Origin of the sequence: Flexivirga alba, from assembly GCF_042661025.1 — a bacterium.
Classification (GTDB): Bacteria; Actinomycetota; Actinomycetes; order Actinomycetales; family Dermatophilaceae; genus Flexivirga; species Flexivirga alba.
Genome location: NZ_JBHSWH010000001.1, coordinates 507249 through 618088, shown reverse-complemented (window position 1 = coordinate 618088; position 110840 = coordinate 507249). Strand labels below are relative to the sequence as shown.

Below are 110840 nucleotides of genomic sequence, written 5' to 3'. Positions count from 1 at the left end.
ACGCGCGTCTCTACGACAGTGACGGCGTGCTCCGCCAGCTGCCCGGCTATCGGGCCGACGCGTACGTCGATGCGGCGATCGACTATCTGGCGACGCCGCATGAAAGGCCGTTCTTCCTGTTCGTCTCGCTCATCGAGCCCCACCACCGCAACCAGCGGGACGACTATCCCGCACCGGACGGTTATCGCGAGCAGTACGAAGGACGTTGGACCCCACCGGATCTGGCGGCGCTCGGTGGCGTCACCCAACAACATTTGGCCGGCTACTGGGGAATGGTCAAGCGCGTCGACGAGACATTCGGCCGGCTCCGGGACGCGCTGCACAGCCTGGGGCTGGCAGACGACACGATCGTCGCATTCACCACCGATCACGGCTGCCACTTCAAGACCCGCAACGACGAATACAAGCGCTCGGCCCACGAGGCATCGATCCGCATCCCACTGGCCATCGACGGGCCGGGTTTCCACGGCGGCGGCCGAGTCCCTGGGCTGGTCAGCCTGATCGATCTGGCCCCCAGTCTCCTGGACGCCTGCGGCATCGCCGTGCCGGAAGGCATGCACGGTCGGTCGGTGCTGCCGCACTCGACCGATGGTGTCGCCGACTGCCGTCGCGAGGTGCTCGTGCAGGTGAGCGAGTCCCAGGTCGCCCGCGCGCTGCGGACAACCAGGTGGAAATACGTGATCACGGCGCCCGGTGCTGACGCGTGGAACGACCCGGGGTCGCCGGTGTATGTCGAGAGCGAGCTCTACGACTTGGAGAGCGACCCCTATGAGCTGGAGAACCTGATCGGCCTGCGCTCACATCGTCAGCTGTCGGACGTGCTCGGCGAGCGAATCCGCCGGGCGATGGCCGACGCCGGGGAAGGTCCCGCGCAGATCACGCACGCAACACCTCGAGAGAGCGGGCAACGTCGAGTACCGGACGGCGACGCCTGGCTGTGAATCCACAACGAGAGGAATGACTGATGACCAACGGCACACGAGGACGATCCATGCGCCGCCGGAGCGTGACCGTTGCGGCGGCAACAGCGGCTGGTGCGCTCGGCGCGGCGCTGGTTCTGCCGGCCGCTCACGCTGCACCCGAGGCTGCGACGCCGTCATACACCATCACCAGCGGAGCAGTGCACAGCTACGGCTTCCCGGATGACACCCCGGCGAGCTCGTTCATCGACTCCGATGGCACCTTCTACACGCAGCAGTCAGACGCGGAGTACGGGGCGAACGGGCCTCGTCAGTGGAGCTTCTTCACCGGCACGAACTTCGACGACGCCACACCGGACAACGCGTTGAACACCGCTGTGAACCCTAGCAATCCGTTGGACCGCAACGACGACACGACCTGGCGGTGCAACAACAGCCCGACGGGGCTGGAGTCGACATACGACCCGAACCAGAGCCACTACACACAGAGGAACTTCTGCGACCTGGTCGGTGTCTGGGTCGACCCGGACACCGGGGACTGGTACGGCGTCGTGCACAACGAGTTCACGCCGCAGCCGTTCGGTGACGGGTTGCATTACGACTCACTGGATTACGCGGTCTCCACCGACCACGGCCACACGTGGACGATCAAGGACCACATCGTGACCTCGCCATACAGCACGAAGCGCGGTGACACGACGGCATTCCCGAACCAGACCTTCGACTACGGGGACGGCGACCCGCGACTGCTCGTCGACGTCCGCTCCGGGTACTTCTACCTCTACTACGGCTCGCGGGTGCTGAACAAGCCCGGTGGCACCGGTCCCTCCAGGGTCGGCTACGCCCATGTCGCCCGCGCGCCGATGTCCGCGAAGATGGCCCCCGGCTCGTGGCACAAGTTCTACGACGGCTCCTGGAACCAGCCCGGTGTGGGCGGCAAGGAGAGCGACCTGGTCCCGGTCAGCCAGGAAGCCAACGGCTATCTACCGCCGGCGAAGGAATACAACCCCGAAAACACCGGATCCACCGGTGAGCAGATCGCAGCAGGCACGATGCAGCCCAAGTCGCCGCTCTTCCTGACCAACGTCGCCTGGGATGCATACCTGAACGAATACATCGGCGAGCCGGAGCAACCGGCCGTCAATGGCAGCCAGACCCGTGGGCCGTTGCCGATCTACGCGACCGATGACCTCGGCACCCAGAAGTGGCACCTCGTCGGCACGGTGAACAACTACGACGAAAAGGCTTGGTATCGCTGGATGGTCGACTCCGGGGCGGCGAGCTGGCAGGGCACTGTCGGCAAGACGTTCCGCAGTTACTGCTCGATCTCCTGCTCGACGTCGGACGGTGAATGGCTCGACGTCACGATCGGGAGCAGCGCCCCAGCGCCCGCGCCCGTGCAACCTGGCGTGCGCTACCGCATCAGTTCCGGCTCCGGCCGTGCGCTCGCACAGTCCGGCAACGGCAGCGAACTGATGACCGTCGGCGACCCGGCACACACCGCACGTGCGGCGTGGAAGTTCAGCGACAACGGCGACGGATCGTTCACCGTCGTCAACGCGTCCACCGGTGATGCCCTCGGAGTCGGTATGTCGCCGGCCGACCGGGCCTGGGGCACCAGCCCGATCGCCACCGCGGTCCCGTCCGGAGGTCCGACTGTCGGGCAGCAGTGGTTCATCGAGCGCAACGTGACCACGCCCGAGGCGTCAGGTGCTACCCGTCCGGCGGACACCTTCCGACTGGTCAACCGTTACAGCGGTCTCGTGCTGAGTCTCTCGTCCGGCGCTCAGCCCGGATCGGTCACCACCACGCCGTACCGCAACTGGACTGGAGCCGGGCAGCAGCCGGCGGACCAGACGGTCGGTCTGGCTCGCTGGTAAACCAGGTTGATCGATCCGAAGGGTGTCGGAAAGCGCGACGAAATCATCGGAGCTGGCCGGCTACTGACGCGAGGGTTCGCCGCGGGCGGGCGGGCAGTGTGACTCAGGATGGGCCTGTTCGTTCGTCGACGGTGTCATCTTCGATGTTCTGTCGGCGGTCGGCCAATGCGGATTCGGACGCCGGGTATGCCCGCGGGCCATCCATGGTCGAGGTCATCGCGTGGCACACTCGTAGACGTCGTCGGGGTGCCAGTACCGACCAAGATCCCGATCCGCAGGAGGCGCTTGTGGGGGAGCCGGGTGTGCTTGCGAAGGCGACCACCGTTCTCCAGTCGTTCACGGTAGAAGACCACGGCGTGCGGTTCACCGAGGTGCAGCGCCGGACCGGGCTGCCGAAGTCGACGCTGCACCGGTTGCTCCGCGAGATGGTGAGCCTGCGTCTGCTCGATCTGGAGGGTGATCGCTACCGGCTGAGCGGCCAGCTCTTCGAGCTCGGTATGCGCGCGTCGGTCGAACGAGACCTGCTCGAAGTGGCTATGCCGTTCCTGGAGGATCTCTACGAGCGCACCCACGAGGTCGTGCATCTCGGCATCCGCGAAGGCACTGAAGTCGTGTATGTCGCCAAGCTGAACGGACACCGGCCGGTGCGGTCCCCGTCCCGGCTCGGCGGGCGGATGCCCTTGCACGCCACCGCGATCGGCAAGGCGCTGCTCGCCCACGCACCCGAGGAGATCCGCCGCGAGGTGTTGACCGGATCGCTGCCGCGACTCGCGCCGCGTACCGTCGTGGCACCCGCGCTGCTGTCTGCGCAGTTGGAGGACGTCGTCGAGACCGGCATCGCCCACGAGAACGAGGAGTCCTCGGTCGGGCTGACCTGCATCGCAGCGCCGGTCTTCAATTCGGCGGATCGGGCCATCGCCGCGGTGAGCATCACTGGCACGGTCGGGCGGATGCGGCCGGCTCAGGTGGCAACTCCACTGCGGGCGGCCGCCGCCGGCATCACTGCCACGTTGAGCCGGCGGGACCAGCTGCGCGACACCGGCCGGTGACGGTCCCCGATATAGGGTCCTAGTTCCACTACGCGGAACAGAATGTTAGGTCTCGGCGGCGGCCGCTCGGCAGAGTGTGCGGCATGACTTTCCCCAGCCAGTCACCGAAGCGATCCGGCAGGCCGCGGACCGGTTGCGCGATGCCGGCGAGCGCCGCCGCGCGTGTGCACCTGTCCGAGACCTCATCGGTGCCGACAACGCGCAGGCGGCATACGCGGTGCAGGACCTGCTCGCCCAGGAGCGGGTGGCCGCCGGCGCAACCGTCGCCGGCCGCAAGATCGGCCTGACCTCACCGGCCGTGCAACGGCAGCTCGGTGTCGACCAGCCCGACTTCGGCGTCCTGTTCGCCGACATGGAATGCCCGACCGGCGACCTACCGACCGATGATCTGCTGCAGCCCAAGGTCGAGGCCGAGATCGCCTTCGTCCTGGCGCAAGACCTGATCGACGGCGAGCTCGACGTCGCCCAGGTCCGCGACGCCGTCGCGTACGCCACGGCGGCGCTGGAGATCGTCGACAGCCGGATCATCGACTGGGACATCACCTTCGCCGACACGGTCGCCGACAACGGATCGTCGGCGAAGTACGTCCTCGGCGCCGACCGCGTCACCCTCGACGGGTTCGAGCCGAAGGAAACGCAGATGCGAATGACTCTCGACGGCCAGGAGGTGTCGACCGGCACCGGTGCCGCCTGCCTCGGTGACCCGCTCGCCGCCCTGTCCTGGCTGGCCAGGACCGCGCGAGACTTCGGCAGCCCGTTGCGCGCCGGCCAGGTCGTGCTGTCCGGAGCACTTGGACCGATCGCCGCCGTACATGCCGGAAATGTCGTCTCCGCAACGGTTTCCGGACTCGGTGAGGTCACTGCTCGTTTCGGAACCACCCAGGAGGAAGCGCGATGAGCAAGCACAAAGTAGCCATCATCGGCTCGGGCAACATCGGCACCGACCTGATGTTCAAGGTGATGCGGCTGTCCGACACCTTGGAGATGGGCGCCATGGTCGGCATCGACCCGGCCTCGGACGGGCTGGCCCGTGCCGACCGGCTCGGCATCCCGACGACGGCGAAAGGCGTCGACGGGCTGATCATCATGGACGGCTTCGAGGACATCGAGGTGGTCTTCGACGCCACGTCGGCTGGTGCGCACAAGGCGAATGCCGCACGCTTGGCGCCATACGGCAAGCGACTGGTGGACCTCACGCCTGCCGCGATCGGCCCGTATGTCGTGCCGGCCGTCAACCTGGAGGAGCACCTCGACGCCGAGAACGTCAACATGGTGACCTGTGGTGGACAGGCGACCATTCCGGTCGTCGCGGCGATCAGTCGGGTCGCCACGGTGCCGTATGCAGAGATAGTCGCATCGATCGCCTCCAAGTCGGCCGGCCCTGGCACGCGGGCGAACATCGACGAGTTCACCGAGACGACCAGCCAGGCGATCGAGGTCGTGGGTGGCGCCGCCAGAGGCAAGGCGATCATCATCCTCAACCCCGCCGAGCCACCGCCGATCATGCGGGACACCGTGCTGGCGCTGGTCAACGCGCCGGACGAGGCGACGCACGCCCGGATCCAGGAATCCATCGAGGAGATGGTGGGGCGCGTCGCGGCATACGTGCCCGGCTACCGCCTCAAGCAGAAGGTGCAGATCGTCCCGGTGCCGGCCGACCAGCCAGTGCACACCCTCACCGGCGGCGCGTCCGCCACTCATCAGGTCTCTGTCTTCCTCGAGGTCGAAGGCGCCGCCCACTACCTCCCGGCGTACGCCGGAAACCTGGACATCATGACCTCGGCAGCGATGCGGGTCGCTGAGGGCATCGTCGGCCAGGAGCCCGAAAACGCATTCGAGACAAACGAATTGGAGGACGTCCGATGACGATCCCGAAGCTCTTCATTCAGGACGTCACGCTGCGCGACGGGATGCACGCCGTTCGCCATCGGATCGACCCGAGCGATGTCGCACGCATCGTCGCGGCGCTCGATACGGCCGGCGTCGACGGCATCGAGGTCGCTCACGGCGACGGACTGGCCGGTGGATCGCTCAATTATGGTCCGGGTTCGCACTCGGACTGGGAGTGGATCGAGGCCGCCGCGGAGCAGATCCAACACGCCCGGCTCACCACGCTGCTGCTGCCGGGCATCGGCACGATAGAGGAGCTCAAGCACGCACACAGCCTCGGCGTGCGCTCGGTGCGAGTCGCGACCCACTGCACCGAAGCCGACGTCTCCGCGCAGCACATCGCCGCCGCCCGGGAGCTCGGCATGGACGTGTCCGGCTTCCTGATGATGAGTCATCTGAACGACGCGGCGGGGCTTGCCCAGCAGGCCAAGCTGATGGAGTCGTATGGCGCGCACTGCATCTACGTCACCGATTCCGGCGGCCGGCTGACGATGGACGGAGTCCGGGAGCGGGTCCGCGCCTACCGCGACGTGCTCGACCCGGGCACCGAGATCGGCATACACGCGCACGAGAACCTCTCGCTGTCCGTCGCCAATTCCGTTGTGGCTGTTGAAGAAGGAGTCACCCGGGTCGATGCGTCGCTGGCCGGGCACGGCGCCGGCGCGGGCAACTGCCCGATCGAACCGTTCGTGGCTGTCGCCAACCTCTACGGATGGGAGCACGGGAGCGACCTGTTCGCGTTGCAGGACGCCGCGGACGACCTGCTGCGCCCGTTGCAGGATCGGCCGGTGCGGGTCGACCGGGAGACGCTCACGCTCGGGTATGCCGGGGTCTACTCCAGCTTCCTCCGGCACGCCGAAACCGCCTCGGAGCGTTACGGAGTCGACGTGCGGACGCTCCTGACCGAGGTCGGTCGTCGCGGACTCATCGGCGGTCAGGAGGACATGATCACCGACATCGCGCTTGACCTGGTCGCCGCACAGGAAGTGCGAGTCTGACGACCTGATCGGCGCTGCCGCCGCGCTGTTCTATGCGCACCGTGTGTCGACGCCACCCGGCGATCATCGGCGGGTACCCGGCTGGTCGGCACTGGGAATGTTCTCCCGCAACTCTTTGGCGACCGACCGCAAATTCTCCAACAGTCTCTCCCCGGCCGGCGGCAACGTGCGATCCGCGGCGACGGTGACACCGACCGCTCGGCCGATCGCCGGAAGGGTCGTGTCGATCAGCGCCAAGTGCTCGTTCGCTGTGGCGATGAGCATCGGCAGCGCCGCGATCACGTCGGTCGACTCGAGCAGGTGCTGCAGGGTCAGCATCGAGGTGCATTCGATCCTATCCGCAGGTAGGGCGACGCCCTCGTGGGCGAACATGTCCTCCAGCTCGGTGCGCAGCATGGTTTGTTCCACCGGGAGGATCCACGCCCGGTCGACCAGGTCCGCGAGTCGGGGTGCTCGCAGCTGGTGCACCGGGTGCTCCTTGCGCGCGGCGAGCCTGATGGGCTCGACATACAGCTGCATCCGGTGCAGTCGGGGCGGGACGGCGCCGGTCAACCGGCCGATCGTCAGGTCAACGTCTCCGCTGAGCAGGTCGGCCTGCAAGGCATCGGGGGTTGCTTCTCGCACGACGACGGTGACCGAGGGGTGCGCCCGTTTGAGGCCGGCGATGGCACGCGGCAGCAGCACGTTCGATCCGGCGAGGTGGGTGCCGACGGTCACGGTGCCGAGTTCGCCACTCGCCATCAGCGCGACCTGTTGCTCCGCGTCTCGCAGCTGAGCGATCACGGCTTGTGCATGCCCGATGAACGACGTGCCGTAGCGCGTCGGGATGACCCCTCGGGCATGCCGGTCGAACAACTGCACGCCGAGGATGCTCTCGAGCTCGTGCAAGGCCCGCGTGACGACCGGTTGCGTGACATGTAATGCGTCGGCTGCTCGCACCACAGAGCCGTGCTCGGCGATCGTGGTCACGATCACCAGGTGCCGCAGCTTGAGACGTCCGTCGAGCAGTCTGCCGGTGACCATGCTGACGATTATATGTTCATTCGGCTATGCAAATGCACCAAAACAGCATTGGTGGAGCATTGCTTGTGACCCTAGTCTCATTACCACTTCGAGGCGAAAGGGCATTCATGGAACTCGTCATCCTCGGCAGCGGCGGCGGTCCGCAGCCGAGCGCGCACCGCGCGTCTCCGTCGGTCGCGATCGTGCACGACGGAGCGGTCTTCATCGTGGATGCGGGCAACGGCGTGGCCAATCAGGCGGTTGCCGCCGGGCTGCGATTGCGAGATCTGCGTGGCGTGTTCATCACGCATCATCACAACGACCACAACGCCGACTACGGCAATCTGATCGGCCTGGCCTGGACGGCTGGTCTGGTCACGCCGGTGCAGACGATCGGTCCGGTCCCGCTGAGCGCGATGACCGATGAGTTCGTGCAGCTCAACCGGGTGGACACCGAGCACCGGCAAGCGCTCGGGCGCCCCTCGTTGCGTTCGCTGTTCGTGCCGTCGGAGGTGACCAGCGCGGGGGTCGTGTATGACGCCGGCGGCCTCACGGTGACGGCGGCCCGGGTCACTCACCCGCCGTTGGACGCGTTCGCCTACCGCTTCGACTCCGCGAACGGTTCGATCGTGGTCTCGGGCGACACAGCACCCTGTGACTCCCTGATCGAGCTGGCCAAGGGCGCCGACATCCTGGTGCACGAGGCCTATTCGCCCGACGACATGCATCTGCTGACCGACGGGACGAACGCTGCAGTCGACCGACTGATGAAGCACTTCCACGGTGCGCACACCACGGCGGAGGACGCCGGGCGTGTCGCCGAGGCAGCCGGAGTGCGCTGCCTCGCACTGTGGCACCTGATCCCGCGCGCGGGTGTCACCGATGGCTCCTGGGTCGAGCAGGCATCCCGCCACTTCGGTGGTGTCGTCGTTGCCAGCAGCGATCTGCTGCGCCTCGACCCGGCAGAAATCACCGTTCCGTCCCTTGATCACTGAAATGAGAATGACATGAAGAAGCTCACTGCGATCACCACCGTCGTCGTGGTCGCCGCGTTCGGTTCGTTGACGGGATGCTCGTCGTCCGGCGGCGGTCTCGGCGGTGGCGCGTCCGCCGCCGCCGGCGCCGGCACGGGCACCGCTGGCAGTGGGGCGAACTCGGGCGGCACCGTCCATGTGGGTACCATCCCCAACCCGAGCTCGATCGCGGTCTACCTCGGCAAGCAACAGAAAATGTTCGGTGACGTCAACGTCGAGACGAAGGTCGCGACCGGGTTCGCGCCGAACCTCGCGGCCGTGGTCAACGGCGAGAGCCAGGTGGGCTTCGCTGCGGTGATTCCGCTGATGGTCGCTGTGTCCAAGGGCGCACCGATCAAGATCGTCGCGGGCACGGACCGTACGCCGGCGAAGTATGACGCTGCTACCGACCCCGACAACGTGTTCGTCTCCGCGAAGAGCTCGATCAAGAGCGCCAGCGATCTCGAGGGCAAGACGGTCGCGGTAACCGCGCTCGGTTCGATCCAGGACCTCGGCATCAAGATCACGGTGAAGAAGGCGGGCGGCGACCCGTCCAAGGTGAAGTTCCTCTCCCTGGGTTCCGCAGACATGATCGCCGCACTGAAGGCCGGTCGGGTCGACGCGGTCGCGCTCTCCGAGCCATTCACGTCCGAGGCGCGCAACGACAAACTGACCCCGCTGTTCTCGTACGCAACGAGCCCGATGCCCGGTCTGCCGGTCGGCGCCTACTTCACCAGTGTCTCGACGTTGTCCAAGGACAGCGGTTCGCTGTCGACCTTCGTCAGCGGCATCAAGAAGGCAACGGCCTACGCGCAGGCAAACCCCGACAAGGTGAAGGCGGCGCTGCCCGGCTACACGGGGATCCCGGCGAAGGTCGCCAACAAGGTGAGCACCTTCCCCTATACGACCGATATCACTCCGGCGCAGATCGCCAAGCTGTCGGCGCTGCTCAAGGAGTATGGATACACCTCGAAATCCGTTACCGCACAACAGATCCTGCCATGACCCGGCGTCGTGACACGGGCCGACAGGTGGCCGCTGCCGCGGTTGCGATCGGCGTCGTCCTGCTGCTGTGGGAGGTGCTTGGGCGGGCTGACGCGCTAGGGCACGACGTCCTGCCGCCGTTCCACGTCACGGCGCAGGTGCTGTTCGAGGCGGCGCGCACGACGATCTTCTGGCACGCGGTCGTCGACACCCTTGTTCAATGGGGGGTCGGTCTGGCAGGGGCGATCGCGATCGCCATACCGCTCGGGCTGCTGATCGGCTCCGGCCGCCTTCGCCAGCGATTCACTCGCAGCACCATCGACTTCCTCCGGACGATCCCGCCGGTCATGCTCCTGCCGTTGTTCGTCCTGGTCTGGGGCACCGGTCTGCGGATGGTGGTGCTGCTGTCCATCTACGCGGCCGTCTGGCCCATGCTCACCCAGACGATCTCCGGCGTGGGGCAGATCGAGCAGCAGACACTCGACACGGTCACGATCTTCCGGATCAATCCGTGGCGACGATTCTGGCGCGTCCTGCTACCGGCGGTGTCCCCGTTCATCGTCAGTGGTGTCCGGGTCTCGGCGGTGATCTCGCTGTTCATCGCGGTCGTGTGTGAGCTGGTCGCGGGCAGTCCAGGTCTGGGCCAGTTGCTCGCCCAGTCGCAGGTCTCCGGAAACACCGCGCTGATGGTCGCCCTCATCTGCGTGACGGGGATCCTCGGCATGGTGATCAACGCCTTGTTCCGCTCCGGTGAGCGTCGATTGCTCGCCTGGCACCCGAGCTACGCGGAAGGACACTGAGATGACTCGTCTGTTCACTCGCGTTGCAGAACTTGCGACGTTGCCGGCACTGCTGATCGTCACCTGGTGGTTCGCCTCCGAGCGGTCGACCTCGCCATACTTCCCGCCGCTACGGGTGATCATTCGCGCCTTGTTCGACTGGCTCCCCGACGGGTTCGGGCGCGACGTGATGCCCAGCTTGATAAACCTGCTCAGCGGTTTTGCCCTGGCCGTCGTCGTCGGGATCGCGCTCGGGGTGCTGCTGGGCAGGGTCGCCGTCCTCGGTGCGGCGTTCTCGCCGATCATCGAATTCGCCCGGTCGATCCCCCTGCGGCGATGTTGCCCTTCTTCATTCTCGCGATGGGGCCGACGGATCGGATGCGCATTCTGGTCATTGCGGTGGGCTCGGTCTGGCCGACCCTGCTGGCGACCATCGACGGGGTCCGCGGGATTGATCCCGGTGTGCTCGACGTGACGCGGATCTTCCGCACCTCGCGGCTGCGCAAGCTCTTCAAAGTGCTACTGCCGGCGGCCAGCCCGCTGATCCTGGCCGGTGTGAAGACGTCGTTGGCGTTCTCCATCATCCTCGTTGTGGTGAGCGAGATGCTCGCCTCGACAGCGGGGATCGGCTACTTCATCTCGTCCTCGCAGCAGTACTTCAACCTGCCCTCGATGTGGGCCGGAACCATCGCGATGGGGGTGCTCGGGTACCTGCTGAGCGAAATTTTCTTCACCGTCGAACGACGGCTGCTCGCCTGGAGGGATGACGCCTGATGGTCATTAAGACACAAGAGAACGGAACGCTTGTCGTGAAAGAAGAGGCGTCACCCACGCCGGCCCTTGAGGTCATCCACCTCGCCAAGGAGTACGTGGCAAAGAAGGAGACGAAGCGGGTCCTGAACGACATTACTCTCGCCGTCGCCGAAGGCGAGCTGGCCTGCATCGTCGGACCCTCGGGCGCCGGCAAGACAACGTTGCTGCGCTGTTTGTGCGGTCTGCTCGAGCCGACCGGTGGCGAGGTGCGCATCAACGGTGCGGCCGTGCACGGACCGCCCGAAGACCTTGCAGTGGTCTTCCAGGACTACAGCCGATCGCTGCTGCCCTGGTTGCGTGTCGGCGCGAACGTCGAGTTCCCGCTGCTCGAGAAGTCGATGAGCAAGGGGGAGCGCAAGGAAATCGTCGACGCGATGCTCGCGGCGGTGGGCCTGCAGGAGCACGCCCACAAATACCCGCGACAGCTCTCCGGTGGCATGCAGCAACGGGTCGCCATTGCAAGGGCACTCGCGTACCGGCCCAAGGTGCTGCTGATGGATGAACCCTTCGCCTCGCTGGATGCACAGACCAGGTCAGACCTCGAGGACGTGGTCCTGGAGCTGCGGCGCGAGTTCGGGGTGACCATCGTGTTCGTCACCCACGACATCGATGAGGCCGTCTACCTCGGCGATCGGGTGGTCGTGTTGTCCGGTGCGCCGGCCACCGTGACCCAGGTCCTGGACGTCCCGCTGCCCAGTCCGCGTGACCAGGTGGCGACCAAGGCACTGCCGGAGTTCGGATTGCTGCGCGCCGAAGTGCTCACTCGCATCCGGGAAGCCCGTAGGGCCGGCTGACCGACAACCCGCGCTCACTCGCACGGTCTTGAGGAGAGATGAAAGATATGCCCAATGAGGTATGCAGTTCACAGATTTCGGCATTGGACGAGTATGGCTGTCCGCTCGTAGGTTCGGCGTCATGAGCGACCCGACACAGCTGTTCAACGTCGTCGGCGGCAAGTCCGTCAGCAGCGACAAGACGTTCGAGAAGATCAACCCGGTCGACGGAAGCCTCGTCGCCACGGTGCACGAAGCGGACCGAGAAATCGTCGACCAGGCGGTCGACTCGGCACGTGCGGCGCTCAACGGCGGATGGGGTGGTGCGCCGGTCAGTGAACGCGTCGCCGCGCTGCGTAGGGTCGCCGACTGCATCGACGCCCGCGCCGCCGACTTCGTCGCCGCAGAGGTCGCCGACACCGGCAAGCCGGTCGCGCTGGCCCGCGAACTTGACGTGGCTCGAGCCGCGGCCAACTTCCGGTCGTTCGCCGACACCGTCGCCACTGAGGGCTTGGACTCGTTCCTGACCGAGACCGCTTCCGGTGCCACCGCCCTCAATTACGCGGTGCGCAAGCCTCTCGGAGTTGTCGCGGTGATCGTGCCGTGGAACCTGCCGCTGCTCCTGCTCACGTGGAAGGTTGCGCCGGCACTCGCGTGCGGCAACACGGTCGTCGTCAAGCCCTCGGAGGAGACGCCGTCGACGGCGACGTTGCTCGCCGAGGTGATGGCCGAGGCAGGTGTCCCCGACGGCGTCTACAACGTGGTCCATGGTTTCGGTCCGGACTCTGCCGGTGAGTTCTTGACCTCTCATGACGGGATCGACGGCGTCACCTTCACCGGTGAGTCCGCGACCGGTTCGGCGATCATGCGCGCGGTCGCGCCGAATGTGCGCCCGGTGTCGTTCGAACTCGGCGGCAAGAACGCCGCCGTCGTCTTCGCCGACTGCGACCTGGACAAGACCCTGGACGGGCTGACCCGATCGATCTTCCTCAACACCGGTCAGGTCTGCCTGTGCACCGAGCGGGTGTATGTCGAGCGCTCGATCTTCGATCAGGTCGCCGACGGACTCGTGCAGCGCGCCAAGGAGCTGCGGCTGGGTCGCCCGGACGTCGACGGCACCACCACCGGTCCGCTGATCTCGCAGCAGCACCGGGCCAAGGTGCAGTCTTACTTCGACCTTGCGGTCCAGGAGGGTGCGACGGTGCTCACCGGGGGCGGCATACCCGACCTCGGCACGGAGCTGGCGAACGGCGCGTGGATCGAGCCGACGCTGTGGACCGGCCTGGACAACTCCGACCGATGCGTCCGCGAAGAGGTCTTCGGACCGGTCGCCGCACTGATCCCCTTCGACACAGAGGAGGAGGCCGTCGCCCTGGCCAACGACACCGACTACGGTCTCGCGGCGGCAGTCTGGACGACCAATCTGCAACGCGGACACCGGGTTGCGCAGCAGATGCGGGTCGGTATGGCGTGGGTCAACACCTGGTATCTGCGTGACCTGCGATCGCCGTTCGGTGGTGTCGGACTGTCCGGCATCGGCCGGGAAGGCGGAGTGCACTCATTGCATTTCTACACCGAGCCGACGAATGTGTGCGTGGCGCTGTGACCGACATCAGATTGCTTGCCCGCACGCTGGACGACGCTGTCCGCGCCGCCTCTGCGATCCCACAACTGAGCTCGAGCACCCCGCTCACACTGGATGAGGCGTATGCCGTCCAGCGTGCCGGCGTCGAGCTGCGCCGTGAGCGCAGCGACGACGTCGTCGGCGTGAAACTCGGCTTCACCAGCAAGGCCAAGGCGGAGCAGATGGGCGTCTCCGACGTCATCATCGGTTACCTGACCGGCAGCATGGCCGTCGGCGACGGCGGCGCATTCAACCTCGGTAAGGCCGTGCACCCGCGCATCGAACCCGAGGTCGCATTTCGACTCGGCCGGGACATCGACCCGGCCGCGCCGGCAGCCGACCTGACCGATGCGGTCGACGGCGTCGCACCCGCAATGGAAATCATCGACAGCCGTTATCGCGACTTCAAATTCAGCCTCGAGGACGTCGTCGCCGACAACACGTCCGCCTGCGGCTTCGTGATCGGCGAGTGGCTTCCGCCGCAGCAGGTGCGCGACCGATTCGACCTGTCCGCACAGCCGGTCCGGCTGAGTGTGGACGGCCATGACGAAGCCTCAGGCTCAACCCGGGACATTCTCGGTGATCCGTGGCAGGCACTGCCCGCGGTCGTGCGGATGGCGGCGCAATACGGTCACCCGCTGGCCGCCGGATCGGTGCTGCTGGCCGGCGCCGCCACGGCTGCCATACCGCTGCGACCCGGCACCGTCCGGGCGGACGTCGGTGAGCTCGGCAGCGTCTCAGTGCGCGTTGTGGACGGAGGCTCCGATGTCTGAATCACAAGTAGTTGCAGGCAAAGCCACGCCACGAGGCAGATTCCCGCACGTCAAGGTCGTCGGTGATCTCATCTTCGTCAGCGGCACCAGCAGCCGGCGCCCGGACAACACCTTCGAGGGGGTCGAGGTCGACCCCCTGGGGGTCACCGATCTCGACATACGGGCGCAGACGCGAGCGGTCATCGAGAACATCCGCGACATCCTCGCTGCCGTCGGTGCGCGCCTGGAGGACCTCGTGCAGGTCACCACCTACCTCGTCAACATGAACGACTTCGGCGGCTACAACGAGGTCTACGCCGACTTCTTCGATGAAGCCGGCCCGACTCGCACCACGGTTGCCGTTCATCAGCTACCCCATCCGCACCTGCTCATCGAGATGCAGGCGATCGCCCACCGACCGAACCAGGAGAACCCAGCATGAGCACTGTCATCCCGCCCGTGTTCAACTTCGAGGACTGGATCAAGGAACACGAGAGCGAACTCAAGCCACCGGTCAACAACAAGCAGATGTGGGAGCCGATGGGCGACTTCATCGTGCAGGTCGTCGGCGGCCCCAACCAGCGCACCGACTTCCACTTCGATCCGTACGAGGAGTGGTTCTACCAGTACAAGGGCTCCATGCATGTCGACCTGATGACCGAGGAAGGCCCGCAGCGGGTCGATATTCGCGAGGGCGAGATGTGGATGTTGCCGCGCAACACCTTCCACTCCCCGCAGCGCCCGGAGGCCGGGTCGATCGGCGTCGTCATCGAGCGCATCCGCGAGGAGGGGACGCTGGAGCGCTTCGCGTGGTTCTGTCCGGAGTGCAACGCCAAGGTGCACGAGGTGGAGCTGCAGGTGCGCGACATCGTCGAGGACCTGCCTCCCGTCTTCCAGGACTTCTACAACTCGCAGGAAGGGCGCACCTGCCCGCAGTGCGGCACCGTGCATCCCGGCAAGGGCTGAGAGGTATGACTTCGACGAAGGGGAGGAGCGCCATGTCCGTGATCGACATACACAGTCACTTCGTGCCGAACGGGTGGCCCGATCTAGGCGAGGGGCAGCCATGGTTCAAGCCGCTGTCCGAACGCGAGGCGATGATCATGATCGGCGAGACGGAGTTTCGCCGAGTGGGTGACGACTGCTGGAGGGCGGAGGTCCGACTGGCCGACATGGACGCCGACGGGGTTGAGGCGCAGATCGTCTCACCCACCCCGGTGTTCTTCTCCTACGACCAGCCGGCGGGCCAGGCTGAGAAGGTCGCCCGCATCATGAATGACCTCGCACTGGAGATCTGTGCTCCAGGCGGCGAGCGGCTGGTGCCGTTCTGCCAGGTGCCGTTGCAGGACCCGGACGCTGCGTGCCGTGAATTGGAACGCTGTATGGCGGCCGGCCATGCCGGTGTAGAGATCGGCAACCACGTGGGTGAGCGAGACCTGGACGACGAAGGCATTGTGACGTTTCTGCAGCACGCTGCATCTTTGGGAGCGCCGGTGTTCGTGCACCCGTGGGACATGCCGAACTCGCCACGACTGGACCGTTGGATGGCCCGGTGGCTGACCGGTATGCCGGCCGAGACCCACCTGTCAATCATCGCGATGATCCTGGGCGGCGTCTTCGATAGAGTGCCGGAGTCGCTGCGGATCTGTTTCGCCCACGGAGGAGGCTCGTTCGCGTTCTGGCTCGGCCGGCTCGAGAACGCCTGGCACGAACGCTCCGACCTGATCGCCACCTCGGAGAAGCCGCCGTCGGCATACGTCAAGAGGTTCAGCGTCGACTCCGTCGTCTTCGAGCCGACCGCGTTGCGCACCCTGGTGGACACCCTCGGCCCGACACAAGTCATGATCGGCAGCGATTACCCCTACCCGCTTGGAGAACGCCCCGCAGGCGAGGTCGTCCGCCGAGCCGACTTCCTCGACCACCACGATCGGGGTCTGATCCTGTCCGGCAATGCGAGAGTCTTTCTGGGACGAACGACGTCTTCTGTGTGAGGTGACATGAGTAACAACAGCTGCACGGTTCAACTGCGACGAGCGGCCGAGCGCGGCCGATGGTGACAGGTGGCCGGGAGCGGGTTCCGCCGCCGTTGGTGAGACGGCGGTTGCCATCGGGGCGTGGGGCGATGATGCAGCCGAACGTCACCCACGATGGTGATGCCGCACTGACGCCAAGGTTCTGGTTCGCGATCGTCATCACGGGTGTGGTGTCCGGATTGTTGGGGGACCTGCTCATGTGGCTGCTGCAGTTGACGTCGTACCTGGCGTTCGGTGCCAGGGGCTTCGAGGATTTTGCAGCGAAGGTCGCGGCCGCTGACGCGTGGTCGCGGTTATGGCCGGTATTGCTGGGTGGTGTGATCGCCGGTCTCGGGTGGTACTTGTTACGGCGGTTCACGCCCGGTCGCAAGTCCGAGGTCGACGACGTGCTCTGGACCGGCGAGGGGCGGCTGTCGTTCCGGCGCAGTGTGGGCACATCGGTGCTGTCGGAGATCGTGGTCGGGCTGGGTGCATCGCTCGGGCGAGAAGCCGCGCCGAAGCTAATGGGTGCGGTGTCGGGCAACGTGCTGGCTGGTTGGTTGCGGCTGACGCCCGCGCAGTTGCGGTTGCTGGTGGCGTGTGGTGCCGGTGCGGGGTTCGCGTGTGTCTATAACGTGCCGTTGGGCGCGGCGTTGTTCACCGCCGAGGTGCTCGTAGGTGCCGTCAATCTGCCGGTGGTGTTGCCCGCACTGGGATGTGCCGGTGTGGCGACGGTGACGGCGTGGGTCGGGCTGCCCGAGCACGCGGTGTATGTCGGACTTCCGGGGTTCGATTTTGCGCCGCGTTTGTTGGTGTGGGCGGTGATCGTCGGCCCGGTCGTCGGGTTGATCGCGGCCGGCTATGTGCGGCTGATCGGGGTCATTTCGCACTACCGGGTCAGTGGACGATGGGCGCTGGTTGCGCCGCTGTTGGCGTTCGGGGTCCTCGGCCTGTTGGCGTTGCGCTGGCCGCTGCTGTACGGCAATGGCGCGGACATGGCTCGGCTCGCGTTCGTGGGCGGTGGGTCGTTGGGGTTGTTCGTGGCGTTGGCGGTGTTGAAGCCGTTGGTGACGGTGGCGTGCCTGGGCAGCGGTGCGTCGGGTGGCTTGTTCACCCCGGTGTTGAGCACGGGTGCGGCGCTGGGCGCGGTGCTGGGGATCGTGTGGGGGTACGTGTGGCCCGGTTCGCCGGTGGGTGCGTATGCGTTGATCGGTGCGGCGGCGATGATCGGCGCAGCGATGCAGGCACCGTTGGCTGGTGTCGCCCTGATGCTGGAGCTGACCCAGGGTGGCTTCGAGTTGCTGGTGCCGATGATCGTGGCAACGGTCATCGCAACCGCGATCACCCGCTGGATTGACGGTTACTCGATCTACTCCGCCCGGCTCTCCGCGCCAGCCCACGTCTGATGCAGCCACCCGTGTACCAGCCTTGCAGGTCACTCCAGTTATTAGTCTGATACTTGACTATTTTGTCTCAGGCGGCGACCGTGAGTCCGTGGCAGGAGCTGGGGGACGCAGGCACAGCGACTACGAGGGTCGGATCGTGCGAGAGTTGCGGCGCGCGGGTGCGCTGGGACGCTCGGAGATCGTGCGACGCACCGGCCTGCCGCGCTCCTCGGTGTTCGCCATCGTCACCGAGCTCATCGCACGCGGCGTCCTCGTCGAATCCCATGAAATTCCGGGCTCTTCGAGAGGACGCGGCCGCCCCGGCACCACTGTTTCCCTCGACCCAGACTCGGGCCTGATCGCCGGTGTCGACGTTGCCCGTGACACGGTGCGAGTGGTCATTGCGAACGTTGCGCACCAGATCATCGCAGCCGGCAAGACGGGTGTGCCGCCGGACCGTTCGCTGCCGGCTCTCGTCACTGCGATTGACGATCTGCTGACCGAGCTGCGCACCCGACACGACATCGATGCCGCCGCACTCGAGGCCATCGGTGTAGGTGTCTACGGGCTGCCAGGCATCCACGGATCGGCCGCGGACGACCTCGACGCGCTGATCGAGGGCTTGGGAACGACTTTCGGGGTGCCGGTGATGGTCGGCAACAACACCACGTTCGCCGCGCTCGCGGAGGCGACGTGGGGCGCTGGGCGCGGGGTCTCCGACCAGCTGTACGTCCGCTGGTCGGTTGGCGTCGGTGGCGGTTACATGCTCGGCGGCCACGTGGTGCAGGGTTCCCACGGGTTCGCCGGCGAGATCGGGCACGTCTGCGTCGACCCGGCCGGACCCGAGTGCACCTGCGGGGGCACCGGCTGTCTCGAGACGTATGTCGGAGCAAGTCGTCTCCTGGATCAATGCGCCGAGCGCGGCATGAAGCTGGAAAACGTTGATGCTCTTGTTGATTCGGCCAAGGCGCGGATGACGGTCGCATACGACGTCGTGCTGGAGGCGGCGGAGCGGATCGGCTTCGCGTTGGCGGGCGCCGTATCGCAATTGGATCCGGCGCGGGTGATCATCGGCGGCGAGCTCGGTCAGCTCGGCCGACCGGTGCTGGAGGTGATCGAGGCGCAGATCGGCCGGCGGTCGATGCCCCGACTGCTGCGGGCCGTCGAGGTGGTGCCAGCCGAGCTCGGCGTCAACGACGCGGCGCTCGGAGCGGTCGCGCACGTGATGCGCCACTGGGGAGCCTGGCCCAGGCCTGACCGCAGACAACCGTTTCTGTCCCCGAAAGGTCTTGCGGGAGACGCACGCCGGCCCTATTGTCTCGTTTCAGATTAAATCGCGCGGTCGACACCCCGGAGGTCTCCATGACGCACCCCACCCGCCGCACAGTGCTCACCGCCGGCGCGTTGGCCGCAGCCATGTGCGGTTCGATGCCCGTGGCGAGTGCCGTCGCGCAAGGTTCGCAGCTGACACTTGTCGACCGGGGCCGTCCCAAAGCGACCGTCGTGTGGTGGGGAGATCGGGTCACCGGCTTCGCCGTGCAGGAGTTCGCCGACTACGTGCACCGCATGAGCGGAGCACGCCTCGCCGTTCGGCAGGTGAAGGCACCCGTCGGCGCGGCCGCCGCCGGCTTCGCCGCCGGGGTCGGCAATCCGTCGTTCGGCACGATGCCCTCGGACTGGGTCACGCGGCACAACACGCTGCTGGCGCCGGCACCCGTGGATTCCTTCGTCACCGAGGTGTTGCCGTCCCGTCTGGTGCTGACCGGCCGCACCGGCCGCGCCGTGCTGTATGCCGCCTACGCCGCACTGGAGCAACTCGGCGTCGGCTTCTTCGCCCCGAGCTTCGCCTACTATCAGGGCACCAGCGAGGTCGTGCCGAAGCATTCGACCATCAACCTACCGGCACAGGCAGCGACCTTGAGCAGCCCGTCATTCTCCTTGCGGCGCAAGGACATCGAAGAGGGCTGGAGCATCAACGACGGCGACGTCGCTGCGCTCGTCGACTGGATGGCCAAGGCGCGCTTCAACACCCTGGTCTTCCCCTACGACTACTACGGCGCCGGTGTCACCGTGTATGACGACTTCCGCACGGTAGTCCGGCCCGAGCTCGCCAAGCGCGGCCTCGATCTCGAGCTCGGCGGCCACGGCTACAACTCGTTCCTCTCGCCGGACGACTATCCGCATTACTACGCCGCCGGATACAACGTCTTCGACGTCGAGAACGCCGAGGCACTGGCGACGTATGTCGACAAGGTCGTGGCCTACCTGCGCGAGCGACCCGAGATCACGACGTTCGACTGCTGGCCCCCGGACGGCGCCACCTGGAGCCCGGCGACGATCGCCAACTTCGGCAGCGTCACCAACGCCGAGGTCGAGGTGGTCAACTCGCTGGTGGCTGCGCTGCAGTCCGCAGGCCTCCAGGTGCAGGTGGAACGCATCGCGTATGCCGTCGGTCTCGACGTGCCCACCGCCGGCCACGTGTTCGACCCGAGCGTGCTGATCGACTTCGCGGCGTATGGGCGCTCCTACGACGCGGCGATCGACGACTCGTCGAGCGCCACGAACGCGTCGTACTACGACGTCCTCACCCAGTGGCGCGCGGCCCACTCCGGTGACCTGGCGATCTACGACTACTCCCGTCGCTACCGGTGGCGCGAGGTCGGCAGCCCGTTCGCCGTGCTCGCAGCGGATGCGCTTGCCTACCAACGACTTTCGCTCACCGGTGTCGAGAGTTACGGGGAGCCGGGAAACTGGCTGCAGTTCGAGGCACTCCACCTCTTCACCGGTCGCAGCGCGTGGGACTCGCAGCTGTCGGCGAAGTCCTTCCTCGACGACTACACGGCCGCCCGCTTCGGGAAGGGCGCCGCCGCTATGAGCGACTATTTCACACAGACGGGCGTCGCCCAGGACGGCGTTGGCCGCACCGGGGGAGGCGCCGCATTCCTCGCCAGGTATCAGGCCGCGCAACGCGACACGAAGCGGGCGCGCGCCGCGGTCGGAGCGTCGCATCCTGCCGCGCTCTCCCTCGAGCGACTGACGTCCGGGTGCACGCTCGCGCTCGCCGACATCGGGATGACTGCCGCGCGGCAGGCCGGTGACGCGACCGCGACCACCAAGGCACTCGATGACTACCGGCGGTTGACCGAGCTGCTCCGCTTCAGCGGTGTCCAGCTCGAATCGTCATACGTTGCAGACACTTACGGCCACTCGGTGACCCGCGCCCAGATCGCCACTGAGTATCGCTCCCCGGCCTGGTGCTACCTACCCGACTGGGAGATCGACGCGAGCTCGGGTAGCAGCGTCGCGGTGAAGATCGTCGCCCAGCCGGTCGACTACGCCGATCACACCGTGACCTGGACCCTGAAGCTCCCCAGCGGCGTCCACGCTGCCAAGACCACCGGCACGCTCAACGTGCGGGGCGCGGCATCCGACGAGACGACCGTGACACTCGACCTCGACCCCGCATCCGGCGGCGACCTCGACATCGACCTGGAGTTCGTGGTGGACGGCGGCAGCGCGATCGCGTCCAACACCACGACGATCCGCAAGCCCTACGGCACGCTGGCCGACGCCTACGACAATGTGGGCATCACTCACGACGGCACCCAGCCTTCGGGTCTGGGCGGCGGCCTCGACGGTGACGGCTCGACCCTGTCGCTCGAGGCACTGGCGGTGGTTGGACTCGTCGGTGGTGCGACGTTCCAGCACGGCGGCATCAGCTACCAGTGGCCGGTCGACGCCGCCGGTGTCGCGGACAACGTGCTGGCCTACGGCCAGACGATCGCGGTCGCCACGAAGGGCCGGCTGATGGGGCTGCTCATTACGGGCAGCTACAGCAAGGACGGTCCGAAGGCGACCGGGACGGTCAACTACACCGACGGCAGCAGCTCGTCATACACGGTCGTCGCCCCGGACTGGGGCTATCCCACGCCGCCCTCAACGGCGGACGTCGCCGCCACGATGACCTATCGCAACCTCGGCGGGCAACGGTCCACCCGGACCACCCGACTGTTCGCGGCGACGATCAGCCTCGACGCCGGAAAGGACGTCGCGTCGATCACGCTGCCGCGGGTCTCTGATCACCCGACCGGCGGCACAGCCGCCATGCACGTCTTCGCCCTCGGGACGGAGACCGGCGCATGACGGACACCGTGACCTCGCCCGTAGCGACCCCGACCCAAGTAGCCCCGAAACAACGAGGCGCAAACGGATCCGCGCGGATCGCGCGTCGGCTGGCCCTCGGTCTGCTCTCGGCACTGATCGGCCTGGCCGTCTGGATCGCGCTGTGGCGGGCCGGGCTCAACGGCTTCCCGAGCCCGCTCGCGGTGCTGGGCCGGGCGGGCGAGATGGCCAAGACTGGCGTCCTCTTCACCGACGCCTGGGCCAGCCTGAAGCGGGTGCTCATCGGCTTCGCGCTCGGTTCGCTGCTCGCGATCCCGTGCGGCTTCGTGCTCGGCTGGTATCCCACGATCCGCACGATCTTCGACCCGTACCTGCAGTTCTTCCGGATGGTGCCGCCGCTCGCGATCATCCCGTTGACCATCGTGCTGATGGGCATCGGGGAGACGCCGAAGATCTTCATCATCTTCCTCGCGGCGTTCCTCTCCGCTGTCGTGGCGACCCTGCAAGGAGTGCTGTCCGTCGACCGGACCTTGATCAACGCCGCTCGGGTGCTCGGCGCCAGGGACTTCACGGTGTTCGTCCGGGTGGTCGTGCCGGCATCGACGCCGTTCATCCTGGTCGGCATGCGCATCGGTCTGGGTGCGTCGTGGGCGACCGTCGTCGCTGCCGAGCTGATCGCGGCGCAGGCCGGCCTCGGCTATCGCATGCAGCAGGCGCAGCAGTTCTACGACCTCCCCACGATCTTCGTGGACCTGGTGGCGATCGGACTCATCGGACTGGTCATGGACCGGCTGATCCTGCTCGCCGAGAAACGACTGACCCGCTGGCAGGAAAGGCGCGCCGGATGACCGACATACAGGAGCAGGCGAAGATCTCCTTCCAGAACGTCCGTCGGGTCTACGACGTCGGCCGCGGGACGTTCGAGGCGCTCGGCGGCGTCGACCTTGCCATCGCCGACGGCGAGTTCGTGACCGTGGTCGGCCCGTCCGGCTGCGGGAAGAGCACGCTGATGAACATCTGCGCCGGCCTGGAGACCGCCTCGTCCGGCACGGTCACGGTCGACGGCACCCCGGTCGACGGTCCGAGCCCCCACCGCGGCGTCATCTTCCAGCAGTACGCGCTCTTTCCGTGGCTGACTGTCCGCAAGAACGTCGAGTTCGGGCTCAGCCTGCAGAAGATGTCGCGGGCCGAGCGACGCGAGCGCGCCGAGCACTTCATCGAGCTCGTCGGCCTCACCGGCTTCATCGACGCCTACCCGAAGACGCTCTCCGGCGGCATGAAGCAGCGCTGCGCGATCGCCCGTGCGTATGCCGTCGACCCGTCGATCCTGTTGATGGACGAGCCTTTCGGCGCACTGGACGCGTTGACCCGGGTCAGCTTGCAGGACCAGCTGCTCCGCACCTGGTCCGCCGACCGTCGGACCGTCATGTTCATCACCCACGACGTGGACGAGGCGGTCTACCTGGCCCGCCGGGTCGTGGTCATGGCCAAGGAGCCCGGGCGCATCGTCCAGGTGATCGATGTCGACCTGCCCTACCCACGCACCGAAGAGGTCCGGCTCTCCCCGGAATTCGCTCAACTACGCGGCGAAGTATGGCGCGCCGTCTACCACCAGCCTCCGAGCGAGGCACTCACGAAGGGTCACACCGCATGAAGAACGTTCGCAGGGCAACCGCACTCATTTCGGTCGTGGCAGCCGTCGTGGCCGTCGGGTCGTCGCTCGCCGCCTGCGGATCGAGCGGCGGAGCCGGCACGGGATCGGGTGCCACCAAGATCAAGATCGGTTACACCGCCGACTTCAGCGGGTCCGCCGCGTTCGCCGTGGCCCAGAAGCAGGGCCTCTTCGCCAAGGAGGGCCTGGACCCCGACCTGAAGGTCTTCACGAACGGCCCGCTGCAGATCCAGGCGTTCGGCTCCGGTGACCTCGACGTCGGTTACATCGGGCCGGGAGCGCTTTGGCTGCCGCAGTCGGGCAAGGCCAAGGTCATCGGCATCAACCAGCTCGGTCTGGCCGACCACCTCATCGCCCGCCCGGGCAAGGCGATCACGTCGGTCGCCGACCTCAAGGGCAAGAAGGTCGCGGTCCCGCAGGGCACTTCCGGCGACATGATCTTCCAGCTCGCGCTGAAGAAGGCCGGGCTGTCGCCGAAGGACGTCAACGTGGTGAACATGGACCCGAGCACGGTCGTCACCGCGTTCTCGTCGGGTTCGGTCGACGCCGCCGCGACGTGGTACCCGCTGCTGGACACGATCAAGAAGAAGGTCCCCAACTTCGTCGATCTCGCCAGCGACAAGAACTACTACCCGCAGCAGACCTTCCCGAACGTGTTCGTCGCCAGCAACTCGTATGTCGACAAGCATTCCGCGACGGTGAAGAAGTTCCTGCGGGTGGTGCAGCAGGCCAACGACTGGATCGTGAAGCACCCGAAGGAGGCTGAGCAGATCGACGCGAAGTACCTCAAGGTGCCGCAGGAGAACCTCAGCACGGCGACCGACTACGTCAAGTTGCTGCCGTCGTCGAAGCTGGTCGAGGACAGCAAGAACGGCACGGTCGAGACGTGGCTCGACGGTCTGTCGACGGCATTCGTGCAGATGGGCAAGGTCAAGTCGCCGCTGAAGGCCAAGGACTACTACACCGCCGACCTGTATGAGGCGGCTGCTCGCTGATGGCCGACCCGCTCAATGTGCTGTTCCTGATGACGGACCAGCACCGCACGGACACCCTTCCCTGCTACGGCAACTCCGTGGTGCGTGCGCCGAACCTGGACCGGATCGCTTCGAACGGAACGTGTTTCGACCGCTTCTACACTCCGACGGCGATCTGCACGCCCGCTCGTGCGTCGCTCTTCACCGGTGTCCATCCGTTCCGGCACGGCTTGTTCGTGAACCCGGAACGCGCCGGCGGTGCGCAGGCCGAGGTGCCTGAGAACCTGACGGTCCTGTCGGAGCCGCTCCGGCGCGCGGGCTACCGCATGGGGCATGCGGGGAAGTGGCACATCGGGCGTGATCGTGGTCCGGAGTTCTACGGCATCGACGGGGAGCACCTGCCCGGCGCGCTCAACCCGTTCACGCATCCGTTATACGAGAAATGGTTGGTGGACAACGATTTTCCGCTGTTCGCGGTCAAGGACCCGATCTACGGACGGGCCGAGAACGGCAGCGGTCGGGGACACCTGATCGCCGGCCGGCTGCAGCAGCCGGCCGAGGCGACCATGGAGCGGTTCATCACCGAGCAGGCCCTGGAGCTGTTGCGCGGATACGCATCGGGCGGTGCCGACGACGGCTCGGTGCCGGCGCCGTTCTGGCTGACCTGCAGCTGGTTCGGGCCGCACCTGCCCTACCTCATCCCGGACGAGTACTACGACATGTACGACCCGGCGCTGGTGGAGCTGCCCGGGTCGATGGCGGAGACCTTCGACGGCAAGCCGCCCGTGCAGCGGCACTACAGCGAGTACTGGTCGGCGGACAGTTTCGACACCGACGAGTGGCGCAAGCTGATCGCGGTCTACTGGGGCTACGTGACGCTCATCGACGACTGCGTCGGCCTGCTGCTCGACGAGCTGGAGCGGCTCGGACTCGATCAGCGCACCGCGATCATGTTCACCGCCGACCACGGGGAGTTCACCGGTGCGCACCGGTTGAACGACAAGGGACCGGCGATGTACGAGGACATCTACCGCATCCCCGGCCTGGTCTGTGTGCCGGGCCGACCCGCCCAGCGCCGAAGCGAATTCGCCTCTCTGGTGGACATCGCGCCGACAATTCTCGACCTCGCCGGCGCTGAGCCGGTCGAGGCGCACGACGGTCGTAGCCTGACTCCGCTGCTCGCCGGTGCCGCGCCCGACGAGATCGACCCGGCCTGGCGGGAGCAGATCGTCGCGGAGTTCCACGGCCATCACTTCCCGCACTCCCAGCGCATGTTGCGGGACGACCGTTACAAGCTGGTCTACAACCCCGAGAGCGTGCACGAACTCTACGATCTCGAGCTCGATCCCTACGAGCTGCACAATCTGTACACCGTGCCGTCATACCGCGCGGTCCGTGACGACCTCGAGCTTCGCCTGTATGCCGAGCTCGTGGATCGCGGCGACCCGGCATACACCTGGATGACGTACATGACCCACGTCGGCGAGGAGCGGGCACCCGACGTCGACGGCGTGGCGGACGCCGTCGCACCTGGCGCCGCCACGACATGAGCTCGTGCTGTCAGCCGTCGCGCGGCGAGCCGGCGGCACCCGAGAGCACGCCGGTCCGTGCCGCGGCAGCGCGCCGCGACCCGGTGACCGAGTGGGTGTCGATACCGTCCGGCGCGTTCCGGATGGGCGGCGACGACTCCGATGCGTTCGCGGCCGACGGAGAGGGCCCGGTCCGTTCGGTCGAGGTGTCGGCATACCGGATCGCGGCCGTGACGGTGACGAACCAGCAGTTCGGTGCATTCGTGTCAGCGACCGAATACGTCACGGACGCAGAGCGATTCGGCTGGTCCTTCGTCTTCGCTGACTTCATCCATCCGGTGGCACGGGACGCCGTCATCGACGCCCGCGTGCCCGGCGCTTCCTGGTGGCGGGGTGTGCGCGGCGCCCGTTGGTCGGCGCCGTTCGGGCCCGGCTCCGGGATCGAGGACCGGCCGGATCATCCCGTGGTCCACGTGTCGTGGAACGACGCGCTCGCTTACGCCACCTGGTCGGGCACCCGGCTGCCCACGGAAGCCGAATGGGAGCGCGCGGCCCGGGGCGGCCTCGATTCGGCGCGATTCCCCTGGGGCGACGAACTGATGCCCCACGGCCGATTCATGGCGAACATCTGGCGCGGCAGCTTTCCCGAGCACAACACCGCGGCAGACGGCTTCGTCGGCACCGCTCCGGTGCGGTCGTTCCCACCCAACGGTTTCGGGCTCTACGAATGTAGCGGCAACGTCTGGGAATGGACCGCTGACCGCTGGTCCGCGGACTGGCACGCGACCGACTCCCCGGCGACTCGTCACGATCCGGTTGGACCATCGGTGGGCACCGACCACGTCCTGCGCGGGGGCTCGCACCTGTGCCACGACTCCTACTGCAACCGCTACCGAGTGGCCGGCCGGACCCACAACGCACCGAACTCCTCGACAGGACACACCGGTTTCCGGGTGGCCTCCCCTGCGACCCGCTGAACGGCCGGGCCGTCCCGTGCGCAGGTGCTGGCCGGCCTCGAACGGCAGGGGCAGCCGAAGGGTGAGGCCGAGATCGCCTTCGTCCTCAAGAAGTGCGACGAATGGGGCGCGGCCTCGACTCTGTCCGCGCTTATCACCGACGACCAGTGCCACTCTCGTCCATGGTCATTCCCATGTGGTCATGGCAGCCGGAGCTCGTGATCTCGCCGGGGTCACTGTCCGGTTCGGTCCCGATCGGGACGTGACGCCAACCCAGAAGCACCGTGGCGATGCCGGAAATGAGGAACACGACGGCGAAGCCGGCCAGCGCCGCGTCGGTGACGCCGCTCGCATAGATCAGACCCATGATCGCCATCGCGACGAAACCACCGACGTAGGACGAGGTGCGCAGCAGCCCCGAGGCGACGCCGAACTGCTCGGTTGTGCTGGCGAGGTAGAGCGCAGACTGGTTGCCGACCATGCCGACCCCGAACGCCAGGCCCATGGCAACGGTCGTCGCGATCGCCAGAGCGATCGAGCCGGCCAGGCCGGCACCGGCCAGGGTGAGGGCCGCGATCATCAACAGGTACCCGGCTGCCAGCACGAAGCGGCGGACCAGCGGCTGGCGTCCGGCCCAGAAGGCGGCAAATGCCGCGAGAATCGACTGGGGAAGCATCAGGATGCCGACAGCCGAACTGCTCATGCCGTGCACCACACCGAGCCACTGCGCCAGGCCGTACAGCGTGGAGTACACCGACAGCGACAGCACGAACGTACGCAGGTAAATGGCGCGCAGTGGCGCGGACGAGGCGATGAGGTGGACATCGATGAACGGCTGGCGCCCACCTCGGCGTCCGGCACGCAGTTCCCAGGCGCTCAGTGCCACGCCGAGCACCACGGCGAGACCGAGGACCCACCAGACCGGATTCGTCACGTCCTGCAAGAACACCGCGAGTGCGACGATGGTGGCAGTGAACAAGACGACGCCCTGGCCGTCCAGGCGCGTGGGCTGCGGTCGTTTGCCGCCCGCGGAGCGCGAGCGCGGTAACCAGGTGAAAGCCATGACGACGGCGACGATCGCCACCGGAGCATTGATAAAGAAGACTGATCGCCATCCGAAGACTTGGACGAGCAGGCCCCCGACGGGAAGGCCGGCGGCTGCCATCACGTTGCCGGCCGCGGTGAGGATGGCCAGCTCCTTGGTGGGAGCGGCGATGCCGCGCTGCTCGGCACGGTGGCGCAGCAGAACCATGGCGGACGGTACGGCGCTCGACGTGCCGATGCCGATGAGCACACGGGATGCCATCAAAGCGGTGATGGATGTGGCGAAGCCGCCGACCAGGCCGGCGGCGACCACCATCAGCAGGCCCACGACCAGCACGCGCCAAGCGCCGAGCCGCGTGGACAGGGTGCCCATCACGGGTTGCGCGACTGCGGACGTGATGTAGACGGCAGCTACCAGCAGTGCGCCTTGGCCGGCCGTGGCGTGCATGTCCGTGGTGATGGACGTCAACGCAGTGGCGAGACTGGAGGTGTTGAGCGGGTTGAGGATGGACGCGACGACGAGAGCTGTCATGAAGCCGAGTCCCAGACGGCTGTCGCCGGTGCGCGTCGGAGCGGAGGATCTGCTGCTCATGGGCTCGGGATCAGACGGTGGGATCGGTGCGAAGGCGTGGCGTGCTCGTGGCGGCTCCCCGGTCAGTTGCTGAGCGCCGCGACGACCTCGCCGCTGGTGACGACGTGGCCGATGCTGGGTATTGCTTCCTCAAGGGTGTTCCGGTGACGGGTCGGGTTGCCATCCAACACGGCGTCGGAAACCACCACCACATCGAAGCCCTCGTCATAGGCGCTGCGTGCGGTGCTCTCGACGCCGGCGCCGGTGGCGATGCCGGTGACGACGACCTGGGTGATGCCACGTGCGCGCAATTGGTCGGCCAGATCAGTGCCCGCGAATGCGCTCCACGTGAGTGGCTTGGAAACGCGGATGTCGCGGTCCTCAGCCGGCATACCGTCGTGCAAATCGGTGAAATCGGCTGGCAGCTCGGCCGGTTCCGGGATGGGGCGGGCCACCCTGCCACGGGGCAGGCCGGTGGCGTTGACCCACGCGACCGGCTTGTCCGCCGCGTGGAACGCGCCCGCGAGGCGGGCATTGGCGTCGACCAATGGTGCGACAGCCTCGGCAGGTGGCATGCGCAAGATGCCCTTTTGCATGTCGACGACGATCAGGGCGGCCGTGGGATCGATAGGGGTGTCCATCGAGGTTCCTTCTCCTAAGCGTTGGTGTGAGTGAGCGAGCACAGGTGTGCTGCGGCTGTGGACGAGGTTGCCGGTCCGGCACGTCGAACGCGCCGCGCCGGTCAGTGCTCTTCGACGAGGCGCTGCAGGATCGTGACCGCTTGCTGCAGGCAGTCGCGATCAGCGCCGGTCGCGCGCGTCACGAGTCGTTCGGCGAGCCACGCGTTCTTCGTGGTGCGCACGTCGCCGATGGCCGTGCGGCCAGGCTCGGTCAGTGACAGGAGCTGCCGGCGCCTGTCCTCGGTGTCGCCGCGCCGCGCCAACAGGCCTTGGCCGACCAGGACCGCAACCGCCTGGTTCGTCGCCTGCGGCGTGACCTCGAAACGTCGTGCGAGGTCGGCGCTGGTCAAACCGTCCTGCAGATCCAGCATCGCGAGAATGTCGCGATGCAAGGTCGGCATCCGGTCGGACGCGGCGGCCGCGTTGAGACGGCGCGCGAGTCGATGGGTAACCGCTCGCAGGCTGTCGGCAAGCATGATCTCGTCCATGTCGTGTACCAGCCTAAGGCCATCAAGTAAATTGATCAAATCGCTTGCTGATCAACGCCCCCACTGGCGTGGTGCTTCCGACGGGTGGTGAGCTATGCGCATGGCAACGGCAATCACCACGCGGGTGGCGACCGTCGATGATTTCCCATGGATCATCGAATTGATCGACCGCAACCGTGCCGAGCAACTGAGCGAGCAGCAGCGCGCGACCGCAGGGTTCGTGCAGGGTCGGTGGAACACCGACACTTTGCAGCAGTTGCTCGCCGGGCCCGGAATGTTCATCGCTGAGGTCGACGGCATACGCGCAGGGGTTGCGTTGAGCAGCTCACCCGGGGCGGTCACCACCGGCCCCGCAGGTCGCACCAACGAGTTGGCCGCGGATCACTTCGGCGACACCGGTTACTTCCTCTACGGTCCGGTCGTCGTCGATGCCGACTTCCGAGGCCAGGGGTGCTGCGGCACCTGGTCGACCGTCTGCTCGGCGACGCGGCCGCCCACTACCGGATTGCCGTCGCATTCGTCGAACAGGCCAACACCAATTCCCTTGCCGTGCACCAGCACCTGGGTTGGCAGACCTTCGCGACATTCGATCTCGCCGAGCGCGGATTCCTAGCGCTCGCTCAGCGACTCGCGCCGACCGCAGAGAGCGGCGGGTCGGCGCACCTGCCCTGACTCGATCGGAGCGGGGAGATCGCCGCTCCGATCGAGTCGGCTTTCATTCGGCCGCAGCAAGCTTCGCGGAGGTCGGCACCGTGCCCTGAACGTCGGTGGTGCGTGAGCCCGCACCCTTCGCCTCGATGGCACCGCCGACCTCGAGTGCGGCGATGCTGCCACCGTCGGCGACCTCGAACGTCACGACGTCCGCACCCTCGGTGCGCAGCGACCCGCCGATCGTGACGGACTGTATGTCGCCGCCCGATTTCACCGAGAACGCAACGGCTTTCAGGGTCACCTGGACACCCTTGACCAAACTGGTGCCCTCACCGCCGGTGGTGACCACGTCGTGGTGCACGGTCAGGGTGCCCATCGGTTTGCTGACCTGGATGCCGACCGAGCCGTCACCGGTGGTCTTGATCGAGTGGAAGGACGCGGACTGCAGGGATCCGTCATACAGATTGAAGCCGCGGGCGCCGCCGCCGGTGGTGACCACGGGTGCCTGCATGTCGAGTGTGTCGATGTCGCCGAAGTTGACGAAGCCGATGCCCGACGGGCCGGTGGACTTCACCTCGGCGGTCGAGACCCACTCCTTCACGTAGCCCCAGTTGTCCAGCACCATGTCGTTCTGACCGTGCGTGGTCACGGTGCCGGCGTTGAGGACCTTGTCGACGGTCGCACCCGAGACCACGAAGACGCCTCCGGAGATCTTGTCCGGCGTTCCGGGCGCGATCCCGCCGTCCGTCTCGACCCTGCCGGTCTCGATCAGGTCGGCGGTGAACGCACCGCCGGCGAGGTGGCCCTCCCGGTCGCCATACCCCGCGACGAAGACGCCGGAGCCGCGCACCGGGGTGCTCTCGGTGCCGATCGACACGTCCTTCAGCGTCGCGGTGAAGGAGGACGACGTGTCCGGCTGGCGATTCCACAGGGTCAGCCCGCCCTGCAGCACGTCGACGCCGAAACCGTGCGGCTGGTCGGCCCGGCCGCGCACGTCCGCAGCCTTGATGTGTATGCCGTCGGTCTCCACCCGCACAGTCATCGTGTCGTCGTCCGCGACGAGGTAGACCTGGCCGACCGTCGTCACGTTCTTGAACGAGAAGGTGCCGGCGTCGACAACGCTGGTGTCGTTGTAGACCGCGGTCTCGTAGGGCGTCGTGGTGATGGTGATGTCCTGCAGGGTGTTGTCCTTGGTCAGCCGCACGCCTTTGGCCAGGAAGACCAGCTCGCCACCGCGCAGCGTCGTGCCCTCCGGCAGCGTGATCGACGGAGAACCCGTGATGCTGCCGGCGACAACGATTTCCCGGGCTCCTGCGCTGATCGCGGCGGCGAGTTCGGCGGCGGTCGTGACCGTCGTGGACATTGCATCAGTCATGGTCGGTTTCCTTTCGATGGAGTGATGTCCGGCGCGAGGCCTTCGAGCATCTGGTCGAATGTTTGCAGTGCCAGCGCATCGAGTTCACCGAGATTGAGGTCGAACTCGTGGGCGAAGGCGTCACGGAAGATCGCGTATCCAAGGTACGTCGCCGCGGTCCCGACGAGAACCCCAACCGCGTCGGCGTCCTGACGTATTCCCCCTGGCAAACCTTGAATCGCGAGGCAGCGCACCGCCGGAACTCGCGGCGCCGATAGTGCCATCAACTGGTGCCTGCGGGACTCCGCTTCCGCGAGGACCAGAAGGAGAAGTAGGGGGTAGCTGCATCAATTGACCTGGCAATAAAGAAGATTGGCAATCTGTGCCGTCAACTGGTGCGGATCCATGGCGCGACGCCAAGGTCTGACCCCATCGGCTCGATCACGATATTCATTACACGAAGAGTTCGCGCCGGCCAGTTCCCGTCTCAGGTGGGATCTCGCGAGAGGACACCATGTCCAAGAGTGGATGGCCATCGACCGAAAACCGTTGACCTGGAAGCGTTTTGGGCATCATGGATCTAGTGCTGGAGAAGCGACCAGGCCGTTACCGACGCACTGCGTGGCGTGTTGCCGGACCGGATCTGGCCCTATCAGGTCTCCAACTGGCGCCATGGCGGTCATGCATGATCGCATTCGGACCAGGGTGGAACCACTTACAGGTTGAGGTGGCTCTGAACGGTGCGGGCCGGGCCCATCCTCCTCCGAAAGTGCCTGCAAATTAAAGCCTTGGGTCAGGTTTGGTCACAGTGGGGCCAACGTTGGACCCCGAAAGCACCCCAGGCGCGGCAAATCCGATATGAATAGGTGCTGGGTGACCTCTGGCGTATCGACAGTGGGTCTTTGCTGGCCATTTCCGGATCGTTCGCCGCACGGCTGCTGGTCGCCCCCATGACGTGTCAGAGCACATGGTGAGCGTGAGAAGCACAGAGAGGAATCCGACTTGATGGCATGTGAGATCGATGCATGCGCGAGGCTCCGCGGAGTCGGCGCCGCGACCCGGTGGATGGTCGCCGGATGAGCGCGCAGGCGCGCAGCGATCCACCGCACCGCCTGCGCATCACGGTGCCGGCGTCCGACACGTCGGTATTGCGATGGCTTGAGGTGCAGGAAAGCCCGTCGATATCGCTGCGCATGCTGGTCCGCGCGGCCATCGAACGCGACGGCTACACGGACGTGCTGACCCGACCGGTCGAGCAGTTGCCACGTCGTGGCCGGCCGGTGGCCGAAACCCCCAATCCGACTCCGGCGGCCCGCTATTCCGGCGAGCCCACCGCCATACGGGCCAGGGACTCAGCTGACGACCACCCGGCCGAATCGGTTGACTCCGGACGCCATTCGCGAGCGGGTGCGGCGAGGAAGAGCGCGACGGCGCAGGCGCCGGAGCCTCAGAAGCAGTATTCGATCGACGAGATCATGAGCAGTACGCGGCGGTGACAGCTGAGCCGGTGTATGCCGACCGGCGTCCCTTGAACATTTTCAAACCAAGAAGAAGGACGAGAACCAGGAATGGCGAAGCACAGCCCCAGCAGCACGAAAGACGCGGCTACCACGAGCAGCGCGGGCCCGGCCGATGAGATGACCTTGACCGGCGGCATCGACGTCGGAAACGGCTACGTCAAGGGCGTCATCCGCGGCGATGTCAGTGGCGAAGCCGTCTTCGACGAGATCGACCTCCCGTCGGCGGTGGTCTCGACCAGCAGGTCCACTCCGAAGGTGCCGCTTGCCGACTCTGACGTCGTCGCGGAGATCAGCGGGGCCGGCCCCGGCGATACCGACGACTTCTACAACCGGCTGGACTGCTCGCTGGCCAGCCCCCTTGTCGGACACAGCGACCGGAGGATCTTCGGTCGGTCGGCACTGTCGGTGCGTGGCAGCAAGTTCACCGAATTCGAGGTGCTCGGCAAGCGCTCGAAGGCTGACCAGGAACTGAGCGCGGTGCTCGTGCTGGGCGTCTTCGCCGCGAAGGCCCTGCGCGACTATGTCGCCGCCCACGGCAGGCTGCCCAACCACGAGCTGCGGGTCAACGTGCGAGCAGGCCTGGCGCTGCCGATCAGCGAATACGTGCAGCGGCGGCACACGTTCGCCGCGGAGTTCACTGGTGCGCAGGGTAGCGAGAAGCCCATCGTCCATTCGGTGACGATCAAGAACTTCAGCACCCCGGTCACGGTGCGACTGCGTTTCATCGACGTGCAGGTCCTCGCCGAGGGTGCGTCGGCGCAGTTCGCGATCACCGACAAGGGTGAACCGCTGGCGCAGGCGTTGCTGGACGACCTCCGGGCGAGCGATCCGGACCCCCTGCCGGAAGGCGTCACCGCTGCCGACCTGGTCAGCGTCCGCAACACGATCGGCGTCGACGTCGGCGAGGGCACCGTCAACTTCCCGGTCTTCACCGATGGGCGGTTCAACGCCGAGGCGGCCATAACGCTCGAGCAGGGATACGGCACGGCCCTGATGAACGCCATGGAGCGCATGAGCGAGTCCGACAAGCAGCTGGCATTCACGAGTCGAAAGCAGCTGGCCGACTTCCTGCAGCAGCGTCCGTCCGTGCTGCAGCGTGGCCGGTATAGCCGGGCGCACAGCTTCGTCGAGGACGAGGCGCGGTATCTGGTGGCCGAGATCGCCAGCCGGTTCGCGGACGTCGTGGCCCAGGCCGGTGCGACCACCGAGGTCGTCTATGTGTATGGCGGCGGGTCGGGCCCGATCAAGCACCTGTTGCGGCCGGCCCTTCAGCAGGTCGCCGGTGACATCCCCGTCCTCTATCTGGATGCGCGGTATTCGCGGCACCTGAACCGTGAGGGTCTCTATATCGCGGCACGGCACGTCGAGCAGTTCGCTTCACGCGAGCAGGGCGGCGAGCGGAGCGCTCGTCGGCGGGCGAAGGTCAGCGCGTAGTCGACGCGATCGCACTCAATCGTCGGCGTGGCCCCATGGTCGGGGTCACGCCGACGTCGTGTCTGGGTAGGGCGGCTACGGCCGCCGTCTGCGGCGTACTCAATGACACCGACACCGTCGTCGCGGAGCACATCGCATTACGGCCAGAGCTTGTCGATCAGGTGGCGTGAGTCAGCCATCGTGAACTCCTTGGCTTCGTAGGCGTGCGACCGCCGCGGCGAATCGGGGGACCCCTGTCCGCCGGAGGGATTTCAGCAGCTGGGGTGCCGACAGTGACGGTCGCGACGACTCGCGCGACTGATTCTGCAAAGCGAGGAGGGTTTCCTGCGGGTGCAACTCGAGTTGATCGAGCAGGAAGGCATCAGGGTGGGAGACGGTCAGTCCCCACTGCGCGAGTTCTGCCTCCGGAAAGTCCTTCAGGTTTGCCGTGACGATGACCTGGCATCGAGACACGATCGCCGCCGCCATGACGTGCGCGTCGCCAGGATGGCCGGGCATGTCATCGAGCAACTGCTCGTATGCCGTGACGGTTGCGTTCGGGAACGCACCTGCCATCGCACGGATCCGTGCCCGGGCGCCTTCGCGACCGACGGAGCGGACAGTGGCGAGGTTGCGCTTCAGTTCGCAAGGACATCACCAGACCAGCGCGGCTCGAACGCTCCGTTCTCAGCGATCCGGAGCAGGGTGTCGCACAACGTCGGCGGGTAGAGGACGCACGTGTCGAGCAGGACCTCGAACGTCATTGCTCAATGGCGCTTCAGCGGTGGTTGGCCATCGAGGAGGTCATAAAGACCTGCGCTCTGCGCGTCTCGCGCCATCTCGTCAAGACTCTTGCGCCGTTGCATAGCCACGCGCTCCTGATAGGCGATCAGATCCTGAAGAGCGACGTAACGGTGCCGACCCGGCTTCACCGCCTCCAAGTCCCCGCGATCGATGATGCGCACCAAGGTCGGCCGCGAGATCCCGAGGAAGTCGGCGGCTTCCTGGGTGGTGAGCATCGCGTTGTGGGGTGCGACGGTCACCCCCATCCCGTGTGCCATGGCATCAGCGACCTGCACCAGAACTCGGTGGACTTGCGCTGACAGCGCGATCGTCGTGCCGTCCGGCGCGATGAGTGCGGCGAGACCGCCCTCACCCTCTCGCAGGAAATTGGCCAACGATGCTGCAGACGCCTCGTCCTCCGACGACGGAAGGTAGGTCTCAGTGTGCCGCGCGGCGGTCTTCGTACGAGTCGGCATGCCACTGATTTTATGTCGAAACGAACAAAACGAACAGTGCTGACAGTGGTCACATCGTCGCCGAACACCACATCAATCCAGCCAGCGACTACCAAATACGTACCCGCTCCATAAAATGTTTGAGGGCCATCCTCGTACCTCGGATGACCCTCAAAATTTTGTCGGGGTGACAGGAACCGCGCGTGGCGCGCCTCCTTCGTCGGCTCGCGCACGCGCTCCCGGCATCATGTCTCCCGACATACGAAAACCGCCGACAAGTCGGCGGTTTCGTTATGTCGGGGTGACAGGATTTGAACCTGCGACCTCGTCGTCCCGAACGACGCGCGCTACCAAACTGCGCCACACCCCGTGGCATGCCGCGGGCACCCGATGGATACGCGCGGCGAGAAGCAACGATACAAGGAGTCGTGACGTTTCGCCCAATCGGGTGGGTCTGCGCGGTCTCGATACGCGAACTCCTCCGCTTCGCTCCTCCGTTCGCTACTCGACCAGCTTGGTCTTGCTTCTCCGTCTGCTACTCGACCAGCTTGGTCTTGCTCCTCCGTTCGCTACTCGATCAGCATGGTCGGGCTGCTCAGGACGACGCTCTGCCACTCTGTGGCGTCAGCGGTAGCGCCGCAGGATGTGCTCGGCCTGCTCGACGTACCCGCCGCCGAAGAGGACGGCGTGCAGCAGCATCAGGTGCAGCTGCATGAGCGGGATTCGGTCGCGCCAGCCGTCGGCCAGCGGCGCAATCTCGTTGTATGACGCGAGGATCCTCTCGAGGTGTGGTGCGCCGAAGAGGGCGAGCGCCGCGAGGTCGGACTCGGGGTGACCACCGTGTGCCGCGGGGTCGATGAGGACGGCGCCGTCCGCGGTCCACAGGACGTTCCCGGACCACAGGTCGCCGTGCAATCTCGCTGGGGCTGTGCACGATTCGTCGAACTCGCCGTCGTGGAGGCGTTTCAACAGAGGCTCTGCGGGTCTCGATACACCTCCCCCGCTTCGCTCCTCCGGCACTCGACCAGCTTGGCTCCGCTCCTCCGGCACCCTTCGATACGCCGCTCGTGCCTCGCGGCTACTCAGGGCGGCGCTCGAACCCGCAAGCTGTGCGAGTTGCTCAAGGAGCGGCGCCAGGCGCACGTCGGCATACATTGCGCCCCACGAGTCGTAGGGGACCAGCGGCAACGGCAGCAGGTCGTCGGCCGGCCCCTGGAAGCCGTCGCCGGACCATTCGTCCGGCCCGGCGCCGTACCCTGCTGCACCGGCGGCGTGCGTCGCCGCGAGCGCGCGACCGAAGTCCTCTGCATCCGAGACTGACGGTTGAATCGGCGAAAGTTGTTGCAGCACAAGGTTGTTGCCGTCAACCGCGACGACATCGACGACGGCAGCGCCGTCCTCGACCCTCAACCAGTCCAGTCCAGCCGCCTCCCATTCGGCCGCTCGCGCTGAGGCTGCGTGTTTGACGAGGCTCATCGGGGGACGAGGGTCAGCAGCGTTGCTTCCGGTCGACACGCCAGCCGCACCGGGTTGTACTTGTTGTGACCCAACCCGGCAGACACGTGCAACCACGCGGCGTTGGTCGGGGCGTCCGCGTCACGGTGGCCTGACGCGCCGGGCCACCAGCGCGAAACCCCTTTGGCACGAGCGTTGTCCAGGTCGCAGTTGGTGGTGAGCGCGCCATACAAGGGCACACACACCTGTCCGCCGTGCGTGTGTCCGGCGAGCACGAGACCGGCGCCATCGGCGGTCATCGCATCCAGCACCCGCACGTATGGCGCATGCACGACCCCGACCGTCGCGACCACGTCTGCCGCGGCGGGCGCCGACACCGACTCGTAGTCGTCCAGCTCAATGTGCGGATCATTGACGCCGGCGAATTCGACTGGCATACCGCTGATTTCGAGCTTCGTGCGGACGTTGTCCAGGTCGACCCAGCCACCTCCGGTGAACCCGGCGACGAGGTCTTCCACCGGCAAGGACGGCACCTCGAGTTCGTCGCCGCGCTTGTGCGGGCGGCCGACGCCGACATACATCAGCGGGTTCTTCGGAGCGGGGGCGTAGTAGTCGTTCGAGCCGAGCACGAACGCACCAGGGAACTCGAGCAACGGTCCCATCGCTCGCAGCACCGAGGGCACCGCCTGCAGGTCGGAGCAGTTGTCACCGGTGTTGATCACGAAGTCCGGCTCCAGTGACGCCAGACCGCGCACCCACTGGATGCGGCGCTCCTGCCGCGGCACCAGGTGCAGGTCGCTGAGGTGCAGCACCCGCAGCGGGCGCGCACCGGATGCGAGCACGGGCAGCTCGAAGCGGCGCAGCGTGTAGAGGTGCCGCTCGACGAGTGACGCCCAGGCGAGCGTGCCGAGCCCGGCGCCGGCGACGGCGGCTGAAGTCTTGGTGAGTGCGTGCATGAGGCTGCCAATTGTGTCCTGAATTCAATGCGACCTCCAACGCGAGCGCGGCACGAGCTGCCATGCGCAAGACTGGGCCGTATGACGAGCAAGCAGAGCCTCCGCGAGGACATGACCGCAGCCCTTCGCGCCCGCGACAAGGTCCGCACCAACACGTTGCGGTCGGCGATGGCGGCGGTGACCAACGCCGAGGTCGCCGGCAAGGAGGCCAAGGAGCTCACCGCCGACGAGGTGCAGCAGGTCATCGCCAAGGAAGCCAAGAAGCGCCGCGAGGCGGCCGAGGCGTATGACGGTGCCGGTCGCACCGAACTCGCGGACACCGAGCGGGCCGAGCTGGCGATCTTGGAGGAGTACCTGCCCAAGCAGCTCGGCGACGACGAATTGTCCGCTCTGGTTTCCGATGCAATCAGCGAGACCGGGGCTCAGGGCATGGCCGGGATGGGGCAGGTCATGAAAGCAGTCCAGCCCAAGGTCGCCGGGCGCGCGGATGGTGGACGGATCGCGGCTGCGGTGAAGCAGGCGCTGCAGGGGTAACCGGTTGCGGTTGTTCCGCAAGGCCGTGGGTCTCGATACGTCGCTTCCCCGCTCCGGCACCCCACGAAGTTTCTCCCCCGCTTCGCTCCTCCGAATACTTCGCGGGGACCCCGCCTGCGCTCCTCCAGCGACTACTCGACCCGCAAAGTTGCGCTGCTCCAGCGACTACTCGACCAGCAAAGTTGCGCTATTTCGTCTTTGGCGGCGGGCTGGTGTGCTTGGGCGGACCCGTCTTCTTCGAAGGCGGCGGTTGCGTCGTCGACGGCGGGTTCGTCGTCTTAGGAGGCGGCGGCGGTTGTGTCGTCGTCGTGGCCGGTGGCGGCACGTAGGTGCGCGTCGTGGCCGGTGGCGGCACATAAGACTGCGTCGTCGGGGAGACCGGTCCGGAGAACGTCGGCGGGTTGGATGTGGTGGTCGTGTCGCTGGTTTTCGGCGACGGCGAGTCCTTCGGTGTGGTGCCGTCGGGATTCATGAAGTGCTCGATCGGCTGGCCCTTGAGTGCGGCGTCCATGATGTTCTTCCAGATCGGCGCCGCGAGGTCGCCGGCGAAGACGTAGCCCCACCAGGGCTGGTGTAGAGGTGGCCGGCGAGGGTGATGTTCTTCATGTCCCGCGGGGTGTCGTGGTGGCCGACCCATACGGCGGTTGCCATCTGCGGGGTGTAGCCGACGAACCAGAGGTTCCTCGATCCGTCCTCGGTACCGGTCTTGCCAGCTGACTGACGGTTGCCGGCAAGCTGGATGGCGCCGTGGGTGGTGCCCTTCGGGTCGGTGATGACCGACTCGAAGATCTTCGAGGTCTCGGCCGCGACCTTCTTTGTCATGATCCGCTTGCACGTGGTGCCGGACAGCTTGAGCTTCTTGCCGGCGCCGTCCTTGATCGAGACAACCGGATGAGGCGGGCAGTACATGCCGCCGGAAGCCACCGTGGCGTATGCGTTGGCCAGGTTGATCGGCGTCGTGTTGGACGTGCCCAGCGTGATCGAGGCCGGGCCGGACGAGATCGTCCCGCCGCTACCGTCCTTCACCCCGAACTGTGTCGTCGTCTTCATGACGTTGCAGGCTCCCAGCTCGCCCACGATCTTCGCGAACACTGTGTTGACAGACTGTGCGGTCGCATCGGTGAGCGACATCTTGCTGCCGGCGCGTGGCTGCGGCGCGTCATTGGGAAGCGTCCAGGTGTCACCACCCAGGCCGCACTGGCCGGGGATCTCGGTGTGGGTGAAGATGTGCGCGGGTGCACCGGCCTTCGACTTGCCGTTGTATGACGGAACGCTGACGGTCTTGCTCGGTGACCAGCCGTTCTCCAGTGCGGTGATCACCGCGAAGATCTTGGCTGTCGAACCGTAGGCATAGCCACCGTCAGGTGCCGCGAAGTTGGTGGCACTCGAGCCCTTGCCGGGAGAGTTGGAGTACTTCGTGTTCTGGCCGCTGGCCAGCACCAGTCCGGTGCCGGGCTGGACGATGACGCCGGCGGAATCGATGCCTGCCTTGTTCCCCTGCGGCACCTTGGCCCGGATCTGCTTGTCGATGATGTCGGCCATCTTCGGGTTGAAGCTCGTTTGGATCGTCAAGCCACCGCTCTCCAGGGTCGCCATCCGCTCCTTCGGCGACTTGCCGAGTGACGGCTGGGTCTGCAACCAGCTGATGACGTAGTAGCAGAAGTAGGCGTATTTGGAGTTGGCGCAACTGTTGGACTGCACCGGGTGCGGGTTGAGCTTGAGCTTGGTGTTCTGAGCTTCGATCATCTGCGCCCGGGTGATCAACTTCTGCTGGTACATCTTCGCCAGCACCACGTTGCGGCGGGCAACCGCACCAGTCGCGTTGGTGAAGGGGTCGAGAGTGCCCGGCTCATTGACGACGCCCGCGAGGAGCGCGGACTGCGGCAGGTTCAGCTGCGAGGCGTGTATGCCGAAGTACTGTCGCGCGGCGGCCTCGACGCCATACGCCTGACCGCCGTAGTAGACGAGGTTGAGGTAGCCGTCGAGGATCTGGTCCTTGGTGTATTTCTGCTCCAACGACACTGCGTATTTCAGCTGCTGGATCTTGCGGACGTAGCCCTCCATGCCGGTGCGGCTGACGGCCTGCTGAGCCTTGGCGGTGTTGCCGCTGTTGATCGCTTCGTTCTGGATTGCGATCTTGACGTACTGCTGCGTCAGCGTGGACGCGCCCTGCGTGCCGTTGCTGAAGACGTTGGAGCCGATGGCGCGGAAGAGGCCCCTGGAGTCCAGTGCGCCGTGCTGGTAGAAGCGCTCGTCCTCGATCGCGACCTGCGCCTGCTTCATCGTCTTGGAGATTTTGCTGAACGGCACGACGATGCGGTTCTGGTTGAACGGCGTCGCGAGCACCGAGCCGTCCGAGGCCAGGATGCGCGACTGCTGCGCCAGCGGGTTCATCGCGAACGAGCCGGGCATGTCGTTGAAGAGCTTCACGCCGCCGTTCGTGGCCTGGCCGGCAGCCCCGATCGCCGGCAGGAAGAGACACGCGACGATCAGTCCCATCGCCACGGCCGTGGCAACGAAGGCGCCGAGCAGGCTGAAGACAGTGCCGAGTCGGGAGGCAACACGCATGCGGGGCAGCGTAACGGGCGAAACTGTCATCGGCCGCATCCGACGGGCTCAACATGATAGACGAATCGGCAAACCCGCACGTATAGTGCGAAAGGACTATTTGGAAATAGTTCCCCGAGGATCTGGCGGCTGACGCTCAGGGTCAATACCGTGACCCGAGACACACGCGGGGGGCGTGCACCACATTTCCATCCGGGGCGGGGAAGGCCGAGAGCGAGAACATGACAGCTGTGATGCCTGATAAGGCGACCTGGGACGAGAATTGGGCGGCGCGTGCTGTATGCCGGACGGGGTCAGCCCCGGACGAGCTCTTCGCCAAGGGGCTGCGCAGCAGTCCGCCAAGGTGATCTGTCAGCGGTGTCCTGTCGTCGCCGAGTGTTTGGCGGACGCCCTCGACAACCGCACCGAGTACGGCGTGTGGGGTGGCATGACCGAGCGCGAGCGTCGTGCCCTGCTGCGTCGCCGGCCCGATGTGCCGTCGTGGTCGCAGCTCTTCAAGCTGGCCCGCGCCGACGAAGCCAACGAGTAACGGACACGAGGCGGGACTTCGAGACGCCCGCTCGTTCCTCACGGGCTCCTCAGCCACCGCTGATTAGTCGGCCAGCTGTTCACCGATGGCGCGCAGCTGCTCCACGTCGTTGACGTCCTGCGCCGACGCGGCGACGGCAACCTGCGGGATCGTCGGGTGCGCCGCGGTGAAGCGGCCGATGGCCGCCTCCTGACGCTCGGCCTGAGCCGCGCGTTCGGCATGCACCCGCAACAGGCCCGCCGTGTCCTCCGGCTGCCAGCCGGACCCCTTGCGCGAATCCAGACCATCGGCTTCGTCCGCGGCAGCCTCGGCGCGGCCCTCGCGCAGCGACGGCACGTGCGTGCGCTCCACCCGATTGACGACGAGCCCGGCGAGCGGCATACGTTCTGACGCCAATCGGCCCGCGAAGAACGACGCCTCCCGCAACGCGTCGCGCTCCGGTGTCGCGACCACGAGGAACGCCGTCGCCGCGTCGCTGAGCAGCGCGTAGGTCTGATCGGCGCGCTCGCGGAAGCCGCCGAACATCGAGTCCAGCGCCGCCACGAACGTCTGCGCGTCGCGCAGCAACTGCCCGCCGAGCACCTTGGACATCACCGCGGTCATCGTGTTGACGCCCACCGACATGACCTTCAGGTAGGCACGACCGCCCGCCTTCGCCGGCGACATCAGCAACCGGATGAACTTGCCGTCCAGGAACGACCCGAGGCGCTTGGGCGCATCGAGGAAATCCAGCGCCGAACGCGACGGCGGCGTGTCGACCACGATGAGGTCCCAGCGCGCCTCGTCGCCCGACTGCTCCGCGTGCAACTGGCCGAGTCGCTCCATCGCCATGTACTCCTGCGTGCCCGCGAACGAACTCGAAACCGCCTGGTAGAAGGGGTTTTCCAGGATCTGCTGCGCCTTGTCCGGTGCAGAGTGCCGCAGCACCAGCTCGTCGAAGGTGCGCTTCATGTCCAGCATCATCGCGTCCAGCGAGCCGCCCGCGGACGTGTCGATCGCCTCCACCGGTGCGGGCTCGTTGTCCAGGTGCTCCAGGCCGAGCGCCTGCGCAAGCCGCTTGGCCGGGTCGATCGTCAGCACCGCGACCGTGCGCCCCTGCTCAGCAGCTCGTATGGCGATCGCCGCCGCCGTGGTGGTCTTGCCGACGCCGCCGGAGCCGCAGCACACGATGGTGCGGACCGTGTCGTCCCGCAGCAACTCGTCGATGTCGAGCAGCGGTGGCTGTGTCGTCATACGCCTGCTCCTTGGTCGGTGAGCGCTGCGGACAACTCGAGCAGGCCGCCCGCGTCCATGCCGCCGGGGACCAGTGGCAGGTGGTAGGTCGGCAGGTCGAGGTCCTCCAGGGTTCGGCGCTCGCGTTCCTGCAGCGCGAGTCGCTGGGTGAGGTCGACGCCGGTCTGGGTCAGGCCGCGCACCATGCGCGGGCCGACGCGCAGGCCGAGGGCGGTCAGGTCGTTCGACAGGGGCTCGGCGTCGAAGTCGTCGGCGGCGAGCAACTCGAGCGTGTGGTCGCTGATCGGGGGAGTGACCTCCTGGTTGATGACCACCGCGCCGAGCGGCAAAGACAGCGAGCGCAGCTCGGCCACGGCCTCGACGGTCTCCTGCACGGGCATCTCCTCCAGCAGGGTCACCACGTGCACCGCCGTCTGCGACGACTGCAACATCGCGGTGATGGCGTCGGCCTGGTTCTTGACCGGACCCATCTTGGCCAGCCCGGACATCGCGTGGTTGACCCCCAGGAACTGGCCCACTCGCCCGGTCGGAGGGGCGTCGAGGACGACTGCGTCATACAAGTGGGGACTGCGGGTGCCACGGCGACTCGGCCGACGGCGGACGGCCTCGTAGACCTTGCCGATCAGCAGCACGTCGCGCAGGCCGGGCGCGACCGTGGTGGCGAAGTCGATGACGCCGAAGCGTTCGAGCATGCCGCCGGCCATGCCGAGCTTGTAGAACATCTGCAGGTATTCGAGCAACGCGGCCTTCGCGTCGACCGACAGGCCCATCACCTGGCCGCCGCCCGGGCCGGTCGCGACCTGGGTCTCGTCGTCACCGAGGCGTGGCACGTCGAAGACGCCGCTGATGCCTTGGCGCCCTTCGACCTCGACGAGCAGCACGCGCTTGCCGTCGGTCGCCAGGGTCATCGCCAGTGCTGCGGCGACGGTCGTCTTGCCGGTCCCGCCCTTGCCCGTCACCACGTGCAGCCGCACGTCGTCCCAATCGCCGGTGGTCATGGGGCTCACGGTAGCGGGGCTTGGGGGTACCTTCTCTCGACGCTCCTCAGAAGAGGACTGGGTCGACGACCGACTCCTCGGTCCGGTGCGGTGTCGGTGTCCCGCGCCGGCGCCCGGGCAGGGCAGCGGCCACAGGTATGCCGAGCGCGGAGAACGCCGCTCCGACCCACACGGCGGTCTGGAAGTGGTCGACGAAAGCGCTCGCCGAGGCGAAGACGCCGGGGTGGGCGAACACGCTGCTCAGGATCGCGACACCGAAGACGCCGCCGATCTCGCGCAGCGAGCTGTTGGTGCCGGACGCGATGCCGATCTCGGCGGGCTGAACCGAGCCGACGACCGCGTTGGCCACGGTCGGGAAGCACATCGAGATCCCGGCACCGGCGACGCCGAGTGCGACCGCGAGCCAGGTGTAGTCCATGCCGGGTGCCGCGATCGCCGCGACCCAGCCCAGCCCGCAGGCCTGCAGGGTCAAGCCGGCCAGCAGCAGCGGGCGGTTGCCGATCCGATCGGCGAGTGCCCCGGCCAGTGGCGCGACGATCATCGGGGCACCGGTCCATGGCAGGGTGCGCAGCCCGGCCTGCAGCGGTGAATATCCGAGGGCTGTCTGCAGGAACTGCATCATCAGGAACAGCACGCCGAAGAGTGAGGCGTACATGAAGAAGCTGACCCCGTTGGCGGCGTTGAAGGCGCGGGAGCGGAACAGGCCGGCCGACAGCATCGGGGTCGCCGTGCGCCGTTCCCACTGCAGGAATGCGGCGACCAGCGCCACCCCGAGGACGAGCGAGGTGATGGTTTCGGGCCGTGCCCAACCGATGCTGCTCGACCGGATCAGGCCCCAGGTGATGCCGGAGAGGCCGGCGCCGGCCAGCAGCAGGCCGACGATGTCGAGTTGCGAGCGCGGTCCGTGACTCTCGGTGAGGCGGGCAATCGACAACGGAATCAGCACGATGCCGATCGGGACGTTCAGCCAGAAGATCCAGTGCCAGCTGATGCCGCCGACGATGGCGCCACCGACGACCGGCCCGAGCGCGACCGCCAGCCCGGTGATGCCGCCCCACAGACCGATGGCGGCACCACGCTTCTCGGCAGGGAACGCCTCGCTGATCAGGGTCAACGTCATCGGCATGACGATCGCCGCCGCAAGGCCTTGGGCGCCGCGCGCAGCGATCAGGGTGCCGACCGTGGGTGACGACGCGGCCGCGGCCGAGGCGCAGGTGAAGCCGAGCAAGCCGATGCAGTACATCCGTTTGCGGCCGTATCGGTCGCCGAGTGCGGCGCCGGTCAGCAGGGCCACCGCGAAGGCCAGGTTGTAGGCGTTGACCGTCCACTCCAGGTCGCCGAGACTGGCGTGCAGGCTATGTCGCAGCGCGGGCAGTGAGTTGGCGACGACCAGCGTGTCCAGCGCGGTCATGAAGACTCCGAGCGAGGCTAGGACCAGGGTCCAGACCGTTCGGGGAGCGTTGGTGGTCGGTGGTGCAACAGTGTTCGTGTCGTTGAGGGTTCGAGTGATCGACATGGGTCCTTCTCCACTTCTGTGCAGGTGCGGTTTGCTTCGCGCCCGTTCGGAAGTGCAGACACGACCCGTGCCGGAAACTGGTCTCCGGAGCGCGACCAGTTCTGCGGTTCTGCGGTGTCAGTACTCATGTCCCGGACCCATGTCCGGGCGGACCGAGGAGAAGGAGGCCGCTGATGTCGGCAGAACTGCTCGAGCGGGCGCGCGCCGGGGACCGTGAGGCGTTCACCGCCCTGGTCGAGCCGCACCATCGTGAGCTGCATGTGCACTGCTACCGGATGCTCGGTTCCGTCCAGGACGCGGAGGACGTGTTGCAGGACACCCTCCTCGCGGCGTGGCTCGGTCTCGCCGGTTTCGAGGGACGCTCGTCGGTCCGGACCTGGCTCTACCGCATCGCCACCAACAGGTGCCTGAACCACCTGCGTTCGGCGAAGCGGCAGCCGGCGACAACGGCGGCGGCCATGCCCGTGCCGGCGCCGGAGCCGACGCGGCTGGGCGAGGTGCCCTGGCTACAGCCCTACCCCGACGTGTTGCTGGAGGAGCTGCCCGACCGGGTCCCGGGTCCGGAGGCTCGTTACGAGGCGCGAGAAGCGATTTCGCTAGCTTTCATCACCGCGGTCCAGTTGCTGCCGCCCAACCAGCGAGCAGCGCTGCTGATGCGGGACGTGCTCGGCTACCGGGCCAAAGAGGCGGCCGAGTTGCTCGACCTGACCGAGGACGCAGTCACCAACGCACTCAAACGAGCCCGAGCGACCCTGGACGCGGCGCAGGTCGCCGGCCAGCCGACGCCTACCGATGAGTCCGTCGAGCAGGTGCTGCTCGATCGGTTCGTGACGGCTTTCAGCGAGCACGACGTCGACGGGCTCGTGGCGTTGATGAGCGACGACGTGTGGGTGCGGATGCCGCCGTTGCCCTTCGAATATCGCGGCACGGAGGCAGTGCATCGCTTCTTCACCGCGATCCACCCGCACTGGCGGCAGAGCGACCGGCTGGTGCCGGTGCGTGCCAATGGCCAGCCCGCCTGGGGTGCCTATTCGCGCGACCGGGGGACCGGCATCCGGCATCTCACCGGTCTCTACGTGCTCGGGGTCGACGGCGGCCGGATCTGCGAGCTGACCCGGTTCGAGACGACGCTCGCGCCATACTTCGGCCTGCCCAGGACCCTGGACTGATCGGCCGTCAGAGGAGCGCTTCGACAGCAGCGACCGTGTGCGCGAACTGTGGTGTCGCGGGGTCGATGAGCTCGTAGTGACCGCAACCGGCCAGCACCTGCAGCGGTATGGCGGCGTCTGCGGCGGCTTGGTAGCTCTCCGACACCTCGACCGGCACGCGGTCGTCGGCCGCTCCGTGGATCAAGCGGACCTGCGCCGGTGGGCGTCCGAGCATCGCGGGGTCGGCGGCGCGCCATACAGCTTCGGGGGCGGAGCCCATCAGGGCGTCGGCCGCTCCGTCGCCCAGGTGCAGGTCGCGCGTCAGGTGCAGGTCGACGCAACCGGCGAGCGAGACGACACCGGTGACCGCGATCTCCGGCTGGTATGCCGCCCACGTCGCGAGGTGACCGCCCGCGGAGTGCCCGAGCAGCACGATGTCGTCGGGCAGTTCCGGATCGGCAGCCACGGCACTGATAGCCGCCAGCACGTCAGCGGCCATTGCCGGCCAGTCGCCCGGGACGCGCCGATATTCGATGGTGGCCACGTGAAAACTGTGTGTTGCCAGTGCTTTTGACTGCTGACCAGCGTGCGTGCGGTCGTATGCCGGCCGCCAGAACCCACCGTGTATGACGACAACCGTCGCCCGCCTCGCCGCTCCGACCGGTCGGCGGACGTCGTACACCTGGTCCGGTGATGCGCCATACGCGATGGTCCGGTCGGGCGGCGGGGAGGGAGCGGTCAGCACGGACATACCGCGGACATTAGGTCACGGGAGGAGGAGAACGCGACCGCGCGACCCGGGACGCGCCGTGTCGGCATACGCCGCCGCATGGTCCTCGAACGGATAGGTGGCGGCCACCCGCGGGCGCAGTTCGCCGGTGGCGCTCCGAGCCAGCAGGTCGGTGAGCGCTGCGCCGTCGGCGTGCACCCCGACGGCGAGGGCGCGGATGCCACGGCCCCGCTCGGAGGTGTCGCCGACGAGACTGAGGTAGTCCCCGCCGTCCCGCAACGCGGCGATGTCGCCGAGCGACGCGGCGTCGAGGATGGCGTCATACGGCTCCGGCCCGGCACTGGTCACCAGCTGCGCACCGGTGGACTCGACGAACGCACGGTCGCTCTCCCGGGCGAGGCCGTCGACCTGCCAGCCATCCGCGGCGGCGAGAGCGATTGCGTAGCCGCCGACCCCGCCTGCTGCCCCGGTCACGAGCAGCCGTCGGCCCTCGGACCGACCGAGCAACCGCAGGGCCTGCTGCGCGGTCAGCGCGTTGAGCGGCACCGTGGCGGCTTCCTCGGTCTTCAGGTCTGCCGGCACGTGTGCGACGGACGCGGCGGGCACGACGACCCGGTCGGCGTGGCTGCGTGCGGCCGCGGCCATGTTGTCGTGCATGGCAGCCACTCGGTCGCCGATTTCGAAGTCGGTCACGCCGTCCCCCGTAGCGGCGATGAGTCCCGCGACGTCCCAGCCGATGCCGACCGATTCGGGGAGCTGGAAGACATTGCGGGCCGCCCCGGACGCGACCATCAGGTCTGCCGGATTGACTGCGGCCGCCTCGACCGTGATGACCACCTCGCCGGCGGATGGGGCGGCATCCGGTGCATCGACAATGCGAGGTTGCGAACCTGATTGGGAAACAAGGGTTTTCATGACTTCCACCTTCGTGTATGACGACTTCGTTGTTGCAGCGATTCAAACCCGCCGTACACTCTGTTGGGAAGTAGGCACCCAAAAGTTGTGTACATACCTGGAGGTAAGCCATGGCCACTCGCACGGTGGAGCAGAAGAAGCGCGAGGCGAAGGTCGCATACGACGCCTACCTGGCAGAGTGCCCGAGTCGCCAGTTGCTGGATCGCATCTCCGACAAGTGGGTGACGCTCGTCATGTGCGCCCTCCAGGATGGTCCGCTGCGCTATTCGGGACTCGCCGCGAAGCTGGCGGGCGTGAGTCAGAAGATGCTGACGCAGACGCTGCGTTCACTGGAGCGCGACGGGCTGGTCGAGCGCACGGTGACGCCGTCGGTGCCGGTCCGAGTGGACTACGAACTGACGCCGCTCGGCGGCTCCCTGTTGATCCCGATCAGCCACGTCAAGGAGTGGGCGGAGCACAACATGACGAGCGTGCAGCGCGCCCGCGAGTTGTATGACGCCGTGGGCTGACGCTCCTCCTGGCGGCTGACGGGCGGGACCCTACTGGCCAGTTGGCGCACCGGTGACTCTTCGAAACCGAATCATTGCTACCGTCCGAAGCGCGGTAACGAACTCACCCCGGATAAAGGAATGGGCAATGGCGCTCGAACCCCTTCGGCCCGCCAAGGGTCAAGGCACTCCTCACGTCGTCATCATCGGAGCCGGCATGGTCGGCCTGTCGACGGCGTGGCACCTGCAGGAACGCGGCGTCGAGGTGACGGTCGTGGAGCGGTCCGGCGTGGCTGCGGGCAGTTCATGGGGCAACGCCGGCTGGGTGTCACCCGGCCTGTGCGTGCCACTGTCCGACCCGTCGATCATCAAGTACGGGCTGAAGGCGCTGCTCGACCCCGACTCGCCGCTCTACATCCCGATGAAGCCGGACCCCAAGCTGGCGGCCTTCCTGCTCGGCTTCGCGCGACGCTGCACGCCCGGCCAGTGGAAGCGGACCATGGACAAGTACGTCCCGGTCAACCGCCGCGCGATCGAGGCCTACCAGTTCCTCGAGGACCACGGCGTGCAGGCGAAGTCGCACGATGCGCCGATCATGGCCGCATTCCGCCGCGCCGAGGACGCCGCCGGCCTGGAGCACGAGGTCAAGCTGATCCGCGAGGCCGGTCTGGAGCTCGAGGCGACCGAGGTCGACAACGCCACCTTGCGGGCCGAGCTGCCGATCGTCAGCGCCGACGTCGAGAAGGCCATCCGGCTCGGTGGCCAGCGCTACATCAACCCCGGTGAGTATGTCGACGCGCTCGCCCACGCCGTCGCCGATCGCGGCGGCAAGATCGTCATCGGCTCCAACGCCCGGGCGCTGCGCCACGGACCCGGCGGTGTCACCGTCGAGATGGTCAGCGGTGAACCGATCTCCGGCGACGCCGTCGTCATCGCGACCGGTGCGTGGTTGCCGGAGCTGGCCAAGGCCTGCGGTGTGCGCACTGCGCTGCGCGCCGGGCGTGGTTACAGCTTCTCGGTGTCGGTCACCGACCCCGATGCCCGGCCGGTGGCGTGCCCCGTCTACTTCCCCTTCGAGCGGGTCGCGTGCACGCCGCTCGGTGATCGGCTGCGCGTCGGCGGCACGATGGAGTTCGCCGGCACCGAGGAGCCGCTGCACGACGAGCGGGTCCAGGCGATCGTCAAGAACGCGAAACCGCTTCTCTCCGGTGTCGATTGGGACGACCGGCAGGACACCTGGGTCGGTGGCCGCCCGGTCACCGTTGACGGCCTCCCGTTGGTCGGCCCGACCAACGTGCCGCGGGTGTTCTCCAACGGCGGTCACGGCATGTGGGGCATCACCCTCGGCCCGTTGTCCGGTCAGCTGCTGGCCGAGCAGATGGTCACCGGCGTCACCCCGCCCGAGCTGCTGCCCTTCAGCCCGACGCGATGAGCAGCCGGGTCGTCATACCCCGCCCTCTCCACGACCGAGAGGAGTACCTACTGACTGAGGGGAGTACCAAAAATGGGTGTTTCCGTACTCCTATCGGTCGGGCGGTACTCCTCTCGGTCGATGGAAATCGTCCGGGAATAGGGTGACGGCATGACTACCTGGGAATACGCAACGGTGCCGCTGATCGTCCATGCCACCAAGCAGATCCTCGACCAGTGGGGCGAGGACGGCTGGGAGCTCGTGCAAGTGGTGCCCGGCCCCGACGGCAACAGCATCGTTGCCTATTTGAAGCGTCCGAAGGAGCAGTGACAGATGTCCGCAGTTGAAGACCGCCTGGCCGAGTTGGGTCTGCAGGTGCCCGAGGTGGCCGCGCCCGTCGCGGCATACGTTCCGGTGGTCCAGGAGGGCGACTTGGTCTACACCTCCGGCCAGCTGCCCGTCGTCGACGGCAAGCTCGGTGCGACCGGAAAGGTCGGCGCCGAGGTCACTGCGGAGGATGCCGCAAAGCTGGCGCAGACCTGTGCACTCAACGCGATCGCCGCGGTGAAGTCGCAGATCGGCGACCTCGACAAGGTCAGCCGGGTCGTCAAGGTCGTCGGATTCGTCGCGAGCGACCCGAGCTTCACCGGCCAGCCCGCCGTCATCAACGGCGCGAGCGAGTTGCTGGCCAAGGCATTCGGCGAGGCCGGCGCACACGCCCGCTCCGCCGTCGGCGTCGCTGTGCTGCCCCTGGACGCACCCGTCGAGGTCGAGATCACCGTCTCGATCCGATAGCCCGATGGCCATGGCGTCGACGCACGACCTCGAGGTGCCGCCGACGCTGCGCGAGCACGCGCTGGGCTGGCTCGCGACACCCGCGTCGGAGCGAGAGATCGCCCCGGCGCGGTTGGCGTCCACCGTGCTGTTGCTGCGCGAGTCCGACTCCGGCACAGAGGTTTTCATGCAACGGAGAGCCTCGTCGATGAAGTTCGCGCCGTCGATGTGGGTCTTCCCCGGCGGTGGCGTGGACCCGCGCGACGAGGCGCCCGGCGTTCCGTGGGCCGGGCCGTCACCGGCCGACTGGGGACGCCTTCTCGCCATACCTGAGGCGACTGCCCAGGCGGTCGTGATCGCCGCTGTCCGTGAGGTTTTCGAGGAGTGCGGCGTGCTGCTCGCCGGGCGCTCCGCGGACGACGAGGTGCTCGACGTCACCGCTGACGAGTGGCAGGCCGACCGTGCTGCGGTGCTCGACCGGTCTCTGCCCTTCGGAGAGCTGCTGGAGCGACGCGGGTTGCTGCTGCGCTCGGATCTGCTTGCGCTGCAGGACCATTGGATCACCCCGGAGATGGAGCCGCGGCGCTACGACACGTGGTTCTTCTCCGCGCGACTGCCCGACCGACAGGTTGCCGACGACCGCACGAGCGAGGCCGCCGAGGCTGTATGGCGCCTCCCGACGGATGTTCTCGACGAAGCACGGGCAGGCACGGCGCGGGTGCTCCCGCCGACGCTGGTGCAACTGCGCCGCGTCGCCAGCTGGCCGGACCTGAACCCCGCGACGACAAGTCGCGAAGGACTGCACGCGGTCATGCCCGTGCCGGTCGAGGACGGCGAGCGGCTGCTGCTGCGCGCCCACCTCAACGACTGAACCACACCCGCGGTCGGGGTTCAGCCGGTGGCGAGTGCGCGAACCCGGCTCAGGTCGCCGTTGAAGAGGTTCTTGTCGATCGGCGAGGAGGTGTACTGCCACATCGTGTAATAAGGCCAGCCGCCGGGCAGCGTGCCCGGTGAGGACGAATAGCGCGCGATCCACAGCGGATTGGTCTGGTTGAACGCGGTGCTGTTGCCGGTGCAAGTGGTCCACCAACCGGTGGTCGTGTAGATGACGGCGTCGCGGCTCGTCCTCGCCTTGTACTCCGCGAGGAAAGTTCTGATCCAGGTGACCATCGCCGACTTCGACAAGCCGTAGCAGGTTGCGCCATACGGGTTGTATTCGATGTCGAGCATGCCGGGCAGGGTCTTGCCGTCCCTGGACCAGCCGCCGCCGTGGTTGACGAAGTAGTCGGCCTGGGCCGACGCGGACCGGCCGGCCGGGTTCGCGAAATGGTAGGCGCCGCGGATGATCCCGGCGTTGTAGCTGCCGTTGTACTGCTGGGCGAAGTAGCTGTTGGTGTAGTAGTCGCCTTCGGTCGCCTTGGTGTAGGCCCAGCGGACGCCGGAGCTGTATTGCGAGCTCCAATTGACGTTGCCCTGGTATGCCGCGACGTCGATCCCGAGGGTCTTGGTCGCGGCCAGCGCCGGAGAAGGCGCCATGTCTGTGCTCACGTGGTCGGCGCTGTTGCGCTGCTCCCAGCCGGCATACGCGTCACCCATCTTGTGGATGCCTGCCTTCTGGGCGGCCTGGGTGGGCTTCTGGGGGAGTTCGTCGCTGCCTGCGCGGGGATCGCGGTAGCGGCGAGCGCGATCGCGGCAACCGCTGCGGTCGCGACGGGTAGAGATTTCTTCATGGTCGGGGTCCTTTGCACGAAGTTGTCCATCGGTGGCGAAACTGTGGCCAGGGGAAACCTCAGCTTCATCACCTTTCACGGTATTCACACCCGCGCAAACTCCGTGCCAGTTTTCGGTAAACCTTTGACAACCCTGCGAGTCGGTCCGACACCTGTTCGGCAATCCGGTGAAAGGCCGCTAGCGTTGCCTGTCGTGACGACTGATTCGGTATGGCGCGGCGGCTCGATCGGAGACCACACGCACGCGGTGCTGGCGCCCAACCCGGGCCCGATGACGCTCGACGGGACGAACACTTGGGTGCTGCACACCCCAGGTGACGACACCGCGGTCGTGGTGGATCCAGGACCGCTGGACGAAGGCCATCTGCAGGCCGTGCTGGCGTATGTCGAGCAACTCGGCGCACGCGTCGGACTCACCCTGATCACGCACTGGCACCACGATCACACCGAGTCGCTAGGCCGTTGGGCGGAGCTGGTCGACGTACCGGTCCGCGGTGGTGGCCACGGCGACGCGTTCGCCGACGACGAGCGAATCGTGTTGGGGTTGCTACAGATTCGGGTGATCGCGACTCCTGGCCACACCGCCGACTCGGTGTCGTTCCACCTGCCCGACGCCGATGTGCTCGTCACCGGCGACACCGTGCTGGGTCGTGGCACCACGGTCGTGGCGCATCCCGACGGAGCGCTCGGCCCCTACCTGGCCTCGCTGGACAAGCTGCACGCCATAGCGGCGCAACGTCCGACGGCGCTGGCGCCGGCGCATGGGCCGACACATGCCGATGCGGGAGCGGTCATTGCGTCATACAAGAAGCATCGGCTCGAGCGACTCGATCAGGTGCGTGCCGCGCTCGCGGCCGGTGACGCGGACGCCACCGACGTCGCGCAGGCGATCGTCGAGCGGGTGTATGCCGCAGTGCCGCGCGAAGTGTGGCCCGCAGCGAAGCTGAGCGTGCAGGCGCAATTGGAGTATTTGCGCGGCTGACGCGGCCCGCACTACGGAGCGAGAGCCGCCAGCACCACGCTGATGTTGTCGTGACCGCCGGAGTCGTTGGCGAAATCCACCAGCCCGGCGGCGATCTCGGCGGGAGATTCGCCGTGCGACGAGCGAACCCGCTGCACGAGATCCCAGAGGTCGGCGGGTGCCGAGCAGTAGTTCCAGAGGCCGTCGGTGCACACGAGCACCCAGCCGGCCTCCTCGGCCATCAGGTGCGCGAGTCGTGGCGTGAGATCGGGCGGCGCGGTGCGGCCCAGCCAGCGGGTGATCGCATGGGCGTTGGGCGCGTTCTCGGCGTTGTCCCGCGGCACACCGTGTCGGATCAGCTCGTTGGCCATCGAGTCGTCCTGGCCCAACTGCACGGCGCGCTCCGGGCCTGCCGCGGGAATCCAGTAGACGCGACTGTCGCCGACATTGCCGCCGACGACCAGGTTGTCCTCGACGACCGCGGCCGCGAAAGTGCACGACGGGGGAGTCGGGTCGTCGTCGTCCGTGCCGGTCGCGGCGGCGGCGGCACTGCCGGCTTCGGCGGCTTCGGCGAAGGCCTGCGCGGCGGTGTCCAACCAAGTTTCGTCGGGCACATCGGCGCGCGGCATCGGCTGGGTGAGACGCTCCATCGAAGCGATCGCGGCGGCTTGCGAGGCCAGGTGGGAATCGGTCGAGGTGGACACGCCATCGCAGGCCACCAGCACGGCGCGGGCGCCTGCCTCGCTGGAGGTAGCTAGCGCGATCGAGTCCTCGTTGCGGTGGTGTCGGCGGCCGATGTCGGAGATGCCGGCAACCCACGAATGCGGTGACAGCACAACGTGATTGCGTGGGTCTTCCGCCCCATCCGATGCCTCGCTCGTGTCCACTCCCGCGCCTCTCCTCCGTCGGACAACTACTGAAGTTTATTCTGGACAGGCACAGAAAGCTTGAGATGCGTTGGCGTTGCAGGGAGCTTGCGACTCGCAACGCCGACGCAGAATGAGCCACAGTGCGTACCGTCAGGCAGACGCCACGAGCAGGTGCGTGGTTCCCGCCCGCGGAGGCACTATGCCGGGTCGCCGCAGGACACGCGGGGCTTTAGCGAGCCCGGCGCTGCAAACGCTCGGCGTCCATCAACGTGACGGCGCGCGCCTCAAGCTTGATCCAGCCGCGCGAGGAGAAGTCGGCCAACGCCTTGTTGACCGTCTCGCGGGAGGCTCCGACCAACTGGGCGAGCTCTTCCTGCGTCAGGTCGTGGGCGACGAGGGTTCCTTCGCTCGAGGGCTGGCCGAACCGTCGGGAGAGGTCCAGCAGCGCCTTGGCGACGCGGCCCGGCACATCGGTGAAGACCAGGTCGCCGAGGGCCTCGTTGGTGCGGCGCAGCCGGGCGGCCAGGGCGGACAGCATCGTCATCGCGATCTCGGGGCGCGTGCCGAGGTAAGCGGTCATGTCCGGGTGCGAGAGGCCGACCAGCTCGGTGTCGGCGATGGCGCTCGCGGTCGCGGTGCGCGGGCCGGGGTCGAAGAGGCTCAGCTCGCCGAGCATCTCGCCCTCGCCCAGGATGGCCAGGAGGTTCTCCCGGCCATCTGCCGAGCGGCGGCCCAACTTCACCTTGCCGCCGGTGATGACGTAGAGCGAGTCACCTTGCTCGCCCTCGTGGAACAGCTCTTGTCCACGGGCGATCTTGGTGCGGGTCATCGTCGACAACAACGCTTCTGCGGCGTCGTCGTCCAGAGCGGCGAACAATGGCGCTTTGCGCACGGCCTCGGTATCCACGTGTGCAGTCTGCCACGAGCCGCCCACAGAAGTTGCGCAGCTCACATCTCCTCGCGCCCCGCGAGTCGTTGTCCGACGCCGGGAATAGGGTCGTATGTCGTGAAGCCCATCGACGTCTCGGCCGAGTCCGACCTGTCCCGTACCCGTCGGGCACGCAAGATGTTCCGCGCCTTGCAGGAGCAGTTTCCCTACGCGCACTGCGAGCTCGACTTCACCACGCCGCTGGAGTTGCTGGTCGCCACGATCCTGTCCGCGCAGACCACCGATGTCGGCGTCAACAAGGTGACGCCGACCCTCTTCGCCCGTTATCCGGACGCCGCTGCGTATGCCGGTGCCGATCGCGAGGAGTTGGAGGAGTTGCTACGCCCGACCGGGTTCTACCGCGCGAAGGCGAAGTCGGTGATGACGCTGGGCCAGGCGCTGGTGGAGCGGTTCGACGGCCAGGTGCCGCCCCGGCTGGAGGACCTCGTCACGCTTCCGGGTGTGGGCCGCAAGACCGCGTTCGTCGTGCTGGGCGATGCCTTCGGGCTGCCCGGGCTGACGGTCGACACCCACTTCGGCCGGGTGGTGCGCCGCGCCGGCTGGACCGACCTGGAGGACCCGGTCAAGGTCGAGCACGCCATCGGGGAGATGTTCCCGCGCAAGGAGTGGACCCAGCTCAGCCACGTGCTGATCTTCGAGGGGCGCCGCATCTGCCACGCCAAGCGTCCGGCCTGCGGGGTGTGTCCGATCGCGCGATGGTGCCCGTCATACGGCGCGGGGGAGACCGACCCCGACAAAGCCCGCAAGCTGCTGAAGTTCGAGCTGGCACCGGGCGTGACCCGGCCCGAGGGCGTGCCCGAGCCGGCTGCGGTGCTGTGACGGAGTTGGTCTCCGCACCTGAGCCGGACTGGCTGCGCGACCTGGAGGAGCGCGCGCACGAGGCGCCGATGATCGCGGGGCTACCCGAGGCGGCCGGCACGGCCTCGGCCGTGCTGATGCTCTTCGGCCAGGACGAGTTCGGCGGTCAGGACGTCGTGCTCACCGAGCGGTCGGCGACCCTGCGCAAGCACGCCGGTCAGGTGTCATTTCCCGGCGGTGGCGTCGACCCGGGCGACCGGTCGATGGCTGACACCGCACTGCGCGAGGCTCACGAAGAGATCGGTCTGGACCGCGATGGCGTGCGGGTGGTCGGAGTGCTGCCGTCGCTGCCGTTGAGCGTGACGGGCTTCCGGGTCACCCCGATCGCCGCTTGGTGGGAGCGGCCGTCGGCCATCGGCGTAGTTGACACCGCGGAAGTCGCGCGCGTGGAGCGGGTGCCGCTCGCGCAGTTGGTCGACCCGGCCAACAGGTTCAGCGCGGTGGTGCCTGGGCGCGAGTTCGTGGCACCAGCGTTCGAGGTCAAGGGTCTCTACGTGTGGGGTTTCACCGCGATCCTGCTCGATGCGACGCTGCGCCTCGCCGGGCTGGAGCAGCCCTGGGACCGGTCCGACGAACGGCGAGTGCCCAGTCGCTATCTGCAGGGTGGCTGACCGGGGCGCCATACCCGCGCGACCACCGATTGAGCGGCATACGAACGCATTGAGCGGCCTACCGATCCGGGTGGAATTGGTAGGCCGCTCAATGCAGCGGTATGCCGCTCAATCTCGAAACGAAGCTGCTGTCAGACCTTAGGCGGTTTGACCGCGGCGACGGTGCGTTGCGCGTTGTCGATGGCGCGTGCCGGCTTGCCCTTGATCTTCTTCAGGGCGCTGATGCCCAGCAGTGCCAGGATCAGGGTGATCACCAGCAGAACGCCCGCAGTGATCAGCATGCCCGCCCAGATCGGCAATCCGATGGCGTGCAGCCCCCAGGCGAGTCCCAGCAGCAGGAACCCGAGCATGTAGAGCGCAAAGAGCCCCGCGCCGGCCAGCAGGCCCGCACCCTTGCCGCCCTTGGAGACGTCCGCCTTGACCTCGACCTTCGCCAGTGCGATCTCGTCCTTGACGATCGACTTCAGGTCGGTCGAGGCGTCCGCGACCAACTGGCCGAGACTGCGCTCCGCGCCCTTGGTGGTCTGGGCCATCGATTACTCCTCGTAGTGGTTGTCGGCTCGCTCTATCTAATGTTTTCAGAATAAGCGCATCGAACTCATCGGTACCTTAGTCACTTCACGGGTGTCGGCACCAAGCCCGGGCATCCGGCAGGGGTCAGTCGGCCGCCTGCGGCCCGCCATCGGCGTAGCAGTCGGGGACCCCGTCGCCGTCCGCGTCGCGAGACTCCAGCTCGTGGATGCGTCCGTATGTCGCATTGCGCGACCGCAGCACCACGCTCGCCAGCACCGCCGCGATCAGCGAGCCGGCCAGGATCCCGAGCTTGACGTGCTCGTCTTCGATCGAGCCGTCGCCGAACGCCAGCTCACCGATCAGCAGCGACACGGTGAAGCCGACGCCGGCCAGCAGACTCAGTCCGAAGACGTCGGACCAGGCGAGCTCGTCGTCCAGTTCGGCGCGGGTCAGTCGCACGGTCAGGGCGGTGCCGCCGAAGACGCCGATCGCCTTGCCGAGCACCAGGCCGATGACCACACCGACGGTGACGGGATCGCTCAGCGCGTCGCCCAGTCCGCCGCCGACGACGGTCACGCCGGCGGAGCAGAAGGCGAACGCCGGCACACAGATCGCAGCGGAGAAGGGCCGCACGCGCCGGTCGATGCGCTCGCCGAGTGCGGTCTGCTCGCCCGGCCGGTTCGTGACCGGGATCAACAGGCCGAGGGCGACACCTGCGACGGTGGCATGCACGCCGGAGTTAAGCACGGCCAGCCAGGTGATGAGACCGAAAGCTATGAGCAGCAACGAGTTTCGGCCGTGCCGGATGGTCAGAGCGAACGCGACGAGCCCGACAATCGCGACGACGAGCCAGATCAGGCTGATGCTCGAGGTGTAGAAGAAGGCGATGATCGTGATCGCGATCAGGTCGTCCACCACGGCGAGCGTGAGCAGGAACGACCGCAGCGCTGAAGGCAGGTGGGTGCCGATGACCGCGAGCACCGCCAGCGCGAATGCGATGTCGGTCGCGGTCGGGATGGCCCAGCCCTTGAGAGCGCCCCCGCCATACAGCTGCCAGGCGGCATACAGGGCGGCGGGCACGGCGACCCCGCAGCACGCCGCGACGATCGGCACGGCCGCCTTGCCGGGATCGCGCAGTGCGCCATGGGTGAATTCGTGCTTCAACTCCAGCCCGGCGAGGAAGAAGAAGATCGCCAGCAGCCCGTCGGAGGTCCAGTGCGCCAGGCTCAGCTGCAGGTGGAGGATGTCGGGGCCGATGTGGAAGGCGACCAGGTCGTGGTAGCCGCCGCGCCATGGAGAGTTGGCCCAGACGAGTGCGGCCAGTGCAGCGATCAGCAGCAACGCGCCGCCGACGGTTTCCTGGCGCAGCAGCCCGGCGACACGACGGGCCTCGGGCCAGTCGCCGCGGGTGAACACGCGGGTGATGGGCCGGATCGTCATACGGGGCCTTTCGGGTGCGGGGTTTGCGCATTGCGACGCTTGGGGTTGCCTGTTGCGTCGCCGACCAGACTTCCCGGCACACCGCCGTCCAGTCTACCGATCCCACCGTTGACGGTCGAAACCGTCGTTGACGGCGCAGCAGCGGAGTCAATCGCTGTCCCGACCGTCAATCGCGGGTTATGCCGTCAGCGGGCAGTGAGCGGTCACTCGGGGAAACCGATCGCTTGCGCGGCGGTCCGGAAGGTGAACGTGCAGACCTGGTCGCCGGGCTCGAAGCTGCCGACGAATTGCCCGAAGAGATCGAAGCTGATGACGCCGAAGACCTGCGTCCACGCTGCGGTGAAGCGCAGCAGGACCCGTTCCGGCAGCTCGGTCTCGAGCGCGGCGCCCAGATCTTTGGCCTGGCGACGCAATGCGGGCGCGGCGGTCGGCGTGGGCACGTCGTCCGCGAGGTTGCCGGCGCTCCACGCCGCGTCCACCAGCTGTATGGCGGCAACCGGCGCGCGTGCTGCGTCAACGATGGTGTCGGCCGGAGCGCGATAACCGGGGACCGGTGAGCCGTACAGCAGCGCGTATTGGTGCGGGTGCTCCCGGGCCCAGCGATGGATGGCCTCGCAGAGCGCGACGAACCGGCGACCCGGCGCGGCACGTCCGGCGGCCGCGGCTTCGGCGACTTCCGCGAGATCCCGGTAGCCCTCGACGATCAGCGCGGTCAGCAGGTCGTCGCGACTTGCGACGTAGCGGTAGACCGCCGACGACACCATCCCCAGGTCCCGGGCGACGGCACGCAGCGAGAGGGCCGCGGCTCCGTGCTCGGCCAGTTGGGTTCGGCCGGACTCCAGGATCCGCTGCATGGTGTCGATGCGGGCGCGTTCGCGCGGGGTCGGGCTCATGTGGCCATGCTGGCAAGTGTGAGCGGGGAACGCAAGAGAGAGCAGTGCTCTTGTTTTTAAGTTCGAGAAGGGCTAATCTCCTTTCGAGAGCAATGCTCTCGGATTCTCAAAGGAGACGAATGTCATGTCCGTTCAAGAGCTCGACCGCAGCACCCGGATCTTCAATGTGATCGTGAAGCGACTGTCCCGCCTCGGCGTCAGCGCGTTCGGCGCCAAGGAACTCGTCGTCACCGGTCGTAAATCGGGGAAGAGTCACAGCACCCCGGTCAACCCGCTGCGGCTCGAGGGTCAGCTCTACCTCGTCGCGCCCCGCGGGCAGACGCAGTGGGTGAAGAATGTCCGTCACGATCCTCGAATCACGTTGCGCACCGGGCGGTCTGAGGCGTCATACACCGCGCACGAAGTGCATGACGACAGCGCTGTCCCGGTGATGCGGCAGTACATGAAGCGCTGGGCCTGGGAGGTCGGCAAGTTCTTCCCCGAGGGTGTCAGCGCCAAATCGACCGACGCCGAACTCGCCGCGGTCGTCGTGGACCACCCGGTCTTTCGGCTCGAGCGAATTTGATGGACACGGTCGGCGTCAATGACGTCGTGGCCTTCTTCATCGAGATCGGTGCGCTCGTGCTGCTCGGTGTCTGGGCATGGCGGTTCGCTCCGGAGGGGCTGATAGCGCAGTTGTTCGCGGTCGCCCTGGTGGTCGGATCGGCGGTGGTCCTGTGGGGGCTGTTCGCCGCGCCGAAGGCGACATACGACCAGCCCGCCCTCGCGATCGCCGTCAAGGTGCTCGTGCTCGGTGGGAGTCTCCTGGCGGCATACCTGGTCCTGCCGACGTGGGTCGCCACCTCTTGGGCCGCGCTCATGGTCGTAAACACGGTCGCTGTCACCGCGATGCGGTTGACTTGACGTATGCCGCTGACGGATGACGAGATCGATGGTCTCGACCCTGCGGCGCGACAGGCGTTGATCCGCCGGCTGCGTCAAGGCGTGGTCATCGATGCCTCGCTGGCCGCCGTGGAGCACCGGCTACGGCGCAGGCGGGCGGTCGCACTCACGGTGACCGCGGTCGCTGCCGCGTTGCTGGTCCCGTGGACGGCATACCTCGCGGTGAGCTTGCCCGACCGCTACGTCGCGAAGGCCTGGGCGCTGACCTGGTCGGGGTTCGACGTGCTGCTGATCCTGCTGCTCGGGCTGACGGCGTACTTCGCCTGGAAGCGCCGGATGCTGGTGGTGCTCACCTCTTTCGCGGCCGGCGTGCTGCTGCTGGCCGATGTGTGGTTCGACGTCACGACTTCGGACGCGGGCGACCTGCACCTGTCGGTCGCCTCCGCGATCCTCATCGAGATCCCGCTCGCGGTCTTTTTGATGGGTATGGCGGTCGGGATCTCGTGGCGGGTCGCGGGCCTGCTCAATGCGGTCACCGGGCACGGCGGAGCCAGCCGCTGGCGGATGCCGATCAACGCCGAGATCCTGCACAAGGAAGCGGCCGGGGCCGGGCGGCATACCGACGACCCTTGACTTCGGGGAAGGTAAGTGGCAACTTACCGTTCGTGGCAACTTACCAAGATGAGTGGAACCTGCTGGCGGATCCTCGCCGCCGGGCGATCGTCGAGTTGCTCGCGGAGCGACCGCTGGCGGTGGTCGACCTGGCGGCCGGCCTGCCGATCAGCCGACCGGCCGTCTCCCAACACCTGAAAGTGCTCAAGGGCGCGGGTCTGGTCGCCGAGGAGCCGTCGGGGACCCGTCGGGTCTACCGGCTGAATCCCGTTGCGGTGGAAGCGTTGCGCGATCAGCTCGATGCGTTCTGGGCACGCACGCTCACCCGATTCGGTGAGCAGGCAGCGCACGAGAAGGATTCGAAGAAATGACGAACACAAACCCCGAGGTCCGCAGGTCGGTCAGCGTCCCGCTGCCGGTCGCCGAGGCCTTCCGCGTCTTCACCGAGCAGTTCGATCTGATCAAGCCGCGCGAGCACAACCTCATGTCGAGTCCCGTCGCCAGCACGGTCATGGAGGTGCGGCCCGGCGGCCGCATCTTCGACCGGGCGGAGGACGGGTCGGAGTGCGTCTGGGGCGAGGTGCTCGACGTCCAGCCGCCCACCCTGCTGCGATTCGCGTGGCTCATCGGCGCCGACTGGCAGGTGCAGGACAAGGAGAACGCCAGCGAGGTCGAGGTGCGCTTCACCGCCGACGGCCCGGACCGCACCGACGTCAACCTGCATCACCACCACCTGGACCGGCACGGCCCCGCGTGGCCGGGGCAGGTTGCGGCGCTCGACGGCGAGAACGGCTGGCCCCTTTACCTGCAGCGGTATGCCGCCCTGGCCGGCTCCGTGGCCGCACACTGACCCGGTCGCCAGATCGACCTGCCGCTCCGGCGCCTATCCTCGACGGGTCCATGACGACCGGGCCGAGGAGAACGACACCGGATGACCGCAACGTTGACCGGGCTGACCGCACTGCCGGGAGTGGCGTCCGCGCTCGACGCCGCGCGCGAAGCGTGCACGCAATTGCGCTGGCACGGTGCCCTGCGCCGCCGAGTGCCGGAGGTGGCGGCGGAGTCGCGGGTCCGCGGCGCGCGGGCGAGCGCGTTCCTGGAGGGTGCGGAGTTCCCGGTCGACCTGGTTCGTGACGTCATACGAGGTGCGACGCCGCTGGGTCATGACGGTCCCGAGGAGCGAGTGCTGCACGGCGCGATCCAGGCGACCAGCGCGACCGAGCAGTTGGCATCGGTCGTGTTGACCGCGCCCGCTCAGGCGCTGGCCCGACTACACACAGCGGCCGCTGCCGACCTGGCCGACGCCGACCAGCTCGGGCGCCCCCGGCGGTCTGGCGAGTCCGCCTCGGAGCTGCGAGATCTGGGGGAGCCACCGGACGCTGCAACGGCCGGCGCCCGGCTGCGCGGGGTCATCGAACTGATCGCAAACTCGAAGGCCGAACCGGGCATTCTGGTTGCCGCGATCGCACACGCCGAGATTGCGTCTGCTCGGCCTTTCGTGCACGGAAATGCAATGGTGGCAAGGGCATTGGAGCGTTTGCTGCTGCAAGTGCTCGGCGTCGAACCGACCGGAGCTGTGGTGAGCGAAGCCGGCTACTCACGGCAGGGCGCGGTCGCTTACCAAGGCGCACTGGCGGCATACAGCGCTGGCAGCCCCGACGGTGTCGCGCTGTGGTTGCGGCACTACGCCGAGTCCGTCGTGGCGGGTGTTGCCGAGGCCACTTCCATCGCCGACGCGGTGCTCGCCGGACGGCTCACGGCACCTTGAGTCGGGGGTGGATTGTCCGCCCGGCGCGGTGCATATACAAGTCTTGTATGACGGCGCCGATCGGAGTAGACATGAGTGCATCAGCGACGGATGGGAATCCGACGACCACCGCTATCGAAACCGGTACCCACGCGGAGTCAGTCCACGTTATGGACCGCTCGTTCGGGGCCTTGCGCCCTGGCGACAAACCTTGTGAATGCACGCACTGGTAACTGGAGGTAGAAAGCGGTTGATGGCCCCGCCATTCTTCGGAGTGGCGGGGCCATCGTCTTACCCCACGAAGTTTCTCCCCCGCTTCGCTCCTCCGAATACTTCGCGGGGACCCCAAGTCAACCGGGGCATCCACCCAAAAGTCCGGCGTGGTTGAGGTGTGCCAGGAGATTCGCTGCTCCCAGAGCGGCTGAGCGCGAATACTTTTCGGCGGAACCGGAGTCTGTGAAGGGTTCCGCTTTCCTTACTCAAACCCGGCAGTTCTGGGGAAGGTAAGGACTTCTTATGGGAACACCCAGGAGCATTGTGTTGCGCCCGTCGGCCGTTCACACTTGAACTCGAAGCGCTCCCTTCCAGGTCGAAGCGCCGCAGCGCGTTCCTAACCCCCCCGGGGACACGTTGCAACTGAAGACCCCCGCCACCCCCCGGCGGGGGTCTTCATATGTCCCGGTGTCTTCTTAGCCTGGTCTGCCCACCTGCTCGGTTTCTGACTCACGGCACCAAGAACGCCGACCGACCACCGTTCGGTCCCCTCATCCACACCCCGTCTGGCAGTCGGCCGGCATCCACAAGTAGCGACGTGACCATGTCGATTCGGGTTCCGCACATCGCACGATCAGTTGCATGAATGACGTGAGAACAATCGCGGTCCTCGGCGGTGGCACCGGCGCGGGTGCCACGACCCTGCTGGTGGCGTTGGCGGTGCGCGCACACGCCGCAGGGCGGCGGGTGGGATCCGTCGACGCCGATCCGTGCGGCGGTGGGCTCGATGTCGCATTCGGCATCGAGACCGAGCCGGGCGTGCGCTGGGAGGACCTGCTCGGATCTGACGGGCCGCTGGACGGCGAGCGACTCGTGGAGCGGTTGCCGGCAGGCGACAACCGGCCGAGCGTGCTGTCGTTCGGTCGCCAGTGGTGCACCGTTGCCGACGAATTGTTCGAGCGCACGCTCAGCGGCCTGCGCCCGGTGCACGACCTGCTGCTCGTCGACGTGGGGCGACAGCTGGCCACCCCCGAGACCGTTGCCGGGTATGACGAGCTGATTCTCGTCGCTCGCGGCACTGCTGCTGGATTCGCCGCGGCGGGTGCGACCGCACATCGGATCGATCGAGTGCCACAGCTGGTGGTGCGCGGTGCCGGACAGGCTGCCGCCCGGGAGGCCGCCGCCGCGCTCGGCATGCGACTCGCGGCTGTCCTGCCGACCGACCGGCGACTGGCGGTGGACGCCGAGCGGGGCGTGCCGGCCGGGTCGCGTCCTCGGTCGGCGTATGTCGGTGAGTGCGACCGACTACTGCGCGACCTACTGCTGCCCGACGCGGCCGCGGCATGAGCACCCCACGAAGTTCTCCACTTGAGGAACGAGCGGTCGGCGACGCGATGTGGGCCCAGATCCGGGAGGGCAGGTCACCGACCAGCGAAAGTGTCGAGCAACTTGCCGAGCTCGACGCCGCGGTCCTCGGCCAGCGCAGCGTGCAGAACCTCGCGGGGCGACTGCGTGCGGACGTCTTCGGTGCCGGCCCGCTCGAGCCGTTGCTCACCGTGCCCGGTGTGACCGATGTGCTGGTCAACGGCGTGGCCGGGGTGTGGATCGACCGTGGCGCGGGCCTGGAGCGTGCGCCGGTCGAGCTCGGGGACGCGGCGTCCGTGCGCCGGCTCGCGGTGCGTCTAGCCACCCGTGCCGGACGTCGGCTGGACGAGACCTCGCCATACGTCGATGGTCTGCTGCCCGGAGGGGTGCGGTTGCACGCCTTGTTGCCGCCACTGGTCGAGGGCGCCGCGCACATCAGCCTGCGCATCCCGCGCCGGGAGCCACCGGCACTGACCCAGTTGGCAGAGTCCGGCACGTGCTGCCCGGAAGGACTGGCAGTGCTGCGCCGAATCATCGAGGCGCGAGTGGCTTTCGTGATCAGTGGCGGCACCGGCTCCGGCAAGACAACCCTGCTGGCCTCGATGCTCGCGGAGGTGGCCCCCGATGAGCGCATCGTCGTGGTCGAGGACGTGCGTGAGCTGCAGATCGACCACCCGCACGTGATCCGGCTGGAGAGTCGCGCCCCGAATGTCGAGGGCCAGGGGAGATCACCCTGTCGACCCTGGTTCGGCAATCGCTGCGGATGCGTCCCGACCGGCTCGTCGTCGGCGAGGTCCGCGGCGCCGAAGTGCGTGAGTTGCTGAGCGCGCTCAACACCGGGCACGAGGGCGGCTGCGGCACGGTGCACGCCAACACCAGCAGTGACGTGTTGAGCCGGTTTGAGGCTCTCGGCGCGCTCGCCGCCATGACCGGCGGAGCCGTGCGCTCGCAACTGGCATCCGCGGTCAAGATCGTCATCCACGTCCGACGTGAGGCCGGCGCTCGGGTCGTCGCGGAGATCGGCGTCATCCACCGGGTGGGCGACCGCTTGCAGGTGATGCCTGCGATGCGGCGCGAAGGCGGGCGGCTGCGCGCGGTCGAGGGTTGGAGCGCGCTGGTCGGCCTGCTCGACCAGCACGCGACCGGTTCGGCAGCGCCACCGGCCGAGGCTGCGGTGGGTGAGTCGCCGTGACGCTGTTGGCCGCGGTCTGCGCTGCGCTCGCGGTGCTGTGCTGGCCAGCGCGGCGAGGTCCCGCCATACCTCGTGAGCAGGGGCAGCGATCGGTCCGCTGGCGACGACGCGGACGGAAGGCGCACAACGCAGATCTGGACGCGCTGACCACGATGGTCGAGGGCATCGCACCCGCGATCGCGGCCGGAGTGACACCGGCGACCGCGGTGGCGACCTCTGCGTTGCTGACCTCGGCGACAGTGTCCGCCCCGGCACTGCGTGACGACCTGCGATTGCTCGCGCGGCAGTCTGCTGCGGGCGCGGAGCTGGCGCCGCTGTGGGCGGGCCTGCAGGCCCGACACGGTGTCTCCGCCCTCGGTGAGGTCGCCAGGGCCTGGGCGCTCTCGGAGCAACTGGGCTGCGCGATCGGCGACGCCCTGGCCGCGGCGACCGCGATGATGCGCGAGCAGCTCGACCTCGACCGCCGGATCGTCGGAGCGACCGCCGGGCCGCGCGCCACCATGCAACTGCTCACGATGTTGCCGGTGCTCGGCATCGGGATCGCGATGGTGATCGGGGTGCCGCCGTGGCGTCTGTATGCCGGGCCGCTCGGACTCACCGTGCTGGTTCTCGGCGGCGGCTTCGTGCTGGCGGGCAGGCTGCTGACGCGGCGGATGATCCGGCGGGCGAGCGCTCCGACGGTGCTGACATGACGATCCTTCTCGCGGCGCTGATGGTGGCCGTGCTCCCGATGCTCTGGCCGTCGCGTGCGGCTCTGGGGCCGGGTGCGAGCACGGCCGCGGCACCGGCGGAGCCAGTCGCGGGCTCCGCCGCGGAGGACGTGTTGAGCGTTGCCGGCGCGCTCGACCTGATGGCGCTCGCACTGGGTAGCGGTGTGCCGTTGGTGACCGCGGTCGAAGTGGTCGCCGAGCGCAGCGGCCCGGTCGTGGCAGCACACCTGCGGCAGGTCGTGGCGGCACTGCGCTGGGGTGTCGCGGAGGCCAGAGCTTGGGACGGCCTGCCAAGCATCTGGCGTCCTGCCGAGCAGGCGGTTGCCCTCGCCGGAATGGCCGGTGTCCCACCCGCCGGCCTCCTCAAGCGTGCCGCCGCGGACATGCGTCGGGCCGAGCAACGCCGGATCGAGGAGGCCACCGGAAGGTTGTCGGTGCTGGTCGTCATACCGCTCGGGCTGTGCTTCCTGCCGGCGTTCGCGCTACTGACCGTCGTGCCGGTGATCGCCGCGCTCGCCGGAGACCTGATGACCGGGATGAGGTGAGTGACTTCATGACCCGCGTCGCCAATGGCGCGCGGACAGCGCTCTCGCAGAGGGCAATTCATCGAGAGAAGGAGAGATCACATGTCACGAAGGACAATCCGGCTGGGCGCGCGTTTGCAGGCGCGCTGGCTACAGCTGGCGACCACACAGGCAGAGCGTCGCGAGGCGGGAATGACCACCGCGGAGTATGCCGTCGGCACGCTCGCGGCCGTCGCGTTCGCGGTCGTGCTGATGGCGGTGGTGAAGTCGGGTGCGGTGAAGACCGCGCTGACCGGCATCATCCAGTCGGCGCTGAGCGTCGCGTCCTGATGCCGGGGAGGTGGCCGCGACGGGCGCGGGCGAGAGAGGCGCGCCGGGCCCGGCATAGAGACGGCGGCATGGTCACCGCTGAGCTCGCGGCCACCATCCCCACGCTCATCTTCGTGCTGTTGATCGCGGTCAACGCGGTAATGATCGGCATCAATCAAGTGCGATGCGTCGATGCCGCCCGCGTGGCGGCGCGCGCTGCCGCCAGGGGTGACAGCACGTCGGCGGTGCAGGAGGTCGGCGTCCGTGCCGGTCCGTCGGGCAGCACGGTCGCCGTCGCCGGCGGTGGGCGTGCCGAGGTGACGGTGACCGTGACGGCTCCGGTTCCCGGGCCGTTCGGTTGGCTGGTCGGCGGGAAACCACTGCGTTCGGTGATCACGACACCGGTCGAGAGTTCCGAGCCCGTCTCATGAGTCGGTACACGACAGGCGAGCGGGAGCAAGGCTCCGCAACCGTGCTGGGCGTGATGGCGATCGGCGTCGTGATGCTCTGCCTGACCGGCGCGCTGGCGCTGCTCTCGGCAGTTCAGGCCAGTCATCGGGCTCGTGCTGCGGCCGACCTTGCCGCGCTCGCGGGTGCGCAGGTGTTGGTCGGAGCCGACGTCCGCTCGCCCTGCGAGGTGGCCGCGGAAGTGGCAGCGCGCAACGGCGGGTCGTTGGTCGAGTGCTCGATCGTGGGAGACGACCTCACCGTCAGCGTCGCGACGAAGGCGAGCTGGCCAGGGTTCGGTCCGGCGCAGGCGCGCGCCCGGGCGGGTCCGGATCCGGCGCCGTCGAAGGCACCGACGCCGCCCTGACCGCGCTCACTCCCAGATGCCGCCGCGTTTCTCCCGCCACCAGATGGCGTCGTCCCCGTCGGCCGCCTTGCTGTAGAGGTCTGGGTGGTGGGTGATGCCCGCCGCATACACGCCGACAGCGTGGTAGTCCCGCTTGGTCAGGAACGGCTGCAGGTCGTCCTGATCGGTGAGGATTCCGGCGTGCGCCATGGCCATGAGTGTGTTGCTGACCATGCCACGACTGGTGCCGTGCTTGAGCAACAGCCGGAGCCGCTCGTCGTTGTCCGGCGTCGCGAGGCGCGAGACGAGGTAAGTCGCAAGCTGTCGGGTCAGCGGACGCTCGTCCGGTGTGCACAGGTCAGCGGCGGCATCGCAGATCGCTGCCGCGAACGGACTGGAGTAGATCAACGTCGTCGCGTGATGCCGGAAGCCCGTGTGCTCGCTGCTGAGCGCCAGGCGGAGCAACTCGGGCAGCACGCTGCCGTGTGGATGGCTCGGCCAGGTCGTCGCCATCGCCGCGTTCGTATAGGTCACGATTTCGCCGGTCGCGTCCCTGTTGGCGCGGCGCCCGGTCAGGCGCGACAGCGGATGAACATTGTCGATGCGCCGCAGGATCGGTTCGCCGATCGACGTCGGGAGTTCGGCGGCCAGGATGGCGATCGGTTCGTACGATGCCAGCGACCAATGCTTGAGCCGCCGCTCCAGTTCGGTGGCGATCGCCTGCGCCTGCGCCGTGCTGAACGAGCTTCGGTATGCGGGCATCATCAACGTGGGCGCATAGTCGATGAGCCGGTGATCCGGGACGGACGGCAACTCAGCAATCAGCGTGTCGATGACCTCAGGGTTGCGGATGTCACCGACAACGCTCCAAGCATCCGGAGCTCCCGAGACGCCCTTCGCAGCGGTGAGCTCCCGCGTTGCCACCAGCAGGTGCATGGCATATCTGTCGCACTCGGCAATGGTGGACAGGGCTTCGATCCGCGGGTAGTAGGCGCCGTTCACCGCCCGCATGGTTTCGTCCAGCAGCAAGCGGATCCATTGCGCTACCAAGGCATCTGGTAGCAAAGAGTTGTCGCGGTAGGTGATCGCGTCGACGAGCATCAGCCAGTCGCTGGCCGTGAAGTGATCCCCGTCCACATAACGGACGTAGAAGTCATCGACGACCTTGTGTCGCGCTTCTTGCGTCTTCGGCACCGATCGCAACGCGGCGAGCCGGTCCGATCCGGGAGCGTGCGGAGCGAGGCGCGCCGCTGATCGCAGCGGTGCGCTGAGCGTGCCCGGAGGCATGCCCAGCATCCGCTCGTACTTGCCGACCGCGGTGATCGCGATGTCCGATTCACCGTTCTCGGCGCGCGAGACCTCGGTCTCCGAAAGCGGTACGCCGCGGTCGCGCGCAGCGGCGGCGAATGCCTTGCCCGTCATACCCCCGAAGCGTGACGACATCCGGTGTGACCACAACAACCATCCGGTCACAGCGTTCATGTCCGCGAATGTGTTCCAAGGCCCTGAGACGCTCGGTCCCAAACCCACATGTCCCCTGCGTTTTGCAACCTCCCACATGGCCGCATCCTCCACCTTTTGCGCAGTTCTGGTGGCGGAATGGCAAGGATCTTGCAGAATGCGCGGTTGCTGCGTGCTGTTGAGCGTCGGCCTGGCCTTGGGAAATGGCGGTGTTCGCCGCTCAGCGCTGCCAGATGTATGGCGTGGTGGTCGTGACCCGGTGGAATCCGGAGCGCTCCAGGATGGGCCGGGAGAACTCGGTGGAGTCGGAGTTGATCAAAGTTTTGCCGACCCGCAGGGCGGCTTGGGCTCGCTTCGCGGTGAGGGCACGGTAGATGCCGCGCCCACGCCATTCGGGGAGGGTGGCACCGCCCCAGATGCCGGCAAAGTCGGTGCTCCGGACCGGGTCGATGCGGCCGGCGCTGACTGGTCGGCCCTCGGCCTCGGCGACCCACAGCTCGACTCCAGGAGCGGCCGGGTCGTTCAGTCGCTGCAGCGTGGAGTCGACGCGCTCATCGATCGTCTGTGGGTCCCCGAAGACGCTTGCCTGCATGCTGACCATGGCGGCGACGTCTTCGCGCGACGTCACGCTACGCAGCGAAACGCCTTCGGGCACAGGGACATCCATTGCAATCGACGCGGCCTCACCGACCATCACGGACTCGACTTCGTCCGGAACGAACCGGTGCTTGCGCAGCAGCGCGTCGAGAGCCGGCAGGCCGTCGTGGCCGCGGGTCTTCCACTCGAACTCGGTTGTCCGTGGGTCAGTTTCGTAGTGCGCGATGGTATCGACGATCAGTCGCTCGAGTTCGGCCTCGGTCGGTGAGCCAAGGCTCTGGTAGCTGACGAAGCCGCGACCGCTGTGGAACGTCCCCCAGAGCAGCGGGCCGTGTCGCACGACGTCGGCCATCGACCCCATTTCGGCGTCCGCGCGCAGTTGTTCGTCGTATGCCGCAAGCAGGCTCGCATCGTCCATCACGACCATGACGATGCCCGCGAGTAACCCTGGCGGCAACCGATTTACGCGTGAGCCGCAAGCCTCAGCGGTGGTCCCGCAGCACACGGTCCAGCACCACGATCGCGCCGGACTTGTCCAACGGGTGGTTGCCGTTGCCGCACTTCGGGGACTGCACGCATGCCGGGCAGCCGTCGCTGCACGGGCAGGCGTTGATCGCGGCGCGCGTGGCCAGCAGCCAGGTGGCGGCCTCGGCATACGCTCGCTCGGCGAAGCCGGCGCCTCCGGGGTAGCCGTCGTAGACCACGACGGTCGGCAACCCGGTGTCCGGATGCAGCGCGGTCGACACACCACCGACGTCCCACCGGTCCGACTGGGCGACCAGCGGCAACATCGCGATCGAGGCATGCTCGGCCGCGTGCAACGCGCCGGGCATGGCGTCCTCGGTCAGCCCCTCGGTCAGCAGGTCGTTCTCATCGATGGTCCACCAGACGCCTCGCGTCACCAGCTCACGCTCAGGGAGGTCGAGCGGGTGTTGCCCGATGACCTCACCAGACGGAAGCAACCGCTGGAACGACGTGACCTGGGTTCGCACGCGGATCGTCCCGAAGTGCAAACCTACACTGCCCCAACGTGTTTCGCGCTCTACCTGTTGTATGTCGAACGCCGACACCGATTGTGCGAACGTCGACCAGCCGGGGTCGCCCACCACGACGTGCGCTGTCGTCGCATCCAGGTCGAGCTCGGTGACGACGTGCGATGTGCCCTGGTGCAGGTAGACCGCGCCGGTGTGCACCGCAGCGTGAGCACGAGCCGCGTCGACCGTGCCGAGCACCCGGGCGGTGCGGGTTTCGACGATCCGCACGTCGTCCTCGCCGCCACCACGCAGCGAGAAGTGATCAGCCGGTCGGTCCTCGCGCGCCCAGAACCAGCCGCGGGGGCGCCTGCGCAGGATCCCGCGAGCCACCAGTGACTGCAGGATGGCTGGCATCGACGGTCCGAAGAGATCGGAGTCTGCTGCGGTCACCGGCAGCTCGTGTGCCGCGGCTGCTATGTGCGGCGCCAGCACGAAGGGGTTCCTCGGGTCGAGCGTCGCGGCCTCCACCGGCCGGTCGAAGATCGCCTCGGGGTGATGCACCAGGAAGGAATCGAGCGGGTCGTCCTCGGCAACCAGCACGACCAGCGACGTCCGACCACTGCGGCCCGCGCGCCCGGCCCGCTGCCACAACGAGGCCAACGTGCCCGGCCACCCGGCGAGCAGCACCGCGTCCAGCCCACTGACGTCGATGCCGAGCTCGAGCGCGGACGTTGCGGCCAGTCCGCGGAGTTTGCCTGTGCGCAGGTCGTTTTCGAGCTCGCGACGTTCCTCCGGCAGATAGCCCCCGCGGTATGCCGCAACTCGATCACCAGCATGGGATCGGACCATTTCGGCGACGATCTCAACGCCCACCCGGGAGCGCGCGAAAGTCAGTGTCTGCACGCCGCGGTCGATGAGCGAGGTCATCAGATCGGCGGACTCGGCCACCGCGCTCCGTTGCGCTGCGTCCGGACCGGCTCCGGGCTTGGTGCCCGGCTGCCAGAGACCGAAGAGCATCGGCGCCCGGGGCGAGCCGTCTCGGGTGACCTCGTGCACCGGCAGTCCGATGAGTTCACTCGCGTGCAGACCCGGGGTGGCGACCGTCGCTGAGGCCAGCACGAAGGTCGGGTCGGCGTGGTAGCGGGCGGCGATGCGCCGCAGGCGGCGGAGCACCCCGGCGACGTGAGAGCCGAAAACCCCACGGTAGACGTGACATTCGTCGATCACGACATACCGCAGCGCGCGGAAGAAGGATGCCCATCGCTCGTGCCCGGGCAGCAACGTGTGATGCAGCAGGTCGGGGTTGGTCAGCAGCAACGCGGCATGGTCGCGGATCCAGCGGCGCTCGTCGAGCGGGGTGTCGCCGTCGAGGGTGGCAGCCCGCACGCCGGGTATGGCGAAACCGCGGATGCGCGTTTCCTGGTCCGCCGCAAGGGCTTTGGTTGGCGCGAGGTAGATCGCGGTGGCACCGCGGCCGGTCGGTGCGTCGGAGCCGTCGGCGACTGCCGAAAGCATCGGCAGGAGGTAACCGAGACTCTTGCCGGACGCGGTGCCCGTCGACAGCACAACGTGCTCGCCGGACCACGCGAGATCGGCGGCCTGCCGCTGGTGGGACCAGAGCCGGTCGATCCCGGTGCCCTGCACGGCGGCACTGACCTGGGGGTTGACCCACTGCGGCCACGAGGCGTCGATCGCCATACGGCCAGGCAGGAGGCGGGTGTGCAGCAACCGACCCGTGCCTGCGCCCTCGAGCGCGTCCAATGCGCCTTGTGCGTCGAAGTCATCGCGGCGTTCCTGGGCAGCGTCGGGCTCCGGCCGGGCATGCGGAGGGCCGGTGACGGGCGCGATGTTCGTCATTCCGCCTCCACGGTAGGTCCGATCTCCGACATCCGCTGAACCGGCAGGCCCCGACGATGAAAGACTGGCCGCCGGCAACCGGCACTTCCACGAAAGGCAGCTTCGTGACCGACCTGGACATCAGCGGCAGCGACGAGGGCGACTTCACCGTCATTCGGCTGGTCGGTGACGTGGACGTCTCGGCCGCGTCGCGGTTGCGGGATGCGCTCGCACGGCTCATCACCGACCCCGCGGAGAAGGTTCTCGTCGACCTCACCGGCGTGCCGTTCCTGGACTCGACGGGCCTCGGCGTGCTGGTCGGGCGGCTCAAGGCGCAGCGAGTGGGCGGCGGCGACCTGGCTCTCGTCATACAGTCCGATCGCTTGCTGCGTAACTTCCGGATCACCGGCCTGGACCGGGTCTTCAACATCCACGCTTCGGTGGCCGACGCCGTCGCTGCTGACGCCTGACCTCCGACCGGCGAGGATGTGGGTATGCCGAACCCCGCGTCGCTCGCCGACGACCCTGCCGCGCTTCGGCGCGCGCTGATCGCAGCTCGCTTCACTCTCGACGGGATCAGCGACTGCCTCGGGCCGATGGCCTCCCAGGCGCTTCATCGTGAGCAGCGGCTGCCCGCCGACCTCGTCACCCGGGACGACACTTCCCCGGTCGCGACGCTGGTGCGGCTCTTCGCGCTCGGGCTGCCGGTCGGTGTCCGACAACTCGACCGTGCCCTGCCCGGATGGGACACCGCGCGGCTGCGGTCCGCCGGGCTGGTGCGGACCGACGGTTCGCGTGCGCACGCGGCATACGACCTGCGCCCGTATGGCGAGGACGATCACCAGTGGTGGGTCGTCTCGGACCTGTCCGAGGTGATGACCGGCGAGCCGTTGCCGGTCGATCACGTGCTCGGCATCGGTGGCGCGTCGATGACGCTGGCGTCGTGGACACCGCGACGTCCTGTGGCGCGAGCGCTCGATCTCGGCACCGGCTGCGGGGTGCAGTCGTTGCACCTGGCCGGACACGCCGAGCACATCGTGGCGACCGACACATCTGCTCGTGCGCTGGAGATCGCCGCGTGGAACGCTGCGCTCAACGGCTACGAGTGGGACCTGCTCCGCGGTGATCTCTTCCGGCCGGTCGGCGGTGCGGAGTTCGACCTGATCGTCAGCAACCCGCCGTTCGTGATCACGCCACGCACGGATGGTGTGCCCACCTACGAATATCGCGACGGCGGGCGGGTCGGTGACGGCGTCGTGCGCTCCCTGATCCGGCAGCTGCCGCAGCACCTCAACCCCGGCGGTGTCGCTCAACTGCTGGCCAACTGGGAGGTCCCCGAGGGCAAGGAGTGGCGCGATGTGGTCGGGGAGTGGTTCGACCGCACCGGCCTCGACGCCTGGGTCGTGCAGCGTGACACCCAGGACCCGGCGGAGTATGCCGAGCTGTGGTCCGGCGACGGCGGATTGCGAGCTGGCGCAACAGGATTCGAGCAATTGTATGGCGCGTGGCTGCACGACTTCGAGGCGCGCGGGATCGCCGAGATCGGCTTCGGGGTGATCACGGTCCAGCTGCCGGAAACCCGGCGGCGCCCCTGGAAGGAACTCGTCGAGGTGACCGGGCCGGTGCAGTCCCCGATGGGCCCGGCGATCGATGCCGGGCTGCGCGCCCGGACCTGGTTGGCCGAAGCGGGGGAGCAGGGTTTGCTCGACGCCCATCTGACCGTTGCCGCCGACGTGACCGAGGAGCGGCACGGGCGCCCCGGCGCCGAGGACCCGTCGGTCATCGTCATCCGGCAGGGCGGCGGGTTGCGCCGTGCCGTGCGCGTCGACACCGCGGTGGCGGCGTTCGTGTCGGTCTGCGACGGCGAGCTGTCGACCGGCCAGGCGCTCGGCGCGATCGCGTCGCTGCTCGACGTGCCCACCGATGAGCTGGTGCGCGGCTCGCTGCCCGCCATACAGGAATTGGTGGCGGACGGGCTGCTCCTGACCGGCGCCTGAGCACCCGTAGGCTCGGCGTATGGAGCTGCGCATCTTCACCGAACCCCAACAGGGCGCGTCGTATGACGACCTCGTGACCATCGCCAAGCATGCCGAGAAGCTCGGCTTCGGGGCGTTCTTCCGGTCCGACCACTACCTGGCGATGGGCGACGGCGACGGACTGCCGGGCCCGAGCGACGCCTGGATCACGCTGGCCGGCATCGCCCGGGAGACCTCGACGATCCGGCTCGGGACACTCGTCACGAGCGCGACGTTCCGGCTGCCCGGCGTGCTCGCGATCGAGGTCGCGAACGTCGATGCGATGTCCGGCGGACGGGTCGAGCTCGGCCTGGGCGCGGGATGGTTCGACCGGGAGCATGCGGCATACGGCATCCCGTTCCCGGGCACCAAGGAGCGGTTCGACCGGCTCGAGGAGCAGCTCGAGATCATCACCGGGCTGTGGTCAGCCGACGGCAGCTACTCCTTCGACGGCACCCACTATCAGCTGAGTGACAGCCCGGCGTTGCCGAAACCGGTGCAACACAGCGGGATTCGCGGAGGTGTGCCGGTCATCATCGGCGGGCACGGCAAGAAACGGACTCCGGAGCTCGCGGCGCGGTATGCCGACGAGTTCAATGTCGGGTTCTCCTCGGTGCCGGACACTGCGGCGCAGTTCAGGCGGGTGCGCGCGGCGGCCGAATCGGCCGGGCGGCCCGTGGATTCGATGAGTTTCTCCGCGGCACAGGTGGCCTGTGTCGGTGGCACGGAGGTGGAGCTGGACCGGCGGGCCGCGGCGATCGGCCGCGACAAGACGGAGCTTCGCGAGAGCGGCGTGGCAGGCACGCCGGCGGAAGCCATCGACCGGCTCGGTGCGCTCGCGGAAGCCGGTGCCGAGACGGTCTACCTGCAGGTGCTCGACATACAGGACCTGGAACACCTGGACCTGATCGCAACCGAGGTCATGCCGCAGGTGTGATCAGGCGGCGGTCGAATCCAACTGCCACGAGCGCTTTGACAGGCCGTGCCAGAAGCCGTCGATGATAGTGCGCGAGTCGGAGCCGTCGGCAGAGGCGGCGCCGAGCGCGACATACAGCGGCGCCCAGTGCTCGGTGCGGGGGTGTGCCAGCTGGGCGGCCGGCGCGGTGTGGCTGAAGTCCATCAGGGCGTCCAGGTCGCCGCGAGCCATCGTCTCGGCGGCCCAGTGGTCGAACTCCGACATCACAGCCTGCGGGGCCGAGTCGGCATCCGGGGCCATGAAACCCAGGTTGTGGGTCGTGAAGCCGGACCCGACGATGAGCGTGCCGTCGTCACGCAGCGGCGCGAGCTTGCGCCCGAGTTCGTAGAGCTGCTGCGGGTCGAGCGTCGGCATCGACAGCTGTAGCACCGGTATGTCGGCCTCGGGGAACATCTCGCGCAGCGGCACGTAGGCGCCGTGGTCGAGCCCGCGGCTCTCGTCGTGCACCAGCGACTGTCCCGGAGTCGAGATCAGCTTGGCGACGTCGTCGGCCAGATCGGGGGCGACGGGTGCGTCATACCGGACGTCGTAGTACTTCTGCGGGAAGCCCCAGAAGTCGTATAGCAGCGGTGCGCCCGTCGTCGAGCTGACCGCGATCGGCGCCGACTCCCAATGCGCAGACACCATCAGGATCTGCTTCGGCCGCGGCAGGTCCTGGCCCCATGCGCCGAGCTCGGCAGTCCATCGAGCGTCGTCGGCGAGCGGCGGAGCGCCGTGGCTGAGGAAGAGGACGGGCTGGCGGTCTGTGGTCATGGCTTCCATGATGCCGCAAACAAGTTTAATATTCAACTAACGGCAGTCCGGCGCCCGGCTCCACCGACCGCGGTGGGTGTTCTCCGGGGGACGTGCTTAGACTCAGCCCCGTTCGTACGTCGAAGCAGTGACGAATCCACTGCACGTCGGACGGGAAGAGAGAAGAGCACTGTGGCGCGCAAGCTGGTCATCGTCGAGTCACCCGCCAAGGCGAAGAAGATCGGCGGCTATTTGGGGGACGACTATGTCGTCGACGCGAGTGTCGGGCACATCCGAGACCTGCCGAACCCGTCCGAGCTGCCGGTCGACATGAAAAAGGGCCCCTACGGCAAGTTTGCCGTCAACGTTGACGACGGCTTCGACCCCTACTACGTCGTCGCCTCGGCCAAGAAGAAGAAGGTCGCCGAGCTCAAGCGCCTGCTCAAGGACAGCGACGAGCTCTACCTCGCAACCGATGAGGACCGCGAGGGCGAGGCCATCGCATGGCACCTGCTCGAAGTGCTCAAGCCCAAGGTCCCGGTCAAGCGGATGGTCTTCCACGAGATCACCAAGGAAGCAATCCAGCACGCTGCCAACACGACTCGCGACCTGGATGACAACCTGGTCGACGCGCAGGAGACCCGTCGCGTCCTGGACCGCCTCTACGGCTACGAGGTCAGCCCGGTGCTGTGGCGCAAGATCCGCCGCGGTCTGTCCGCGGGCCGTGTGCAGTCGGTGACCACCCGCCTGGTGGTCGAGCGCGAACGTGAGCGTATGGCGTTCCGCTCCGCCTCCTACTGGGATGTCGAGGGCGAGTTCGCCCCGGGCAACAGCACCTCCCAGGCGTTCACCGCGAAACTGACGGCACTGGACGGCGCGCGAGTCGCCACCGGCCGCGACTTCGACGACCGCGGAATTCTCAAGAACGACAAGGTTTTCCACCTCGACGCACCTCAGGCGAACGCCATTGCCGAGTCGGTCGCAGCAGGTGTCGCATCGGTCAGCTCGGTGCAGGAGAAGCCCTACACGCGCCGTCCCAGTGCTCCGTTCACGACGAGCACGCTGCAGCAGGAGGCCGGCCGCAAGCTGCGGATGAGCAGCAAGGCGGCGATGAATGTCGCCCAGCGGCTCTACGAAAACGGCTACATCACCTACATGCGTACCGACTCGATCACGTTGTCGGAGTCGGCCATTCGCGCCGCCCGCAGCCAGGCCCGTGACCTGTATGGCGCCGACTACGTGCCCGACCAGCCCCGCCGCTACCAGGGCAAGGTCAAGAACGCCCAAGAGGCGCACGAGGCCGTCCGCCCGGCCGGCGACACCTTCCGCACGCCCGCCCAGGTCGCCGGTGAGCTGCGTGGTGAGGAGTTCGCGCTCTACGAGCTGATCTGGAAGCGGACTGTCGCCTCCCAGATGGCTGACGCGCGCGGTAGCACCGCCACGGTGAAACTCACTGTGCCGATTGAAGACTCGGGCGTGGCCAACCAGTCCGAGTTCACCGCCTCCGGCACGGTCATCACGTTCCGGGGCTTCCTGGCGGCATATGAAGAAGGTCGCGATGTCGAGCGCAACGCCAAGGGCGACGACACCGGCACCCGGCTGCCGAAGCTGAGCGAAGGCGTTGCCCTGGACGTGCTGCGTGCGGAGGCGGAGGGGCACCAGACCAGCCCGCCGCCGCGCTTCACCGAGGCCACCCTGGTCAAGGCGATGGAGGAGATGGGCATCGGTCGCCCGTCGACATACGCCTCGATCGTCGGCACCATCCAGGACCGCGGCTACGTCAACAAGCGCGGCACCGCGCTGATCCCGACCTGGACCGCGTTTGCCGTGATCCGGCTGCTCGAGGTCCACTTCCCGTCGCTGGTCGACTACGACTTCACCGCCTCCATGGAGGAGGGCCTGGACCGCATCGCCGCCGGCGACGTCGGCCGGGTCGACTGGCTGACCCGCTTCTACTTCGGTGACGGCAACGACCGCACGCCCGGCCTGCCGGCCGGTGGTCCGGATGGCAACGAGGGCCTGCAGGAGATGGTCGAGCACCTGCCGGAGATCGACGCTCGCGGCATCTCCACCATCGAGATCGGCGACGGCGTCGTCGTCCGCGTCGGACGCTACGGCCCGTATGTCGAAGAGGTCGTGCCCGAGGGTGTCGACCCGAATACCGGTGAGGTGACGTCGGATTCGGCCGAGGCACCCAAGCCACGGCGCGCGACGATCAATGACGACATCGCACCGGACGAGATGACCCCGGAGCGGGCCCGCGAGTTACTCGTCTCTGCGGATGACGACGGCCGCGTGCTCGGCCAAGATCCGGCGACCGGCCACGACATCATCGCCAGGGCAGGCCGCTACGGGCCCTACGTGACGGAGGTGCTGCCGGCGCCGCCGGAGCCGCCCGCGCCCGCGGAGGGCGCCAAGCCCAAGCGCGCGAAGAAGGCGACCGGTCCGAAACCGAGGACTGCCAGTCTTTTCAAGGACATGGACCTGGCCACGATCGAGCTGGACACCGCGCTGAAGTTGTTGAGCCTGCCGCGTGTGCTCGGCACGGTCCCCGATGGCGAAGGTGACGATGCCAAGCAGGTCGAGATCACCGCGCAGAACGGCCGGTACGGGCCGTACCTGAAGAAGGGCACCGACTCACGATCGCTCAGCACCGAGCAGCAACTCTTCGACATCACCCTCGCAGAAGCGCTCGCGATCTACGCCGAGCCCAAGCGTCGCGGTCGGGCGGCTCAGGCGCCGCTGAAGGAGTTGGGCAACGATCCCGTCTCCGGAAAACCGGTGGTGGTCAAGGACGGTCGCTTCGGTCCCTACGTGACCGACGGTGAGAGCAACGCGACGCTGCGGCGTGGTGACGACCCGGAGTCGATCACACCGGAACGTGGCTTCGAGCTGCTCGCCGAGAAGCGTGCCAAGGGTCCGACGACCCGCAAGCGGGCGGCCAAGAAGACCACCAACAAGGCTCCCGCGAAGAAGGCAACGGCCAAGAAGTCGGCAGCCAAGAAGTCGACCGCGAAGAAGGCTTCCGCCGCCAAGTCCGTGGACTGACTCTTTCCGCCATACGACTGTCTTATTCGAGTCCGCTGCGCGAACCTATCCGATCCTGCGGAACCAACCGAGCCGCTCACCCGTCACAGGCTCGATCATCTCGAAGGACAAATACGGAGGAAAGTCATGTCCAGCAACATGTTTCGTCGCAGCCTCGTAGGCGCGGTTGCCATCGCAGGTGCCCTGGGCCTGGCTGCGTGCAACAACGACACCGCGAGCGTGAGCACGCCGACCGGTTCGGCGCCGACGGCAGCCGCCACCTCGAAGGCGACTACCACCGAGGCCGCCCCGCCCACCTCGTCCGATGCACCGACGTCCGAGGCGTCTACGACCAGCAGCGCGGCGGCCACCCCGAGTAGCTCGTCCACCTCGGCTGCCGCCAAGACGGACGACGCGAAGCTCACTCCGACCGGCACCAAGCTGCAGTACGGCAAGGGCGCGACCATCAACTCGGACTCGGACGGCAAGTTCACGCTGAGCGTCAAGTCGATCGCGGCGGCGCCGGAGTCGGCATACGCAGTGGCGAACCTCAACAAGACCAACGGCAAGATGTATTACATCAACTTCGACGTGACCTACCGCGGTGGCGCGAAGTACGGCTTCCGCCCCAGCTCGGTCAACTTCCTGGAGCTGCGCCCCGTCTTCGATTCCTCGGAGAAGGGCCGCTCTGGAGGCTCGCCGTTCCAGGACCTGCCCGGCTGCAAGAAGACTCCCTACAAGGACATGGCGGTCGGCGACACCTCGGCAGCCTGTTACTACTACCAGGTGACCGGCCCCGCGCCGACCAAGGTCATGTGGGACGACTACACGACCAACGTCGTCTGGTCCAAGTGACTTAGGGCCGGCTTGAGCCGGTCACGGCCCAGATAGAAGGCCCCGACGGAGCAGTTCCGCCGGGGCCTTCGTGTGTTGTCCGGGTTCAGGGTGTCGGCTGCCCGAAGCCAAGCGGCTCGCGGGTGAATCGGTAGGTGGCCCAGTTGAATTGGCGCACAGACCCGTCATCACGACGGTGTATGACGAGCCGCTCGCCACGCTCACGTCCGCTCGCGGTGCGATAGGCGTCGGCACCCTCGGGCTCGAAGACCGACACGGGAGTGTTTGCCGGTGCGGCGGCGAACCGTGCGGTGAGCTTGCCCTCCTTGATGGCGAAGGTGAACTCCGCGCCCTCCGAGAACCATTGACCAACAAGCGGTTTCAGCTCTTCGGGCTCAACGGTTCCTGGCGTCCACGGCTCCGGAAGCTCCGGGTCGTTCACGACGACATACTCACCGAGCTTGATCGCGGTGCCGGCCGGGTCCTTGGAGATCGAGTTGTTCATCAGCACCGCACCCGTGGTGCCGGACTCGGGCTCGGAGAAGAAGCCGGTGATGCCACCCGGCATACCGCCGGTGTGCCCGAACCAGATACGGCCGTCGCGACGCTCCAGCTCCAGGCCGAGGCCCCACGCGGTGTTCCACCCCGGGTCCGCGGCGATCTGCGGCTGGCGCATCTCCTCGACCGTGTCGGGCGAGAGGATGGCCTCGTCCGGGTCGAGCAGGAAGCCGTGCCACCGAACCATGTCGGACAGCGTGCTGGCCAGTGCGCCGGCGGACGCGGTCGTGTTCTTGGCCAGCACCGGTTCTTCGACCGGGACGTCGGTGAACGGCGGGACGTAGTAGAGCCCGACGTATGGCGCCACCCGCGTCAGCGTGGTGCGGCGCAACTCCAGCGGGTCGAGCAGTCGACGTTGCAGTGACGTCTCCCAGCTGCCGCCGTCCAAGCGCGCGACGATCTCGCCGAGCAGCGCGTAACAGAGGTTGGAGTAGTGCCAGCGGTTGTGCGGCCGCAGCACGCGTTCGGCTTCGTTCCATCCGGAAATCAGACCGTCGCGGTCGGGGAACTCCAGGGTGTCCCACACATCACCGACCGGCTCGCGCTGCATGCCGCTGACATGGGCGAGCATCTCGCGGATCGTCACCTGGGCATGAGTCGTGCCCGGCACGAGCTTGTCGACGGTGTCGTCGAGCGACAGCTTGCCCTCGTCGCGCAACTGCATGATCAGCACGGCCGTGAAGGTCTTGGTGTTGGAAGCGACCAGGAACTGCGTGTCGTCTCCGAGCGGAACGCTCGGGTCGGCGAGATCGGCCCGGCCGACGGCCTCGGACCAGAGCAACTCCCCGTGGCGTGCGACTCCCGCGACCAGGGCGGGAGTGCGGCTGGAGCGCTGTGCCTCGACTGCGGTGGCGGTGAGCGTGCGGGTCGTGGCGTCGCTGAGCGAAGAGGGGCTTTGCGTCATACAACCAAACCTACGGGGGTGTCAGCTTGTCGGCGCGGTCACCTAGGCTCGGGCCGTGTTCATTGCGTTCGAAGGCGGCGACGGCGCGGGCAAGACGACCCAGATCGAGTTGTTGCGCGCGCGGCTGGTCGACGACGGCCATGACGTGGTCGTCACTCGGGAGCCGGGTGGCACCGAGCTCGGTGTCGCCATCCGGCAGCTGGTGCTACACGGTGCCGAGGTCGCTCCACGCGCCGAGGCTCTGCTATTCGCCGCGGACCGGGCACACCACGTCGCGACCGTGGTTCGTCCCGCGCTGGTGCGTGGCGCAGTGGTCCTGCAGGACCGCTACCTCGACTCCTCGGTCGCCTACCAGGGCGCTGGCCGTGACCTGGATCCTGCTGAGATCAAACAACTTTCGCTCTGGGCAACGGAGGGACTGCTTCCCGACCTGACGGTGCTGCTCGACGTGACCCCGCAAGATGGCCGCTCACGCCGTGGCACGGTCCATGATCGGTTGGAGTCCGAGCAGGACGACTTTCATGCGCGGGTGCGTGAGCACTACCTGCGGCTCGCCGCGCATGACCCCGGGCGCTATCTCGTGATCGACGCCGGCCTGCCACGCGAGGAGATCGCCGCGATCGTGGCAGAGCGGGTGAGCCGGCTGTGACCGATTACCCGGGAGTGTGGCGCGACGTCATCGGCCAGGACCAGGCCGTCGCCACCCTGCAGGCGGCGGTCGCGGACCGCGCACGTATGACGCACGCGTGGCTGCTGACCGGGCCGCCGGGGTCCGGCCGATCCACCGCCGCGCGTGCCTTCGCGGCGGCGCTGGAGTGTCCGCAGGGCGGGTGCGGAGAGTGCCACGAGTGCCGCACGGTGCTCGACCGCAGTCACGCCGACGTGACGGTGATGGCGACCGAAGGTTTGTCGATCCAGGTCAAGGACGCCCGCGAGCTCGCCGGGCTCGCGCAGCGCCGTCCGAGCATCGGCCGGTGGCGCGTGATCATCATCGAGGACGCCGATCGGCTCACCGAGCGGGCGGCCGATGCGCTGCTGAAGGCCTTGGAGGAGCCGGTGGAGCGCACCGTGTGGGTGCTGTGTGCGCCGTCGCTGGAGGACGTCATCATCACCATCCGGTCGCGCTCCCGGCACGTCCGGCTGCGCACCCCGCCGGTGGAAGCAGTCGCCAGGTTGCTGATCGAGCGTGATGGGGTCGACCCACAGATCGCGACCTACGCGGCACGGGCGGCACAATCACACGTCGGCCTTGCCAAACGACTCGCCACAGACCAGTCGGCGCGTGAACGTCGCCGCAAGACCTTGATGCTCGCCGGGCACATCGCGCATCTCGGCGACGCGATGACGGCCGCCGCCGACCTGGCGGCGATCGCCGGCGAGGAGTCCGCCGCGTCGTCCGCCGAACGCGACGGTGCCGAGAAGGAACGCCTGATGGCACAACTCGGTGCCGACCCGGCCGCGCGCACCCAGCCGCCCCACGTTCGTTCGCAACTCGCGGCACTGGAGAAGGAACAGAAGACTCGCGCCACCCGATTCAGCCGCGACGTGATCGATCGCTCACTGGTCGACCTGCTGTCGATCTACCGGGATGCATTGGTGCTGCACGCAGGCGGGACGGTCGAGCTGATCAACGCGGATCTCGCCGACGAGGTACAGCGCCTGGCCGCTGGCAGAACCAGCGAGCAACTTCTGCTCGCCATGGACACCATCGGCACGGCGCGTGAGCGGATCGAGGCCAACGTGCCGCCGTTGCTGGCGCTCGAAGCAATGACGATCGGGTTGCAGGCGCCGATACCGGCCTGACCCGGGCCCGGCTGGCGCGGGTCTCAGAGGATCTTCCGGTAGCCGACGAATTCCTTGTCCACGCCGACGGGTGCATCCACCGGTCCTTCGCAGCCGAAACCGCAGTGTTCCAGGACTCGCTGCGAGGCGAGATTCGCGGTGGAGACCCTGGCGCGGACCGTCCGCACGCCGCGTGCGTCCGCTTCGCTCAGCGCCGCTCGCACACCACCAGTCGCGACACCCCGACCCTGGGCCGACTCCGCTACCCGATAGCCGAGTTCGGTGCGCTCAGGATCGTCGATGTCGATGAGGTTGATCCTCGCCAGGATGTCGCCGGACGCGCCGACCACGACGAAGAACAGTGACTGTCCGGAGTCGTTCTCGGCAACCCGCTCGGCAAGCTGCTCGGCGAAGTGTGCGAAGAAATCGTCGCCGCGATCGCCGATCTGCCGGGCGAAGAACTCCCGATTGTCGCGCTCGAAATCCTCCAGAACACGATGATGCTGCATGGACAACAACTCCAGCCGCGTGTCGCTGGCCAGTCCCGTCATACGGCGAGAGTGCTCGATGGTGCAGCGGCCGGCAACTCAATTTCGGTGCGATCGAGCGGACGACACACCGGTCGCTCGTTTCGCGCTGACGTTCCTTGGGTTTAGCCGGCGACGTCTTTACTGGTGATGCTCGTGAGCATGCCCCGACATCACCTCGACCAGCGACACCGACGGGTCATCGACCAGCATGGGGAAGATGATGTGGTTCTCCACCCGCTGGTGGCATTCGAAGACCTCGAACAGTGCGCGGGCGTATGCCGCAGCCGCCTCCGCGTGGGGCGCGGACTCGAACAGTTCGACGAGACGACCAATCAGCACGTGCTCCATGAGCATCGCCGTGATCAGAGGATGGCCGGCGGGAAGCTGGTCGGCTGCCCGGTAGCTCGTCTCCTGTTCTTCGGCCGCATGTGGCATCAGGACGGTCGCGAGCCACTCCGACAGCGCCGTGCGAGCGGACCCCGCAGCCGCATCATCGATGGGTCGAAGGAGCGCCGAGCTCAACCGGTCGAGCTCCGTCACCATCGCCGAATGATGCTCTTTCAGGTTCTCGGCCAGTGCAGCGTCGTCGGTTGGGTGAGATGTCATCGGGTGGGTTGTCATGGTTTTACCTCCACTCACAGGGTCACGCCGTTCGTGCTCAGGCCGCCAGGGACTTTGGTCCGTGGAACCCCCTCTGCGACAGCTGCTTCAGCAGGACGCTTCCGCGGTCGATCGGCGCGAGCTGTTCCACGGCCACAACCCGGAGGCGTGCATGCACTCCTCGGCCTGGGCGATCAACCGCACGTCATCGTCGGAGTGATGATGCAGCAGCAGATCCTGACGCCACTGGATGTCGCTCCAGCCGCGCTGCCACGCGCAGGCAGCACACGTCGCGATCGCCTTGCAGGCCGGGCCACAGGAGGCGCCCTGCAGGCCCTCGGCCACGAGCACGTCATACATCGGCCAGTACTGCGCCCACTCGGCCGGGCCCCACTGGGTCGCGTCGTCCACCAGTCGCCGAATCTGCTCGGCCATCACGCTCATCTCCTGCTGTCTGTTTCGCCGATCGCGTCTCCGGACTCAGGCTGCCTCGCTCATCCGGATTGCGACAGGGACTTTTGACCTGCTGATCCTGGAGAAGGCGGCTGCTGTGGTCCACACCGTTGACCAAGACGTATGACGTAACGTGCAGCGCATGGTGCGTCGACGGTCCTTGGCCGGCCTTGCGAGTACGACCGTTCTGGGACTGGCCCTGGCCGGTTGCAGTGGCTCCGGTGGCGGTGATTCGACCACGCAGTCTTCGGCGGGAGGGCAGTCCAGTGCCGCCTCGGCGTCGGCCGGGCCATCCGGCGCAGCCGGCTCAGCGGGTGCCGCCGCCGCACCGGCGGATCTGGCGAAGTTCTACGACCAGAAGCTGAAGTGGACCGATTGCGGCCACGCGAAGTGTACAGACCTCACGGTGCCTGTCGACTACGCCAAACCCGGTGGCCCGACCATCAAGCTGGCGATCGACAAGATCCCGGCCACGGGCGACAGCAAGGGTGCGCTGGTCGTCAACCCGGGTGGTCCCGGTGGGTCCGGCGTCGACTACGCCGCCGCCGCAGCCTCGGGGTATGTCGTCAGCAAGACGGTCCGATCGTCATACGACGTAGTGGGTTTCGACCCGCGCGGGGTCCAGCGCTCCGCGCCGATCACCTGTTACGGCGACGCCCAGATGGACACCTACTTGGGGGAGGACCCGACGCCGGACACCGCCGCCGAGCAGCAGCAGGTGGCGAAGGACAGCCGGGCGTTCGGCAACGCGTGCGTCGACAAGACCGGCGACCTGATCAAGCACGTGTCGACGGTCGAGGTCGCCAAGGACATGGACGTGCTGCGCGCCGCGCTCGGCGACGACAAGCTCAACTACCTCGGCAAGTCCTACGGCACCTTCATCGGCTCGACCTATGCCGGGCTCTTCCCGAAGCGGGTGGGTCGCTTCGTGCTGGACGGCGTCGTGCCGCCGGATATCACCGGCACCCAGATGGGCCTGGGTCAGGCCAAGGGGTTCGAGCAGGCCACTCGCTCCTATGTGCGTGACTGCGTTGCGCAGAGCAATTGCCCGCTGGGCACCAACCTCGACGACGGTATGGCGCGAATCCGTAAGTTCATCAAGCAGGTTGACACCAAGCCGTTAAAGGTCACCGGCCAGGGCGACGTCACGAAGTTGACCGAGGGCTGGGCGACCATGGGCATCGCGGAGGCGATGTACGACAAGAACTCGTGGCCGACGCTGACCGATGCGTTCCAGGCGGCGTTCAACGGCAGCGGCGACAAGCTGATGGCGCTGGCCGATCAGTATGCCGAGCGAAACAGCGACGGCACCTACAGCGGCAACATCATGCAGGCGATCAATGCGGTGAATTGCCTTGACCGTGCTGGGTCTTCGGACCTGGCAAGCTACCGCCAGGATGCCGCGACCTTCGCGAAGGTCGCCCCGACGTGGGGCCCAATGCTGGCCTGGGGCGGCCTCGCCTGTGGGGAGTGGCCGGTCAAGGCGACCGGCAAGCCGGAGCGGATCACCGCGAAGGGCTCCGGGCCGATCCTGGTGGTCGGTACGACGCGCGATCCGGCGACGCCATACGAGTGGGCGCAGCGGTTGGCCAAGGAGCTCGACAACGGCCACCTGCTGACGTATGACGGCGACGGGCACACGGCATACATGATGGGTTCGTCCTGCGTGGACGGTGTCGTCGATGCCTACCTGGTCGACGGAACCGTGCCCGCGGCGGGCAAGGCCTGCTGAGCGGCCGCCGATTCGGTGTCCGGGCCGGCTGCTGCGTATACTCGTCGCGGCCTCCGGCGCACGTCGTAGGTCAGGCCGCCTTAGCTCAGTCGGTAGAGCGATTCACTCGTAATGAATAGGTCAACGGTTCGATTCCGTTAGGCGGCTCGGACGATGCCCTCGACATATGTCGGGGGCATTTTCGTTGTCACAGCGCTCGGTCGCGGTCAGTCCGACGGGCGCGTCCAACGCATCGTGAACGAGCCGGGTACGAAGGATTCCGGCCGGTCGGCACCTGCGCGGTAGGCGCTCGGTGACTCGCCGACGATCTCGCCGAAGGTCCGGGTGAACGTGCCGAGGCTGTTGAAGCCGACCTCCATGCACACGGACGTGACGCTGCGGTCGGTCCAGCGCAGCAGGTACATGGCGCGCTCCACCCTGCGCCGCTGCAGATACCGGTGTGGCGTCTCGCCGAACGCCGTCTTGAACTCCCGGATGAAATGCGCCCTGCCCATCAGCGCGATGCGAGCGAGTCTCGGCACATCGAGCGTTTCGCGGTAGTGCACGTCGATCGCGTCCCGAGCCCGCAGCAGCCGGCGGTTGCGGTCCTCCTGAGGCTCCACCCGCGACATCGTATGGCGGCGAAGGACCGGCCGCGAAGTGCGCACTTTCGGAGAAGTACGACCGACCTGCGTCGCCATAAGGTCGAGAGCATTCGACCGGCACCACCAACTGGAACAGGGAGCAACATCATGTTGAAGCGAAACAACATCTCCTCGATCTTCGTGCTCGACCAGGACGAGGCGAAGACCTTCTACACCGAAGTGCTCGGCCTCGAGGTCGACCAGGACCTGGACTTCGGACCGATGCGCTGGCTGACCGTCCGCGTCCCGGGCGACCCGAAGGTGATCATGCTGGAGAAGCCAGGTCCGCCCAGCATGGACGAAGCCACTGCGACCCAGGTTCGTGAACTTGTCACGAAGGGCGCGGGCGGCGGCTGGCTGGCGTTCGACACCGACGACGTGGATGGAATGTTCGCCCGACTCAAGGACGCCGGCGTCGACTTCACCCAAGAGATCGTCGAGCAGCCCTACGGACGGGACTTCGCCATACGCGATCCCTTCGGCAACAACATCCGCATCGGCGACGTGCACAGCGACCTGCCCTGACCGGCTATTCCGCGGGCACCTCGCCGCGTGCGACCCGCGTCGCCCAGCGCATGACGGCAACATCGTCGACGTGACCGCTGGGCAGGTTGTCGGGTATGACGTCGTTCATGTCGACCAGATAGTGCAGCGCCGCGACCACCAGCCGGCAGCGTGCGTCGGCGACGGGGTTGGTGGTGGTGCCGCCGGTCAGGTCGGCGATGTGTGCGTCGACGACCGCGCAAGCGATGTCGATGTCGATGCCTCCCTGGGTGTCCGGCAACGGACCGATGCCGAACTCGTGCGCCGCAACCTTCTCGAGCAGGCTGGACAGAGCGGCCGGGTCGTTCGCCGTGCGGGCTGCCTCGTGCCGGCAGCGTTGAAACGGCGGGGACATCAGCAGCTTGTCCAGGGGTGGTGGGGTCTCGAGGCTCACGAGGTCAGGACTGTAGCGGCCCCAGGTGTATGACGCGCGCTTCGCGCGATGACTACCGCGTCACAGCTGTTAGGACGCAGACGACGCAGGGGCTGACCGGCGCGCGATCGCGAGATCGACCCGGTCGGCGGTCAGAGCATGCTGGATCACCATCGTCGCGGCACCGATGACACCGGCCTGCTCGCCTGTCACAGCCGGCACGATCTGCAGGGCGCCGGTCGCGAGCGGAAGCGATCGACCGTAGACGACCTCTCGCACACCGGCGATCAGATTGCCCTCGCTCAGGCCCAATGATCCGCCGATGACGATCACCGACGGGTTGAGCAGGCTGACGCAGGTTGCCAGGACCTCGCCGATGGTGCGACCGGCGCGGCGGATGGCGTCCGCGGCCGGGCCGTTGCCGCCGCGGGCGAGTCTGACGATGTCGGCGTTGGTCGGCGCATCGATTCCGATTTCCTTGAGCTGCTTGGAAATTGCGCTGCCGCTGGCCACTGCTTCGAGGCATCCCCGGTTGCCGCACGTGCACAGGACATCCGGCGCATGTGGTGTCGCGACGTGTCCTAGGTCGCCGGCCGCTCCCACCGCACCGCGGTGGAGTTGACCGCCGTTGATGATGCCGGCGCCGATCCCGGTCGCCACCTTGACGAAGAGCAGGTGTTCGACACTGGGGTGCGCAGTCGCATGCTCCCCGAGCGCCATGATGTTGACGTCGTTGTCCACCAGGACCGGGACCTGGAACGCCCGACGCACATGCGCCGGCACGTCGTAGCCGTCCCACCCCGGCATGATCGGCGGCCGCATCGGACGTCCGGTGGAGTGCTCGACCGGACCCGGCAGCCCGATGCCGATCCCGATCAGTTGCGATGCGGCTCGGCCGGCATCGTCGAGCAGTCGTTGTGTGGTGGTGGTCAACCAGTCGAGGACCGCCTCCGGGCCGGAGGTGATGTCGACGTCTTCGGCGACCTCGCCGATCGGCTTCCCGCCCAGGTCGGTGAGCGCGACGCGGCCATGGGTGGCCCCCAGGTCTGCGCCGACGACGACGCGTGCCTGCGGATTGAACGCGAACTGCACGGGCGGCCGCCCGCCGGTGCTGGCGGCCTCCCCGCTTGGCGCGAGCAATCCGGTCGCCAGCAGCGCATCGACGCGGGCCCCGACCGTCGACCTCGCCAGCCCGGTCAGCTTGGCGAGCTCGGCGCGGGTCCGGGGCGTCTCGTCGCGTAATAGCTGCAACAACTCGCCCGCCCCGGTTACTACGAGGGACGACGACGGGGACTCTGACGAACTCACGCTCGAGTGAAACACACCAGGCTTCGGTATGTCACGCATGCGGCTTATTACGAGCCAAATTGGTCTTTTGCTTGACGGACTGACAAAAGTGGGCAACGGTGTGATCCATGTCACGCCGACTCTCCAAGGACTCCGCTCTCCCGCTGCTGCGGATGACTGATGTGGTCAAGCGCTTCCCGGGTGTTGTCGCGCTGGGTGGCGTGGACCTGGCTGTCGAGCAAAGTGAGGTGCACTGCCTGCTCGGGCAGAACGGTGCCGGCAAGAGCACGCTGATCAAGGTGCTGGCTGGTGTGCACCAAGCGGACGAGGGCGCCGTTGAGTGGCTCGGCAAGGCGGTCACCCTGCCCGACCCGCAAGCCGCGATGGATCTCGGCATCGCCACGATGTATCAGGAACTCGACCTCGTCGAAGGCCTCACCGTGGCCGAGAACATCTTCCTGGGCCACGAGCCCAGCCGGGCCGGCTTCTCGCAGCGGGCAACCGCGCGACGGGCGGCCGCTGTGCTGCTCGCCGACCTCGGACATCCGGAGATCGCACCGACCACCGAGGTCGGTGCCTTGTCAGCGGCAGCCCAGCAGATCGTGAGTATGGCGCGCGCCCTGTCCCGAGACGCGCGGCTCATCGTCATGGACGAGCCATCGGCGGTGCTGGACGCGGGCGAGGTCGAGCAGCTCTTCGCGGTCATCCGCGAGATCACCGCACGGGACGTGGCGGTCATCTACATCTCCCACCGCCTGGAGGAGATCCGGGAGATCGGCGATCGCGTGACCGTCCTCAAGGACGGCAAGACCGTCAGCACCGCGCTGGACGCCAAGACGACATCGACCCAGGAACTCATCCGCCTCATGACGGGACGGTCCATCGAGTACGTCTTCCCACGGAGATCTCCGGTTGAGGACCATGAGCCGATTCTCCGAGTCGAAAACCTTTCCCGCGACGGCGAATTCGCGGGCGTCAGCTTCCAGGTCCGTCCCGGTGAGGTCGTCGGCCTGGCCGGTTTGGTGGGCTCGGGCCGGACCGAGATCGTGGAGGCGATCTTCGGCGCTCGCCGGGCGACCGGCGGCACCGTGACCGTCGACGGCCGCACCGTCCGGCCGGGTTCGGTGCCGGCGGCTGTCTCGGCCGGCATCGGCCTCTGCCCGGAGGAGCGCAAGAGCCAGGCGTTGGTGCTGCAGGCATCGCTGGCTGCCAACATCTCCCTCGCCAGTCTGGCCAGGTTCTCTCGGGCGGGACTGCTGGACCGGCAGGGCGAGACACGTGCCGCCGAGGCACTGCTGGACTCCCTCGACGTGCGGCCGCGTGGAGTGCACCGCGAGTCGCGCACCCTGTCCGGTGGCAACCAGCAGAAGGTCGTCCTCGCGCGATGGCTACTGCGTGGCTGCAAGGTGCTGCTGCTCGATGAGCCGACCCGTGGTGTCGACGTAGGAGCACGGTCGGAGATCTACGGCCTGATCCGTGACCTCACCGACAAGGGCGTCGCGGTCGTCGTGGTCTCCAGCGAGATCCCTGAGGTCCTCGGGCTCTCCGACCGCGTGCTGGTCATCGCCGATCACACCATCCGACACGACAGCCCAGCCGACGAGCTCGACGAGCACGCGGTCCTGGACATCATCTTGAAGGGAGATGCAGCATGAGTTTCGATCTGACGAAGACGAAGACGGAGACGCCAACGGCGGGCGATGCCGGGACAGCGATCGCACCGGACGGGCAGGCCGCGCACCGCGGTGGCGGCCTGGTCGGCTTCCTCAGCGGGCCGGCGGGGCGAAACCTCGGACTCGTGGTCGCCCTGTTGCTGCTGGTGATCGTCGGAATCCTCACCGGCGGCGAGCGATTCGCCAGCATGGACAACGCGCTGACGATCCTGCGTCTGGGCTCGGTGATCGGTGTCGTGAGCGTCGGTATGACGTTCGTCATCGCGGGCGAGGGCATCGACCTGTCCGTCGGAGCCATCGTCGCGCTGTGTTCGGTGTGGGCGACGACCATCGCGACACAGACGATGGCCGCGGACTACCACTGGTCGGTCATGGTGTTCGTGGCACTCGCTGTGGGAGCAGGCTGCGGCCTGGTCAACGGCGTGCTCATCGCCTACGGGCGAATAGCGCCGTTCATCGCGACCCTTGCCATGCTGGCCGCAGCCCGCGGGCTCGCCGAGATTATCGCGAAGCGGCGCACCCAGATCATCCGCGAGCGCGGCTTCATCGACTTCTTCGGCGGCAGTGTCGCCGGTGTCCCGGTGCTGGTCATCATGTTCGCGGCCGTTGCCGCCGCCGGCTGGGTCCTGCTCAACCGCACGACATTCGGGCGCCGGACGCTCGCCATCGGCGGCAACCCCGAGGCGGCACGGCTGGCCGGCATACGAGTCCAGCGGCACACGATGTACCTCTACATCCTGCTCGGCCTCGCGTGTGGCATCGCGGCCGTGATGCTCATGGCGCGTACGACGACTGGGACGTCGACACACGGCACCCTCTACGAGCTCGACGCGATCGCGGCGGTCGTCATCGGCGGCACCCTGCTGTCGGGTGGCCGCGCGACCCTCGTCGGCACGGTGCTCGGCGTGCTGATCTTCACCACGCTGACCAACGTCTTCACCCTCAACAATCTCGACACCTCCACCCAGGCGGTCGCCAAGGGAGCCATCATCGTCGCCGCCGTCCTGCTTCAACAGCGGGTCGCTCGCACCGGATCGACCTGACCGAGCACCGGGTCCACCTCAGGCGGCGGCCATCAACGTCGTCCGCCCCGACACACCCTGCCACCCATCAAACCGTCACCACTGCGCAACTAGGAGTCACCGTGTCCTCATCAATCCCTCGCACTGCCAAGCGTGTTGCGATCGCCATCGTCGCCGCCGGCACAGTCCTCGGCGCGTCCGGTTGCACCGGCAACGACCCGGAGAACCAGTCACCCGCAGCGTCGAAGTCCGCCGGGAACAAGGCGGTGAGCAACAACGACGCATCGGGCAAGAAGGTCGTCATCGGCTTCTCCGGGCCGGCCGCTGATCACGGCTGGCTCGGCGCAATCAACAGCGCCGCCAAGAGCGCGGCGAAGAAGTATCCGGACGTCGAACTCAAGGTCGCCGAGGGCACCAACGACGCGTCGCTGCAGATCAGCCAGATCGAGACGTTCATCAACGACAAGGTCGACGCAATCGTGCTGCTGCCGACCGACGGCGCCGCGCTGACCGAGGTCGCCACCAAGGCAATGAACGCCGGCATACCGGTGATCAACGTCGACCGGGAATTCTCCAGCCCGTTCGCGGCCCGCACCACCATCCTGGGTGACAACTACGGGATGGGTGTCTCGGCTGGGACCTACGCGTGCCAGCTGGTGAAGCAGAAGAAGCTGTCCAACCCGGTGATCGCGGAGATCGCCGGCATCGATTCGCTGCCGTTGACGCAGGATCGCAGCAAGGGCTTCAAGGAGGCGCTGAAGAAGTGCGGCCAGAGCGTCGACAACCGGGTCGCGGCTGACTTCACGGTCGAGTCAGGGGAGAAGCAGGGGTCCAACCTGCTGCAGGCAGCACCGAAGATCGACATCCTCTGGAATCACGACGACGACCAGGGCGTCGGGGTCATGGCGGCCCTCGACCAGGCCAACCGGCACGAGATGGCTTTCATCGGTGGAGCCGGATCTGCGAACGCCATGCGGCTGATCAAGGAAGGCAAGATGGAGGCGACCGTCCTCTATCCGTCGACCCAAGCAGCCGACGGCATCAAGCTCGCGCGGCTCGTGGCACAGGGCAAGGGCATCAGCGATTTGGTTCAGGTCGAGGTCCCACGGCGGATCGTCCTGAACGCCCCGGTCGTGACGAAGCAGAACGTCGACCAGTACCTGCCGCTCGCATTCGAATCATGAGGGAGCGGACGCCTGCGCCGATGTCGCGGGCGTCCGCGAATTGCCAGCGGCATCAATCACGTTCGGGAGGACGTCAATGAGCACACCCAGCAGCCCCACACTCGGCATCGGCATGGTCGGATACGCCTTCATGGGGCGCGCCCATTCCCAGGCCTGGCACAACGCAGGCAGCTTCTTCGACACTCCGTTGGCGCCGCGCCTCGCGGCGGTGGCCGGGCGCAACGAGGCAGCAGCCGCAGAGACCGCGCGCCGATTCGGCTGGGCAAGTGTCGAGACGGACTGGCGGCGGATGCTCGACCGTGACGACATCGACGTCATCGACATCTGCACGCCCGGGGACACGCACGCGGAGATCGCAGTCGCCGCGTTGCAGGCGGGCAAGCATGTGCTCTGCGAGAAGCCGCTGGCCAATTCGGTTGCCGAGGCGGAGTCGATGGTGGAAGCCGCGAATATCGCACAGGGACAAGGGATTCAGTCGATGGTGGGTTTCACCTACCGTCGGGTGCCGGCCATCGCCTACGCGCGGCGCCTCGTGGAGGAGGGGCGGCTCGGCCGCATCCGGCACGTGCGTGGTCACTACCTGCAGGACTGGCTCACCGATCCGGCGTCCCCGCTGACCTGGCGCCTGCAGAAGGAGCGGGCCGGCTCGGGGGCGCTCGGTGACATCGGCGCGCACATCGTCGATCTGGCCCAGTTCGTCACGGGCGAGCAGTTGGTGGGTGTCGCGGCTCGCACCGAGACGTTCGTGCGCGAGCGGCCGGTCAGCGGCACGTCGTCTGTGACTTCTCTCGGCGGCGCGGCCGCGGCAGATGCTGCAGTGCAGTTGGGTGCCGTGACCGTCGATGACGCGGCGATCTTCCTCTCTCAGCTGACCGGGGGCGCTCTCGCGGTCTTCGAGGCGACCCGCTTCGCAACCGGCCGAAAGAACGCAATCCGGCTGGAGATCAACGGAACTCGCGGATCGATCGCGTTCGACTTCGAGGACATGAACGTCCTGCACGTGTATGACGCCGATGCGCCGGCGCGCGATGCGGGGTTCACTCGGGTCCTCGTCACCGAGGACACCCATCCGTATGTCGCCGCGTGGTGGCCACCCGGACACGGGCTCGGCTACGAACACAGCTTCACCCATCAAGCGGTCGACTTCCTCACGGCGCTCGCCGACGGCACGCCACCGCGGCCCAGCTTCGCCGACGGACTCCAAGTGCAACGGGTCCTGTCGGCGGTCGAGGCCAGCGCCGAACGGTCCGGATCGTGGACCTCGATCGCCGGTGCCTCGGCAGAGGCAGGCGTCTGCTGACCACCACCGTCGTCCCGTTACCCGACCCGCCGGAAAGGAGTCGTGCACCACCACCCCGCAGGACCGTCTCCGTCACCCCTCCAAGGAGCAGTAACCATGCATGACAACGAAATCCAGCCGTTGAAACTCGCCAAAGGCCTCGGTCTCAGCCGTCGACAGTTCATGGCGGCGTCCACCGGCATGGCAGCCGCAGTGGCCCTCACCGCGGCGACCGCCACCGGTGCCCGCGCCGATGCCGTGGCCAACGCCAACGGTGTCCTCGTGCCGAAGTCCAAGCGCGGCATCATTCTCTACACCGTCCGGGACGCCACCGCGCGCGACCCGCTCAGCTCGCCATACGCGTCCGGGTTCAAGGCGGTCATCGAGGAACTCGGCCGCATCGGTTATACTCAGGTTGAGTTCGCCGGTTACGGCCAGCACGCGAACGCGCCGGGTGGCAACCTCAATAGCGCCGCTGGCGCGCGCCTACTACGAACCTGGTTGGACGACAACGGAATAGAGGCCGAGGGCAACCACGGGTCGGTCCCCTCGACCGTCACTGATGCCAACCTCTCGTCGTTCGATGCGGCGTGCGAGATCGCCAACATCCTCGGTATGACGCACATCGGCACCGGAGGTGACCCGACCGGTTCCGCGTACCAAGCGGACTGGGACGCGGCTGCCGTGCGTTGGAACGTCTTCGGCGAACGCGCGTGGCGCAAGCACGGGCTGAAGCTCTACACCCATAACCACGATGTCGCCTACAACTTCCTGCTCGACAGCGGGCCACTCGATGCCCAGGGCCGTCCGACGCGCTCGTCCGGCATCCGCCGTCTCGAGTACTTCCTGGCTAACACTGATCCGAAGTACGTGCATCTCGAGATGGACATCTATTGGGCACACGTGGCGCAGTACAAGCACAAGGTGTTCACCGCTGCGGACGGGTCGGCGGTCACGTCGATCTTCGACCCGGCGGCCGTGGTGGCCAAGCAATCCAAGCGGTTCCCGCTCTTCCACGCCAAGGACGGTGCGATCGACACGACCACTGCTGATGGTTACGTCATGACGCCGTTCGGTACGGGAGACATCGACTACTCGACGTTCTTCCGGCGGGTAGGTGCAGGCGGCTGGCACAACCCGATGTATGAGCAGGACAACGCACCGAGCGGCGCCGCGCCCGGTCAGTCCTTGGAGTTCGCCAAGCTGAGTTACGACAACCTGGCCGCCCTGCGCGGGTGACCCACGCGGTGCCACCGTCTCTGCCCGGGTGGACCTCCACCACTCCGGCGGGGCGGTGGCACCGCCATACCCGCAACTCGACCGCAACGACCGCATGAAACAACAGGATTCACCGAAGGAGACGCACGATGACTCGACCGATCACGCTCTTCACCGGGCAATGGGCAGACCTACCGTTCGAGGAACTGTGCCGTCTCGCCGGCGAATGGGGCTATGACGGACTGGAGATCGCCTGCTGGGGCGACCACTTCGAAGTCGACCGCGCGCTCAGCGAGCCCGACTACATCGCCTCGCGCCGCGAGATCCTCGACAAGCACAACCTGAAGGTGTGGGCCATTTCCAACCATCTCGTCGGCCAAGCAGTGTGCGACGACCCGATCGACTTGCGGCACAAGGACATTCTGCCGCCGGCAGTGTGGGGCGACGGCGATCCGGAAGGCGTGCGCGAGCGCGCTGCGCAGCGGATGGCCGACACCGCGCGTGCTGCAGCGTTGTTGGGCGTCGACACCGTTGTGGGGTTCACCGGTTCGGCCATCTGGAAGTACGTCGCGATGTTCCCGCCGGTGTCGGACGACGTCATCCAGGAGGGTTACGCGGACTTCGCCCGCCGATGGAATCCGATCCTGGATGTCTTCGACGAGGTCGGTGTCCGGTTCGCGCACGAAGTGCATCCCAGCGAGATCGCCTATGACTACTGGACCACGCACGCGACATTGGAGGCCATCGGTCACCGACCGGCGTTCGGGCTCAACTGGGACCCGAGCCACATGGTGTGGCAGGACCTGGATCCGGCCGACTTCATCTGGGAGTTCCAGGACCGGATCTATCACGTCGACTGCAAGGACGCGCGCAAGCGGATCGGCAACGGGCGCAACGGTCGTCTGTCGTCGCACCTGCCGTGGGGCGACCCGCGTCGCGGCTGGGACTTCGTGTCCACCGGGCGCGGCGACGTGCCGTGGGAGAACTGCTTCCGCACCCTCAATGCCATCGGGTATGACGGCCCCATCTCGATCGAGTGGGAGGACGCCGGCATGGATCGGCTCGAAGGCGCACCCGAGTCGCTGGACTACGTGCGGCGACTCAACTTCGAACGACCCACGGGGTCGTTCGACGCGGCGTTCAGCAGCTCACGCGACTGAATGACGCTCGGCTCCGGTCACAGTCGACGGATCGGCAGCTCGGTCTCCACTGCCGTGTCTCCGTCACGGACCAAGTGGTAGGCGCCTGCACCGTCGAGCTCGGACACCGCTTCAACGAATTCGGTGCCACGGTAGAGGACTCCGGCACCGTCATCGGTGCAGTAGGACTCCGGCAGCGTGCCGTCCGCGACGAGTCGCTGCATCAGCGGACGACGGCGAGCCTCACCGTCGTAGTGCACGCCGTTGCCGTACGGGAGCAGACCGAGACCGTTGGTGATCGGCTGGAGGTCCGCGCCGAAGGAGTCGGTGGTGCCGCCGGTGTGCCAGCAGATCGACCCGGCGCTCACGCCGGTCAGAACAACGCCGGCCTCCCACGCCGCGCGCATCGCCGTGTCGAGGCCGTGCACTCGCCATACAGCCAGCAGGTTGGCGACCGAGCCGCCCATCACCCAGACGACGTCCTGCGCGAGCAGGTGCTCGGCCGGGTCGGCGACGTTCGGCATGGTGAAGAGCTGCAGGTGGGAGTGCTCGTAGCCGGCGACCTTCGCCGCCTCGGCCAGCGCGTGCAGCACATGCGGGTTGTCGCCGACGGCCGTTGCGATCGTGCACACACGAGGGGCGCGACCTGTGACTCCGGCGAGATCGACTGCGAACTGGGTCAATTCACTGAATTCGAAGTAGGTGCGCTCACCGGGGCGAACGCCTCCGGAGGTGGCGAGGATGGTGCGTTCAGCGGGCATGCCAGGACGTTAGCGCAGCCCGACCACCAGGGAGAGAGGATTTCTCGGGTCAGCAAACCCTGACCGCGTTGCCGGCCAGCACTTGGACACTCGTCGCGTGCGTGTGCAGCAGCGACTTCCAGTGGACGACCAGGCTGCCGGTGTAGTCGTGCCCGCCGAGGCCCGCCCCTTGATATCGGCTGCAGTCGGCCGGGCGATGCAGGCTGATCATCAGCCGGATCGTTCCGTCCGCCGGGATGGTGGCCGGGAAGGAGTGCCACGGAGTGTCGATCCCGTCGGACGAGCCGCCGGGGACCGGCCGGTAGGTCGACCATCGAATGCCGGAGACCGCTGGTTCGTCCTGTAGGTAGCTGAGCCCGGTGACAGTCACCTCATGGGAGCCCCAGTTGCCGAGAGACGTGAGCAGCCGACCGGAGGCTCCGGGAGCGGACGCCAGCCGGGGACCGGAGTAGGGGCCACTGAACAGACCTGCGTGCACCGGCCCGTACTGGCGATCCAGGTGGCGCACGGTGAGAGCGCCGGCGACGCCGGACCCGACCATCACTGCGGCGACGATGGCGCAGACCAGACCCCATCGGCGCCGCTTCCCCCAACGCGGACGGACAGCAGAAACGCTTGTGGCACTCATCCGGCACCTCCCGACGCGGGACGCGAACGCGCCCGACTCCAGATTGAAGCACTCGCAGGGCCGTCAGGAAGTGAAATTGCGCTAGTGCGGTGCGGGCAAAGTTGCTTGACAGTCGCTTCGCGCCTGACCAGCAACTTTGCCCGCATCCGTACCTGCTCTATTCCTGACTCACTACGACACGGCGACCAGAGACCACTGCTGCGTCGCGTCCCCGGTGTCGGCCAGTTGCTCGATCGCCGCCCCAGCGGCTGTCGAATCGCCGGCTACGGACAACAGCAAGCCCGAGCGGACATTGACGAATTTCGTGTAGTCACCGGTGTTTTCGATCCGCCACTGCTGGTTCGTCGAGCCCGATGCCGACCACTGGATGATCGAGGTGCCAGACGCGGTCCCACCGCCGCTGACATCCGCGACCAGCCCGCTCGGCGCGGTAATCAGGCAGATTCCGGCTGCGATCTCGGCAAGGAACCAGGTTGTGTTGTCCGCTCCACGGGGTTGTTGCACCAGCGGTGCACCTTGGCTCGGAGACGACGGCGAGAGCGCCAATCCACTGCCGCGGTTCACCAGCAGGTAACGGGTGTCAGTTTGCTCCGGCGGCCAGGTCTTGGCCGGCGGCCGCACGCTGACCGATCCGCCCGCCGGGACGTTGATCGCCTTGCTCCAGTCGCCGAAACGCACGGTCGTCTTGCCTCCGGAGTGGCTGTGCACGGTAGCCGACGTCACCTGACGTCCGGACCATGCGACGTCGACGGTGAAGCCGCCGCGGGCACCGATGCCTCGCACCGAGCCGTCCGACCATGCCGTGGGTGTGGCCGGCAACAGCTCGATGAGATCCGGCCGGGAGTAGACGAGCATCTCCAGCATCGCGGACGGCGTCCCGAGGTTGGCGTCGATCTGGAAGGTCGATCTGGACCCGAACGAATACATGTCGAAGAAGTTCGCGGCAGCGCCGTTGCTGTTGTTGACGCTCGGCCGCAGCACGGTCATCACGGCTTGGTACGCCTTGGCCGGGTCCTTCAAGCGGGCCCAGCACAGGCCGCGCCACGCCATACCCCAGCCGTAGGTCGACATGCCCCGTGCCTCCAGCAGCCGCCGTGCGCCGTCGACGAGGTATGACGGAGCGACGTCCGGGGCCAGCCGGTCGCCGGGGAAGAGGCCGATCAGTGGTGAGAGGTGCCGGTGCTGCGGGTCGCCGAGGTCGTCCGGTGACATCCACTCCTCGAGCTTCCCGCTGGTGGGGCTGACCTGCGGCAGGTAGAGACGGGAGCGGAGTTCGTCGATGGTTGCGGCGTAGCCCTGGTCACGGTGCAACACATCCGCTGCGGTCCGCAGGTTCGTGAAGAGTTGCCACACCAGCTCCTGCGCGTAGGTGATGCCGCGGGCGTCCGTCGGACCTTGCTCGGGTGACCAGTCGTGGTCGTCGACCAACACTTCGCGGGACTTGCCGGTGGCCGGGTCGGTCACCGTTGTCGTGATCAGCCGAGCCTTCCAGAAGTCGCAGGCGCCTTTCAGCAGCGGATAGATTTTCGCCAAATAGGCTGTGTCCTGGGTAAATTCGTAATGCTCGAACACCGAGTTGCACAGCCAGGCGTTGCCCGCAGGGTGCCACCACCAGCCGTTGCCGCCATACACGTTGGTGGAGATGGCCAGCGTCCACCCGTCGACCTTTCCGCTGGTGTTGCGGAAGCCGTTGCGCGGGTCGTTGAACAGCTTCTGGGTGGCTGTGGTCCAGCCCGGCAACTGTGCGAGCAAGTAGTCGGCGAGCGGGTCGAAGCAACTACTCAGGCCGGCGCGGTCGGCGAGCCAGTAACACATCTGAAGGTTGATGTCGGTGTGGTAGTCCGACATCCAGTCGGGGTTGTTCCGGTCGATCCACAGGCCCTGCAGGTTGATCGGCAGCATGCTGCGCGACCCCGCGATCGTCAGGTAGCGGCCGAACTGTAGGTAGCTCGCCTCGAGTTCGGGGTCCGGCGCACCGGTCGAGGCGCGTGCCGCGAGACGCTCCGGAGTGGACATCGCTCGCTGCGCCGGAGTCGACGTGCCGAGATCGACGTCCAAACCGCCGAACAACGACTGGTAGTCCGCGAGGTGCCTGCCCAGCAGCAGTTTCGCACCATGAGCAGCCGCCGAATGCGCCCGTCCCGTCGCGACGTCGAGTGGGTCGATCGCCTTGTCCTGGAACCCGATCGACGGGTCAGGGGTGTAGTTCGTGCCCCCGGACACGACCACGAGCAGGTCGGTGCAGTCGGCGAACGTGACCACGCCGTTCGCGGCTCGGACGGTGCCCTTCGCCGCCGTGGCCGTTACGACGCAACCGTAGGCAAGACCGTTGCCGAGCGATCCTGAGAAGCGCGCATCGTGCCCGCCGGCGGAGGTGGTCTCGCCGTGCTCACCGGTCAGGGTGAGCTTGCCGGTCAGCGTGCCGCCGCCGTCCTGGGACAACGCGATGACGATCACGTCGTCGGGGTGGCTCGCATAGACGGCACGTCGGTACCGCACGCCGCCGACCGTGTATGACGAGGTGGTGATCCCGTTGCTCAGGTCGAGCCGTCGCTCGTAGCCGGTCGCCGCTTTCCCGGTGTGCGCGGGGATGCTCAGGGTCAGCTTGCCCAGCATCGACACGGTGCCGAAATGCGTTGTCTCGTAGGAGAACTGACCATCCCCATCGAGCGCAAGGTTGGCGTCACCGGTCCAGAGTGTCGAGTCGGTGAGGATGAAGCCATCGAGCCCGGGATCGGCGTTCGTGAGAGCACCGATGCGACCGTTGCCGATCGGCAGATTGTCGGTCAGCGGAGTCGCGGTGCCGCCAGGCTCCGGGTAGGTCAACAGGATCGCCCGGTCATCGGGCACGAGGTCGGCTGTCGGCAACGATGCGGCAGCCGCCGTGACGGGCCGGAATACGGGTAGCGACGAGAGCGCGACGGCTGCGGCGACGCCGCCGCCGAACGTCAGGGCCTGTCGCCGGGAGTAGGTGCGCGCCGGGTGCGTGGGGTGTTGGTGGTTTCCGTGAGTCATCGAGAGCTCCTGAGAGATCGGAGGGGATCCCGCTGACTCTCGCATACATCGGATCTCTAGTGGCGAATTCCGTGCACTGGATTTTGAGAAGTCATCGGCTCAATCTGCGAGGTTGGCGCGCAGCCAGTCCTCCACGCCCCCGATGTGCACGGCCGCCCAGGCGGCTGCGATCTCGGCATCATGGCGCCGGATCGCGTCGAGGATCGCCGCGTGCTCCCGCAGGGTGCGCTCCAGCGCTCCCTCCTCGGTCATGCCGCGCCAGATGCGGGCGCGCTGGGTCGGCCCGGACAGCGACTCGGCGAGGGAGGCCAGCACCGGGTTGCCGCAGCACTTGGCAATGGTGCGGTGGAACTCCAGGTCCGCGTTGACCAGGTCGTCCACCGGCGAGGAAGCCGTTGACTTCGCGAGGACCGACTCCAGGATCTGGATATCTTCATCGGTCGCCAGGTGCGCCGCGCGGGCACACACGGCAGGTTCCAAAACTCTTCGTACTTCGAGGAGTTCGAGCACGGAGGCATCCCGATGAAACTCGAGGATGAAGCTGAGTGCCTCGACGAGTGAATCAGCTGCGAGGCTGGACACGTAGGTGCCGTCGCCCTGTCGGACGTCGAGGATGCGCACCATCGAAAGGGCACGTACCGCCTCGCGCAATGAGTTGCGGGAGAGCCCGAGAGCGGCGGCGAGGTCGGCCTCCTTGGGGAGCCGATCCCCAGGTTTCAGGGTGCCCTCGAGAATCATCGCGCGGAGTTTCTCGACCGCGTCGTCGGTGACAGCCATGGCACCGTCCCTTCCTGGTCTGTCGGTGTTCTCGCACAGTATGCGGCATCCACCATCAGTTGGATGGCGCCGAAACCAAGAAACATCCGATGAATTGTCGGATATCTCTTGACGGGCTAGGTCCCCGGGCGTCAGGATCGCCAACGAAAGATCCGATCTTCTTGTGAGAGGTTCCATCGATGGCCGAGTTCAGACCGTTCACCGTGTCGGACGTCCGCTTTCCGACATCACGGTCGCTGGACGGCTCGGACGCGATGAACCCGGACCCCGATTATTCAGCGGCATACGTGACCGTGCCGACCAGTGACGGCGATGCCGGAGACGGCTTTGTCTTCACCATCGGCCGTGGCAACGAGGTGGCCGCGGCCGCCATACACGCGGTCGAGGCGCTCGTCGTCGGTCTCGACGTCGACTCCGTGCTGGACGACATGGGCGCCTTCTGGCGTCGGCTCGTCTCCGACAGCCAGCTGCGGTGGCTCGGGCCGGAGAAGGGCGTCATACATATGGCGGTCGGCGCGGTCGTCAATGCGGTGTGGGACCTGAAGGCGCGACGTGCGGGGTTGCCGCTGTGGGCGCTGCTGGCCGAGATGTCCCCGCGCCAGCTGGTCGAGCTGGTCGACTTCACCTATCTGGCCGACGCCCTGACGCCCGACGATGCGCTGGAGTTGCTCGAACGGATGGCGCCGACCCGTAGGGAGCGAATGGCGCAGCTGCGGGAGGCCGGCTACCCGGCATACACGACGTCCGCCGGCTGGCTCGGCTACTCCGACGAGAAGGTGACCCGGCTTGTTGGCGAGGCCGTGGAGGACGGATTCACCCACCTGAAGCTCAAAGTCGGCGCCGACATCGATGACGACGAGCGACGGGTCAAACTCGTCCGTGGTCTCGTCGGTCCGGACATCCTCATCTCGGTCGACGCCAACCAGCGTTGGGGCGTAGGGGACGCCATCGCCAACGTCCGTCGCCTCGCGCCGCACGGGATCCACTGGGTCGAGGAACCGACCAGTCCGGACGATATTCTCGGTCACCGTGCCGTGGCGGAGGCGGTGCACCCCGTGCGCGTCGCAACCGGCGAACACGCAGCCAACGCAGTCATGTTCAAGCAGTTGATCACCAGCGGCGCGATCGACATCTGCCAGATCGACGCATGCCGCGTCGCCGGCGTCAACGAGAACGTCGCGATCCTGCTGCTCGCGGCGAAGTATGGCGTCCCCGTCTGTCCGCACGCCGGCGGTGTCGGCCTGTGCGAGGTCGTGCAGCACCTGTCGATGTTCGACTTCGTCGCCGTCAGCGGCTCGACCGAGGGCCGTTGGATCGAGTATGTCGATCACCTCCACGAGCACTTCGAGGACCCGGCCGTGGTGCGCGGCGGCGCCTACCGGGCACCGCGGGCGCCCGGCTCCGGCGCGCGAATGCTGCCTAGCACTGTGCGCGACTACAGCTTCCCGGACGGTGTGGTGTGGAACGCGCCCGCCGACGAAACAACCGGCAACACCCATCACACGACCGGGTAACGATGCCCGGCAGCACGGAAGGAATGCCCATGCGATTGAAGACTTTCGCGGCGGCCGCGATCGCATCCTCACTCTGCGTCGGGGTCTCCGCCTGCTCGAGCAGCGGCGGCGGGTCCGGTGGCTCAGGTGGCGCCGCGAGCGGCAGCAAGCCGCTCGTCGGTGTCGACTACCCCAGGTCGGACTCCGACTTCTGGAACGCCTACATCACCTACATGCCGCAGATGGCCAAGACGGTTGGAGTCACGCTGAAGACCACCAACTCCCAGAACGACATCAGCAAGCTGGCCGACAACGTGAATACCCTTGTGGCGCAAGGGGTCAAGGGCGTGGTGATCGCACCGCAGGACACGGCTGCGGTCGTGCCGACTCTGGCGCAGCTCTCGGCCAAGAAGATCCCGGTGGTCTCTGTCGACACCCGTCCGGACAGCGGCGACGTCTACATGGTCGTACGCGCGAACAACAAGGCGTATGGCGAGAAGGCCTGCAAATACATCGGCGACTCGCTGCACGGCAAGGGCAAGGTCGTGATGTTCGAGGGCGACCTCGGGTCGATCAACGGGCGCGACCGCACTGAGGCGTTCAACGCCTGCATGAAGACGAACTATCCGAACATGACGGTCTTCGGTGAGGCGACCAAATGGGACCCGCCGACCGCGATCTCCAAGCTCAACACCGTGCTGGCCGGCAACAAGATCAACGCGATCTACATGCAGGCGAGCATCTACCTGCCGTCCACGATCCAGGCCTTGAAGCAGAAGAACCTGCTGGTGCCTCGCGGTAAGAACGGGCACATTGTGATCGTGTCCAACGACGGTGTGCCCGCGGAGTATGCCGCGATCAAGTCCGGGCAGATGGACGCGACCGTGTCACAGCCCGCCGACCTCTACTCGAAGTACGCCCTGCAGTACATCAAGGCGGCGATCGAGGGCAAGACCCAGAAGCCGGGACCGGACGGGCACGGCGGCACGATCCTGCAGGTTCGCAAGGGCCTGCTCGAGGATCAGATTCCGGCGCCGCTGGTGACCGTCGACGGCAAATACCCCGGCTCGAAGGCCGTCACCGACAAGTCGCTGTGGGGCAACTCGGTCAGCTGACCGGGAGCTTCTGAACGGAAGGACACCATGAGCACTGCAGCCGTCGACAGCACGGACACGGCATCCTGGGCGGCGCGCGTCGCGGGAGTGAGCAAGACCTTCGGCGCGACCCGCGCCCTGCGTGACGTCCATCTGGACGTCGCGACGGGTGAGGTGCATGCCCTGGTCGGGCGCAACGGCGCCGGCAAGTCCACCCTGGTGTCGATCCTGACCGGGCTGCAGGCGCCGGACAGTGGGACGGTCGAGCTGGGCGGTGCACCGGGGCCGTCCCTCGCAGATCGGGAGGCGTGGCGGCAGCGGGTCGCGTGTGTCTACCAGCGACTCACCGTGATCGACGAGTTGAGCGTCGCCGAGAACCTCTTCGTCAACCGTCAGGTGATCGGCGGGGGTCGGGTGATCAGCTGGAAGCGCTTGCACGCCAAGGCTGCCGAGCTGTTGGGGGAGTGGCACCTGGACATCGATCCGGCCTCCACCGCGCGCGACCTGACCATCGAGCAGAAGCAGTATGTCGAGATCGCCCGCGCGCTGTCCTTCGGTGCACGGTTCGTCATCCTCGACGAGCCGACGGCGCGCCTGGACGGGACCGGCGTGCAGCGGCTGTTCGAGCGGATCCGCGCGCTGCGGGCACAGGGGGTGACGTTCCTCTACATCAGTCACCACCTGCAGGAGATCTTCGAACTGTGTGAGAGCGTCACGGTCTTCCGCGACGCGCAGTTCGTCCGCTCCGGCCGGGTGGACGAACTCAGCCGGACCACGCTCATCGAGGCGATGACCGGGGAGAAGGTCGCGGTTCGAAGCGATCCGCGGCCACCGGCTCCGGGCCGGCTCATCGAGGGCGGCCTGCAGCTTGACGGCCTCAGTGGCTCGGCATACGAGGACATCACCCTGACCGTCCGGCCCGGCGAGATCGTCGGTCTGGCCGGCAGCGGCGGGAGCGGCAAGTTCGAGATCGCCGAAGCAGTCTGCGGATTGGGCACTCCCAGTCGCGGCACGGTCAGCATCGATGCCAAGCGACTGCGGACGGGAAGCGTGCCGCGGGCCCAACGGGCGGGCGTCGGCTTCGTGCCCAAGGACCGGCACCGCGAAGGCCTGGTCGACGGCCTGACGGTCGGCGACAACGCGACGATGTCGGTGCCGCACCGGCTCGGTGGCCACGGCTGGGTCAGCCCGAAACGGCAGGCGGCATACGCCCAGGAGTTGATCCGGCGGCTCGACATCGTGCCGCCACGGGTGGACCAGCCGGCCGGTGAACTCTCCGGCGGCAACCAACAGAAGGTCGTCGCCGCTCGGGCGATCGCCGACGACCCGAAGGTGCTGGTGCTGATGGCACCCACCGCCGGTGTCGACGTGCGCTCGAAGGAATCGCTGCTCGCGACAGCCGTCGAAGCGACCGAGCGTGGGGCGGCCGTTCTCGTCGTCACCGACGACCTGGAGGACCTGCGCTACTGCCACCGCGTGAGCGTGGTGTTCCGCGGCCGGCAGGTCGCTGATTTCGAAGACCAGTGGGATGACCGCGACGTCGTTGCGGCAATGGAAGGAGTGGAGCTCTCCGATGACTGAGACCACCAAGGTAGAAGCGGCGACAACGCCGCCCGCGCCAGCGGCTGGTGGCCGAAACCAGCTGAGCCTGGCCCGTTTTCGCGACTTGGCGCTCGTGCCACCGATCATCCTGATCCTGATCGTCGGCACCTTCGTCTCGTCGCACTTCTTCACCTGGAACAACCTGAGCGACGTCCTGGTGTCGATGTCGTGGATCGGGCTGCTGGTGCTCGCCGAGACCCTCGTCCTACTCACCGGCAAGATGGATTTGTCGCTGGAGTCGACGGCCGGTCTCGCACCGGGTGTCGCTGCCTGGTTGACACTCCCGGGCGGGGTGCATCACGGCATACACGTCCTGTCGTCCGGGTGGGCGGTGCCGATCGCGCTGGTCGTCGGCGTGTTGATCGGGGTCGTCAACGCGGTCCTTGTCGTCAAGCTGGGGCTCAACGCGTTCATCGTGACGCTGGGCATGCTGATCACCCTGCGCGGGCTGCTGACCGGCATCTCCTCCGGCCAGACGTTCTTCGGCATGGGGTCGTCGATGACGTATGTCGGCACGGCCAGCTGGCTCGGCATACCCGCGTCCATCTGGATCTGTGTGCTGGCCTTCGCAATTGGTGCGGTGGCGTTGCGCTATCTGCGCGTCGGGCGCTCGCTCTACGCGATCGGCGGCAACGTCGACGCCGCCCGTGCGGCAGGCATCCGGACCGACCGAAGCTTCATGGGCATCTTCGTGGTCGCCAGCGTGCTGGCCGCGATCGGTGGCCTCATGCTGTCCGGGCACCTGGCATCGGTCGCCTCCAGTCAGGCGAACGGCTCGATCTTCACCGTCTTCGCAGCAGCCGTGATCGGTGGGGTCAGCCTGAACGGTGGGCGCGGCAGCCTGGTGGGTGCCTTCACCGGCATCCTGCTGCTCTATCTGGTGCAGAACGTCCTCACCTTCGCGGGTGTGAGTGGAGAGTGGTTCGACTTCCTCAACGGCGGCGTGATCCTGGTCGTGCTCGTGATCACCCGCCTGATCGCCGGCCGGTCCAGAGACTGAGTTTGCTTCGATGACAAAGGAGTTCACGCACTGATGCGGATTGCACGATATGGCGAGCCTGGGCAGGAGCGTCCCTTCGCCGCGGGGTCGGACGGTGTATGGCGGGACCTGTCGCCACTGGTCGATGACGTCACCGGCGCGACACTGGCGACCGTCCTGGATGCCGACCTCTCGGTGCTGCCGGCGGCGCAGCCCGAGGGCCGGGTGGGCCCGCCGTTGGCGCGGATCGGCAAGGTGATCTGCGTCGGGCTCAACTACCGCGATCACGCCGCCGAGACCGGCGCGGACATCCCGGACGAGCCGATCCTGTTCATGAAGGCGCCGGACACCGTTGTCGGACCTGATGATTCGGTGCGGATCCCGCAGGGCTCGATGAAGACGGACTGGGAGGTCGAGCTCGCTGTTGTCATCGGCAGCCAGGCTCGATACCTGTCCAGTCCGGCCGAAGCGGCTGCTTGCATCGCCGGCTATGCGATCAGCCACGACGTGTCCGAGCGGGCGTTCCAGTTGGAGCGTGGTGGGCAGTGGGACAAGGGCAAGAACTGCGAGACGTTCAACCCCTTCGGTCCGGTGCTCGTGTCCGCGGATGAGGTCACCGATCCACAGGCACTGGGGCTGCGGCTTCGTGTCAACGGCGCGGTCATGCAGGACGGAACGACCGCTGACATGGTCTTCGGGGTGGATCATTTGGTCTGGTACATCAGCCAGTTCATGGTGCTTCGTCCCGGCGACGTGATCAACACGGGCACACCGGCAGGCGTGGCTCTTGGCCGCGCCGATGCGCCATACCTGCGTGCTGGTGACGTGGTGGAGATTGAGATCGACGGGCTCGGAGCCCAGCGACAGGAGATGGTTTCGGCATGACGGACGAATTCAAAGGATTGGCAGCGCTTGTGACAGGTGGTGCGTCCGGCATCGGCCTGGCGACTGCGACAGTGTTGCGCGACAAGGGCGCCCGTGTCGTGGTGCTGGACCGGGCCGAGTCGGCATCGGACGGCTTCGAGTTGGTGCGGGCGGACGTGAGTGACGACACGCAGGTGCGCTCGGCGGTCGCCGCTGCGGTCGCGAGCCTCGGCGGGCTCGACGTGCTGGTCAACAACGCGGGAATCGGCGCGCAGGGCGGCGTCGATGCCAACGACGACGACGAGTGGCGAAAAGTGTTGGACGTCAACGTGCTCGGCCTGGTGCGGGTGACACGCGCCGCCCTGCCGAGCCTGCGCCGCTCGGAGCACGCCGCAATCGTCAACACCTGCTCGATCGCAGCGACCGCTGGTCTGCCCAACCGGGCGCTCTACTCCGCCAGCAAGGGTGCGGTGCTGTCGCTCACCCTCGCGATGGCGGCCGACCTGATCGCGGAGGGCATCCGGGTCAATGCGGTCAACCCGGGCACCGCGGACACCCCGTGGGTCGGCCGGCTGCTGGACTCCGCAGCCGATCCCGCTGCTGAGCGAGTTGCGTTGGAGGCGCGGCAACCGCACGGTCGCCTCGTGTCGGCGCAGGAGGTGGCGCACGCGGTCGCCTATCTGGCGTCACCCAGCGCCGGCTCCACGACCGGCACGACGCTTGCCGTGGACGGCGGTATGGCGGGGCTTCGGCTGCGGAAATGACCGTGCGGCGAGTGGCCTCCGTCATACGGCTCAAGGACGGCATGGAGGCCGAATATCGGCGGCTGCACGCCGACGTCTGGCCGGAAGTGCTGGCGACGCTACGGCGCGCGCACGTCTCGAACTATTCGATCTTCCTGCGCGACGGGCTGCTGTTCAGTTATCTCGAATACACCGGTGACGACTACGAATCCGACATGCAGGCGATTGCCGACGACGAGTCCACGAGGCGATGGTGGCAGCTGACCGACCCCTGCCAGGACCCCGTTGCGACGGCCGCCCAGGGGGAGTGGTGGGCGCCTGCCGAGGAGGTCTTCCACCTGTGACGCGCATCGACGCACACCACCACGTCTGGGATCTGGGTGTCAGGGACCAGCCGTGGACGGAAGCACTTCCCCCACTGCGGCGTTCCTTCTTGTATGCCGAGCTCGCGCCGTCGCTGACACGACATGCGATCGACGGCACGGTCGTCGTGCAGACGGTCTGCGTGCCCGAGGAGACGCCGGAGCTGCTGGCGCTGGCCCACGAAACGCCAACCATCGCAGGCGTCGTCGGCTGGGTCGACCTGGAGGCACCGGACGTGACGGACCGGCTGGCGGCACTGCGGTCCGGCCCGGGCGGCCAACGTCTGGTTGGCATCCGGCATCAGGTGCAGGAGGAGCCCGACCCTGAGTGGCTTGCCCGACCAGCGGTGCTGGCTGGGCTCGCAGCGGTGGCCGCGGCCGACTTCGCCTATGACCTGGTCGTCCGATCCGACCAGTTACCAATGGTGTTCGACGCGGTGCGCGCGATCCCGGAGCTGCGTTTCGTGCTGGACCACGGCGGCAAACCGCCTATCGCATCCGGTGCCCTCGAACCCTGGCGGACGAACCTCCGCGCGATCAGCAGCTGCCCGAACGTCAGCGTGAAGCTTTCCGGGCTGGGGACCGAGGCCGACCCGCCGAGTCTCGACCCGCGAACGCTGCAGCCGTATGTCGAGACGTTGCTCGAAGCCTTCGGGCC

114 protein-coding genes, 2 tRNA genes and 1 pseudogene (2 of these 117 cut by a window edge) are annotated in these 110840 nt (G+C 67.2%); 77 read left to right on the top strand and 40 right to left on the bottom strand.

All coding sequences use genetic code 11. The features are described 5' to 3' along the window. The 6 genes from ACFQDH_RS03110 to dmpG form a co-directional block, all read left to right on the top strand. Positions 1–941: the 3' portion of a sulfatase-like hydrolase/transferase gene (locus ACFQDH_RS03110; RefSeq protein WP_382398379.1), read on the top strand. 436 nt of this gene lie to the left of the window's left edge; 941 of the gene's 1377 nt are visible here — the last part of the coding sequence; its start codon lies beyond the left edge, outside the window; its stop codon occupies positions 939–941. Between the two features lie 50 nt (positions 942–991). Beyond that, complete coding sequence (locus ACFQDH_RS03105; protein WP_382398377.1) at positions 992–2800, top strand: RICIN domain-containing protein; 1809 nt, start codon at positions 992–994, stop codon at positions 2798–2800. A 287-nt stretch (positions 2801–3087) separates the two neighbouring features. After that, a complete protein-coding gene (locus ACFQDH_RS03100) occupies positions 3088–3849 on the top strand; it encodes an IclR family transcriptional regulator (RefSeq protein ID WP_382398375.1) in 762 nt (253 codons plus the stop codon). A gap of 76 nt (positions 3850–3925) precedes the next feature. Continuing rightward, positions 3926–4747 (top strand): 2-keto-4-pentenoate hydratase, encoded by an 822-nt coding sequence (locus tag ACFQDH_RS03095; protein WP_382398373.1) that lies wholly within the window; start codon positions 3926–3928, stop codon positions 4745–4747. Continuing rightward, positions 4744–5715 carry an acetaldehyde dehydrogenase (acetylating) gene (locus ACFQDH_RS03090; protein WP_382398371.1) on the top strand — a complete coding sequence of 324 codons (972 nt, stop codon included), beginning with the start codon at positions 4744–4746 and terminating at the stop codon, positions 5713–5715. Before ACFQDH_RS03095 ends, ACFQDH_RS03090 begins: the two co-directional genes overlap by 4 nt. Continuing rightward, a complete protein-coding gene (gene dmpG, locus ACFQDH_RS03085) occupies positions 5712–6737 on the top strand; it encodes a 4-hydroxy-2-oxovalerate aldolase (RefSeq protein WP_382398369.1) in 1026 nt (341 codons plus the stop codon). Before ACFQDH_RS03090 ends, dmpG begins: the two co-directional genes overlap by 4 nt. Before the next feature lie 63 nt (positions 6738–6800). On the opposite strand, the gene ACFQDH_RS03080 is transcribed toward dmpG, so the two are convergent. Next, on the bottom strand, positions 6801–7760 hold the full coding sequence (locus tag ACFQDH_RS03080) for a LysR substrate-binding domain-containing protein (RefSeq protein ID WP_382398367.1): 960 nt from the start codon (positions 7758–7760) through the stop codon (positions 6801–6803). Between the two features lie 107 nt (positions 7761–7867). On the opposite strand from ACFQDH_RS03080, the gene ACFQDH_RS03075 reads away from it, so the two are divergent. From ACFQDH_RS03075 to ACFQDH_RS02985, 19 genes are all read left to right on the top strand, one after another. Beyond that, on the top strand, positions 7868–8734 hold the full coding sequence (locus tag ACFQDH_RS03075) for an MBL fold metallo-hydrolase (protein ID WP_382398365.1): 867 nt from the start codon (positions 7868–7870) through the stop codon (positions 8732–8734). 12 nt (positions 8735–8746) lie between these two features. After that, complete coding sequence (locus tag ACFQDH_RS03070; RefSeq protein ID WP_382398363.1) at positions 8747–9757, top strand: ABC transporter substrate-binding protein; 1011 nt, start codon at positions 8747–8749, stop codon at positions 9755–9757. After that, positions 9754–10536: an ABC transporter permease gene (locus ACFQDH_RS03065; protein WP_382398361.1), complete on the top strand. Its 783-nt coding sequence runs from the start codon at positions 9754–9756 to the stop codon at positions 10534–10536. Before ACFQDH_RS03070 ends, ACFQDH_RS03065 begins: the two co-directional genes overlap by 4 nt. 1 nt (position 10537) lies before the next feature. After that, positions 10538–10990, top strand: a complete 453-nt coding sequence (locus tag ACFQDH_RS03060; RefSeq protein ID WP_382404940.1) for a hypothetical protein — start codon at positions 10538–10540, stop codon at positions 10988–10990. Next, positions 10876–11289 (top strand): ABC transporter permease, encoded by a 414-nt coding sequence (locus ACFQDH_RS03055; RefSeq protein ID WP_382398359.1) that lies wholly within the window; start codon positions 10876–10878, stop codon positions 11287–11289. The genes ACFQDH_RS03060 and ACFQDH_RS03055 overlap by 115 nt, the downstream gene beginning before the upstream one ends. Beyond that, positions 11289–12122 (top strand): ABC transporter ATP-binding protein, encoded by an 834-nt coding sequence (locus tag ACFQDH_RS03050; RefSeq protein ID WP_382398357.1) that lies wholly within the window; start codon positions 11289–11291, stop codon positions 12120–12122. Before ACFQDH_RS03055 ends, ACFQDH_RS03050 begins: the two co-directional genes overlap by 1 nt. Before the next feature lie 121 nt (positions 12123–12243). Beyond that, a complete protein-coding gene (locus ACFQDH_RS03045; protein WP_382398355.1) occupies positions 12244–13707 on the top strand; it encodes a 2-hydroxymuconic semialdehyde dehydrogenase in 1464 nt (487 codons plus the stop codon). After that, entirely contained in the window at positions 13704–14498 is a 795-nt protein-coding gene (locus ACFQDH_RS03040; RefSeq protein ID WP_382398353.1) for a 2-keto-4-pentenoate hydratase, read from the top strand. Before ACFQDH_RS03045 ends, ACFQDH_RS03040 begins: the two co-directional genes overlap by 4 nt. Next, positions 14491–14919: a RidA family protein gene (locus ACFQDH_RS03035; RefSeq protein WP_382398351.1), complete on the top strand. Its 429-nt coding sequence runs from the start codon at positions 14491–14493 to the stop codon at positions 14917–14919. Before ACFQDH_RS03040 ends, ACFQDH_RS03035 begins: the two co-directional genes overlap by 8 nt. Then, complete coding sequence (locus ACFQDH_RS03030) at positions 14916–15443, top strand: 3-hydroxyanthranilate 3,4-dioxygenase (RefSeq protein WP_382398349.1); 528 nt, start codon at positions 14916–14918, stop codon at positions 15441–15443. Before ACFQDH_RS03035 ends, ACFQDH_RS03030 begins: the two co-directional genes overlap by 4 nt. Before the next feature lie 32 nt (positions 15444–15475). Next, positions 15476–16468, top strand: a complete 993-nt coding sequence (locus ACFQDH_RS03025; protein WP_382398347.1) for an amidohydrolase family protein — start codon at positions 15476–15478, stop codon at positions 16466–16468. A gap of 131 nt (positions 16469–16599) precedes the next feature. After that, complete coding sequence (locus tag ACFQDH_RS03020) at positions 16600–17895, top strand: chloride channel protein (protein WP_382398345.1); 1296 nt, start codon at positions 16600–16602, stop codon at positions 17893–17895. Between the two features lie 88 nt (positions 17896–17983). After that, positions 17984–19207: an ROK family transcriptional regulator gene (locus ACFQDH_RS03015; RefSeq protein ID WP_382398343.1), complete on the top strand. Its 1224-nt coding sequence runs from the start codon at positions 17984–17986 to the stop codon at positions 19205–19207. A 29-nt stretch (positions 19208–19236) separates the two neighbouring features. Continuing rightward, positions 19237–22017 carry a DUF4838 domain-containing protein gene (locus tag ACFQDH_RS03010; RefSeq protein WP_382398341.1) on the top strand — a complete coding sequence of 927 codons (2781 nt, stop codon included), beginning with the start codon at positions 19237–19239 and terminating at the stop codon, positions 22015–22017. Then, positions 22014–22844, top strand: a complete 831-nt coding sequence (locus tag ACFQDH_RS03005) for an ABC transporter permease (RefSeq protein ID WP_382398339.1) — start codon at positions 22014–22016, stop codon at positions 22842–22844. Before ACFQDH_RS03010 ends, ACFQDH_RS03005 begins: the two co-directional genes overlap by 4 nt. Further along, positions 22841–23650 carry an ABC transporter ATP-binding protein gene (locus ACFQDH_RS03000; RefSeq protein WP_382398337.1) on the top strand — a complete coding sequence of 270 codons (810 nt, stop codon included), beginning with the start codon at positions 22841–22843 and terminating at the stop codon, positions 23648–23650. The genes ACFQDH_RS03005 and ACFQDH_RS03000 overlap by 4 nt, the downstream gene beginning before the upstream one ends. Continuing rightward, on the top strand, positions 23647–24663 hold the full coding sequence (locus tag ACFQDH_RS02995; RefSeq protein WP_382398335.1) for an aliphatic sulfonate ABC transporter substrate-binding protein: 1017 nt from the start codon (positions 23647–23649) through the stop codon (positions 24661–24663). Before ACFQDH_RS03000 ends, ACFQDH_RS02995 begins: the two co-directional genes overlap by 4 nt. Beyond that, on the top strand, positions 24663–26192 hold the full coding sequence (locus tag ACFQDH_RS02990) for a sulfatase-like hydrolase/transferase (protein ID WP_382398333.1): 1530 nt from the start codon (positions 24663–24665) through the stop codon (positions 26190–26192). The genes ACFQDH_RS02995 and ACFQDH_RS02990 overlap by 1 nt, the downstream gene beginning before the upstream one ends. After that, entirely contained in the window at positions 26189–27148 is a 960-nt protein-coding gene (locus ACFQDH_RS02985; protein ID WP_382398331.1) for a formylglycine-generating enzyme family protein, read from the top strand. The genes ACFQDH_RS02990 and ACFQDH_RS02985 overlap by 4 nt, the downstream gene beginning before the upstream one ends. 133 nt (positions 27149–27281) lie before the next feature. Here ACFQDH_RS02985 and ACFQDH_RS02980 read toward each other — a convergent pair whose 3' ends face one another. The 3 genes from ACFQDH_RS02980 to ACFQDH_RS02970 all read right to left on the bottom strand — a co-directional run bounded on the left by ACFQDH_RS02980 (position 27282) and on the right by ACFQDH_RS02970 (position 29910). Then, positions 27282–28763, bottom strand: coding sequence for an MFS transporter (locus tag ACFQDH_RS02980; RefSeq protein ID WP_382398329.1), 1482 nt, complete (start codon positions 28761–28763; stop codon positions 27282–27284). A 62-nt stretch (positions 28764–28825) separates the two neighbouring features. Further along, complete coding sequence (locus ACFQDH_RS02975; RefSeq protein ID WP_382398327.1) at positions 28826–29383, bottom strand: cysteine hydrolase family protein; 558 nt, start codon at positions 29381–29383, stop codon at positions 28826–28828. 101 nt (positions 29384–29484) lie between these two features. Beyond that, complete coding sequence (locus ACFQDH_RS02970) at positions 29485–29910, bottom strand: MarR family winged helix-turn-helix transcriptional regulator (protein WP_382398325.1); 426 nt, start codon at positions 29908–29910, stop codon at positions 29485–29487. 100 nt (positions 29911–30010) lie between these two features. Here ACFQDH_RS02970 and ACFQDH_RS02965 point away from each other — a divergent pair, with 100 nt between their 5' ends. Continuing rightward, complete coding sequence (locus ACFQDH_RS02965) at positions 30011–30523, top strand: hypothetical protein (protein ID WP_382398323.1); 513 nt, start codon at positions 30011–30013, stop codon at positions 30521–30523. 102 nt (positions 30524–30625) lie between these two features. On the opposite strand, the gene ACFQDH_RS02960 is transcribed toward ACFQDH_RS02965, so the two are convergent. Next, the gene (locus ACFQDH_RS02960; protein WP_382398321.1) at positions 30626–31936 is read right to left on the bottom strand and encodes a hypothetical protein; all 1311 of its coding nucleotides are present in this window, start codon (positions 31934–31936) and stop codon (positions 30626–30628) included. Further along, the gene (locus ACFQDH_RS02955) at positions 31933–32199 is read right to left on the bottom strand and encodes a hypothetical protein (protein ID WP_382398319.1); all 267 of its coding nucleotides are present in this window, start codon (positions 32197–32199) and stop codon (positions 31933–31935) included. The genes ACFQDH_RS02960 and ACFQDH_RS02955 overlap by 4 nt, the downstream gene beginning before the upstream one ends. 792 nt (positions 32200–32991) lie before the next feature. Between ACFQDH_RS02955 and ACFQDH_RS02950 the strand changes: the two genes are divergently transcribed. Continuing rightward, a complete protein-coding gene (locus ACFQDH_RS02950) occupies positions 32992–33411 on the top strand; it encodes a hypothetical protein (protein WP_382398317.1) in 420 nt (139 codons plus the stop codon). A 72-nt stretch (positions 33412–33483) separates the two neighbouring features. After that, positions 33484–34869: a hypothetical protein gene (locus ACFQDH_RS02945; protein ID WP_382398315.1), complete on the top strand. Its 1386-nt coding sequence runs from the start codon at positions 33484–33486 to the stop codon at positions 34867–34869. 171 nt (positions 34870–35040) lie between these two features. On the opposite strand, the gene ACFQDH_RS02940 is transcribed toward ACFQDH_RS02945, so the two are convergent. The 6 genes from ACFQDH_RS02940 to ACFQDH_RS02915 form a co-directional block, all read right to left on the bottom strand. Beyond that, on the bottom strand, positions 35041–35424 hold the full coding sequence (locus ACFQDH_RS02940) for a hypothetical protein (RefSeq protein ID WP_382398313.1): 384 nt from the start codon (positions 35422–35424) through the stop codon (positions 35041–35043). A gap of 62 nt (positions 35425–35486) precedes the next feature. Continuing rightward, positions 35487–35612: a hypothetical protein gene (locus tag ACFQDH_RS02935; protein ID WP_382398311.1), complete on the bottom strand. Its 126-nt coding sequence runs from the start codon at positions 35610–35612 to the stop codon at positions 35487–35489. Positions 35613–35615: 3 nt separating this feature from the next. Next, the gene (locus ACFQDH_RS02930) at positions 35616–36107 is read right to left on the bottom strand and encodes a helix-turn-helix domain-containing protein (protein ID WP_382398309.1); all 492 of its coding nucleotides are present in this window, start codon (positions 36105–36107) and stop codon (positions 35616–35618) included. Positions 36108–36382: 275 nt separating this feature from the next. Next, positions 36383–36456: transfer RNA gene (locus tag ACFQDH_RS02925), tRNA-Pro, on the bottom strand. A gap of 254 nt (positions 36457–36710) precedes the next feature. Then, positions 36711–37562, bottom strand: coding sequence for a fructosamine kinase family protein (locus ACFQDH_RS02920; RefSeq protein ID WP_382398307.1), 852 nt, complete (start codon positions 37560–37562; stop codon positions 36711–36713). Continuing rightward, the gene (locus tag ACFQDH_RS02915) at positions 37559–38497 is read right to left on the bottom strand and encodes a metallophosphoesterase (protein ID WP_382398305.1); all 939 of its coding nucleotides are present in this window, start codon (positions 38495–38497) and stop codon (positions 37559–37561) included. Before ACFQDH_RS02915 ends, ACFQDH_RS02920 begins: the two co-directional genes overlap by 4 nt. Positions 38498–38578: 81 nt before the next feature. Here ACFQDH_RS02915 and ACFQDH_RS02910 point away from each other — a divergent pair, with 81 nt between their 5' ends. Next, on the top strand, positions 38579–39031 hold the full coding sequence (locus ACFQDH_RS02910; RefSeq protein WP_382398303.1) for a GatB/YqeY domain-containing protein: 453 nt from the start codon (positions 38579–38581) through the stop codon (positions 39029–39031). 187 nt (positions 39032–39218) lie between these two features. Here the strand turns inward: ACFQDH_RS02910 and ACFQDH_RS02905 are convergent, their stop codons facing one another. Then, positions 39219–39542, bottom strand: a complete 324-nt coding sequence (locus ACFQDH_RS02905; RefSeq protein WP_382398301.1) for a hypothetical protein — start codon at positions 39540–39542, stop codon at positions 39219–39221. Continuing rightward, complete coding sequence (locus tag ACFQDH_RS02900; RefSeq protein ID WP_382398299.1) at positions 39500–41599, bottom strand: transglycosylase domain-containing protein; 2100 nt, start codon at positions 41597–41599, stop codon at positions 39500–39502. Before ACFQDH_RS02900 ends, ACFQDH_RS02905 begins: the two co-directional genes overlap by 43 nt. Before the next feature lie 221 nt (positions 41600–41820). Here ACFQDH_RS02900 and ACFQDH_RS02895 point away from each other — a divergent pair. Next, positions 41821–42128, top strand: a pseudogene (locus ACFQDH_RS02895) (WhiB family transcriptional regulator). Between the two features lie 63 nt (positions 42129–42191). Here the strand turns inward: ACFQDH_RS02895 and bagB are convergent. Genes bagB through ACFQDH_RS02880 form a run of 3 tightly spaced genes read right to left on the bottom strand, consistent with a single transcriptional unit; the run spans position 42192 to position 45875 of the window. Beyond that, on the bottom strand, positions 42192–43361 hold the full coding sequence (gene bagB / locus ACFQDH_RS02890; RefSeq protein ID WP_382398297.1) for an ArsA family ATPase: 1170 nt from the start codon (positions 43359–43361) through the stop codon (positions 42192–42194). After that, a complete protein-coding gene (gene bagA, locus ACFQDH_RS02885; RefSeq protein ID WP_382398295.1) occupies positions 43358–44359 on the bottom strand; it encodes an ATPase BagA in 1002 nt (333 codons plus the stop codon). The genes bagB and bagA overlap by 4 nt, the downstream gene beginning before the upstream one ends. 46 nt (positions 44360–44405) lie before the next feature. After that, a complete protein-coding gene (locus ACFQDH_RS02880; RefSeq protein WP_382398293.1) occupies positions 44406–45875 on the bottom strand; it encodes an MFS transporter in 1470 nt (489 codons plus the stop codon). Positions 45876–46048: 173 nt separating this feature from the next. On the opposite strand from ACFQDH_RS02880, the gene ACFQDH_RS02875 reads away from it, so the two are divergent. Next, positions 46049–47044 (top strand): sigma-70 family RNA polymerase sigma factor, encoded by a 996-nt coding sequence (locus ACFQDH_RS02875; RefSeq protein WP_382398291.1) that lies wholly within the window; start codon positions 46049–46051, stop codon positions 47042–47044. Between the two features lie 7 nt (positions 47045–47051). Here the strand turns inward: ACFQDH_RS02875 and ACFQDH_RS02870 are convergent, their stop codons facing one another. Together ACFQDH_RS02870 and ACFQDH_RS02865 are read right to left on the bottom strand one after the other, a co-directional pair. Then, complete coding sequence (locus ACFQDH_RS02870) at positions 47052–47774, bottom strand: alpha/beta hydrolase family protein (RefSeq protein ID WP_382398289.1); 723 nt, start codon at positions 47772–47774, stop codon at positions 47052–47054. Between the two features lie 15 nt (positions 47775–47789). Then, entirely contained in the window at positions 47790–48668 is an 879-nt protein-coding gene (locus ACFQDH_RS02865; protein ID WP_382398287.1) for an NADP-dependent oxidoreductase, read from the bottom strand. 110 nt (positions 48669–48778) lie between these two features. Between ACFQDH_RS02865 and ACFQDH_RS02860 the strand changes: the two genes are divergently transcribed. From ACFQDH_RS02860 to ACFQDH_RS02840, 5 genes are all read left to right on the top strand, one after another. Then, complete coding sequence (locus ACFQDH_RS02860; RefSeq protein WP_382398285.1) at positions 48779–49177, top strand: winged helix-turn-helix transcriptional regulator; 399 nt, start codon at positions 48779–48781, stop codon at positions 49175–49177. Positions 49178–49304: 127 nt separating this feature from the next. Further along, a complete protein-coding gene (locus ACFQDH_RS02855; RefSeq protein ID WP_382398283.1) occupies positions 49305–50588 on the top strand; it encodes an NAD(P)/FAD-dependent oxidoreductase in 1284 nt (427 codons plus the stop codon). A 150-nt stretch (positions 50589–50738) separates the two neighbouring features. Continuing rightward, positions 50739–50897, top strand: a complete 159-nt coding sequence (locus ACFQDH_RS02850) for a DUF4177 domain-containing protein (protein ID WP_382398281.1) — start codon at positions 50739–50741, stop codon at positions 50895–50897. 3 nt (positions 50898–50900) lie between these two features. After that, on the top strand, positions 50901–51362 hold the full coding sequence (locus ACFQDH_RS02845) for a RidA family protein (protein ID WP_382398279.1): 462 nt from the start codon (positions 50901–50903) through the stop codon (positions 51360–51362). A gap of 10 nt (positions 51363–51372) precedes the next feature. Then, positions 51373–52212 (top strand): NUDIX hydrolase, encoded by an 840-nt coding sequence (locus tag ACFQDH_RS02840; RefSeq protein ID WP_382398277.1) that lies wholly within the window; start codon positions 51373–51375, stop codon positions 52210–52212. A gap of 20 nt (positions 52213–52232) precedes the next feature. On the opposite strand, the gene ACFQDH_RS02835 is transcribed toward ACFQDH_RS02840, so the two are convergent. Next, positions 52233–53150, bottom strand: a complete 918-nt coding sequence (locus tag ACFQDH_RS02835; RefSeq protein ID WP_382398275.1) for a lysozyme — start codon at positions 53148–53150, stop codon at positions 52233–52235. Between the two features lie 114 nt (positions 53151–53264). On the opposite strand from ACFQDH_RS02835, the gene ACFQDH_RS02830 reads away from it, so the two are divergent. Then, positions 53265–54053 (top strand): MBL fold metallo-hydrolase, encoded by a 789-nt coding sequence (locus tag ACFQDH_RS02830; RefSeq protein ID WP_382398273.1) that lies wholly within the window; start codon positions 53265–53267, stop codon positions 54051–54053. Between the two features lie 11 nt (positions 54054–54064). On the opposite strand, the gene ACFQDH_RS02825 is transcribed toward ACFQDH_RS02830, so the two are convergent. Together ACFQDH_RS02825 and ACFQDH_RS02820 are read right to left on the bottom strand one after the other, a co-directional pair. Continuing rightward, the gene (locus ACFQDH_RS02825; protein ID WP_382398271.1) at positions 54065–54868 is read right to left on the bottom strand and encodes a PP2C family protein-serine/threonine phosphatase; all 804 of its coding nucleotides are present in this window, start codon (positions 54866–54868) and stop codon (positions 54065–54067) included. 262 nt (positions 54869–55130) lie between these two features. Further along, the gene (locus tag ACFQDH_RS02820; protein ID WP_382398269.1) at positions 55131–55808 is read right to left on the bottom strand and encodes a Crp/Fnr family transcriptional regulator; all 678 of its coding nucleotides are present in this window, start codon (positions 55806–55808) and stop codon (positions 55131–55133) included. Positions 55809–55907: 99 nt separating this feature from the next. On the opposite strand from ACFQDH_RS02820, the gene nth reads away from it, so the two are divergent. Both nth and ACFQDH_RS02810 read left to right on the top strand, forming a co-directional pair. After that, a complete protein-coding gene (gene nth / locus ACFQDH_RS02815; RefSeq protein WP_382398267.1) occupies positions 55908–56669 on the top strand; it encodes an endonuclease III in 762 nt (253 codons plus the stop codon). Further along, positions 56666–57319: an NUDIX hydrolase gene (locus ACFQDH_RS02810; RefSeq protein ID WP_382398265.1), complete on the top strand. Its 654-nt coding sequence runs from the start codon at positions 56666–56668 to the stop codon at positions 57317–57319. Before nth ends, ACFQDH_RS02810 begins: the two co-directional genes overlap by 4 nt. 131 nt (positions 57320–57450) lie before the next feature. On the opposite strand, the gene ACFQDH_RS02805 is transcribed toward ACFQDH_RS02810, so the two are convergent. From ACFQDH_RS02805 to ACFQDH_RS02795, 3 genes are all read right to left on the bottom strand, one after another. Continuing rightward, a complete protein-coding gene (locus ACFQDH_RS02805) occupies positions 57451–57852 on the bottom strand; it encodes a phage holin family protein (RefSeq protein ID WP_382398263.1) in 402 nt (133 codons plus the stop codon). A gap of 124 nt (positions 57853–57976) precedes the next feature. Then, the gene (gene nhaA / locus ACFQDH_RS02800) at positions 57977–59272 is read right to left on the bottom strand and encodes a Na+/H+ antiporter NhaA (protein WP_382398261.1); all 1296 of its coding nucleotides are present in this window, start codon (positions 59270–59272) and stop codon (positions 57977–57979) included. Between the two features lie 203 nt (positions 59273–59475). After that, positions 59476–60165 carry a TetR/AcrR family transcriptional regulator gene (locus ACFQDH_RS02795; RefSeq protein ID WP_382398259.1) on the bottom strand — a complete coding sequence of 230 codons (690 nt, stop codon included), beginning with the start codon at positions 60163–60165 and terminating at the stop codon, positions 59476–59478. Positions 60166–60289: 124 nt separating this feature from the next. Between ACFQDH_RS02795 and ACFQDH_RS02790 the strand changes: the two genes are divergently transcribed. From ACFQDH_RS02790 to ACFQDH_RS02725, 14 genes are all read left to right on the top strand, one after another. Next, on the top strand, positions 60290–60730 hold the full coding sequence (locus tag ACFQDH_RS02790; protein WP_382398257.1) for a nitroreductase family deazaflavin-dependent oxidoreductase: 441 nt from the start codon (positions 60290–60292) through the stop codon (positions 60728–60730). Next, positions 60730–61068 (top strand): YrdB family protein, encoded by a 339-nt coding sequence (locus ACFQDH_RS02785; protein WP_382398255.1) that lies wholly within the window; start codon positions 60730–60732, stop codon positions 61066–61068. Before ACFQDH_RS02790 ends, ACFQDH_RS02785 begins: the two co-directional genes overlap by 1 nt. 3 nt (positions 61069–61071) lie before the next feature. Next, entirely contained in the window at positions 61072–61680 is a 609-nt protein-coding gene (locus ACFQDH_RS02780; RefSeq protein ID WP_382398253.1) for a hypothetical protein, read from the top strand. A gap of 32 nt (positions 61681–61712) precedes the next feature. Beyond that, a complete protein-coding gene (locus ACFQDH_RS02775) occupies positions 61713–62030 on the top strand; it encodes an ArsR/SmtB family transcription factor (protein WP_382398251.1) in 318 nt (105 codons plus the stop codon). Further along, positions 62027–62509, top strand: a complete 483-nt coding sequence (locus tag ACFQDH_RS02770; RefSeq protein ID WP_382398249.1) for an SRPBCC family protein — start codon at positions 62027–62029, stop codon at positions 62507–62509. The genes ACFQDH_RS02775 and ACFQDH_RS02770 overlap by 4 nt, the downstream gene beginning before the upstream one ends. An 81-nt stretch (positions 62510–62590) precedes the next feature. Then, positions 62591–63427, top strand: a complete 837-nt coding sequence (locus ACFQDH_RS02765; RefSeq protein WP_382398247.1) for a Fic family protein — start codon at positions 62591–62593, stop codon at positions 63425–63427. An 834-nt stretch (positions 63428–64261) separates the two neighbouring features. Then, a complete protein-coding gene (locus tag ACFQDH_RS02760; protein ID WP_382398245.1) occupies positions 64262–64966 on the top strand; it encodes a CpaE-like family protein in 705 nt (234 codons plus the stop codon). Beyond that, positions 64963–65808: a CpaF family protein gene (locus ACFQDH_RS02755; protein ID WP_382398243.1), complete on the top strand. Its 846-nt coding sequence runs from the start codon at positions 64963–64965 to the stop codon at positions 65806–65808. The genes ACFQDH_RS02760 and ACFQDH_RS02755 overlap by 4 nt, the downstream gene beginning before the upstream one ends. After that, entirely contained in the window at positions 65748–66176 is a 429-nt protein-coding gene (locus ACFQDH_RS02750) for an ATPase, T2SS/T4P/T4SS family (protein ID WP_382398241.1), read from the top strand. The genes ACFQDH_RS02755 and ACFQDH_RS02750 overlap by 61 nt, the downstream gene beginning before the upstream one ends. Further along, entirely contained in the window at positions 66173–66868 is a 696-nt protein-coding gene (locus ACFQDH_RS02745; RefSeq protein ID WP_382398239.1) for a type II secretion system F family protein, read from the top strand. The genes ACFQDH_RS02750 and ACFQDH_RS02745 overlap by 4 nt, the downstream gene beginning before the upstream one ends. Continuing rightward, positions 66865–67431, top strand: a complete 567-nt coding sequence (locus tag ACFQDH_RS02740) for a type II secretion system F family protein (RefSeq protein ID WP_382398237.1) — start codon at positions 66865–66867, stop codon at positions 67429–67431. The genes ACFQDH_RS02745 and ACFQDH_RS02740 overlap by 4 nt, the downstream gene beginning before the upstream one ends. A gap of 81 nt (positions 67432–67512) precedes the next feature. Beyond that, positions 67513–67740 carry a DUF4244 domain-containing protein gene (locus ACFQDH_RS02735; protein WP_382398235.1) on the top strand — a complete coding sequence of 76 codons (228 nt, stop codon included), beginning with the start codon at positions 67513–67515 and terminating at the stop codon, positions 67738–67740. Positions 67741–67808: 68 nt separating this feature from the next. Further along, positions 67809–68150, top strand: a complete 342-nt coding sequence (locus tag ACFQDH_RS02730) for a TadE family type IV pilus minor pilin (protein WP_382398233.1) — start codon at positions 67809–67811, stop codon at positions 68148–68150. Continuing rightward, positions 68147–68533, top strand: coding sequence for an Rv3654c family TadE-like protein (locus tag ACFQDH_RS02725; RefSeq protein WP_382398231.1), 387 nt, complete (start codon positions 68147–68149; stop codon positions 68531–68533). The genes ACFQDH_RS02730 and ACFQDH_RS02725 overlap by 4 nt, the downstream gene beginning before the upstream one ends. Positions 68534–68539: 6 nt before the next feature. Here the strand turns inward: ACFQDH_RS02725 and ACFQDH_RS02720 are convergent, their stop codons facing one another. The 3 genes from ACFQDH_RS02720 to ACFQDH_RS02710 all read right to left on the bottom strand — a co-directional run bounded on the left by ACFQDH_RS02720 (position 68540) and on the right by ACFQDH_RS02710 (position 73401). Then, on the bottom strand, positions 68540–69994 hold the full coding sequence (locus ACFQDH_RS02720) for a hypothetical protein (RefSeq protein WP_382398229.1): 1455 nt from the start codon (positions 69992–69994) through the stop codon (positions 68540–68542). Between the two features lie 199 nt (positions 69995–70193). Further along, positions 70194–70988: a GNAT family N-acetyltransferase gene (locus ACFQDH_RS02715; protein ID WP_382404799.1), complete on the bottom strand. Its 795-nt coding sequence runs from the start codon at positions 70986–70988 to the stop codon at positions 70194–70196. A gap of 64 nt (positions 70989–71052) precedes the next feature. Then, positions 71053–73401: a DEAD/DEAH box helicase gene (locus ACFQDH_RS02710; protein ID WP_382398227.1), complete on the bottom strand. Its 2349-nt coding sequence runs from the start codon at positions 73399–73401 to the stop codon at positions 71053–71055. A 104-nt stretch (positions 73402–73505) separates the two neighbouring features. Here ACFQDH_RS02710 and ACFQDH_RS02705 point away from each other — a divergent pair, with 104 nt between their 5' ends. Genes ACFQDH_RS02705 through ACFQDH_RS02695 form a run of 3 tightly spaced genes read left to right on the top strand, consistent with a single transcriptional unit; the run spans position 73506 to position 76332 of the window. Beyond that, positions 73506–73850: an STAS domain-containing protein gene (locus ACFQDH_RS02705; protein ID WP_382398225.1), complete on the top strand. Its 345-nt coding sequence runs from the start codon at positions 73506–73508 to the stop codon at positions 73848–73850. Between the two features lie 24 nt (positions 73851–73874). Next, positions 73875–75377 carry a DUF7059 domain-containing protein gene (locus tag ACFQDH_RS02700; protein ID WP_382398224.1) on the top strand — a complete coding sequence of 501 codons (1503 nt, stop codon included), beginning with the start codon at positions 73875–73877 and terminating at the stop codon, positions 75375–75377. 19 nt (positions 75378–75396) lie between these two features. Then, positions 75397–76332: an LLM class F420-dependent oxidoreductase gene (locus tag ACFQDH_RS02695; protein ID WP_382398222.1), complete on the top strand. Its 936-nt coding sequence runs from the start codon at positions 75397–75399 to the stop codon at positions 76330–76332. On the opposite strand, the gene ACFQDH_RS02690 is transcribed toward ACFQDH_RS02695, so the two are convergent. Beyond that, positions 76333–77124 (bottom strand): dioxygenase family protein, encoded by a 792-nt coding sequence (locus ACFQDH_RS02690; RefSeq protein ID WP_382398220.1) that lies wholly within the window; start codon positions 77122–77124, stop codon positions 76333–76335. It abuts the gene before it with no gap. 171 nt (positions 77125–77295) lie between these two features. On the opposite strand from ACFQDH_RS02690, the gene topA reads away from it, so the two are divergent. After that, positions 77296–80151, top strand: a complete 2856-nt coding sequence (gene topA / locus ACFQDH_RS02685; RefSeq protein ID WP_382398218.1) for a type I DNA topoisomerase — start codon at positions 77296–77298, stop codon at positions 80149–80151. A gap of 126 nt (positions 80152–80277) precedes the next feature. Next, positions 80278–80985, top strand: coding sequence for a hypothetical protein (locus ACFQDH_RS02680; protein ID WP_382398216.1), 708 nt, complete (start codon positions 80278–80280; stop codon positions 80983–80985). A gap of 85 nt (positions 80986–81070) precedes the next feature. On the opposite strand, the gene ACFQDH_RS02675 is transcribed toward ACFQDH_RS02680, so the two are convergent. Further along, the gene (locus tag ACFQDH_RS02675) at positions 81071–82426 is read right to left on the bottom strand and encodes a serine hydrolase domain-containing protein (protein WP_382398214.1); all 1356 of its coding nucleotides are present in this window, start codon (positions 82424–82426) and stop codon (positions 81071–81073) included. A 55-nt stretch (positions 82427–82481) separates the two neighbouring features. On the opposite strand from ACFQDH_RS02675, the gene tmk reads away from it, so the two are divergent. Further along, the gene (gene tmk, locus ACFQDH_RS02670) at positions 82482–83075 is read left to right on the top strand and encodes a dTMP kinase (protein WP_382398212.1); all 594 of its coding nucleotides are present in this window, start codon (positions 82482–82484) and stop codon (positions 83073–83075) included. After that, positions 83072–84229 (top strand): DNA polymerase III subunit delta', encoded by a 1158-nt coding sequence (locus ACFQDH_RS02665; protein WP_382398210.1) that lies wholly within the window; start codon positions 83072–83074, stop codon positions 84227–84229. The genes tmk and ACFQDH_RS02665 overlap by 4 nt, the downstream gene beginning before the upstream one ends. 23 nt (positions 84230–84252) lie before the next feature. Here the strand turns inward: ACFQDH_RS02665 and ACFQDH_RS02660 are convergent, their stop codons facing one another. The 3 genes from ACFQDH_RS02660 to ACFQDH_RS02650 form a co-directional block, all read right to left on the bottom strand. Continuing rightward, positions 84253–84759, bottom strand: a complete 507-nt coding sequence (locus tag ACFQDH_RS02660; RefSeq protein WP_382398208.1) for a GNAT family N-acetyltransferase — start codon at positions 84757–84759, stop codon at positions 84253–84255. Between the two features lie 117 nt (positions 84760–84876). After that, entirely contained in the window at positions 84877–85344 is a 468-nt protein-coding gene (locus ACFQDH_RS02655) for a hemerythrin domain-containing protein (protein ID WP_382398206.1), read from the bottom strand. Between the two features lie 102 nt (positions 85345–85446). Beyond that, complete coding sequence (locus ACFQDH_RS02650; protein ID WP_382398204.1) at positions 85447–85773, bottom strand: hypothetical protein; 327 nt, start codon at positions 85771–85773, stop codon at positions 85447–85449. A gap of 160 nt (positions 85774–85933) precedes the next feature. On the opposite strand from ACFQDH_RS02650, the gene ACFQDH_RS02645 reads away from it, so the two are divergent. Together ACFQDH_RS02645 and ACFQDH_RS02640 are read left to right on the top strand one after the other, a co-directional pair. Continuing rightward, positions 85934–87523 (top strand): alpha/beta hydrolase, encoded by a 1590-nt coding sequence (locus tag ACFQDH_RS02645; protein WP_382398202.1) that lies wholly within the window; start codon positions 85934–85936, stop codon positions 87521–87523. Positions 87524–87597: 74 nt separating this feature from the next. Next, positions 87598–87670 (top strand) — tRNA-Thr (locus ACFQDH_RS02640). A gap of 59 nt (positions 87671–87729) precedes the next feature. Here ACFQDH_RS02640 and ACFQDH_RS02635 read toward each other — a convergent pair. Next, positions 87730–88125 (bottom strand): helix-turn-helix domain-containing protein, encoded by a 396-nt coding sequence (locus ACFQDH_RS02635; RefSeq protein WP_382398200.1) that lies wholly within the window; start codon positions 88123–88125, stop codon positions 87730–87732. Positions 88126–88254: 129 nt separating this feature from the next. On the opposite strand from ACFQDH_RS02635, the gene ACFQDH_RS02630 reads away from it, so the two are divergent. Beyond that, positions 88255–88671 carry a VOC family protein gene (locus tag ACFQDH_RS02630; RefSeq protein ID WP_382398198.1) on the top strand — a complete coding sequence of 139 codons (417 nt, stop codon included), beginning with the start codon at positions 88255–88257 and terminating at the stop codon, positions 88669–88671. Positions 88672–88675: 4 nt separating this feature from the next. On the opposite strand, the gene ACFQDH_RS02625 is transcribed toward ACFQDH_RS02630, so the two are convergent. Then, entirely contained in the window at positions 88676–89083 is a 408-nt protein-coding gene (locus ACFQDH_RS02625) for a hypothetical protein (RefSeq protein WP_382398196.1), read from the bottom strand. A gap of 69 nt (positions 89084–89152) precedes the next feature. Beyond that, complete coding sequence (locus tag ACFQDH_RS02620; protein WP_382398194.1) at positions 89153–90370, bottom strand: ROK family transcriptional regulator; 1218 nt, start codon at positions 90368–90370, stop codon at positions 89153–89155. Between the two features lie 107 nt (positions 90371–90477). On the opposite strand from ACFQDH_RS02620, the gene ACFQDH_RS02615 reads away from it, so the two are divergent. The 6 genes from ACFQDH_RS02615 (at position 90478) to ACFQDH_RS02590 (ending at position 97885) form a co-directional block, all read left to right on the top strand. Next, positions 90478–92004, top strand: coding sequence for a sugar ABC transporter ATP-binding protein (locus ACFQDH_RS02615; RefSeq protein ID WP_382398192.1), 1527 nt, complete (start codon positions 90478–90480; stop codon positions 92002–92004). Next, positions 92001–93065: an ABC transporter permease gene (locus ACFQDH_RS02610; protein WP_382398190.1), complete on the top strand. Its 1065-nt coding sequence runs from the start codon at positions 92001–92003 to the stop codon at positions 93063–93065. The genes ACFQDH_RS02615 and ACFQDH_RS02610 overlap by 4 nt, the downstream gene beginning before the upstream one ends. A gap of 101 nt (positions 93066–93166) precedes the next feature. Beyond that, positions 93167–94228 (top strand): substrate-binding domain-containing protein, encoded by a 1062-nt coding sequence (locus ACFQDH_RS02605; protein WP_382398188.1) that lies wholly within the window; start codon positions 93167–93169, stop codon positions 94226–94228. Between the two features lie 76 nt (positions 94229–94304). Further along, on the top strand, positions 94305–95528 hold the full coding sequence (locus ACFQDH_RS02600; RefSeq protein ID WP_382398186.1) for a Gfo/Idh/MocA family protein: 1224 nt from the start codon (positions 94305–94307) through the stop codon (positions 95526–95528). A 96-nt stretch (positions 95529–95624) separates the two neighbouring features. Continuing rightward, positions 95625–96746, top strand: a complete 1122-nt coding sequence (locus ACFQDH_RS02595) for a sugar phosphate isomerase/epimerase family protein (protein WP_382398184.1) — start codon at positions 95625–95627, stop codon at positions 96744–96746. A 128-nt stretch (positions 96747–96874) separates the two neighbouring features. Further along, positions 96875–97885 (top strand): sugar phosphate isomerase/epimerase family protein, encoded by a 1011-nt coding sequence (locus tag ACFQDH_RS02590; protein WP_382398182.1) that lies wholly within the window; start codon positions 96875–96877, stop codon positions 97883–97885. A 17-nt stretch (positions 97886–97902) separates the two neighbouring features. Here ACFQDH_RS02590 and ACFQDH_RS02585 read toward each other — a convergent pair whose 3' ends face one another. The 4 genes from ACFQDH_RS02585 to ACFQDH_RS02570 all read right to left on the bottom strand — a co-directional run bounded on the left by ACFQDH_RS02585 (position 97903) and on the right by ACFQDH_RS02570 (position 103045). Beyond that, positions 97903–98625: a Type 1 glutamine amidotransferase-like domain-containing protein gene (locus ACFQDH_RS02585; protein WP_382398180.1), complete on the bottom strand. Its 723-nt coding sequence runs from the start codon at positions 98623–98625 to the stop codon at positions 97903–97905. A gap of 49 nt (positions 98626–98674) precedes the next feature. Further along, positions 98675–99253 carry a hypothetical protein gene (locus tag ACFQDH_RS02580; RefSeq protein ID WP_382398178.1) on the bottom strand — a complete coding sequence of 193 codons (579 nt, stop codon included), beginning with the start codon at positions 99251–99253 and terminating at the stop codon, positions 98675–98677. 171 nt (positions 99254–99424) lie between these two features. Further along, positions 99425–102268: a glycosyl hydrolase family 95 catalytic domain-containing protein gene (locus ACFQDH_RS02575; protein WP_382398176.1), complete on the bottom strand. Its 2844-nt coding sequence runs from the start codon at positions 102266–102268 to the stop codon at positions 99425–99427. Positions 102269–102367: 99 nt separating this feature from the next. Beyond that, entirely contained in the window at positions 102368–103045 is a 678-nt protein-coding gene (locus ACFQDH_RS02570; protein ID WP_382398174.1) for a FadR/GntR family transcriptional regulator, read from the bottom strand. Positions 103046–103224: 179 nt separating this feature from the next. Between ACFQDH_RS02570 and ACFQDH_RS02565 the strand changes: the two genes are divergently transcribed. The 8 genes in view from ACFQDH_RS02565 to ACFQDH_RS02530 are tightly spaced (at most 33 nt apart) and all read left to right on the top strand, a layout consistent with a single transcriptional unit that may run on beyond the window. After that, positions 103225–104559, top strand: a complete 1335-nt coding sequence (locus ACFQDH_RS02565; RefSeq protein ID WP_382398172.1) for an enolase C-terminal domain-like protein — start codon at positions 103225–103227, stop codon at positions 104557–104559. Between the two features lie 29 nt (positions 104560–104588). Further along, on the top strand, positions 104589–105653 hold the full coding sequence (locus ACFQDH_RS02560; protein ID WP_382398170.1) for a sugar ABC transporter substrate-binding protein: 1065 nt from the start codon (positions 104589–104591) through the stop codon (positions 105651–105653). Between the two features lie 27 nt (positions 105654–105680). After that, positions 105681–107213, top strand: coding sequence for a sugar ABC transporter ATP-binding protein (locus tag ACFQDH_RS02555; protein WP_382398168.1), 1533 nt, complete (start codon positions 105681–105683; stop codon positions 107211–107213). Next, positions 107206–108234, top strand: a complete 1029-nt coding sequence (locus ACFQDH_RS02550; protein WP_382398166.1) for an ABC transporter permease — start codon at positions 107206–107208, stop codon at positions 108232–108234. The genes ACFQDH_RS02555 and ACFQDH_RS02550 overlap by 8 nt, the downstream gene beginning before the upstream one ends. Positions 108235–108267: 33 nt before the next feature. Then, a complete protein-coding gene (locus ACFQDH_RS02545; RefSeq protein WP_382398164.1) occupies positions 108268–109098 on the top strand; it encodes a fumarylacetoacetate hydrolase family protein in 831 nt (276 codons plus the stop codon). Next, the gene (locus ACFQDH_RS02540) at positions 109095–109841 is read left to right on the top strand and encodes an SDR family NAD(P)-dependent oxidoreductase (protein ID WP_382398162.1); all 747 of its coding nucleotides are present in this window, start codon (positions 109095–109097) and stop codon (positions 109839–109841) included. Before ACFQDH_RS02545 ends, ACFQDH_RS02540 begins: the two co-directional genes overlap by 4 nt. Continuing rightward, positions 109838–110164, top strand: coding sequence for an L-rhamnose mutarotase (locus tag ACFQDH_RS02535; protein WP_382398160.1), 327 nt, complete (start codon positions 109838–109840; stop codon positions 110162–110164). Before ACFQDH_RS02540 ends, ACFQDH_RS02535 begins: the two co-directional genes overlap by 4 nt. Beyond that, on the top strand, positions 110161–110840 hold the 5' portion of the coding sequence (locus ACFQDH_RS02530; RefSeq protein ID WP_382398158.1) for an amidohydrolase family protein. It continues 166 nt past the right edge of the window; the window shows 680 of its 846 coding nt (coding positions 1–680); its start codon is at positions 110161–110163; its stop codon lies off the right edge, out of view. Before ACFQDH_RS02535 ends, ACFQDH_RS02530 begins: the two co-directional genes overlap by 4 nt.

Excerpts from the sequence above, each read along its gene's own strand:
- ACFQDH_RS03105 (WP_382398377.1), top strand. The coding sequence starts at position 992 with ATGCGCCGCCGGAGCGTGACCGTTGCGGCGGCAACAGCGGCTGGTGCG.
- ACFQDH_RS03090 (WP_382398371.1), top strand. The coding sequence starts at position 4,744 with ATGAGCAAGCACAAAGTAGCCATCATCGGCTCGGGCAACATCGGCACC.
- dmpG (WP_382398369.1), top strand. The coding sequence starts at position 5,712 with ATGACGATCCCGAAGCTCTTCATTCAGGACGTCACGCTGCGCGACGGG.
- ACFQDH_RS03080 (WP_382398367.1), bottom strand. The coding sequence starts at position 7,760 with ATGGTCACCGGCAGACTGCTCGACGGACGTCTCAAGCTGCGGCACCTG.
- ACFQDH_RS03075 (WP_382398365.1), top strand. The coding sequence starts at position 7,868 with ATGGAACTCGTCATCCTCGGCAGCGGCGGCGGTCCGCAGCCGAGCGCG.
- ACFQDH_RS03070 (WP_382398363.1), top strand. The coding sequence starts at position 8,747 with ATGAAGAAGCTCACTGCGATCACCACCGTCGTCGTGGTCGCCGCGTTC.
- ACFQDH_RS03065 (WP_382398361.1), top strand. The coding sequence starts at position 9,754 with ATGACCCGGCGTCGTGACACGGGCCGACAGGTGGCCGCTGCCGCGGTT.
- ACFQDH_RS03060 (WP_382404940.1), top strand. The coding sequence starts at position 10,538 with ATGACTCGTCTGTTCACTCGCGTTGCAGAACTTGCGACGTTGCCGGCA.
- ACFQDH_RS03055 (WP_382398359.1), top strand. The coding sequence starts at position 10,876 with ATGGGGCCGACGGATCGGATGCGCATTCTGGTCATTGCGGTGGGCTCG.
- ACFQDH_RS03050 (WP_382398357.1), top strand. The coding sequence starts at position 11,289 with ATGGTCATTAAGACACAAGAGAACGGAACGCTTGTCGTGAAAGAAGAG.
- ACFQDH_RS03045 (WP_382398355.1), top strand. The coding sequence starts at position 12,244 with ATGAGCGACCCGACACAGCTGTTCAACGTCGTCGGCGGCAAGTCCGTC.
- ACFQDH_RS03035 (WP_382398351.1), top strand. The coding sequence starts at position 14,491 with ATGTCTGAATCACAAGTAGTTGCAGGCAAAGCCACGCCACGAGGCAGA.
- ACFQDH_RS03030 (WP_382398349.1), top strand. The coding sequence starts at position 14,916 with ATGAGCACTGTCATCCCGCCCGTGTTCAACTTCGAGGACTGGATCAAG.
- ACFQDH_RS03025 (WP_382398347.1), top strand. The coding sequence starts at position 15,476 with ATGTCCGTGATCGACATACACAGTCACTTCGTGCCGAACGGGTGGCCC.
- ACFQDH_RS03020 (WP_382398345.1), top strand. The coding sequence starts at position 16,600 with ATGATGCAGCCGAACGTCACCCACGATGGTGATGCCGCACTGACGCCA.
- ACFQDH_RS03010 (WP_382398341.1), top strand. The coding sequence starts at position 19,237 with ATGACGCACCCCACCCGCCGCACAGTGCTCACCGCCGGCGCGTTGGCC.
- ACFQDH_RS03005 (WP_382398339.1), top strand. The coding sequence starts at position 22,014 with ATGACGGACACCGTGACCTCGCCCGTAGCGACCCCGACCCAAGTAGCC.
- ACFQDH_RS03000 (WP_382398337.1), top strand. The coding sequence starts at position 22,841 with ATGACCGACATACAGGAGCAGGCGAAGATCTCCTTCCAGAACGTCCGT.
- ACFQDH_RS02995 (WP_382398335.1), top strand. The coding sequence starts at position 23,647 with ATGAAGAACGTTCGCAGGGCAACCGCACTCATTTCGGTCGTGGCAGCC.
- ACFQDH_RS02990 (WP_382398333.1), top strand. The coding sequence starts at position 24,663 with ATGGCCGACCCGCTCAATGTGCTGTTCCTGATGACGGACCAGCACCGC.
- ACFQDH_RS02985 (WP_382398331.1), top strand. The coding sequence starts at position 26,189 with ATGAGCTCGTGCTGTCAGCCGTCGCGCGGCGAGCCGGCGGCACCCGAG.
- ACFQDH_RS02980 (WP_382398329.1), bottom strand. The coding sequence starts at position 28,763 with ATGAGCAGCAGATCCTCCGCTCCGACGCGCACCGGCGACAGCCGTCTG.
- ACFQDH_RS02975 (WP_382398327.1), bottom strand. The coding sequence starts at position 29,383 with ATGGACACCCCTATCGATCCCACGGCCGCCCTGATCGTCGTCGACATG.
- ACFQDH_RS02970 (WP_382398325.1), bottom strand. The coding sequence starts at position 29,910 with ATGGACGAGATCATGCTTGCCGACAGCCTGCGAGCGGTTACCCATCGA.
- ACFQDH_RS02965 (WP_382398323.1), top strand. The coding sequence starts at position 30,011 with ATGGCAACGGCAATCACCACGCGGGTGGCGACCGTCGATGATTTCCCA.
- ACFQDH_RS02960 (WP_382398321.1), bottom strand. The coding sequence starts at position 31,936 with ATGACTGATGCAATGTCCACGACGGTCACGACCGCCGCCGAACTCGCC.
- ACFQDH_RS02955 (WP_382398319.1), bottom strand. The coding sequence starts at position 32,199 with ATGGCACTATCGGCGCCGCGAGTTCCGGCGGTGCGCTGCCTCGCGATT.
- ACFQDH_RS02950 (WP_382398317.1), top strand. The coding sequence starts at position 32,992 with ATGAGCGCGCAGGCGCGCAGCGATCCACCGCACCGCCTGCGCATCACG.
- ACFQDH_RS02945 (WP_382398315.1), top strand. The coding sequence starts at position 33,484 with ATGGCGAAGCACAGCCCCAGCAGCACGAAAGACGCGGCTACCACGAGC.
- ACFQDH_RS02940 (WP_382398313.1), bottom strand. The coding sequence starts at position 35,424 with ATGGCAGGTGCGTTCCCGAACGCAACCGTCACGGCATACGAGCAGTTG.
- ACFQDH_RS02935 (WP_382398311.1), bottom strand. The coding sequence starts at position 35,612 with ATGACGTTCGAGGTCCTGCTCGACACGTGCGTCCTCTACCCGCCGACG.
- ACFQDH_RS02930 (WP_382398309.1), bottom strand. The coding sequence starts at position 36,107 with ATGCCGACTCGTACGAAGACCGCCGCGCGGCACACTGAGACCTACCTT.
- ACFQDH_RS02920 (WP_382398307.1), bottom strand. The coding sequence starts at position 37,562 with ATGAGCCTCGTCAAACACGCAGCCTCAGCGCGAGCGGCCGAATGGGAG.
- ACFQDH_RS02915 (WP_382398305.1), bottom strand. The coding sequence starts at position 38,497 with ATGCACGCACTCACCAAGACTTCAGCCGCCGTCGCCGGCGCCGGGCTC.
- ACFQDH_RS02910 (WP_382398303.1), top strand. The coding sequence starts at position 38,579 with ATGACGAGCAAGCAGAGCCTCCGCGAGGACATGACCGCAGCCCTTCGC.
- ACFQDH_RS02905 (WP_382398301.1), bottom strand. The coding sequence starts at position 39,542 with ATGGACGCCGCACTCAAGGGCCAGCCGATCGAGCACTTCATGAATCCC.
- ACFQDH_RS02900 (WP_382398299.1), bottom strand. The coding sequence starts at position 41,599 with ATGCGTGTTGCCTCCCGACTCGGCACTGTCTTCAGCCTGCTCGGCGCC.
- bagB (WP_382398297.1), bottom strand. The coding sequence starts at position 43,361 with ATGACGACACAGCCACCGCTGCTCGACATCGACGAGTTGCTGCGGGAC.
- bagA (WP_382398295.1), bottom strand. The coding sequence starts at position 44,359 with ATGACCACCGGCGATTGGGACGACGTGCGGCTGCACGTGGTGACGGGC.
- ACFQDH_RS02880 (WP_382398293.1), bottom strand. The coding sequence starts at position 45,875 with ATGTCGATCACTCGAACCCTCAACGACACGAACACTGTTGCACCACCG.
- ACFQDH_RS02875 (WP_382398291.1), top strand. The coding sequence starts at position 46,049 with ATGTCGGCAGAACTGCTCGAGCGGGCGCGCGCCGGGGACCGTGAGGCG.
- ACFQDH_RS02870 (WP_382398289.1), bottom strand. The coding sequence starts at position 47,774 with ATGTCCGTGCTGACCGCTCCCTCCCCGCCGCCCGACCGGACCATCGCG.
- ACFQDH_RS02865 (WP_382398287.1), bottom strand. The coding sequence starts at position 48,668 with ATGAAAACCCTTGTTTCCCAATCAGGTTCGCAACCTCGCATTGTCGAT.
- ACFQDH_RS02860 (WP_382398285.1), top strand. The coding sequence starts at position 48,779 with ATGGCCACTCGCACGGTGGAGCAGAAGAAGCGCGAGGCGAAGGTCGCA.
- ACFQDH_RS02855 (WP_382398283.1), top strand. The coding sequence starts at position 49,305 with ATGGCGCTCGAACCCCTTCGGCCCGCCAAGGGTCAAGGCACTCCTCAC.
- ACFQDH_RS02850 (WP_382398281.1), top strand. The coding sequence starts at position 50,739 with ATGACTACCTGGGAATACGCAACGGTGCCGCTGATCGTCCATGCCACC.
- ACFQDH_RS02845 (WP_382398279.1), top strand. The coding sequence starts at position 50,901 with ATGTCCGCAGTTGAAGACCGCCTGGCCGAGTTGGGTCTGCAGGTGCCC.
- ACFQDH_RS02840 (WP_382398277.1), top strand. The coding sequence starts at position 51,373 with ATGGCGTCGACGCACGACCTCGAGGTGCCGCCGACGCTGCGCGAGCAC.
- ACFQDH_RS02805 (WP_382398263.1), bottom strand. The coding sequence starts at position 57,852 with ATGGCCCAGACCACCAAGGGCGCGGAGCGCAGTCTCGGCCAGTTGGTC.
- nhaA (WP_382398261.1), bottom strand. The coding sequence starts at position 59,272 with ATGACGATCCGGCCCATCACCCGCGTGTTCACCCGCGGCGACTGGCCC.
- ACFQDH_RS02795 (WP_382398259.1), bottom strand. The coding sequence starts at position 60,165 with ATGAGCCCGACCCCGCGCGAACGCGCCCGCATCGACACCATGCAGCGG.
- ACFQDH_RS02790 (WP_382398257.1), top strand. The coding sequence starts at position 60,290 with ATGTCCGTTCAAGAGCTCGACCGCAGCACCCGGATCTTCAATGTGATC.
- ACFQDH_RS02785 (WP_382398255.1), top strand. The coding sequence starts at position 60,730 with ATGGACACGGTCGGCGTCAATGACGTCGTGGCCTTCTTCATCGAGATC.
- ACFQDH_RS02780 (WP_382398253.1), top strand. The coding sequence starts at position 61,072 with ATGCCGCTGACGGATGACGAGATCGATGGTCTCGACCCTGCGGCGCGA.
- ACFQDH_RS02770 (WP_382398249.1), top strand. The coding sequence starts at position 62,027 with ATGACGAACACAAACCCCGAGGTCCGCAGGTCGGTCAGCGTCCCGCTG.
- ACFQDH_RS02765 (WP_382398247.1), top strand. The coding sequence starts at position 62,591 with ATGACCGCAACGTTGACCGGGCTGACCGCACTGCCGGGAGTGGCGTCC.
- ACFQDH_RS02760 (WP_382398245.1), top strand. The coding sequence starts at position 64,262 with ATGAATGACGTGAGAACAATCGCGGTCCTCGGCGGTGGCACCGGCGCG.
- ACFQDH_RS02755 (WP_382398243.1), top strand. The coding sequence starts at position 64,963 with ATGAGCACCCCACGAAGTTCTCCACTTGAGGAACGAGCGGTCGGCGAC.
- ACFQDH_RS02750 (WP_382398241.1), top strand. The coding sequence starts at position 65,748 with ATGCGTCCCGACCGGCTCGTCGTCGGCGAGGTCCGCGGCGCCGAAGTG.
- ACFQDH_RS02740 (WP_382398237.1), top strand. The coding sequence starts at position 66,865 with ATGACGATCCTTCTCGCGGCGCTGATGGTGGCCGTGCTCCCGATGCTC.
- ACFQDH_RS02735 (WP_382398235.1), top strand. The coding sequence starts at position 67,513 with ATGTCACGAAGGACAATCCGGCTGGGCGCGCGTTTGCAGGCGCGCTGG.
- ACFQDH_RS02730 (WP_382398233.1), top strand. The coding sequence starts at position 67,809 with ATGGTCACCGCTGAGCTCGCGGCCACCATCCCCACGCTCATCTTCGTG.
- ACFQDH_RS02725 (WP_382398231.1), top strand. The coding sequence starts at position 68,147 with ATGAGTCGGTACACGACAGGCGAGCGGGAGCAAGGCTCCGCAACCGTG.
- ACFQDH_RS02720 (WP_382398229.1), bottom strand. The coding sequence starts at position 69,994 with ATGAACGCTGTGACCGGATGGTTGTTGTGGTCACACCGGATGTCGTCA.
- ACFQDH_RS02715 (WP_382404799.1), bottom strand. The coding sequence starts at position 70,988 with ATGGACGATGCGAGCCTGCTTGCGGCATACGACGAACAACTGCGCGCG.
- ACFQDH_RS02710 (WP_382398227.1), bottom strand. The coding sequence starts at position 73,401 with ATGACGAACATCGCGCCCGTCACCGGCCCTCCGCATGCCCGGCCGGAG.
- ACFQDH_RS02700 (WP_382398224.1), top strand. The coding sequence starts at position 73,875 with ATGCCGAACCCCGCGTCGCTCGCCGACGACCCTGCCGCGCTTCGGCGC.
- ACFQDH_RS02695 (WP_382398222.1), top strand. The coding sequence starts at position 75,397 with ATGGAGCTGCGCATCTTCACCGAACCCCAACAGGGCGCGTCGTATGAC.
- ACFQDH_RS02690 (WP_382398220.1), bottom strand. The coding sequence starts at position 77,124 with ATGACCACAGACCGCCAGCCCGTCCTCTTCCTCAGCCACGGCGCTCCG.
- ACFQDH_RS02680 (WP_382398216.1), top strand. The coding sequence starts at position 80,278 with ATGTCCAGCAACATGTTTCGTCGCAGCCTCGTAGGCGCGGTTGCCATC.
- ACFQDH_RS02675 (WP_382398214.1), bottom strand. The coding sequence starts at position 82,426 with ATGACGCAAAGCCCCTCTTCGCTCAGCGACGCCACGACCCGCACGCTC.
- ACFQDH_RS02660 (WP_382398208.1), bottom strand. The coding sequence starts at position 84,759 with ATGACGGGACTGGCCAGCGACACGCGGCTGGAGTTGTTGTCCATGCAG.
- ACFQDH_RS02655 (WP_382398206.1), bottom strand. The coding sequence starts at position 85,344 with ATGACATCTCACCCAACCGACGACGCTGCACTGGCCGAGAACCTGAAA.
- ACFQDH_RS02650 (WP_382398204.1), bottom strand. The coding sequence starts at position 85,773 with ATGGCCGAGCAGATTCGGCGACTGGTGGACGACGCGACCCAGTGGGGC.
- ACFQDH_RS02645 (WP_382398202.1), top strand. The coding sequence starts at position 85,934 with ATGGTGCGTCGACGGTCCTTGGCCGGCCTTGCGAGTACGACCGTTCTG.
- ACFQDH_RS02630 (WP_382398198.1), top strand. The coding sequence starts at position 88,255 with ATGTTGAAGCGAAACAACATCTCCTCGATCTTCGTGCTCGACCAGGAC.
- ACFQDH_RS02615 (WP_382398192.1), top strand. The coding sequence starts at position 90,478 with ATGTCACGCCGACTCTCCAAGGACTCCGCTCTCCCGCTGCTGCGGATG.
- ACFQDH_RS02610 (WP_382398190.1), top strand. The coding sequence starts at position 92,001 with ATGAGTTTCGATCTGACGAAGACGAAGACGGAGACGCCAACGGCGGGC.
- ACFQDH_RS02600 (WP_382398186.1), top strand. The coding sequence starts at position 94,305 with ATGAGCACACCCAGCAGCCCCACACTCGGCATCGGCATGGTCGGATAC.
- ACFQDH_RS02595 (WP_382398184.1), top strand. The coding sequence starts at position 95,625 with ATGCATGACAACGAAATCCAGCCGTTGAAACTCGCCAAAGGCCTCGGT.
- ACFQDH_RS02590 (WP_382398182.1), top strand. The coding sequence starts at position 96,875 with ATGACTCGACCGATCACGCTCTTCACCGGGCAATGGGCAGACCTACCG.
- ACFQDH_RS02585 (WP_382398180.1), bottom strand. The coding sequence starts at position 98,625 with ATGCCCGCTGAACGCACCATCCTCGCCACCTCCGGAGGCGTTCGCCCC.
- ACFQDH_RS02580 (WP_382398178.1), bottom strand. The coding sequence starts at position 99,253 with ATGAGTGCCACAAGCGTTTCTGCTGTCCGTCCGCGTTGGGGGAAGCGG.
- ACFQDH_RS02575 (WP_382398176.1), bottom strand. The coding sequence starts at position 102,268 with ATGACTCACGGAAACCACCAACACCCCACGCACCCGGCGCGCACCTAC.
- ACFQDH_RS02570 (WP_382398174.1), bottom strand. The coding sequence starts at position 103,045 with ATGGCTGTCACCGACGACGCGGTCGAGAAACTCCGCGCGATGATTCTC.
- ACFQDH_RS02565 (WP_382398172.1), top strand. The coding sequence starts at position 103,225 with ATGGCCGAGTTCAGACCGTTCACCGTGTCGGACGTCCGCTTTCCGACA.
- ACFQDH_RS02560 (WP_382398170.1), top strand. The coding sequence starts at position 104,589 with ATGCGATTGAAGACTTTCGCGGCGGCCGCGATCGCATCCTCACTCTGC.
- ACFQDH_RS02555 (WP_382398168.1), top strand. The coding sequence starts at position 105,681 with ATGAGCACTGCAGCCGTCGACAGCACGGACACGGCATCCTGGGCGGCG.
- ACFQDH_RS02550 (WP_382398166.1), top strand. The coding sequence starts at position 107,206 with ATGACTGAGACCACCAAGGTAGAAGCGGCGACAACGCCGCCCGCGCCA.
- ACFQDH_RS02545 (WP_382398164.1), top strand. The coding sequence starts at position 108,268 with ATGCGGATTGCACGATATGGCGAGCCTGGGCAGGAGCGTCCCTTCGCC.
- ACFQDH_RS02540 (WP_382398162.1), top strand. The coding sequence starts at position 109,095 with ATGACGGACGAATTCAAAGGATTGGCAGCGCTTGTGACAGGTGGTGCG.
- ACFQDH_RS02535 (WP_382398160.1), top strand. The coding sequence starts at position 109,838 with ATGACCGTGCGGCGAGTGGCCTCCGTCATACGGCTCAAGGACGGCATG.